This window comes from Sinomonas sp. R1AF57 (assembly GCF_002224485.1).
Lineage (GTDB): Bacteria > Actinomycetota > Actinomycetes > Actinomycetales > Micrococcaceae > Sinomonas > Sinomonas flava.
In genome coordinates this window covers 3,293,816-3,403,658 of record NZ_CP022463.1, presented here as the reverse complement: position 1 = coordinate 3,403,658, position 109,843 = coordinate 3,293,816, and the positions used below count along the sequence as shown (strand labels likewise).

The window sequence follows — 109,843 nt, the reverse complement described above, 5'->3', positions numbered from 1 at the left end:
CCGAGGCCACTGACCCCGTATTCGCGCTTGCGAGATGCGCGAGTGCCGCACTGAGCGGGCCGAAGCCTGGGCCTTCGAGTGCGCTCAGGCCGTGGTCTGCGAAGTCGTGAAGCGGGTGCTCCAGTCAACGCGAGCGGACTGCAGAAGTGCCGGATCGAGCGCTGCGAGCGCGAGGGCGCGCGCTAGCGCGCGCCCTCCCACCTCGCCGGCTCCCACGGCCTCGCTCGCCAGCCCGAGCGTCACCGCCGAGGTGGCGTTGAACGACTCGCCCGTAAGCATGAGCGCCATCGTGCGCCGCGGTCCGATGATCCGTGCGAGTTCGGCCGCCACTGGCCGCGGGTAGGTCCCGCGAAGCAGCTCGGGCACGAGGAAACGGGCGTTTGGCCCGGCCACGACATGCATGCAGGCGGTCACGAGATGGACGCCCGCGCCGATCGCACGGCCGTCAACGGCCGCAACCCAGGCCAGGGGCGAGCGCTCGATCTCGTCGATGAGGATGGCTCCGGCGGGCTGCGTCCCCGGCACCCGCACTGCAAGCGGATCACGGCCGGAGCAGAAGGAGGAACCCTCGGCGGCAAGGATCGCCACGCGAACATCACTCTCGAGGAACAAGTGGTGCACATCCCGCGCTTGCCCGACGAGTTCCTCCGATAGGACATTTTCCCGTGAAGTGTCGGCAAGTGTTAACACGCCTACGCCGTCCACGATCCTTGATTTCACAACAGCCGCCATGACGCCTCTTTCGTAACTCTGCAACTCTAACAAACTACTGCGGTAGTGCATCCACAAAGCGCATCGCAGCGGACCGCGGGGATGGCTTTCGCAGCGGGCCGAATAGCTGTCGCGGTCTGCGGGGTGAAGTGAGGCGCGGAGAACGAGCGGCCGGCTTCCCTGTCTCCTGTCCTGCGGCCCTATTCGCCGGCCGCGACAGTGCCCTGAGCAAGCGCTGCGCAGGGACGGCCGGAACGCTCTGGGCTCGCTAGGCGGAGCCATTGTCCAGGTCGCACGTGCTGCTTCCCTGAATTATAGAATGGGCATTCTGGATTGATGTGACGGTATATCGTGGGTCACACAGGCGTCAAGGGTTTCGAGGCGCTGCGGGTCCAGGGAGGCAGGGAGCATGGCCAAGCGCAGGAGTGTGCACCACACGACGCCGGAGAACGAGAAGGCGATCCTGGACGCGGTCCTCGGCCTGGCGGTTGAGGCGGGGTACGAGGGGACGACGATGTCGGAGGTCGCGCGCGTCTCCGGGCTCCCTATCGGCTCGGTGTACTGGCACTTCGAGAACAAGGAGAAGCTGTTCGTCGCGCTCTTGGACTACTGCTTCGGTCTCTGGCGTGATTCGGTCGGGGGACGCAGCCAGCGCGAGTTGCTGGGCAGCTCGATCGCGGGCGCGGCGGCCCCTCGCTCGAACCCCGCCAACGCGAAGCACGCGTTCTGGGTCATCGGCCTGGTCTTCGCACTCGAGAAGCGTCTGGAGGACAACGAGGCGCGCCAGAAGTACCTTCAGATCCGCGCGGACATGTTCGAAACCGCCTTGGGTCAGGTGGGCGGACAGTTCCCGGCGGAGGCCCTCGGGGCGGACCCGGAATTCGCGCGGAAGATCGTGGCCTTCGGCCGCGCGCTGACGGAGGGGTTCTACGTATCGGCCTCGGCCGGCGATGACGTCGACTTCAAGGAGCTCGCCGAGCTGTCGACTCTGGCGGTCGACCTGCTGACCGAACACTATGCGAAGCGCGGCGCCGAGGCGAAGTCGAAGGAGGGGGACTCCTGATGGCCGATCCGGGGAAGGTCGCGATCGTCGTCGGCGGCGGATCCGGCATCGGTGCGGCGAGCATCGCCGAGCTCGCCTCGTCCGGCTACCGCATCGCGGCGCTGTCGCCCTCAGGCCGGGCCGCCGCCCTTGCGCGCGACCTCGGTGGCGTCGGCGTCGACGGTTCGAACCGTTCGGTCGACGACCTCCGCGAGGTTGTCGACCTGGCGGTGTCGGCCTACGGCCGTGTCGATGCTGTCGTCAACTGCACCGGCCACCCGGCGAAGGGCAAGGTGCTCGAGCTGAGCGATCAGGACTGGCTCGACGGACTGGAGCTCTGTCTGCTGAACGTGGTCCGCATGGCGCGCATTGTCACGCCCCTCATGCTGGAGGGCGGGGGCGGGTCGATCGTGAACATCTCGACGAGCTCACCCTTCGAGCCGAACCCTGCCTACCCGGTCTCGGCAACCATCCGCGCCGGCCTTGCTTCGTTCGCCAAGCTCTACGCGGACGAGTACGGCCCGCAGGGCATCCGCATGAACAACGTCCTGCCCGGCTTCACCAAGCCGGACCCCAGCACCGTCCCGGCCGAGTGGACCTCGCGCATCCCTCTCCGCCGTGCTGCCAGCACGGCGGAGGTCGCGCGTGTCGTCCGGTTCCTCGCCAGTGACGAGTCGAGCTACATCACCGGGCAGAACATCCGCGTCGACGGTGGCAGCTCCCGAGCAGTCTGACCGGTCCGCCGTAGGGTCATGCGGCAATCCGGCGCGCAGACTCGAGCAGCGGCTCGAGTGCGCCGTCGAGCAGCTCCTCCCGCAGCGTGATGACGGCCAGGCAGGAGTTCGGACGCAGGCCATCTGAGCCGATCGGGACTGCCAACGCATACGCGCCCGGTTCAACCTCACCGGCAGTGCGCACCCAGCCTCGCGAGCGTGCCTCGGCCAAGACGGCGGGGTCGTCTGGGCGCGCGGGATGGAGGGAACGCAGCGCCCACGTGGCTGCGCCGTGGTCGAAGGGGTAGCTGGCACCCTCGCTGAGGGAGAGATGGAAGCCCGCCGATCGCGGGGCCTCCACCAGCAGTGCGTAGGCTGCGCCTGCCTGCTCGACGAACAGGGCGATCGTCGCGCCCAGCCTGTCGCAAAGGCGCCTCACCTCGGGCAGCGCCTCCTCACGGAAGACGGCGACGCCGTTGCGTGCCAACGGGATCAGGCCCGCGCCGGCGCGATACCGTCCGTCGCCTCCGCGCGTGATCAGGCCGCCCTCCGAAAGGGTTTGCAGCAACCGCGAGGCCACGCTGCGGTGGACACCCAATCCAGCCGCCACTTCCTGGATCGAGAGCCCCGTCCGCGACATCGCCACGGTCTTGAGCGCCTGAATTCCGCGCGCCAGCGTCTGCGACCCCTGCGGAGCTGAGGGGGGAGTCTCGGACATGCTCACAGCGTATCGACGCTCCTCGAGTTCCTTGACAAGGCGATCTATGACGATCACTATTTACTCACATTTCAAGACGAACGTGCATTATCTACACGAGTGATGCCGGATGAGGAGGCTTCAATGACGATTCCCGAGGCGATCGGCACGCTCACAGGCGCCGTCGACGACGTGTACTGGCGCGACGAGTACCATCCGATCACTGAGGGCGACGCGTTCCTGCAGCGCATCGTCAACGAGGCTGACCTGCCGTCGCTGCTCGTCGCGCTCGCCGCCGTCACAGGAGACTTCCAGATGCTGCGGCCCGGGCTTCGGCCGTCATTCCCGCCAGCGGACGTGGTTCCGGCCCCGCACGGCGGCCTGAGTGTCGAAGCGCAGGCAGAGGCACGCGACGTGGCCCTCACCGCCCTCAAGCGGGTGCGCGACGATCGCCTGACCACGCCGCGCCGCCTCGATGCGGCGGAGACGCGCATCCTGCTCGACTTCCTCACCAACGGGGCGAGCGATGCGGACACCGAGCTGCTGACCCACGAGCTGGACCTCGCGCCGAAGAAGCTCGGTGCCCCTGACTGGACGTTCGAAGAGGTCTCCCAGGGCCGCGAGTTCAAGGTGGCGGTGATCGGCACGGGCATGTCCGGCATCGCCGCCATGTACCGGCTGAGCCAGGCGGGCGTACCGTTCACGGCGTTCGAGAAGAACCCCGACGTCGGCGGGGTGTGGTGGGCCAACACCTATCCCGGCGTGCGCCTTGACACCCCGACCTTCGCCTACAGCTACTCCTTCGCCCAACGCGCCGACTGGCCCAGCGCCTACGCCAGGGGAGAGGAGATCGAGGAGTACGCGCTCGAGATCGTTGAACGAGCGGGCCTGCGCAAGCACGTCGTGTTCGGCACCGAGGTCACGGCTCTCACGTGGGACGAGGAGCGCGGGGACTGGGAGGTCGTGACGCGGTCGGGGGGAACAGACACCGTCCAGCGCTTCAACGCCGTCATCTCGGCAGTCGGCCAGCTCGAGCGGCCGAACATCCCCGAATACCCGGGGCGCGGCGACTTCCGCGGCGCGCAGATGCACTCCGCGCGCTGGGACCACGGGGTGGATCTGGCCGGCAAGCGGGTCGCCGTCATCGGCACCGGTGCCAGCGCCTATCAGATCGTCCCGGCCATCGTGGACCGCGTCGCGCAGCTGACCGTCTTCCAGCGATCCGGCCCGTGGATGGTCCCGGCGCCGAACTACCACGATGCGACTCCCTCGGCGCTGAGCTGGCTGTGCGAGCACGTCCCCTACTACGGGCAGTGGTTCCGCCTCTCCGGCTTCTTCCAGTCCGCCACCGGCCGAGCCCACACCGTGGTCGCCGCCGCCGGCTGGGACCGCGAGGACTCTGTGTCTCCCGTCAACCTCAAGGTGCGCCAGATCCTCACCGACGTCATCAGCGAGCAGTGGAAGGACCATCCAGAGCTGCTCGCCACGGTGGTGCCGAACTACCCCCCGGGTGCCAAACGCATGCTGCGCGACAACGGCGTGTGGGCCGAGGCGCTACAGCGCCCCCACGCCCGGATTGTCACAAGCGGCATCGACCACTTCACCGAGGACGGAATCACGACGGCAGACGGCGACTTCCACGAGTTCGACGCCGTCATCTATGCGACAGGGTTCCTCGCCTCTGACTTCCTCGACCCGATCGAGGTCCGCGGTGCGACGGGCCAGACGCTCAAGGAGCACTGGCAGGGCGACGCGCGTGCATGGGGCGGTATCTCGGTCCCGGGCTACCCGAACCTGTTCATCGTCATGGGTCCGAACACGAACTACGTCGTGCACGGCAGCCAGCACTTCATGATGGAGTGCGGCGTCGAATTCGCCGTCGAGGCCATCCACCAGACCCTGCTGCGGGGCGTGAAGGGCTTCGATGTGAAGCAGTCTGCCCTCGAGGACATCACGGGGAAGGTCGACGCCGCGAACGCCACCCGCGCCTGGGGGCAGCCGCAGGTACGCAGCTGGTACAAGAACCGCCACGGCCGGGTGTCCCAGATCTGGCCTTTCAGCCATCTCGAGTACTGGCGACTGACCCACGAGGTCGATTTCGACCGCGATTTCACGGTTCGCCACTGATCGACGCGACCTGCCTAGGACAACGGGAGACACCGTGCCACTTGACGCGGCCAGCCAGAAGATGCTCGAAACGATGCGTGCGGCCGGCGGCCTTCCCCTGCACGAAATCCCACTGGCCGAAGCCCGCAAACGAGCCCTGCGCAACCTCCCGGCACTCGGAAACGGCCCGACGATGAGCCATGAGGAAGACGTCCTCATCGATGCGGACAGGCCCCTCTCGGCCCGGATCTTCAAGCGCTCCCGCCACACTCTCGGGGTGGTCCTCGTATTCCACGGAGGAGGGTGGGTACTGGGCAACGTCGATGCCGTCACCCCGATGAGCCGCCACCTCGCGCAGCTTGCCGGCATGACGGTGGTGGCGGTCGAGTACCGCAAGGCTCCTGAGCACCGCTACCCGGCGGCCTTCGACGATGCGGTGAGAGCCGTGGACTGGGCAGCGGCTCACGCCGGCGCCCTCACCGGTTCCTCAGCGGCACCCGTGATGGTCCTCGGGGAGAGCGCTGGTGGCAACCTCGCGGCAGCCGTGGCTCTCCGCCGAGCCGAAGTGTTGGCGTGCCAGATCCTGTGCTGTCCGGTAACCGACTGCACGATGGACTACCCGTCGTACGCACACCAGGACAATCAGCTCTCGCTGACTCGGGAGACGATGGGCTACTTCTGGGACCAGTACGTCCCCGAGGTCGCTCGCCGAACCGAACCGAGCGCCTCGCCGCTTCGCACGACAGGTCTGGCCGGCGCTCCGCCGGCCATGGTGGTCCTGGCCGAATACGACGTCCTGCGAGACGAGGGGCAGGCCTATGCTGACCGCTTGGCTGCCGCCGGAGTTCCGGTCAGTACCCGCCTCATCGAGGGCCAGATGCATGGCTTCCTCGCCAACGTGAACCTGCTGCCCGGTGCCCTGAGCACCCTCGAAGACATTGCCGCCTTCCTGAAGACGGCGGGGCCGCACGTGTAGGCCGAGTCACGGAGGCCAGTTCCAATGCACACGCCAGCCCTCGTCCCATCCCGTGGACGGCGTTACGATCGCGCCATGGCGGATACCTATTCGGCCCAGACGTCGATCACGATCAACGCCCCGATCGAGCGCGTGTGGGACGCGCTCGTCGACCCCGAGACCGTCTCGCTGTACCTCCACGGGACGACGCTCGAGGCTGACTGGCGCGTAGGCGGCTCCGTGACCTGGAGCGGGGAATGGAAGGGGCAGCGCTACACCGACAAGGGCACGGTCCTGCGCTACGAGCCGCCCAGGGTCGTCAGCACGACCCACTGGAGCCCGTTGGCGGGCACCGACGACTCGCCCGAGAACTACCACCACGTCACCTACGAGCTGACGGAGCACGACGGCGCCACCACGTTGACCCTGACCCACGGCAACAGTCCGACCCAGGCCGACGCCGACACCATGGTCGCCAACGCGTGGGCGCCCGTCCTGGCGGACATCAAGCGGGTGGTCGAGGAGGGGCGGCCCTAAGGCGGACGCTCCGGTGACGCCGCGCACCCGAGCCGGGGAAGCGCCGTCGTGCGTGCGACGGAACTTCCTGAGCGCCGGGGACCGAGCACAAACGCCATGCCGGCAGCCGGTCTGCCTCAGCAATGCATGCATCGCGACGGTCCGGGGGTCACGCGCGCGCTGGGGAGAAAGCCGAGTATGTGCACTCACCCTCCGAGCCGCTTCTGTCGGTGGACGGCCCTAGCCTCACGATGTAGAAGGGGTAGTTCAGCGAAGGGGGCTGGGGCATTGGAATGGAACTGCGGCGCATGGCTGATGTCCCCGGGATTCGGCGGGGCAGCTGCCGTGCTGGCGGCGTCCTTGGCCTTCTGGGGAACCCGCCTGAACCGACGCAGCGAGGAGCGGCGCGCCCGGGAGGCGCGATGGCAGCTACTGCGCTCGACCCGATCGTCTTCCCGGGTGACGAGATCGAGCTCGTAGACGGTTTGCAGCAAGCCGGGGCACAATCAGAGGACCAGCAGACGGAGGAATCGTGATGGCCGAAGGCACCAAGCGCAACGTCACTGGCACTGTGCGTAAGACCACGTCCGGCAGCCGGTTCGTGTCCAAGAAGGCTGCCAACCGCGCCGCAGCTGCCAAAGTCTACGTGGCTGCTCTGGAGAAGGCCGGTCAGGAAGCGCCCGAATCGGTCAAGAGGCTCGCCCAGCAGGCCCGCTGATCGCCGCGGCATCAGAGAATGCGGGGCCGGCCCGCCGGCGGCCCTAAGCGCGCCGCGGCGTCAGTCCCGCGCGAAGGTCATGTGCACGACGCCGCTCTCGGCAACCTCGCTGCTGACGGTGTAGCCGGCCTCGAGCCCGCGCAGGTCCTCCCACAGGCTCTTCCCACGGCCGAGCAGGATGGGCGATATCGCCACGTGCAGCCGGTCGACGAGCCCAGCCTTCAGAAACGCCCGAACGATGTCCACCCCGCCGCCGATCCGCACGTGGGCCCCGCCTGCGGCCTCGGTCGCCTTGGCCAGGGCCTCCTCCGGCGTGGCCGAAAGGAAGTGGAACACCGTGCCGTTGTCGAACTCGATGGGCGCGCGGTCGGCGTGGTGCGTCAGGACGAAGACCGGCGCGTGGAACGGCGGCTCGTCGCCCCACCACCCGCGCCAGTCCGGATCGTCCGGGAAGGTGTGCAGGCCGAACATGCCCGCGCCCATGATCTCGGCGCCGATGCCCTCGAAGTAGGCCGCCCCGTAGCGATCGTCGACGCCTGTAGTCCCCTCGCCGGAGCGGTCGCCGAGCACCCGTTCACGGAAGGTCCTTGTGCCGGTGTAGGCCGCGACGAGGCGCGGCCAGTCCTCGCCCATCGGGTTCTCCGGCGTCTGGTCGGCTGTGGACGCGTAGCCGTCGAGGGAGATGTTGAGGTCGACGCGAACTGCCATGGGTGGCTCCTTCGGGGTGGGGGAGTGGACGCAGCGCGGCAGCGCGGCCCCACCGCAGTCCGGGAGCCTCGCCATCCAGAGCCATTGTGCCGCTCGGGCTTCCGCTGGGCGAGGAGGCGCCCAGTCAGCGGACGATCTTGAAGTTGAACTCCGGTGTCCCCAGAGCGCCCCACAGGCGCAGCCAGACGGGAAGGAGCATCTCGGTGCCGCGGGCCGTCGTGATGTCGCCGAGGTCGATGATGTCCTGATGACCCATCTCTGCCAGGAGCCCGGACGCGGTGGCCTTCGCCGCGGCGTCGTTCCCGGAGACGAACACCGTGCTGGGCTCGCCCAGCTTGCCGGGGTCCGCCATGAGGGACGCGTTGAGCGTATTGAGGGTCTTGACCACGAGCGCGTCGGGGTGGGCGCGCTGGATCTGCTCGCCGAGCGAGTCGGTGTCCTTCACGAACAGGGTCGGCGGCATGCCGGCACTGAAGTCCAGGGGGTTCGCGATGTCGACGAGGACCTTGCCCGCGAGGTTCTCCTGACCTGCCAGTGAGAGGACCTCGAGCGCCGCTCCACCGTTGGTGGCGTTGATCGCCACCTCGGCGTCCGAGGCGGCGTCGGGGAACGCGGCGAGCCCGACGGCCGGATTCGCCGCGGCCCAGGCGGCGAACGCGTCGTCGCCGGTGCGGGCGAGGGTCTCCTCCGGGTTGCGGGTGCCGATGGTGACGGCGTGGCCGAGCTCGGCGAGGCGGGCCGCGAGGGCGCGCCCGACCATGCCGGTCCCGAGTACTGCGATCTTCATGGGGGCTCCTTCGAGTCGCCATCCGTCCGATGTGACGGATCGTTCCGTCCAATATTTGTGACGGATCGGTCCGTCTGTCAAGCTGGAAGGGCACGGACGGCACGAGGAGGAAGATCGCGGTGACGCGGCGGACGGCTGAAGAGAACAGGCGCAACATCCTGGAAGTGGCCACGCGCCTCTACTACCAGCAGGGGATCCGCGCGGTGGGCATGGACGCTGTCGTGAAGGAGTGCGGCGTAGGGAACGCCACGGTCTACCGGCAGTTCCCCACCAAGGACGCTTTGGCCACCGCCTATGTCCGAGGCCGTGCCGACGCGTGGTTCGAGCGCATGGAGCACGCCGCGGCCGAGCACGTGGAGCCTCGGCAGAAGCTCAGCGCAGTATTCGAGGTCCTCGCGGAGGACACCGCGGGAACAGGGTACCGAGGCTGCCCCATGCTGAACACGAATACCGAATTCCCCGAGGGGGACCACCCGGCGCACCGTGTCGCCGTCGACCACAAGCAGAAGGTGCGCGACTGGCTCCACTCGCTTGCCGAGCAGGCCGGCGCCGAAGATCCCGGCCGCCTGGCCGAGGAACTGCTGATCGTGCTGAACGGCGCCTACGCCACCGCGGCGGTCCTCGATGGGCGCACCTACGGCAACCGCGCGCTCGGTCTGGCCCGGCGGCTCATCGACGAGGCCTGCCCGACGCGCTGAGGCATACGCCCCTGTTCTCAGCGCCACCCGGGGCGTAGCGTCTGAGGGAGGATGACTGAACAGCAGCCCTACGAGCTTCTGCAGCGCTACGCGGACTTCGAGCTGCGGCGGTATCCGGAGCACACCGTCGCGGAAGTAGAGGTCGACGCGACCTTCGACCGCGCCGGCAATGCCGCCTTCCGCCACCTGTTCAACTACATCAGCGGCAACAACATGGCCCGCCAGTCGGTGCCGATGACCGCGCCCGTCCTCCAAGGCGCTGCGCCGAGCCGCGAGCCTCCGTCCCAGAAGGTGCAGATGACGGCGCCGGTGCTCCAGCAGGGTCCCTTGGGCGGAGGCCCTGCCGGCGGCGGGGAGCCGGACGGTGGCGCGTACGTCGTGTCGTTCGTGCTCCCGACCGGAATGACGGAGGAAGCGGCCCCGGTGCCGGCGGACCCGCGCGTGACGATCCGGGCCGTGCCGGGCTCCACGGCGGCAGTTGTCCGCTTCACGGGCCGCGGGACCGAAGCTGACTTCGCCAAGCGCAACCGCGAACTCCAGGAAGCCCTGACCGCGGCTGGCCTGAAACCGTCAGGTGCTCCCCGCTTCGCCCGATTCGACCCACCGTTCAAGCCCTGGTTCCTCCGCCGAAACGAGGTCATCCAGGACGTGGCGCCTGACCAGGCTGCGAGGCCGTCGGCGGAGAGCTGACGACGGCGGTGGGGCACCCGGCTCCGCCGGCTCAGCGCCTCGCCTCGTACCGCGTCATCACGACGCCGCCGGGGAACGCCCGCGTCTCCACTAGGTCAAGGTTCACCCAGCTGTCCATTGCGGTGAAGAACGGGGTGCCGCCGCCGACCAGGACGGGATGGGTGGCCAGCACGTACTCGTCGATCAGCCCTGCCTGCATGGCTGCTGCTGCGAGCGTTGCGCCGCCGATGGTCATGGGGGCGCCGTCCTCGTCCTTGAGCCGGGAGATCTCGGCGACCGGGTCCCCGGCGACGAGGCGGGTGTTCCAGCCGAGGTCCCCGTCCAGCGTCGAGGAGAACACGACCTTGGGCGAGTCGCGCCAGTTCCGCGCGAACTCGATCTCCAACGGGTTGGCGTCGGGCTGCTGGTCCGCGGTCGGCCAGTAGACACTCATGGTCTCCCACAGCTTGCGTCCGTACAGCGTCAGGCCGCTCGCCTGCTCCTGGTCGAGCCACCACGCGAACAGTTCCTCGCTGGGCTCGCTCCAGCCGATATCGTCGCCGACCGCCGCGATGTAGCCGTCCAGGGTCACGTTCATGCCGTAGATCAGTTTCCGCATGGCGCCAGCCTTCCACCGGCCGGTCGCCAGCGTAAGAGCGGGGGACCCGACTGGTCGGATCGCAGCCTCCCGCGGACGCGCACGACGGCGGGTGCCCACCCGCCGTCGTGCGCTGACAGCTCTGCGGGAGCGCCCCCGCCCACAGCGGAGCTACCGTGTCCCGGCCCCTTCCGGCTCCCGCTCCCTCACGGCGGGGCCCGGCGTCGGCCGCCGGCGCGCGCGGACGAGCGCGAACGCTCCGAGCGCCGCAAGCACGCCGACGAGCGCGAGGGCGACGGGGCGCAGCGTCTCGTCCCATGGCCACGGCTGCCCCGCGAGGCCCAGGCCGTCGACCGGGTACTCGAGGACCTTCGCCGTCCAGTCCGCCGTCGCGACGTCCGTGGTGCGCGCGAGGTAGCGCAGCACGCCGTCGTACGGGAAGCCCCCGTCCCGGTGCGGGTACTCGGCAGCCGCCCCGGCCGCGGCCCCGGCGACCGCCCCGCCGCTCCCGGAGCCGGGCACCACCAGCCGGTCAAGCCCCGCCGCCGTCCCGGCCCGCGGCACGAACGTGAGCCCGTGACGGGTGTGTACCGGGCCGGCTCCCACGGCGACCGTGCGGACCGCCAGGGACTGCCCGAACGTGTCGAACACCGAGGCGAGCTCGATCTCGCCCACTCCGTCCTCGAGCAGCACTCCGACCTTCTGCCGGTCCCAGCGGAACGCGGTGTTCAACGCCGCGACGGCGTCGCGCGGCTCGAGCCGGGCCTGCTGCATCGGCGCGGGACCGCCCGGGTGGTAGTGCGGCCAGCCGATCGCCGCGGCGGCATCGGCGGCGGCCTTCGCCCCGACGAGCCGCTCGACGACGCGCAGCGTGCCGTCCACGCCGGACAGGATGCCGGCCGTGCTGACCACCACGCCGTCGTCGACATACCTTGTGCCGCGCACCCAGTCGACGCGCGGGTACGTGCGCGCCCACTCGTCCAGCCGCAGCCAGTGCGCGGTGGCCCGGTGCCCGTCGAGGACCCCGGCCGACGCGGCGATCGCGCCGCCGTTGCAGACGGTCAGCACCAGCGAGCCCGCGGAGGCCTGCCGCGCGAGCCAGCCGGCCACCGGATCCGCGGAGGGATTGGCGACGTCGGGCATGGCGGGCACGACGACGACGTCGCTCGCCTTTCCGATCAGGCGCTCGAGCTGTGCGAAGGTGAAGTCCGGGACCAGGTCGAGCCCGCCGGTCAGGGGAACCGGGTGCGCCTCGGGGGCCACGGTGTAGACGTTGAACGCACCCGTGCTGGCAAGGATCTCGTAGGGGGCGAGGGCGTCGGACACCACCGCGCCCTTGTCGCCGACCACGACGACGGCGGTAGGCTTCGCCGGGTCGTAGGCCGCGGGTGCGGGCCGCGCCGTGACGCCGTCGGTCCGGGGTGCATTGAGGGTGGAGACCAGGTCGTTGACGGCGGCGGCGCCTGGCGCGGCAGGGAGTGCCAAGGCGGCGACCACGACCACGAGGACCTTCGCGACGGCCTTCAGGAGGGCGCGCATCGTTACCACCCGTATTCGTGCCGCCGGCGCAGCATCGAGGCCAGCATGGCCGGGAGCATGAGCACGTGGCCGGCACTCATGAAGTCCATGGCGGAGAGCGCGCCGGTCCAGTAGAACGGCAGCAGCGTCAGGAACGGCACGTACATCGCCGCGGACATCTCGACGATGGCCGGCAGCCCGTGGCCGCGGAAGCGCATCCAGACCGCCATGGCGATCGCCATGTCCGTGGCCATGACGAGCGACTCCACGGCGGTGTCGTGGCTCAGCCCCAGCCACGACCAGACGGTCCCCAGCACCACCATGCCGACCAGCATGGCGATCACCATCTCCAGGCCGTGCAGCGCGAAGCGGCGTGCGGAGGGACGGTGCGAGGTCTTCTCTTGGTGGTTCATCTCTGCTCCTGTTGATTCCTTGCGGACATAGGAATCGTCGTCCCGGGGCAGAGGCCGGGTCAGGTGCCGGAGGTCATGGCCGGGGTCACCTTCGCGGGGTGACCCGGGGTCGCGTGAGAGGCAGGTCAGACGAGAGGCGGTTCAGAGGAGCCCGAGGTCCCGGGCCTTGAGGGCCGCCTGGGTGCGGTCGCGCACGTCCAGCTTCGACAGCACGCTCGTGACGAGGTTCTTCACCGTGCCCTCGGCGAGGAAGAGCACGGCGGCGATCTCGCGGTTGCTGCGCCCCTGGGCGAGCATCCGCACGACCTCGACCTCCCGCCCGGACAGCGGATGCTCCGGCGCCGGCGCTTCCGCGGGGAGGCTCGCGACTCGGGCCACGACCTTCGCCGCGACGGACGGCTCGAGCACGGATCCGCCCCGGGCCGCCGCCTCGAGCGCCTCGACGAGCCGCGCCGAGGTCACGTCCTTGAGCAGATACCCGACGGCGCCAGCGCGCAGCGCGGCGAAGACGTTCTCGTCGTCGTCGAACGTCGTCAGCGCCAGGACCCGCACGCCGGGCTGCTCGGCATGCAGCCGCGCGGTCGCGGCGATGCCGTCCAGCACCGGCATCCGCAGGTCCATGAGCACCACGTCGGGGTGCAGTTCGCGGCTCCGGCGCACGGCCTCGTCGCCGTTGGCGGCCTCGCCGACCACCTCGACCCCGGCCTGCACCTCGAGCAGTGTCACGAGCGCCTCGCGGAACAGCGCCTGGTCGTCGGCGACGAGCACCCGGATCGTCACGCCGGCACTTCCACGGTGAGGGTGAGCCCGGTGGGGTCGGCCGGATCGAGGGACAGGCGCCCGCCGAGACCCGCCATCCGCTCGCGCAGCCCGGTCAGCCCGAATCCGGCGCCGGGCTGCTCGCCGAGGCCCCGACCGTCGTCGTGCACCTCGAGCCGCACGCGGTCCGCACCGCGGTAGTCGAGGACGACGGCGATGCGGCTCGCCTGGGCGTGCTTGCGGGCATTCGTGAGGCCCTCCTGGGCGGCCCGGAAGAGGGACTCCTCCACCTCGGCCCGGAGGGGCCGGGCCGTGCCGCGGACCTCGACCTCGGCCGGCACGCCGGTCTGGGTCGCCTCCGCGGTGAGGACCCGAAGTGCCTCCTCGAGGGAGGGGCGCTGCTCCCGCAGGGCAGCCACCGACCGCCGCACCTCGGCGAGGGCCTGCCGCGACTGCTCCTGCGCGGTGGCCAGCATGGCGTCGAGTCGCTCAGGCCCCGCGGTGCGGAGGACGGCGCGCGCCGCCTCGAGCTGCATCTGCACGACCGTGAGGTGGTGGCCCACGCCGTCGTGGATGTCCCGCGCGAGCCGGTTGCGCTCCTGGATGGTGGCGAGCTGCTCGGCCTGGGCGGCGTAGCCGCGCAGCCGCTCATTGGCGGTGGCGAGCTCCGCCCGGGCCTTCTGCTCCCGCACGAGCAGTTCGGTGACGATGAGCGTGAAGACCGTGGCGGCCAGGGTGCCGAGCCCCTCGCGCAGGCCGTCGCGCCAGTCCATCCCGAGGTGGATGAGCGGGATGACGGCGGCGACCGCGGCCGCGGCAGGCAGCGGCAGGAGCAGCACGCTCTCCGACACGAGCACGACGAGGAACAGGACAGAGCCGACTGCTGCCCCCGAGAGCGAGAACTCCCAGAAGCCGAGCACCAGCAGCACGCCGATGAAGGGCGCCCTCCGCCAGAAGGAGCTCCCCTGCACGAAGCGGAAGCCGAAGACTGCCAGCAGGGAGAACGCCAGCCCGACGAGCAGGGTCATCAGCGGCTGCTGCTCGAAGCTCGCGGACCCGAGCGGCAGGGTCACGAACGCGATGACGGTGAGGACGGCCAGTGCCCAGTGCACGGTTCCACAGTGCGCGGTGGCGGTTCCGGGGTCAACAGGAGCGAGTCGGGGCTGCGGTGGTGCAGGCGGTTGGCCCGTTGGCGCCTGTGTGTCAGACGCGATCGGACGCGAGAGCCTTCGCCCGGTCGTGGACGCGGATCTGCAGGAGGGCCAGGTCCGTCAGCGGCGTGTGGACCCCCAGCTCACGCGCGGTGGCGGCGAAGTCGCCGATGAGGTGCTCGCCCTCGTGCTCCCGGCCCTCGGTGAAGTCGCGGTACAGGGAGGGGACGAAGGGCGAGCCCGGCTGGGTCAGCATCTCCAGCGACGACCGGTGCGAGGACTCGGACGCCGGATAGCCGGCAGCGTCCAGGACGCTTTCGGTCTCGGCGACCACAGCCCGGATGAAGTCCTGGCCCTCCGGCACCGCGGAGATCTTTCCGAAGGCGGCGCGCATGAGGATCGATCCGACTCCAGAGGCCACGATGAAGGCCCACTTGTGCCACATCGTCGTCAGGATGTCCTGGGTGACGCGCAGCCTGAAGCCGGGCACGGAGAGCTCGCGGCCGACCTCTTCGGCCCGGGCGGCGGGACCGCCCGGCTGGGCGCCGAGGACGATCTCGGCCAGCGGGAGGACCTGGCGGATCGCCCCCTCCGGGGTGACGTGGGTGACCACGCGCACGGATCCGCCGAGCACCCTATCGGTGCCGAAGCGGTCGTTGAGGAGCCGGAGGTGCCGCATGCCGTTGAGGAACGGGAGGACCAGCGTCTCGGGGCCGATCGCCGGCCCGAGCTGGTCGAGCACGCTCTCGAGGGCGCTCGCCTTGAGCGCCAGGATCACGAGATCGTATGGCCGCTCGTCGAGCTGCTCGGCGGTCAGAGCGTGCACCTGCACCGTCTCGTCTGTGTCCGGGCCGATCAGCCGCAGACCCTTCCCGAGCTGTTCCGCCCGGCCTGCCCGGACCAGGAAAGTGACGTCCCGGTCGGCCTGGGCCAGTCGCGCCCCGAAGTAGCCACCCGTAGCCCCAGCGCCCGCGATCAGTATCCTCATTGCCTCGCCTCCTCCGTCAGGGTACCGGCGCCGCGCAGGGTACCGGCACGGCGCGGCGTGCCACGGCGTGCCCGACGGCGCCGCCTCACTCTCGCCGGAGCGGCTGCTCCTGCGGGTGGGTGGCCAGCGCCTCGACGGTGATCGTCTGCCACGGGAACGTCGGCAGCCCCGACAGCACGTCGTGGAGCTCTGTCGCGTCGTCGGCCTCGTACCAGCCGATCGCCGTGCGCGTGCCCGGGACGCGCCAGAGGCGCCGGAGGATCCCGCGGTCCCGCAGCTGCTGGGCATACTCCCGTTCGGCGGCCTTGATCCGCGCAGCCTCCTCCGCCGGCATGACCGGCATCCGGTTCTCCTGCCTCACCAGGAATTCCATGGTCGTCTCGCTCTCTAGTCGGCCGACGCCGTGGCGCCGGACTGGAGGAGGTGCTGCGCGAGCAGCTCGGGGTTGGTCACGAGGACCTCGTGGTCGGCGTCGAGCTCGGTGACGTTCCAGCCGGCGGAGGCCGCCCGGTCCGCGAACCGGGCGAACGGCGTGCGCCAGCCGGAGCACAGGAGGTAGTCGCCGGTGAACGGGAGCTCTCCGAGCCCGCGCCCGATCGAGTCCATGTAGGTCTTGGCAGGCTGCGGCGTGAGCCGCGGCGTGAGCTCGTCGATGACCTGCTGGTCCGTGACGCCGAGGTTGGCAACAGGCCGCGGGTCGATCACGAGCCCGTCATTGGCCTCCGCTGATTCGAGGTAGTGGGCGGCCGCGTGCTCGGGGAGGAGCCGGATGGCGGCTTCGCCGGCCTCGGGCAGGAAGCCGTCGATGATGACGAGGCGCTTGATCCGGTCGGGGATCTCGGCCGCGACCCCGGTCACGACCATCCCCGCGTAGCTGTGGCCGACCAGGACGACGTCGCGCAGCTCCTCGGTCTCGATCGCGGCCCGCACGTCGGCGATGTGGGTGTCCAGGCCGACGTCGGGGGTCAGCAGGTGCGCTCGGTCGCCCAACCCCGTCAGAGTCGGCGTGAAGACCCGGGCACCGGCGGCCTCGAGGAGTCGCTCCACGGGTCTCCAGCACCACGCCCCGTGCCACGCCCCGTGGACGAGCACATACGTCTCCTGATCCAAGTGCCGCTCCTTCTCACTGTCGCCGTCGCTCGGACTCAGTGTACGGGCGGGTATTCGGCGGCCATCGCGTGGGTAACCTTGAGCCATGGCCTCTTCCGCACCCACTCCCGACTCGAGGTGGGAGCCCCTCAGCGCGCAGGCCGCCGCAGACCTGCTCGCGTCGTCGCCCGTCCGCTGGTGGCTCTCGGGCGGCGTCGCCCTCGACCGCTGGCTGGGCGAGCCCATCCGCAAGCGGTCCAACACGGACGTGAGCGTGGTGTTCGGCGACCTTCCGCAGCTCGTCGCGAGCCTTCCGGCCGGCTACGACGCGTGGGCAGTGCGCGATGAGGACGACCTCGTGCCGTTCGCGGAGGTCCAGGCCGGCGACGAGGTGCAGCCCGTGCTCATCCGCGACGTCGGGAAGGACGCGTGGGTACTGAAGGTCAACCTGGAAGACGGCGCGCCGCGGGCCTGGGTGTACAAGCGGGACCCGCGGCTCCAGCTGCCGTGGGACCGCGCGGTGCTCGACGTCGGCGGCATACCCACCGGTGCGCCCGAGGTGCAGCTGGTCTGGAAGGCGCTGCGGCCGCGCCCGGAGGACGACGTCGACAAGGACGCGGTGCTGCCCAGGCTCTCGGACGAGGCGCGCGCCTGGTACGAGCGGTGCATCCTCTCGATCCACCCGCACTCCTCGTGGTCGATCCACGTGCGCAGCCCCTTTGCCCCGGCGAAGGCGAGCTGGAACCGCAAGCGCAGCTGACCGCCGTCGTCCGCCCTATTCGCGGACCGCGGCCAGGACCAGCGAGCGGAACCACCGCTGGGCCGGCGTCAGGCTCGCCTCCCGCCGCGTGTACAGCGACACCGGGGTGCTCTGCCCCGGCCACGGGAGGTCCGCGATCAGCAGGCCCGGGAACCAGCCGGTGAACACCTCGGCGACGTGGCGCGGCAGCAGCACGACGAGGTCGGTGGCCTCCAGGACCGCGGGGACGGTCGCGTACTCCTCCACGGTGAGGACGATCTGCTGCATCAGCCCGTGCTCGGTGAGCGCCTGCAGCGGGAAGATGTGGCCGCCGCGCGCCGAGACGCGCAGGAAGTGGCGGCCCGCGAACATGTCGGGCCCGGTGGGCGGCAGCGGGTGCTCGCCCGAGACGAGCGCGACGTACTCGACGGCGCGCACGTGCGAGCGCCACAGCCGCGGGCTGCCGATCATCGACACCGTCATCGCCAGGTCCACCGTTCCGCGGGTGAGCCCGTCCTCGACCAGGTCCGAGTCCAGCCGCTCCACCTGCAGGTGCGGCCGGGAGGCCTCGCGCGTCAGCGCCGTCATGATCGGCGGGAGGAACGTCTGCTCGCCGATCGAGGTGAGCCCGAGCGTGAGCTGGCCGTTGAAGCCGGCGGGCTCGAAGGCCTCCGTCTCGTTCACGGTCGCGTCGATCTGCGCGAGCGCATCGTGCAGCGGGCCGAACAGCTGGGTGGCCTTCGCGGTCGGCACCATGTCATGCCCCTCGCGGCGGAACAGCTCGTCGTCGAACCGCGCCCGGAGCCGCCGGAGCGTGTAGCTGACCGTCGGCTGGGTGACGTGCAGGCGCTCGGCGACGGCGGTGACGCTGCGCAGTTCGTAGAGCACCACGAACGTGCGCAGCTGGTTGAGGTCGGTCAGCGCCATCCATTGATGATATCTATGCAGGCGGCAATGAATATCTATTCGACTGCATCCGAGCGCCCTGCCTAGCATGGTTGGAGACAAGCCTCCAAGTGACAAGGACGACACTCGTTGATCATCGACATCCATGGCCACTACACGACGGCCCCGGCCCAGCTCGGCGCCTGGCGCGACCAGCAGATCGCCTTCACGGAAGGGCGGGGCGAGGCTCCGGACCCGGCGACGCTGAAGATCTCCGACGATGACATCCGCGAGACCATCGAGGCGAACCAGCTGCGGCTCATGAACGACCGCGGCAGCGACATCACGGTCTTCAGCCCGCGCGCCTCGTTCATGGCCCACCACATCGGCGACCTCGAGGTCAGCAAGACCTGGGCCCGCATCTGCAACGACCTCTGCGCGCGGGTCAGCGAGCTCTTCCCGGACCGGTTCCTCATGGGCGCCATGCTCCCGCAGTCGCCCGGAGAGGACCCGGCCACCACGGTCGCCGAGCTGACCCGGGCCGTCGAGGAGCTCGGCGCCGTCACGGTCAACCTCAACCCGGATCCCTCCGGCGGCAAGTGGACCGCCCCGGCGCTGACCGACCGGTCCTGGTACCCGATCTACGAGAAGCTCGTCGAGTACGAGATCCCCGCAATGGTGCACGTCAGCACCTCCTGCAAGCCGGTCTTCCACACCACGGGCGATCACTACCTCAACGCGGACACGACCGCCTTCATGCAGCTGCTCAAGGGCGACCTGTTCAAGGACTTCCCCGAACTCAAGCTCGTCATCCCGCACGGCGGCGGCGCGGTGCCGTACCACTGGGGCCGGTTCCGCGGCCTCGCCATGGCACTGGGCAAGCCGGAGCTCGAGGAGCACCTGCTCAACAACGTCTTCTTCGACACCTGCGTCTACCACCAGCCCGGCATCGACCTGCTCACGAAGGTCATCCCGACGGACAACATCCTCTTCGCCAGCGAGATGATCGGCGCCGTCCGCGACATCGACCCGCGCACCGGCCACTACTTCGACGACACGAAGCGGTACGTCGACGCCACCGAGAGCCTGACCGACGCGCAGCGCGCGCAGGTCTTCGAAGCCAACGCCCGCCGCGTGTACCCGCGCCTTGACCGCGCCCTGACCGCCCGCGGGCTCTAAAGAGGAGGAACCACCTTGCGACTGAACAACCTCGGACTCATCCACACCAACATCGAGCGTCCCGACCCCGAGGACGTGGCACGCCTCTCGAAGTTCGGCGTCGCGACGATCCACGAGGCGATGGGCCGTGTGGGCCTCCTGCGCCCCTACATCCGCCCCGTCTACAACGGCGCCAAGCTCTGCGGCCCGGCCGTCACCGTGCTGCTCCAGCCCGGCGACAACTGGATGTTCCACGCCGCCGCCGAGCAGGTGCAGGAGGGCGACGTCATCGTCGCCGGCTGCACCACCGAGAGCGAGGACGGCTTCTTCGGCGAGCTGCTCGCCACGTCGCTGAGCGCGCGCGGCTGCAAGGGCCTGGTCATCGACGGCGGAGTGCGCGACGTCGCCGACCTCGAGAAGATGGACTTCCCGGTGTTCTCCCGCGCCATCAACGCCAAGGGCACGGTCAAGGCCACGCTCGGCTCCGTGAACGTCCCGGTCGTCGTGGCCAACGCGCTCGTCAACCCGGGCGATGTGGTCGTCGCGGACGTCGACGGCGTCGTCGTCGTGCCGCGCGAGCTCGTCGGCGCCGTCGCCGAGGCGAGCCAGAAGCGCGAGGACAACGAGGAGAGCAAGCGCCAGAAGTTCCGCGAGGGCGTCCTCGGCCTCGACCTCTACGGCATGCGCGAGCCGCTTGCCGCCGCCGGCCTCGAGTACGTGGAGAACTGACCATGGCGCACGGAAAGACGACGGGCGACTTCGAGAAGACCCCCGGCTGGCTCGACTGGTACGAGGGCCCCTCCAAGCCCACCTTCCGCCTGCCCGCCGGCGCGGTCGACGCCCACTGCCACGTGTTCGGCCCCGGTGCCGAGTTCCCCTACGCCCCCGAGCGGAAGTACACGCCCTGCGACGCCTCCGCCGAGGAGCTCTTCGCCCTGCGCGACCACCTCGGCTTCGACCGCAACGTGATCGTCCAGGCGACCTGCCACGGCGCCGACAACCGTGCACTGGTCGACGCGCTGCGCCGCAGCGAGGGCCGGGCCCGCGGTGTCGCGACCGTCCGCCGGGACGTGACCGAGGAGCAGCTCGCCGAGCTGCACGAGGCGGGTGTCCGCGGCGTGCGGTTCAACTTCGTCAAGCGCCTCGTCGACCGGGTCCCCACCGATTCCCTCGAGGAGATCGTCGAGAAGATCGCGCCGCTCGGCTGGCATGTGGTGATCTACTTCGAGGCGGCGGACCTGCCCGACCTCTACGACTTCTTCTCCAGCATCAAGACCGACGTCGTGGTGGACCACATGGGCCGACCCGACGTGACGAAGGACCCGGACGGCCCGGAGTTCGAGCTGTTCCTGCGCTTCATGCGCGAGAACCCGAACGTCTGGACCAAGGTCTCCTGCCCGGAGCGCCTCTCCGTCACCGGGCCGCGCGCCCTGGACGGCGAGCAGCACGCCTACACCGACGTGGTGCCGTTCGCCCGTCGCGTGGTCGAGGAGTTCCCCGACCGCGTCCTGTGGGGTACGGACTGGCCCCACCCCAACCTCAAGGACCACATGCCCGACGACGGGCTCCTGGTCGACTACATCCCCCAGATCGCGACGACGGCGGAGCTCCAGCAGCGCCTCCTCGTGGACAACCCCCATCGCCTCTACTGGCCCGAAGGAGCATGACATGGCACTCGACAAGCCGTACAAGCAGGTTCCCGGCACGATCATCTTCGACGCCGAGATGGCCCGTAAGGGATACCACCTGAACCAGTTCTCGATGTCCCTGATGAAGCCCGAGAACCGGGAGCGCTACCTGGCCGACCGCGAGGCGTACCTCGACGAGTGGCCCCTCTCCCCGAAGCAGCGCCAGGCCGTGCTCGACATGGACCTCAACGCCATGATGGCCGAGGGCGGCAACATCTACTTCCTGAGCAAGATCGGCGCCACCCACGGCCTGAGCTTCCAGCAGATGGCCGGCTCCATGACGGGCATGTCCGAGGCCGCCTACCGCGACATGATGATCGGCGGCGGCCGGCGCCCCGAGGGCAACCGTGCCAAGGACCTCGACGGCTGGGTCCCGCCCGCGCCGCACGAGAAGTCCGAGACCATGCGCGAGAACGCCCCGGCGAAGTACACGTCGGCGCTGTTCACCTCGCACGTGCCGGCGATCGGTGCCGCGATGGACCTCGGCAAGACCGAGGAGCCGTACTGGAAGAAGGTCTTCGACGGCTACGAGTGGACCCGCAAGTGGGCCAAGGAGAACACGCCCGACGTCGTCATCCTCGTCTACAACGACCACGCCACCGCGTTCGACTCCTCCATCATCCCGACCTTCGTGCTCGGCACGGGCGTCGAGTACCCCGTCGCCGACGAGGGCTACGGCCCCCGCCCGGTGCCGGACGTGAAGGGCTACCCGGAGTTCGCCGCGCACATCGCGCAGTCCGTCATCCAGGACGACTTCGACCTCACCCTCGTCAACGAGATGGTCGTGGACCACGGCCTCACCGTGCCGCTCTCGCTCGTCTTCGGCGACGTCAAGGAGTGGCCGTGCAAGGTCATCCCGCTGGCCGTCAACGTGGTCCAGTACCCCGTGCCTTCCGGCCGCCGCTGCTATGAGCTCGGCAAGGCCCTGCGCCGCGCCCTCGACAAGTGGGACGGCCCCGAGCTCAACGTGCAGATCTGGGGCACAGGCGGCATGAGCCACCAGCTCCAGGGCCCCCGCGCCGGCCTCATCAACGAGGAGTGGGACAACGCGTTCCTCGACCACCTGATCGCCGACCCGCTGGGCCTCACCGAGTGGGACCACATGGAGTACGTCGACGAGGCTGGCTCCGAGGGCATCGAGCTCGTCGACTGGCTGATTGCCCGAGGTGCGATGGACGACCAGTTCGGCGGCGAGGCGCCCCGAGTCGACCACCGGTTCTACCACGTGCCTGCCTCCAACACCGCGGTCGGGCACCTCGTGATCTCGAACCCGGTGGCGCCGACGACCGGCTCCGCCGACGACGCGGTCGCGGCCGAGTCCGCGGATCAGGTGCCGGCCCCCGAGCCCGCGGAGACCGCGGCAGTTCCGAACGCCTGACACTCTCATCCGGATTCGCGAAAAGGAGTAACGAATGACCGACAAGATCCGCGTCGCCGTCGTCGGCGCCAACGGCGCCTTCGGCATGAAGCACCTCGACGGCCTGAAGAACATCGAGGACGCCGAGGTCACCGTCGTCAGCGCCACCTCGCAGGAGAAGGCCGATGGTGTCGCCGGGAAGTACGGCATCGCCAACGCCGTCGTCGGGCTCGACGCCGTGCTCGAGCGCGACGACGTCGACGCCGTCATCCTCGCCACCCCCACGGGCCTGCACGCCTCGCAGACGCAGGAGGTCCTCAAGGCGGGCAAGCACGTGCAGGTCGAGATCCCGCTCGCGGACTCTCTGGCCGACGCCGAGGCGACCCTCGCCGCCGCCGAGGCCGCAGACGCGTCCGGCCGTGTCGCGATGGTCGGCCACACGCGCCGCTTCAACCCCTCGCACCAGCTCGTGCACAACCGCATCGCTGCGGGCGAGTTCAACGTGCAGCAGATGGACGTCCAGACGTACTTCTTCCGCCGCACCAACACGAACGCCAAGGGTGAGCCCCGCTCCTGGACCGACCACCTGCTGTGGCACCACGCCGCCCACACGGTCGACCTGTTCGCCTACCAGGCGGGCAAGATCGTGCAGGCGAACGCCATCCAGGGCCCGATCCACCCCGAGCTCGGCATCGCGATGGACATGTCGATCCAGCTCAAGAGCGAGACCGGGGCGATCTGCACGCTGTCCCTGTCGTTCAACAACGACGGCCCGTTCGGCACGTTCTTCCGCTACATCGGCGACACCGCGACCTACATCGCGCGCTACGACGACCTGTACACCGGCAAGGACGAGCAGATCGACGTGTCCAAGGTCGCCGTCAGCATGAACGGCATCGAGCTGCAGGACCGTGAGTTCGTCAGCGCGATCCGCGAGGGCCGCGAGCCGAACTCCTCGATCCGCCAGGTCATCGACTGCTACCGCGTGCTCGGCCAGCTCGAGGAGCAGCTGGCGTGATCCTGCCGAAGATCGGCCTCGGCTGCATGTCGCTGAGCCACGCCTACGGGGTTCCGCCGTCGGTCGAGGACGGTCTGGCGTTCCTGCGCTCAGCGCTCGATGAGGGCGTGCGGATGCTCGACACCGCCACGCTCTATGGCGGCGGCCGCAACGAGGAACTGGTCGGGCAGGCGATCGCCGGGCGCCGCGACGAGGTCGTGCTGGCCAGCAAGTGCGGCATGGCGATGGTCGACGGCGTCAAGGTCATCGACGGGCGCCCCGAGACGCTGCGTGCGCAGGTCGACGCATCGCTCGGGCGCCTCGGTGTCGAGCACATCGACCTGTACTACCTGCACCGGTGGGACAAGCAGGTGCCGATCGGCGAGAGCGTCGGTGCGCTGGCCGAGATGGTGGCAGCCGGCAAGATCGGCGCCATCGGGCTCTCCGAGGTGTCGGTGCCGCGCCTGCGCGAGGCGCAGGCCGTCGCTCCGATCGCGGCGGTGCAGAACGAGTACTCGCTGTGGAGCCGCAACCCCGAGCTCGGCATGCTCGAGGCGACCCGCGAGAGCGGGGTCGCACTCGTGGCCTTCTCGCCGCTCGCGCGCGGCTTCCTCAGCGACGGCTTCGACGACCCGGCGGAGTTCGCGCCGAAGGACATCCGCCGGAACATGCCCCGCTTCCAGCCGGAGCACTGGGCCGCCAACGCGTCGCTGCTGCCCCAGTGGCGGGCGCTGGCGCAGGAGGCAGGCTGCACCCCGGGCCAGCTCGCGCTCGCGTGGGTGCTCTCCCGCGGAGACCACGTGGTCCCGATCCCGGGGACGACCCGGCTGGACCACCTCCGCGAGAACCAGGCGGCCGTGGACCTCACGGTCGACGCCGGGCTGCTCGCCCGCGCGGGCGAGCTCATCGGAACCTCCACCGTGTCCGGCCCGCGCTATGCGCCCGCCGCGTCGCGCGAGGTCGACGCCGAGTCCTTCGAGGACGCCGCATGAGGGGGATCTCCTCGATGGCGACCCGCCACGTCCTCACCGACCTGGCGGCAGCCGCCGTCAGGGCCGGCCTGCCCGAGGTGGAGCTCGAGTCGGTCGGCGGCGTCGACGCGGCGAAGCGCGTCGCAGACGGCGAGAAGCTTGACCTGGTGTTCCTCGCCGAGGGCGCGCTGCGCCGGCTCGCCGACGACGGCCACGTCGTGGCGGATTCGGTCACGCCGCTCATGCTGTCGCAGGTCGCGGTCGCCGTTCCCTCCGAGTCCGAGGAGCCTGCCGCCCACGACGGCGGCCACGCGTTCCCGGACGCCGCGGGCCTCCGGGCCGCCCTGCAGGAGGCCGGCCGCATCGGCTACTCGACCGGGCCCAGCGGCGTCGCGCTCGTGAAGATGATCGACGGCTGGGGGCTCGGCGACGAGCTGGGCCAGCGGATGGTCCAGGCGCGCCCGGGCATTCCGGTGGCGCGCTCGCTCGCCGAGGGCGAGGTCGACCTGGGCTTCCAGCAGCTCAGCGAGCTCGTGGGGCAGCCGGGCATCCGGATCCTCGGCGTCCTGCCACCGGACTGCGCGATCGACACCGTCTTCGCCGGAGCGGTCGCGGCCGCGGCGGACGACCGCGCTGCAGCGCTCGAGGTACTTCGGTTCTTCACCTCGGAGGAAGCGGCACCGATCGTGGCGGAGCACAGCTTCGCCCCTGCCGGCTTCTAGCGCTCAGGCGAGCAGCACCCCCGTACTGCGGTCGGGCTGCTGCTCGCCTGCGGCGTCAGCGGGTCCGGAGTCAGCTGGCCGGGTCGTACTGGAAGGCGCGCACCTCCTGGGCGCAGCGGCAGGCGGCGGCAATCTTCGCGGCCCACTCCCGGGCCGCATCGTGTGAGGGCAGCTCCAGCACCGAGTAGCCGCCCTCGAGCTGCGCCGTCTGCGGGTAGGTGCCCTCGCGCACAGCACCGTCGGCGTCGACCATGACCGGCGGGACGCTCTCGTCGATGCCGCCGCCGAACACCCAGACGCCGGCGTCCTTCGCCTCCTGGACCACGGCGTGGGCCGCCGCCGCCACGGACTCGAGCTCGCCGGCAGGAACGACCATGGCAGCGCTCGGAAACGAGATCAGGTACTTCGTCATTCGTGTCGCACTCCTTCGTCGCGGCACGGAGGCTCGTCCTCACCCCCGTGAGGCCATCGTGTCCCGGATGCGGCGTCCGGCTCAACACCCTTGCGAGAATGGACCGGAGCGGCCGCACAGTGCGGGCGCGGGACGGGGTGAGGATGGCTGAGGGCAGCGGGGGAGAAGCGAGCCCGATCGAATCCGTGGACCGCACGCTCCGGCTGGTGGAGCTGCTGCGCGAGCACGGGTCGCTGTCGGTCAAGGAGACCTCGGAGGCGCTCGGGATCGCTCCCTCGACGGCGCACCGGATGCTCGCCACCTTCGTCCTGCGGAACTTCGCCGCCCGCACGGGCGACCGCCGCTACCGGGTCGGCCCCGCGCTCGTCCCCGACCGGGCCCACGGCGCCTCACTGGCCCAGCTGCGCCGCGCCGCCGAGGGCCCGCTGAACGAACTCGCCGAACGGCTGGGCGAGACGGTCCAGCTCATGGTCCGCCGCGGCGGGAACATCATGTTCGTCGACGGCGTGGAGGCCGACGCCGTCCTGCGCGTCACCGCCCGGCGGGGCGACCAGATGCCGGCCTTCGCCTCCGCGGGAGGGAAGGCGATCCTCGCCGAGCTGAGCAACCCGGAGCTCGAGGAGATCTACCGCAACGGCCTGCCGCCCTGGCCCACGAGCCCCATCGCCACCATCGGTCGGCTCAAGAAGTCCATGGCGGACGTGCGCCGGGCCGGCTTCGGCACCAACTTCGAGGAGACCGAGTCGGGGGTGGTCGGCCTCGGCGTCGCCATCCACGACCCCGCCGGGGAGCCCGTCGCGGCGATCACGACGGCGATCCCCGCCTCGCGCTTCAAGCGCCCGGCGATGCCGGACATCGTCAACGCGCTGCGGGACACCGCCGCCGCGATCGAGGCGAGGCTCGCCGTCGGCCTCCAGGGCTGACGCCCCGGTACCTGTCGGCCCGGCCGTACCGCCCGCCCTGCTACTCTGCGCCGAGTGCCGTTCGGATCGCCGCGACGGTCGCCTCGAGCCCCTGCGGGTCCACGAGCACGCCCTTGTCCACGACATCCTCCGCTTCCCCGCGCGGCTGCTACGAGCCGCCCGTGTCGCCGGCCTCGTGCTCGAGGCGGTGGCGCTCCCGCTCGAGTTCCTTCTCGCCCTCCTCCTCGGCCTCGTAGAGCCTCGAGTTGGTGATCTGCAGTTCCCGCATCACCGCATCGAGCTTGATGTGCAGCGCCGCGGAATCCCGGTTCTGGGTGTTCTGGATGATGAACACCATCAGGAACGTCACGATCGTCGTGCCGGTGTTGATGACCAGCTGCCAGGTGTCGGAGAAGCCGAGGAACGGCCCCGAGAAGCCCCAGAGGACGAGGATGGCGATCGCGGCCGAGAAGACCCAGGGATGCCCGAGCACCTTGGAGGTCCGGGTCGCGAACCGTGTGAAGAAGTCCTGGCGGTGTGTCGTCTCGCTGTCCATGGCCACATCCTGCCCGATCAAGGGCGGATGCCTCACGATGAGGCGTCGTGTGGCTGCGGTGGCCCGGCTGGCGGAAGCTGCCGCTTGACCTGCGCAAGCTCGTCGTTGAGCTGGTCCACCGTCGCGCGGTATTCCTCGAACTCAGCCCTCCGGCGCCGCGCCTGACCGTACGTCACGCTCGCGGCGAGAATCGCGAGCGGGAACGACGCCAGCAGGGCCCAGCCAGACGCGGTGAAGAAGTCCATGGCCACGGGAAGGGCCTGCCTGAGCGCCAGGAACTCGTTCACGCCGCCGACCACGCCGTTCAGCGCAGAGTCCAGAGGGCCCAGGAACTGCCCCGCGATGGGCGTCCCGGAGAACGACGGCGCCGTCAGCGGCTGCTCACCCCCGGTGGCCCAGCGTGGGTCGCTGAAGTGGTTCAGGACGTAGACCCCGGTGCCGGCGCTGAGGGCGGCGAAGAGCAGGACGGCCCCCAGTGCCGTCCAATGGAACCGGCGCGGGCGCCAGAAGCCTGCCGCCAGCGCGAAGGCGATGGGCAGGAGCCAACACCAGGTGCGCAGATCGTCGCGGCTCAGTCCGGCCAGCAGGTCCACGGGACTCCTCACCCTCACTGATATGCGCGCTGCGCATGCGTTGGTCGCACGCGAGCCTACCCGCTCCGCTCACTTCTGCTGCCCGAGGTCGCCAAGGGTGACCTTCAGGTTTTGGGTGCTGTCGCCGCGCCGGACGGTGGCGGTCACGGTCTGGCCGGGGTCCTGCTTCCGCAGGGCTGCCAGGAGGTCGGTGACGTCCTTGACCTTGGCGCCGGCGAAGTCGGTGATGATGTCCCCCGGCTTCATCCCGGCCTTGTCGGCCGGCCCCTGCGCGTTCACGTCGATGACGAGGGCGCCCTCGGTGGTGGCCAGTCCGAACCGCTGCGCGGTCTGGGCGGTGATGTCGGCGGGAACGATGCCGAGGGCCGCGTGCTTGACCGTGCCGTTGGCCAGCAGCTGGTCGGCCACGGAGGTCACGGTGCTGGCAGGGGTGACGAAGCCGATGGCGACCGCGCCCGAGCTCGGCGGCAGGTAGGCCTCGGAGAGCCCGATGATCTGGCCGTTCGCGTCCGCGACCGCGCCGCCCGAGTTGCCGGGGGAGATGGGCGCGTCGGTCTGGAGGAGGTCGATCGCCCCATGGGGTGATTCCGTGGAAGGCGGCATGTTCCGGTGGAGCGCCGAGACGATGCCCGCGGTGACGGTCTCGTCGAGGCCGAGCGGACTGCCGATCACGACGGTGAGCGAGCCGACGTCCGGCGCCCCCGTGGCGTACCTGGGAGCGGGGAGCCCATCGCGGCTGACTTTGAGCACGGCGACGTCGGTGACGTCGTCCACGCCGGCCACGTCGGCAGGCGCCTGCGACCCATCGGCGAACTGGACCTGCACGGTCTTGTAGGGGCGTTTCTGCTGGTCTTCGACCACGTGTGCATCGGTCACGAGCGCGCCGTCGCTGTGGTAGACGACGCCGCTGCCGAGCCCGAGCGGGGTCTTCACGGTGACCACCGAGGGCTCGATCTCCTTCACGACGCCGGGCACCGCGGCGAGGCCCCCGCCGCCGGTGGCACCGGACGGCCCGGCCGACGACGGCGCCCCGGCCGGCCCGGTCGCGGGAGCGCCGCTCGCCCCCGCCGTGCCGCCCGGCGCCGTGCCGCCCGACGCCGTGCACGCAGCGAGCGCGGCGGACGCCGTGGCGACCAGAAGGCCCCTCCAGAGTCGCTGTGCGCGTGTGGTCCTCATCGGATTCTCCCTTCGCTGGCAGCCCCTCACTGATTGTTTTCCCACGTCTTTTGCGGGTATGCAACCATTGCGATTTTTGCATGCATGCGAGGAAAGGGACACGCGATGGATTTGACTCCCGGAAGGGCTGACGAGCGCCACCTGCCGTCGGGCCGTCAGGTCACCCTTGCGCACGCCGGCTGCTCTGCAGCCATCACCGAAGTGGGGGCCTCGCTCCGCCGCTTCGAGTGCGAGGGCCGAGACGTCCTGGACGGCTACACCGAGGATGAGGTGTGCACCGGGGCCCGCGGCCAGTCGCTCATCCCTTGGCCCAATCGCATCCGTCAGGGGCGGTACAGCTGGGGCGGGCGCACCGAGCAGCTCGCGCTGACCGAGCCGGAGAAGGGCGGGGCGATCCACGGCCTGACCCGCTGGGCGAACTGGCGGCTCGAGCAGCTCAGCGCGAGCGCTGCCAGCTTCGTCCACACGCAGCACGCCTGCCAGGGGTGGCCGTGGGTGCTCGAGTGCCGGATCGAGTACCAGCTCGATGATTCCGGCCTCTCGGTGAGGACCACGGCGGTGAACCGGAGCGCGGACCCCTGCCCGTACGGGACCGGCGCGCATCCGTACCTTACCGCGGGCACGCCGTCCATCGACCCGGCGCGGGTGCAGGTCCCCGGCGGCGTCTACCTGCCCGTCGACGACCAGGGGATCCCCACCGGACGACGCCGCGTGGACGGCACCGCCTACGACCTGCGCGAGATGACGGTGCTCGGCGACCGCCGGATCGACGTCACCTACACCGAGCTGGCCCGGGACGACGACGGCCGCGCCCGGGTCCACCTCGAGGGCCGCGACGGAACCCGGGCCGCGGCGCTGTGGGCCGACGAGGCCTACCCCTACTTCGAGATCTTCACCGGGGACACCCTGCCCCAGGAGGACCGCAGGCGCACAGGGCTCGGCGTGGAGCCGATGACCTGCGCGCCCGACGCCTTCAATTCGGGCGAGGGCCTCATCGAGCTCGGGCCGGGGGAGTCGCACACCGCCGTCTGGGGCATCGAGCCGCGGCCCTCGGGTGGGAGGCGATGACCGCGGACACCCCGCGCGGCCGGTCAGCCGCTGAGGCCGAGCGTGAAGCGTCCGTCCTCGGTGCCGGACCCGCCTGCGGCGTCGGCGAACGACGCCATCGCCGCCGCGACCTCGTTCCGCGAATCCTTGGGCATCCGCCCGATAACCTCGGCGATGGCCTGGCGGCGGTGCTCGAACACCGTCTCGACAAGTTCCTTCCCCTCGGGGGTGAGGTCCAGCTGGAGGAAGCGCCTGTCAGAGGGATCGTCCCGCCGGCTCACCAGGCCGGCGACGACGAGTCGGTCACAGGTGCGCGTCGCGTTGGACGCATGCACTCCGAGTTCCCGGGCCACCGCGCCCAGATTCTGGGGCCCATGGAGGGCGAGGAGCACGAGGACCCGCAGCTGCGGGGTGGTGACCACATCCTCGACCTCAGCCACGGATGCCGCAACCACCCTCAGCAGGACATCCGCTGCGCGCAGGACAGCGTCCACCTGCTCGGCTCTCCCCACGCCCCCGGTCTTGTCCATGCTCCCAGTATCCGTTGACCCGTTGCGATTCCGCAAAGTTTGCGGAAGCTTCTGGGTCGGTGTGATCGTCCCATCCTCTCAAGAAAGGAGATTCGCCCATGTCGTCCTGGCCCCTCTGGGCGTTGCTGCTGCTCTTCGTCGCTGCCGCCGCCGTGATCTGGCTGGCAGGCATCCAGCTCTCCAAGCAGACCGACATCCTCGATGTGAGGCTCCACCTCGGATCCGCCCTCGGAGGTTTGATCCTCCTGGCCGTCGCAACCAATCTCCCTGAGATCGCCATCACCGTCAGCGCGGCCGTGTCCGGCAACGTCGGGGTCGCGGTGGGCAACATCCTCGGCGGCATCGCGATCCAGACCGTCGTCCTCGTGGCTCTTGACGCCTTCGGGACCAGACGGGGCGACCCCTTGATGTACCGAGCGTCCTCCCTCACCCTCGTCATCGAGGCGGTTACCGTGGTGGGCGTCCTCGGGGTCGTCATCGCCGGGAGCCAGATGCCCGCCGGCCTCGTGGCCTTCCGCCTGACGCCAGCGGCCGTCCTGATCACGGCGGTATGGGTCGTGGGGCTCCTCGCCGTGCGGCGGGCACAGAAGGGCCTGCCGTGGCACGAGCAGGGCAACGCCCCCGGTGCGCAGGACAAGCCGCGGGGGCACAGCAAGGATCCCGCCGACGGCAGTCGGGGAACGAAGACCAGCACGGGCCGGGCGATACTCATCTTCTCGGTAGCGGCCGTGGCGACCCTGGTCGCAGGCGTGGCTCTGGAGCGCAGCGGCGACGAGATTGCCGGCCACATCGGCCTCTCCGGGGTCCTCTTCGGCGCGACCATCCTTGCCCTGGCAACGTCCCTGCCCGAGATCTCGACCGGCCTGGCCTCCGTGAAGCAGGGCGACTACAAGCTGGCGGTCAGCGACATCTTCGGCGGCAATGCCTTCCTCCCCGTGCTGTTCCTGGTTGCGGTGCTCATCTCGGGCACACCGGTCCTGCCGCAGGCGCACAACACGGACATCTACCTGACAGCGCTCGCGATCCTGCTGACCCTCGTCTACGTCATGAGCCTGATCTTCAGGCCCAAGCGGCGGGTCGCCGGCATGGGCGCGGACTCGTTCATCGTGCTGGTCCTCTACCTGCTCGGCGTCGCGGGGCTTTTCGCCGTCGCCTCTGGGTAGCCGCCACGGGTGAAATGGGCAGGAGCGCACGACGCCGGGTGGGCGCGCCACAGCGCCAGCCGCCCTCGATCGGACGTTCGATGTCGATAATCAAGACGATCGGCATCATGTCGATTCCTCCTCCTGTCGGCCCCCTACCAGACTGCCGCAGTTCCGCGCGGATGTGGCCTGGCGAGACACCTGCGGCCGGCGCCGGACAGCCGTGAGACGTCGGAGCTCACCGCAAGCGCCGCGTGGAGAGCCGGCGCCCTGCCACCACGAGCACGACGGCGAGCACCAGCCCCGCCGCGCCGCTCACCAGCAGCGGCACCCGCCCGGCGTCGCCCCACGCGAGCCCCGCCCAGATCCCCGCAATGAGGATGCCGCCGCCGGTGAGCCCCTGGAAGAGGCCCTGCGCCCTGCCCTGCAGCTCTGCGGGGGCCAGGCTCGCGACCCACGCCTTCCCCACGCCGTCGGTCGCCGCCGTGAACCCGCCGTAGGCGATGAGGATCGGGAACACGAGCGCGGGGTCGTTGATGAGGCCGAGCCCGAGGTACCCGACCGCGAAGAGCCCCAGCCCGGCCGCGAACACGAGGTGCCGCGGGACGCGGTCGGAAAGCGCCCCGGCCGGGTAGGACAGCGCCGCGTACGCCACGTTGTACAGGATGTACGCCCCGATCACTCCCTCGGTGGAGAGCCCGAGGTCGTGCGCACGCAGCAGCAGGAGCGCATCCGGGAAGTTCACGAGCGAGAACAGCGTCAGCCCGGCGATCAGCAGGCGCAGCCGCGCCGGCAGCCGGCCCGCGGCACCCGGGCGCGGCGCCGCCGTCGTGCGTTGACCCGCCCCGCGCACGACGTCGGCAGGTGCCGTCCGCTTCTCCCTCACCGCGGCGACGAGCAGCACCGAGAGGACCGCGGGGACGACAGCGATCCACAGCAGGGGCGGGATCTGCCGGTTGAACAGCTCGTAGAGGATCAGCCCCAGGGACGGTCCGACGACGGCGCCGAGCGTGTCTGCCGTGCGGTGGAAGCCGAAGATCCGGCCGCGGTTCGCCGGATCGGCTCCGTCCATGAGGAGCGCGTCGCGGGGGGCGCCGCGGATGCCCTTGCCGAGCCGGTCGACGCAGCGAGCTGCGAGCACCAGGGGCCAGGTCGTCGCGAGGGCGATCATGAGCTTCCCCACTGCCGCGAGACCGTAGCCGGCGGCGATGAGGGGGCGCTTCGAGGAGCGGTCCGCGAGCCGGCCGGCCCAGATCTTCGTGAGGGACGCGGCGCCCTCCGCGGCGCCCTCGACGGCGCCGACTACCGCGGCGGGGGCGCCGAGGACGGTCGTGAGGAAGATGGGCAGGATCGGGTATAGGAGCTCGCTCGCGGCGTCCTGGAGGAAGCTCACTCCGGAGAGCGTCGCGACGTTGCGCGTGAGCCACCGGGGGCGGCGTGCCGCGTCGGTCCGGGGTCGCCTCACCCGGACTCAGCCGATCTGCTCGGCCAGGGCGACGATGATGCCTGCCGGCCCGCGAAGGTAGCAGAGCCGGTAGATGCCCTCGTACTCCGCCACCTCCCCGAGGAGTTCGGCGCCGTGGGCGCGCAGGCGGGCGAGGGTGTCGTCGATGTCGTCCACGGCGAACATCACGCGGTGGAGGCCCAGCGTGTTGGGCGGCGGGGCCGGAGGCTGCGCGGCCACGGCGACGGGGTGGTGGTACTTCGTCAGCTCCAGCCTGCCGTGGCCGTCCGGGGCCGCCATCATGGCGATGTCGCTGCGCACGCCGTCGAGCCCGACGGTCTGGTCGGCGAAGAGCCCCTCGATCGAGGCCCGGCCGTCCACCTCCATCCCGAGCTCGGTGAAGAACGCGACAGCCGCGTCCAGGTCGTCGACGACGATGGCGACATTGTCCATCCGCTGAAGGGCCACAGGATCACCTCTCGCTGCTCGCTGGTTGAACCACCCCCAGTCTGTCAGTGATCGAGGGCACGGTGGGCGGCATCGAGCAGGAGATCGGCGAGGGCGACGAGTTCGCCGAGCGATTCCCGAGCCGGCTCGTCCGGCCGGCTGCCGCGCCGGATCGGACGCTGCCGCTCCGCCGCGTCTGCAAGGTCGGCGATGAGCTTCCAGCGCAGGGCGACCGCGGCGTCGAACCCGCGCCGGACGTCCTTCGCGGAGACCGAGGGGTCCTGCTCGCGCACGCTCTCCGTGTACGCCGAGACGGCGCTGTCGAGGACCGAGGCCACCACGGAGGCCATGGCGTCGCCGCGGCGGACCGATGAGAACAGCAGCGAGGCCAGGTCCGCGCCCACAGCGCCAGGTCCCACCGATTCCCAGTCGATGAGCACCGTGGTCCCCGAGGACACGAACACGTTGGCGCCGACCGCGTCATGGTGGCACAGCGTCTGGGGCAGCGACTCGAGGATGGCACGCACGCGCGGCTGCGCGGCGACCAGGGCCCGCCCGGCCGCGAGGCGGGTCCCGAGCAGGGCAACGACCTCTCGGTTCACCGTGCTGAGCGCGGCGAGCCCGGCGGGGACCGCTTCCGGCTGGCTGTGGCGGTCGATCCAGCCGCCGAACAGCCACCGCTCCGCGGGCACGCGACGGTGCCAGCTGCCGGCCATGGCGCCGAGGTCCCGTGCGGCGGCCAGGAGGGAGACGGCGTCAAGCGGCCGCGCGCCGTCGTGCGCGACCTCCTCCAGCCAGAGGACCAGCCGCCCGCCGTCGCCGGCGCGGGAGCCGTAGAGGCGCGGCGCGCGGACCGACGGGGCGAGGCCATCCAGCAGGCCGCTCGAATAGGCGGCGAACTCCCGCGCCCCGTTGTCCAGCAGGTACCGCTCGGCGAGCTCGGGCCCCTCGGTGGTCTTCTCGATCAGGGACCACGGGCGGCACCCGCCATCAACGCGGGCGCGCCCGTGGATGCGGCGGACCGTCCGGTGCGCGAGGAACGCGTCGTAGTCCAGCGCCTCGGAGCGCACGTCCTCCAGGCCCTCGGCCTCGCACCCGAGGGCCGCCTCGACGGCCGCCCGTAGGTCCGACCGTTTCCCCTGCACGCCGCCTCAGCCGCCGATCTTCGCGCTCGCGCGGAGGGTCTCCAGGGGGATGTGCGCCGTCGCCCGCTCGATCTGCGCCGAGATGCCGCGCAGGGTGGGCAGGTGCCGGAGCATCGTGCCGGCCTGGGAGGACAGCACCACGATCCCCAGCCCGGCCCCGATCCGTCCCGTGTGGAACACGGGCACGGCGATCGATGCGGACCCGAGCCGCATCTCCTCGGCCGTCGTCGCGTAGCCCTGTTCGCGGATCTGGACGAGCTCCTCGGCGAGGCGCGCCGGGTTGACGTGCGTGTACGCCGTGGGCTGCTCGAGGTGCCGGTGGAAGTAGGCGTCGCGGACCCAGTCCTCCTCGTAGGCGAGGATCACCTTGCCGACAGCGGTCGCGTGCATGGGCAGGCGGCCGCCCACGCGAGAGGCGCGCGGCACGCGCTTGGTCCCGTAGATGCGGTCGATGTAGAGGACCTCGTGGCCCTCCCGGATCGCGAGGTGCGCCGTCTCGCCGGTGAGCGAGAAGAGGTCCTGGATGAACGGATGCGCCGTGTCGCGCAGCGCCCGCCCGGCGTTCTGGCCCAGCTCCCACAGCCGAAGCCCGAGCTGGATGCGGCCCTGCGGGTCCCGTGCCAGGGCACCCCACTCGACCAGCTCCGCGACCAGCCGGTGGGTGGTGCTGAGCGGCAGGTGGGCTGCCTCGGCGAGCTCCGAGAGGCTCAGGGAACGGCGCCCGGATTCGAACGCGAACAGGATCGCCAGCGACTTGGACGTGACCGTGCGGCCCGGCTCGTTGCTGCCGCCCGCCATCACGCCTCCTCGCCCCTGCCGCTGTGCCGCCGCTCGGCGTCCTGAGCCCGGCGCTGGCGCGCCCGCCGCGGCTAGGGCAACTCTAGCGCCGCCCGCTCCGGCCACAGGTTCGCGGACTCGATCGCCGCGAGGCCCCGCGCGAGCGCCTTCGCGGCGTCCGTGAACAGGTGCGCGTGCACGCGCGAGCTGCACAGTCGCAGCGCCTGCCCGCGGTCCAGCCCGAACCAGTCCATGACCGTGTCGATGCCGTGCGGGCTCAGCCGCCAGACCTTGTCCGCGTCCTTCACGATGGCGTCCTCGACAGAGATCGCCTCGCGCCGCGAGTCGTGGCCGTCGATGATCTCGACGATCCGCGCCGCGCGCTCCGGGGGCACGCCTGACTCGGCGAGGATGCCCTCCGCGAGCCGGGCGCCCTCCTTCTCGTGCAGCAGCACGAGGTCCGGCCGCCCGCCGCCGGGCGCGATCGCCTCGAGCACCTCGGCGGCCGGCACCCGCGACCAGCCGATGTCGTGCAGCATGATCGCCGGAAGCACGACGCCGGCCTCCGCCCCCGGGTGTGCTGCCAGCAGCGAGCGCGCGATCGCCACCGCGTACAGCGTGTGGGCGTCGTTGCTGCGCACCCCCAGATGCACGACGGCGCGCGGCCAGATCCGCGACAGCTCGCCGTCGAGTCCGTGGTCGCCGGTCTCAGCGAGGCCGAACACCCCGTCTGCTTCCGCGGGAATCGACGACGCGACCTCCCGGCCGACGTGGTTCACGGCCGCCGTGCGCTTCAGTGCCATGGTGCCAGTGGACCGCGCCGCGCGTACTCACCGCCACCCGCGGCTTCCACTGGACGGAAGCGGTCAGGCATGCGCGCCTCCTCCGCGGGTGTCGGCCGCGGGCGAGTCGGCTTCGAGGGAGACCACCGCGAAGAAGCCCCGGCCGGACACCTCGACCGGCGGTTCGCCCTCCTCGACGGCACCGGCGACCACGGTGTCGTACCGCCCGAGGCGAGTGCCGCCGTCGTCCGCCGGACCCGCGCCCGAGGCGACGGCGTCGCCTTGGAGGAGGACGCCGAGCTGGCCGGCCGAGAGGGGCAGGGAGCGCTTCTTGGAGAGCTCGAGGATCGTCACGTAGCCGGTGAACACGCCGCGGCGGGTGATGAGGTTGAGGTCGCGGATCGAGCCGGTGGGCAGGATCGCGCTGGCGGGCGCACCGCCGTCGAAACGGAACGGGCGGAAGCGCTCGAGGCCGTGCTCGCGGCCGTCCACGGTCAGGACCAGCAGCTCGCCCTCCACCACCGTGAGCACGCGCTCCATGCCGGCGAAGGCGGAGAAGTCGCCGGCGCGCTCGACGTCCGCGATGCTCAGCCGCCAGCCCCAGTCCTCCCCTGAGGCGGGGGTACGCTCGGGCCCGCTCGCGATCTCGACCGTGGTTCCGCCGCCGTTGCGCCACTTCTCCGGGCGGAGGTCGGCGAAGCGGATGATGTGCGCGGGCATGGGCGTCCTTCCGTCGGTGCTCCAAGGCTACGGGGCCGAGGGAAGACGCCCCGGCCGTTTCCCGGGCGGGGCTATGATCGCCCCGTCGGCGACCAGGGCCGGGGTTTGACAAGGACAGGGGTGAGGCGTGAGGCAGGCAGTGATCACCGGGGTGGGCGGTCCAGAGCGGATGGCCCTGCGCGAAGGCCCGGATCCGGCGCCGCGGGGACGCGAGGTCCGGATCCAGGTGCGGGCCTCGGGGGTCAACTTCGCGGACATCCTCGCCCGGAAGGGCCTATACCCGGACGTGTCACGGTTCCCGGCGGTCGTGGGCTACGAGATCTCCGGCGTGGTGGACGCTGTGGGGCCGGAGGCAGACCCGCAGTGGGAGGGGCACGACGTCGTCGCCCTCACCCACTTCGGCGGGTACGCGGACATGGTCTGCGTCCCGCAGGAGCAGGTGTTCGAGAAGCCGTCCCGGCTGTCGCACGCCGAGGCCGCGGCCATCCCGGTCACGTACCTCGCCGCGTGGCAGCTCATGGTGGTCATGGGCTCGCTTTCCGCCGATGAGACCGTCCTGATCCACAACGCCGGCGGGGGAGTGGGGCTGGCCGCCGTGGACATCGGGCGGCATGTCGGCGCGCGGATGATCGGCACCGCGAGTGCCCGCAAGCACGCCTTCCTGGCCGAGCGGGGCCTCCACGAGGCCATCGACTACACCACCCGGGACTGGCCCGAGGAGGTCATGCGGCTCACGGGAGGCCGCGGCGTCGAACTCGTCCTGGACCCCTTCGGCGGGCGCCACTGGAAGCAGAGCTACAGGGTGCTGCGGGCGTCCGGGCGGCTGGGGATGTTCAGCGTGGCCGGCTCGGTCTCGTCGAGGCTCCCCGGGAAGCTCAAGCTCCTGGGGCTCGTGGCACGCCAGCCGCTGTTCAACCCGATCCCGCTCATGAACCGGAACCTCGGCGTGTTCGGAGTGAACCTCGGGCACTTGTTCACCGAAGGCGACAAGGTCCGCGGCTGGGCGACAGCCATCCTCGAGGGCGTCGACGACGGGTGGGTGCGCCCGCACGTGGACCGCACCTTCCCGCTCGCTGACGCCGGAGCGGCCCACGCCTACCTCGAGGGGCGGCACAACACCGGCAAGGTGGTCCTGGTGCCCTGACTAGACTGCGGGCATGAGCGCCGCCCCTCCCCGTGAGCCCGTCCGGTCCCGCTATGCGGAGGCGGTCCAGACGCTCACGCCGGGGTACTTCGCGCTCGTGATGGCCAGCGGGATCATCTCCGTGGGCCTCGAGCTCGAGGGGTTCGGCGTGCTCTCCGCCGTCCTGCTGTGGATCTGCGCCGTCGCCTACGCCGTGATCCTCGTCCTTACCCTCATCCGGCTGACCCGCTTCCGGGACGCCATGGCGCGGGACTTCATGGATCCGGGCCGCGCGTTCGGGTTCTTCACGTTCATCGCGGGCACCGATGTCCTCGGCGTGCGGCTCGGAATGGCCGGCTTGTCAGGGGCGACGGCGGTGCTGCTCGCCGTGGCGGTGCTCGCCTGGGTGGTCCTGGGCTATGTGGTGCCGTGGACCGCGGTGCTCGGCCGCGACGAGCGGCCGGTGGTCAGGGACGCCAACGGGACGTGGTTCATCTGGGTGGTGGCGAGCCAGTCCGTGGCGGTCGCGGCGGCGTCGCTCGAGCCCGGGGTGGGCGACGAGTGGCGCTCGGCCCTGGCGCTGACCGCCGTGGTCGCCTGGTCCGTGGGCCTCATCCTGTACGCGGCGGTGGGGATCTTCGTGTCCCTGCGGCTCATGACGTACCCGATCCGGCCCGAGGACCTGCGCCCGCAGTACTTCGTGGCGATGGGCGCAATGGCGATCAGCGTCCTTGCCGGGGCCCGGATCGTGGAGATGGCCGGTGCGCCGATGGTGGACGCGACGCGGGGACTCGTGGCCGGCTCCTCGGTGGTGTTCTGGTCCTTCGCCTCGTGGCTGTTCCCCGTGCTCCTCGCGGCCGGATGGTGGCGGCACTTCGTCCACCGCGTGCCGCTCGGGTACGAGCCGGGCCTGTGGAGCGTCATCTTCCCGCTCGGCATGTACGCCGTCGCCGGGATCTACCTCGGCCGGGCGGACCACCTGCCGATTGTGGCGTTCATCGGGCGCGCGGAGCTGTGGGTGGCGCTTGCGGCGTTCCTCGCCGCGTTCGCCGGGATGCTCTGGCACCTGTGGGCCACCCTGGTGCGCCCGCGCCCCTCCGCCGTCTGAGGATCACCTTCTGGGGGTCACCTTCTGGGGGTCACATGAGGTGACTCTCAGGAGGTGACCCCCAGAGGGAAGGGGTCAGAGGTCGTTGCGGCCCGGGACGACGTGCGGGACGGCCACCAGCGCGAGCACGGCCAGCACGGCGGCCGCGGCGAAGACGTAGAAGCCCCACGGGTACGCGATGCCCAGCGTCACGAGGGTGCCCGTCACGGCCGGCCCGAGGATCGCACCGATGCGCCCCACCCCGGCGGAGAAGCCGAGGGCTGTGCCGCGGAGGTGCGCCGGGAAGATCTGCGAGACCCAGGCGTAGACGAGCACCTGGGCGCTGAACACGAACACCCCGGTGACGAAGACGGCCGCGTTGAGCAGGAGCTCGTTCTGCATCTTGATGCTCAGGAACGCCAGCAGTACCGCGGAGACCCCGAACCACATCAGCACGATCCGCTTGGCCCCGTGCTTGTCTGCGAGCCAGCCTGCGAGCACGAGGCCCGCCACGGCGCCGATGTTGAGCACGAGCAGGAGCGTGAGCGACGAGCTGAGCGAGTACCCGGCCTCGGCCATGAGGGTGGGCAGCCACGTGTTGAGGCCGTAGACGAGCAGGAGGCCCATGAAGGAGGCGACGGCGATCCCGAGTGCCACGAGCGGGTACGGCTTCTGCAGGAGGCTCTTGAAGCCGACCGGCTGGGACTCCTCGGCGACCTCGGCAGGCTCGAGTGTGCCCTCGGGGGCGGCCTTCGACGGCAGCGATTCGGGGAGCTTGAACCACAGGAACGGCACGAGCGCGAGGCCCGCGAGGCCGCCCGCGATGAACATCACGCGCCAGTCCGGGATGACCATGAGCGCGAGGAACGCGGTCGCGACGGCGCCCACGTGGTACCCGGTCATCGTGCGGGTCGTGTTCGAGGCGCCGGAGCCGGCCGGAGCGTAGTCGTTGATGTAGGCCAGCGCAGCCGGCAGGCAGGCGCCCAGGCCCAGGCCCGCGAGGAGCCGGAACAGGCCGAAGAGTGCGACGTTCGGCGCGATGACCACCGCGAGGGTGAACACCGAGAACCACGCGACGCACGCGATCAGGAGGCGCCGGCGGCCGAACCTGTCGGAGAGCGGCGCGATGAACAGGGCGCCGAGGCCCACGCCGACGAGGGAGATGGTCGCAGCGAACGTGGCGCCGACCGGGTCGAAGCCGAGTTCCTTGGTCTTGAGCAGCGTGGGGATGACGGCGCCGAGGACCACGAGGTCGAAGCCATCGAGGACCATGGCGAGCCAGCAGAGCCACACCGGCCACTGGGACTTCTTCGAGGACACGGGGGTCTGGGGCATCATTGCATCGTTCCGCACCTGAGAGGTGTATCACCGAGCCGTGTCGTGTGCGACACTGGGATCCATTCAATGGAATCGGGTTGGACCGGTGCGGGTGCGACAGGAGAGGCCGAGATGGCGAATTCGACGACCGGGGACTCGGTGGTGGACCGCGTGGTCCGCGTCCTCGAGGCCTTCCCCGAGGGCGTCAGCTCGCTCCCGCTCGGCGAGCTCGCGGCCCGCGCGGGCCTTCCGCTCACGAGCGCGCACCGGCTCGTCAAGCAACTCGCCGAGCACCGACTCCTCGAGCAGGCCCCGGGCGGCAAGGTGCAGCTCGGCCTGCGGCTCTGGGAGCTCGTGAACCGGAACTCGCCCACGCTCGTCCTGCGCCAGGCGGCGCTGCCCTTCATGGACGACATCCACCAGGTCCTCAACCAGAACGTGAACCTCGCGGTGCTCCAGGGGGACGACGTCCTCTTCGTCGAGCGGCTCTCCCGCAGGGGTTCTGTGGCCAACCGTGCCAAGGTCGCGGGCCGCATGCCCGTGCACATCTCCTCCGCCGGCGTGGCGATCATGTCTGCGCAGCCGCCGCACGTCCAGGCGGCCTACCTCGCGCGCTTCCGCGACCCCACGGGGAGGACGACCGCCGAGCATGTCCGTCAGATCCTCGCCGCGGCCGCGACCCAGGGCTTCGCGGAACTCGCAGGCGTGGTCGACCCCGACACATGGGGCATCGCCGTGCCCATCCACGACCGCCAGCGTCGGCCCGTCGCGGCCATCGGCGTTGTGGTCCCGCTCGCCGAGGTGCGGATCCAGCAGCTCGTCCCAGCGCTCATGACGGCGGCCCGGGGCATCGGCAGGCAGCTCGGCGAGCGCGCGCAGTAGGCGGGCCGGCCGCGCGCGGCGGGCGTGCGCCGTCGTGCGGGCCGAACGGCGCACGACGGCGGGAGCGCACCTCTCGTTTTCGTCGGTGCCTTCCGATCAATGGAATTCGGGTACGCCGCGCAGGCGATGCGCGTCACACTCATTCCAGACGCTTCGCCGCCGCGGATCCCGCGAGCCGGCCCCACCCCCGAAAGGAACGATCATGGGCGATCGCACCGTCATCACCACGCAGGTGGCCATCATGGGCGCAGGGCCCGCGGGCCTCATGCTCTCCCACCTGCTCGCGCAGGCCGGCATCGACAGCACCGTCGTGGAGATCCGCAGCCGCGAGGCGATCTCCAACACGATCCGCGCCGGCATCCTCGAGGCCGGCAGCGTCAACCTGCTCGTCGACTCCGGTGTGGACAACGTGCTGCGCAACGGCCACGAGCACGAGGGCACGGAGTTCCGCGTCAACGGCGTGAGCCACCGCATCGACTTCAAGGGCCTCGTCGGCCAGTCGGTGTGGCTGTACCCGCAGAACGACGTGTTCGACGACCTCGCCGCCCGGCGCGAGGCTGACGGCGGCGACGTCCGCTACTCGTGCAGCAACGTCGACACCGCGGACCTCACCGGCCAGCCCAAGGTCTTCTTCACGGACGAGGACGGCAAGGACTTCGAGCTCCGCGCCCAGATCCTCGTCGGCGCCGACGGCTCCCGCAGCCACTGCCGTTCCGCGATCCCCGAGTCCGAGCGACGCTGGTACTTCAACGAGTACCCCTTCGCCTGGTTCGGCATCCTCACCGAGGCCCCGCGCAGCTCGCCCGAGCTCATCTACGCCAACTCCGAGCACGGCTTCGCGCTCATCTCCCAGCGCACCGACACCGTGCAGCGCATGTACTTCCAGTGCGACCCGGGCACCAACCCGGACGAGTGGACTGACGAGCAGATCTGGGAGCAGCTGCGCCTGCGGGTGAACGGCAACGGCTTCGAGCTCAAGGAGGGTCCGGTCACGAGCAAGGTCGTGCTGCCGTTCCGCTCGTTCGTCGCCGAGCCGATGCGGTACGGGAACCTGTTCCTCGCCGGCGACGCCGCGCACACCGTGCCGCCCACCGGCGCCAAGGGCCTCAACCTTGCGCTGCACGACGTCCGCCTCCTGTTCGAGGGCCTCGACTCGTTCTTCAAGTCCGGCTCGTCCGCGATCCTCGACGCCTACTCGGAGCGCGCGCTGGACCGGGTGTGGAAGGCACAGAACTTCTCGTACTGGATGACGACGCTCCTGCACACCGTCCCGCAGGAGGAGAACCACGCGTTCTTCCGCGCCCGCCAGCTCGGCGAGCTCCGCTCGCTGCTCGATTCCGAGCACGGCCGCGCCTACATCGCCGAGTGCTACACGGGGTGGCAGACGAAGTAGCCTCCTGCGCCCGCGCCACGGCCCCCGGTACCTCCAGGTTCCGGGGGCCGTTCGGCGTCTTCCGGCCATGATGGGTCCATGACCCAGAGCCCCGCCCCCGAACCCGACGACGAGCCCGCCTTCTACCTCGACAAGTCCGACCCCGCGGTCTGGAAGGCCCTCAATGCCTTCACCCTCCAGGTGCGGAAGGTGACGGACGACGCCGGCCTGCCGCGCGCCGTCGTCGAGCTCGCCTCGGTGCGGATCTCGCAGATCAACGGGTGCGCGTTCTGCCTGGACCTCCATGGCCGGCTTGCGGTCGAGGCCGGCGTGCCCGAGCGGAAGCTGCACGTCCTGCCGGCTTGGCGCGAGGCTGGGCTCTTCACGGTGCTCGAGCGGGCCGCCCTGGATATCGCCGAGGCCGTCACGCACCTGCCCGACGACGAGGAGCGCATCTCCGCACTCGCGCGGGCCCGGGCGGAGCTGGGGGATGCCCGGTACTCGGCGCTGTGCTGGGCCGCCATCTCGATGAACGCGTTCAACCGCGTCTCGATCGTGAGCCGCCACAAGGTCGGCCCCTAGCGCCGAGGTCACCGCGTGTGGTGCCGAGGTCGCCCCGTGTGGCGCCGAGGTCACCGCGTGTGGTGCCGAGGTCACCGCGTGCGGTGCCGAGGTCACCGCGTGTGGCGGCGAGGTCACCCCGTGTGGCGCGGAGGTCATCCCGTGTGGCGCGGAGGTCACCCCGCCGGGGAATGCCGGTTGGCGGTCCCGCATGTGCTGCCCTAAGCCGCATTTCCTGAGCCAATTCACGCAGCAGAAGCGGCTGTGGGCAGCTGATGTCCCGCTGGCGCGGTCGGAGAGGTGACCTCGGCGTCAGAGGGGATGACCTCGGCGTCAGGGGAGGTGACCTCGGCAAAGAGAGGGGTTGTTCTCCGATGTTCAGCGATATATCGTTAAGTTCCGACTCCGCCCGGGGCCGGCGCAGATCTATCCGCTTCGGGAGAACACCATGTGCGAAATGCCACGACACCGCCACCATGAAGAAATGCACCACCACGACGGACCCCACCGTCCCGGCTCGGGCTTCCCGGGCTTCGCCCCAGGAGCCCCCGGCTTCCCCGGGTTCCCCGGCCATGGCTTCAGCCCGGGCGGCCACGGCCACCACCCCGGCCACGGCTTCCCCCCGGGCTTCGGGCCCCGCGGAGGACGCCGTGCTAGCCGCGGGGACGTGAGGGCCATGGTGCTCTCACTCCTCACGGAGCAGCCGCTCACCGGCTACGGGATCATCCAGGCCGCCAGCGCCAAGACCAACGGCATGTGGAAGCCGAGCCCCGGCTCCGTGTACCCGACACTCGCCCAGCTCGTCGACGAGGAGCTCGTCGAGCAGGCCGGAGAGGGCAAGCGCACCGAGTACACGCTCACGGACGCCGGCCGCGCCTACGCCGCGGACCATGCCGAAGAGCTCACCAAGGCCTGGGACGCCGCGCCCGGAACGAGCGAGGCGACCGAGGCGTTCATGGAGAGCGTCGGCAAGTTCATGGGGGTGCTGCACCAGTTCCGTGCTGCCGCGACGGACGAGCAGCGCACCCAGGCCGCCGCGAAGATCGACGAGGCCCGCAAGGCCCTGTACCTGATCCTCGCGGAATAGCCAGCCGGACAGCACGAGTCAGGAGAAGCCATGTCAATGCACCCACCCGGGCGACCCGGCGCCGTCGTGCGCGGCGGGCGCATTGGAACCGGCGATGTGGCGCTGCAGAAGAAGCTCAACGCCGAGGCGCCCAAGATCCCGCACCTGCTCGCGCGGATCGCCGAGCTGTTCCGCCCGCACCGCGGGGCGCTCGCGCTCACGGTGGTGCTGGTCCTGGCGGCGGCGGCGCTCTCGGTCGCCCCTCCGCTGCTGACCCAGCGCATCTTCGACCAGGGGCTCTTCCCGCCCACGGGCCGCCCCGACGTCCCCATGCTGGTCCAGCTCGTGGGTCTCATGGTCGGCGCGTACGTGCTCTCGGCCCTGCTGGGTGTGTGGCAGACGTACCTGACCTCGACGGTGGGCAACGAGGTCATGGGCTCGCTGCGCGTGCGCCTGTTCACGCACCTGCAGTCCATGGAACTGAGCTTCTTCACCCGCACCAAGACGGGCGTGATCCAGTCGCGGCTGCAGAACGACGTCGGCGGGGTCGCCGGGGTGCTGTCGAACACGGTCTCGGGGGTGGTCGGCAACGTCGTGACGGTCATCGCGGCCTTCGTGGCCATGGTGGCGCTGAACTGGCAGCTGACCCTCATCGCCGTCGTGCTCATGCCGTTCCTCGTCGTCGCGCAGCGGCGGGTCGGGCAGGTCCGCGCCCGGATCGCGACGAAGACCCAGGAGTCCCTCTCCGACATGACCGCCATCACGCAGGAGTCGCTGAGCGTCTCGGGGATCCTGCTGTCGAAGAGCTTCAACCGCCAGCCGGACGAGATCGGCCGGTACTCGAAGGAGAACCGGAACCTGGTCCGGCTGCAGATCCGCCAGGCCATGAGCGGCCAGTACTTCTTCGCCCTCGTGACGATCTTCATGTCCTCGATCCCGGCGATCGTGTACCTCGTGGCGGGGTGGCTGCTGACCGGGAGCGTGGGGGCCGGCGCCCCGGCCGCGATCACCGCCGGCACGATCGTCGCGTTCACCAACGTCCAGGCGCGCCTGCTCTTCCCGCTCATCGCCCTCATGCGCGTGGCCCTCGACCTGCAGACCTCCGGCGCCCTGTTCGCGCGCATCTTCGAGTACCTCGACCTCAAGCCCGCGATCACCGACGCGCCCGACGCCGCCCCCCTCCCCGACGGCGCGCCGCGACTGGGCGAGGTGGCGTTCGACGGCGTGACGTTCCGCTACCCGGACGCGCGCGGCGAGGAGCGGGCCACTTTGGAGGACGTGTCGTTCGCGATCGAGCCGGGGCAGTACGTCGCCTTCGTCGGGCCCAGCGGCGCGGGCAAGACGACGGTCTCGTACCTCATCCCGCGCTTCTATGAGGCGACCTCGGGGTCGGTACGCTTCGCGGGCCGGGACGTGCGCGATATCGAGCGCGAGTCGCTGGTGAGCCATATCGGCGTCGTGAGCCAGGAGACGTACCTGTTCCACGCCTCGATCGCCGAGAACCTGCGGTACGCAAAGCCCGATGCGACGCTCGAGGAGCTCGAGGCCGCCTGCCGCGCGGCGAACATCCATGCCACGATCCAGTCCTTCCCGGACGGCTACGACACGGTGGTGGGGGAGCGGGGCTACCGGCTCTCCGGCGGGGAGAAGCAGCGGATTGCGATCGCGCGCGTGCTGCTCAAGGACCCCGAGGTCCTCATTCTCGACGAGGCGACGAGCGCCCTCGACACCGTCTCCGAACGCCTCGTCCAGCGCGCCCTCGACGCCGCCGCCCACGGCCGGACCACGATCGCGATCGCGCACCGGCTCTCGACCGTTGTCGGCGCGGACGTGATCTATGTGGTCGACGGCGGCCGGATCGTCGAGCGCGGAACGCACGCCGAGCTCCTCGCGGCCGGGGGGACCTACGCGGGGCTGTACGCCGAGCAGGCCGCGGCGCCGTCGCCGGCCCGGCAGGCCTGACGGCGGGCGGGTCCCCCGCGCCTCGCCGCCCGGCGTTTCGGGTACGCGAATTCGGGTGGCCCGGCGTCTCGGGTACGCGAATTCGGGTGGCCCGGCGTCTCGGGTACGCCAAATTCGTCAGGGCGACACCCTGTGAGCATAGCGATGGGGTGAGACGGCTTGGGGCGAGGGAGATCGCCTGAGGGCGACTCACACGCAAGAAGCCGTCGCAGCGCGGGTCATGTCCTGACTCAACAGCAACAAGCCGCCTCCCGGCATCGGACGGGAACGCACGCACGACGGCGCGGCGCACCTGCGTGCGTCGGCCACACGCCGTCGTGCGTGCCCGAGAGGCCCTGAGGCCGAAAGATCTGTACCCGAAAGGCCCTGAGGCCGAAACATCTGTACCCGAAACGACCCCGCCCGCCCAGCTGCGCCGCCCCGCCTCGCCGGCCCCGCCCAACCCGCGCGAGAGCGGAATCATAGTCCCCGGATTGTCACTTCAACAAACGGGCGTGGGATGATGGGAAGGATGACTTCTCGCCCTGCCTCTCCCGACACCCGTCCCCAGGTCCTGCCCACGGCAGAGGGCTGGGAGCAGCAGCGCACCCCCGAGGGCCGGCCGCTGCTCCAGTTCGCGTCCCCGAGGGTCAAGCAGCCCCCGCAGCACCTCGCGGACCTCTCCCTCGAGGAGCGCCAGGCCAAGCTCAAGGAGCTCGGCCTCCCGGCGTTCCGCGCCAAGCAGCTGAGCACCCACTACTTCCAGCACTGGACCACGGACCCGGCCGCGATGAGCGACCTCCCCAAGGCCGGCCGCGAGGACCTCGCCTCCGAGCTCTTCCCGCCGCTGCTGACCGAGGTCCGCCGCCTCAAGACGGACGACGGCAACACCATCAAGTTCCTCTGGCGCCTCTTCGACGGCGCGCTCGTCGAGTCCGTGCTCATGCGCTACCCCGGCCGCATCACCCTCTGCGTGTCCAGCCAGGCCGGCTGCGGCATGAACTGCCCGTTCTGCGCCACGGGCCAGGCCGGTCTGACCCGCAACATGTCCACCGCCGAGATCGTGGACCAGGTCGTCGCCGCGAACCGGCTCATCGCCGCGGGCGAGCTGGGACAGGCCGAGCACCCCGACGAGCGCGTCACCAACATCGTGTTCATGGGCATGGGCGAGCCGCTGGCCAACTACAAGCGCGTCATGAACGCGGTGCACCGCTTCGTGGACCCGGTCCCGATGGGCCTGGGCATGAGCGCCCGCAACATCACAGTCTCGACGGTGGGCCTCGTCCCCGCGATCCGCAAGCTCGCCGACGAGGACCTGCCGGTCACGTTCGCGCTCTCCCTCCACGCGCCCGACGACGAGCTCCGCGACGAGCTCATCCCCGTCAACAACCGCTGGAAGGTCGACGAGGCCCTCGACGCCGCGCACGACTACTACAAGAAGACCGGCCGTCGAGTGTCCATCGAGTACGCGCTCATCAAGGACATGAACGACCACGCGTGGCGCGCTGCCCTCCTCGCCAAGAAGCTCAACCAGCGCGGCCGCGGCTGGGTGCACGTGAACCCGATCCCGCTCAACCCGACCCCGGGCTCGATCTGGACCTCCTCGGAGCGGCCCGTGCAGCAGGAGTTCATCGAGACCCTGCGCGCGGCCGGCATCCCCACGACCCTGCGCGACACGCGCGGCAAGGAGATCGACGGCGCCTGCGGCCAGCTCGCCGCAGCGGAGTGAGCGCTTCCGAGAGGACGCACGACGGCGCCGCGCGCCCGGGTGGGCGGCGCGCCGTCGTGCTCTCCAGGCTTCGCAGGTTCGTGCGCGAGCTGCTGTTCAGCATGGGCCCGCTCAGGAACGACCACCAGGTCGCCGTGCGCTGCGCGGTGGGCGTGTTCGTGCCGCTCATGACGCTCGTTGCGGTCAACCGGCTCGATCTGGCCATCTTCGCGAGCTTCGGGGCGTTCACAGGCATCTACGGCCGCAATGAGCCCCATCGCCAGCGGATCGTGACGCAGGTGCGGGCGGGGCTGCTCATGGTCGGCGTCCTGTTCGCCGCAACGGTCGGGGCCCGGCTGAGCCCCGGCGGGGCGATGGACCCGTGGGCGATCGTCGGGGCGACGACGCTGGTCGCGTGGGCGTGCTCCGTCGTCGTCGGGCTGTGGCGGCTGCGGCCCTCGGGCTCGCTCTTCCAGATCTTCGCGTTCGCGGCCGTTGCATCGATGCCACACCAGCCGCCGCTCGGGGAGGCCATGCTCGCCGCGGCGGGATCGGCGGCCCTGAGCCTGGCCATCGGCGTGGCATCGCGCGTCCACCCATCGCGCCGGACCCCGTTCACCTGGGACGCCGTCCGCGCGGCGTGGCGCATCCGGCTCGGCGCCGAGGAGCGGAAGGTGCTGTGGCTCGAATCCCTCGGCTACCTCATCGCCGCCGGGATCGCCGGGACGCTCGCGACGATCGTCGGCCAGACCCTCGGGTTCGGCCACAATTACTGGGCGATGGTCGCCGCGGTGGTCCCGCTCGTGGGCCACTCGACCCGGCACCGCGTGGACCGGGGCGTCCAGCGTATCCTCGGCACCGTGGTGGGACTCGCGGTCCTCGCGGGGATCGTGGCGATCCGGCCGCCGGCGTGGCTCATGGTCGTGTTCATTGCGGCGTGCCAGTTCGGCGCGGAGATGCTGATTGCGCGTCAGTACTTCCTCGCCCAGGTCTTCGTGACGCCGCTCGCCCTCATGTCCACGCTGCTCGTGGCCCACGTCAACCCGCTGGACCTGCTGCACGACCGCTTCATCGACACCGTGATCGGCGCGATCGTGGGCGTCTTCGTGGTTTTGGCCCCGAGCGTCTGGCGGCGCTGGATCCGGTGGCGCTCGCGGGCGGAGCAGCTGGAGTGGTAGCGCGTTTCGACTGGTAGGCCCTCCCCTCAGCCGACAGCGTGGATGCGCACGGGGTTCATGACGGGCTTGCCGTAGCAGATGGAGTCGTCGAGCTCCTGGTACGGGCCGAAGTTGGGGATGCGCCGATAGCCGGCCGCCTCGTAGAACATCTTCCCGTCCGGCTGGGCTGACCCAGCCTCGGCGAGCATGAGCGTCACGCCGGCGCCGTGGGCCTCCGCTTCGAGCGCGGTGAGGATCGAGGTCGCGATACCGGCCCCGCGCGCGTAGGGGAGGACATAGACGCGCTTGACCTCCGCCGTCGTGCGCTCGACCCAGCGCAGGCCGCCGCAGCCGAGCGGCTGCCCGGTGGCGCGCTCGTAGGCGATGAGGAAGATCGCGACGTCCGCGGCCGACGGCGCGTCCCCGGCCTCGTGGTCTGCATGACCCCAGCGCGAGTCGAGCTCGGCCTGCTGCGCGGCGCGGAGGTCGCGGCCCACGGGGTTGCTCCACGGAACGCGCCGGATGATGAGCTTGGGGTGGGTCTGCATGACGCTCTCCTGACTTGAGGTGCCGCGTTGTATGCGTGAAACGGTAGTGAGCGCGTGTTTCGGGGCCGTGACGCAGACGTGATTTCTGGCGAACATGTGGCTACGCTCACTGCGGCGAGCCCACCGTCGGAAGGAACCCCATGGAATACCGCAAGCTCGGCACCTCGGGCATGTACGTCTCGGAGATCGCCTACGGCAACTGGGTCACGCACGGCGACCAGATCGACCAGGAGACCGCGACCGCCTGCGTGCGGACGGCGCTCGACCTCGGCATCACGACCTTCGACACCGCCGATGCCTACGCCGGCACCCGCGCCGAGTCCGCGCTCGGGGAGGCACTGGCGGGGGTACGCCGCGAGGGCCTCGAGATCTTCACCAAGGTCTACTTCCCCACGGGCGAGGGCAAGAACGACCGCGGCCTCTCCCGCAAGCACATCATGGAGTCCATCAACGGCTCCCTCCGCCGTCTCCGCACCGACTACGTGGACCTCTACCAGGCCCACCGCTATGACTACGAGACCCCGCTCGAGGAGACCATGCAGGCCTTCGCGGACATCGTCCACGCGGGCAAGGCTCATTACATCGGAGTCTCCGAGTGGACCCCGGACGAGATCCGCGCCGGCCACGAGCTCGCCACCGAGCTGAAGATCCGGCTCGTCTCGAACCAGCCGCAGTACAACATGCTCTGGCGCGTGATCGAGGCGGAGGTCGTGCCGCTGTCCGAGGAACTCGGGCTCGGGCAGATCGTCTGGTCTCCGATCGCGCAGGGGGTGCTGACGGGCAAGTACCAGCCCGGCGCCCAGACCGCACCGGCGGAATCCCGCTTCTCGACGGCCGAGGGCACTGTCAAGGCGGACCACCGGTACCTCCAGGACACCGTGCTCGAGCGGGTCCAGGCGCTGCGGCCGCTCGCCGAGGAGGCCGGGCTGTCCATGGCGGCATTCGCGGTGGCCTGGGTGCTGCAGAACAAGAACGTCTCGGCGGCGATCATCGGCGCGTCCAAGCCCGAGCAGATCAAGGACAATGTCACGGCCTCCGGGGTCACCCTCGACCCGGCTCTCCTCGCGAAGGCGGACGAGGTCCTCGGGGACGTCGTCGAGCGCGACCCGTCCAAGGTCGAGTCGTTCCTGAAGCGGGCCTAGCTCACTCCCCTCCAGCCTCGCTCACCCCCACGCATCGACTGCTCCATAAGTGTCGTTATAGGGCCCCAAAACGACACTTACGGAGCAGTCGATGAAAGGGGGGCGCGGGCCTGGGGGAATGGGGCGCGGGCCTGGGGTCATCGGGGGAGGTCGCGCCGGGCGAGGTCCTTCTCGGCCGGCCCCTGGATGACGGTGCCGTCCAGAGCGAACCGCGACCCGTGGCAGGGGCAGTCCCACGTGGGTGCCTCGCCGTCGGCGCCCCGGCTGAACTCGACGACGCAGCGCAGGTGGGTGCACCGGGCGGAGAGCGCGTGGGGCGCGCCGGAGTCGTCGGCGTAGACGGCGGTGGCCTTCCCGTCCACGTCGAACACCGCGCCCTCCCGCGGTGCCAGCCGGGGAAGCCCGCGCCACGGCGGGAGGCGAGGCTCCGCCGTCGTGCTTTCGGCTTGCCGTGCGGGGGCGACCCCGCGCGTGCTGTCGAACAGCCCCGCCCACGGGCTCGCGCCGCCCGTGATCGCGTCCGCGACGGCCAGCGCCGCGGCGGTGCCGTTCGTGAGGCCCCACTTCCGCAGGCCCGTGATGACGTACACGTGGCGCGCGTCCGGGGCGAGGGGGCCGGCGAACGGCAGCCCGTCCGCGGGGAGCGTGTCCTGGGTGGACCAGCGGTAGGCGGGCGCGCCGCTGCCGAGGCGCTCGCGGGAGAACTCGGCAAGCCGGTCGAAGCGCTCCGCGGAGCCGGCCCCGGGTGCCCCGCCCCCTTCGGCGCCCACCGGATGGCCTTCGCCGCCCACGAGCACGTAGTCGGTCCCGCCCTCCCGGGTGGACAGGATCGAGCGCATGGGCTCGTCGGCGCTGATGAACGTCGCGTCCTCCGGCAGGCTCCCGCCCGGGACGGGGCTCGCGACGATGTACGAGCGGTGCAGCGTGAGCCGCTCGCGGTACCGGCCGCCGTCGGCCATCGGGACGTTGGTCGCAACCACGATGTCCCGCGCCCGCACCGTGCCCCGCTCGGTGACGGCCTCGGCCGGGCTGCCGTCGCGCAGCTCGGTCACCATGGTGCGTTCGACGACGACGCTGCCGCCGCCGTCCACGGCGCGCGCGAGTCCGCGGAGGTACTTCACGGCGTGGAGCTGGGCCTGGTGGTCGAAGCGGACGGCCCCCGCGGTGGGGAAGGGGAGGGGGACGTCCGCGGTGTACGACGCCGGGAGGCCGAGCCGGGCGGCGAGCTCGGCTTCGGCACGGATCGCCGGGAGGTGCTCGGCGGATGCGGCGTAGGTGTAGTTGGCGACGCGGCGGAAGCCGCAGTCGATGTCCTCGGCCGCGACGGTCTTGGCGATGTGCTCGAGGGCGGCCTCGTTGGCCTGCCCGTAGGCCCGGGCTGCGTCCTCGCCGTGGTCCGCGGCAAGCGTGCTGTAGGCGAGGCGGTGCAGCGAGGTGACCTTGCCGGTCGTGTTCCCGGTGACACCGGTGCCGATCCGGGAGCCCTCGATCACGCCCACCGTGAGGCCTCGGCGCTTGAGCTCCAGCGCGGCCGCGAGCCCGGCGATGCCTCCGCCGATCACGGCGACGTCCACGTCCAGGTCACCGTCCAGCCGCGGGTAGTCCGTCTCCTGCGCGGTGGCGATCCAGAGGGAGATGACCTTTGACTGCGCTGCGTCCGCCACGACTGCCTCCCGGAACCGCGCCTGTGTAAAATCGGGTTAGGCTATTTTAGATCGACGGCGAGCGTGGAGAGAAGGGGCCAATGCCAGCACACCACAGCCCGGAGGCGCCGGGCCCCGAAGTCCGCACCCACGTCCGAGTCCCGCTCGCGCTGCCCGACGGTTTCACAACGACCGCGGACGTGTTCACGTTCCGGCACCTCGCCGACCCCCTCGAGCACCTCCTGCTCGGGCTCGGCGACTGGGAAGGCGCCCTCGCGCAGGCGGCCGACGGCGGCGCTGCCCCCCTCGTGCGGCCACACAGCGAGTGCCTCACGGGCGATGTCCTCGGGTCCCTGCGCTGCGACTGCGGGCCCCAGCTCCGCGAGGCCGTCGAGCGGATCTCCGGTGAGGGCGGGTTCCTCCTCTACCTGCGGCAGGAGGGCCGCGGGATCGGACTGTACGCGAAGCTCGACGCCTATGCCCTCCAGGACCAGGGCCTCGACACGTATGCCGCGAACCGCGCCCTCGGCCGCGGCGAGGACGAGCGCGACTACCTCGTGGCCGCCCAGATGCTCGGCGCCGTCGGCGTGGAACGGATCCGGCTCCTCTCCAACAACCCCGACAAGGCCGCGCAGCTCGAGTCGTTCGGGATCGGGGTGTCCGAGCGCGTCCCGACCGGCGTGCACCTCTCCGCCAACAACGTCCGCTACCTCGAGGCGAAGCGCGACCACACCGCGCACACCCTCGACCTCGGCGTACCGGGCCTGGCGGCGACGGACCTGACGGGCCTTGACCCGACCGGGACGGACCTGACGGGCCTCTGACGCCGCAGCGTTGGGGACCCTGCATTGAGGGGTCATGTCCCTGACGCACGACGGCGGCGGGCCGGGTACGGAGCCCGGCCCGCCGCCGTCGTTCCTCACCGCCCTGAGCATGTGGCTCCCGGGAGGTGACCCTCAGGAGGTGACCCTCAAACCGGGGGAGCCTACTCGGCGGCCGCCTCCAGCGGGACGGTGAGGCCGCGGAAGAACTCGGGGTGCCGGCCCCGGACAGCCAGCATCACGAGGACGCCGAGGGCCAGGATGCCCACGCCAACGATGAACACGAGCCCCACGCCGCCGATCTCGGAGCCGGAGCCGAACGCGGGGTCGATCGAGTCCACGGCGGTCTGCACGAACACGGCGGTCAGGCCGATCCCGCCCAGCAGCGGCAGCGCGAGCCGCATCACGGCGTGGCGGGCCGAGCCGAACCACGTCCGGCGGAAGTACCAGACGCACGCGAACGCGGTGACGGCGTAGTAGAAGCAGACCATCATGCCGAGGGCCATGATCGTGTCGTTGAGGACGTTGTCGCTGAGCAGGCGCATGGCCACGTAGAACACGGCAGAGATGCCGCCGGCGAGCAGGACCGCGACCCGCGGGACGCCCTTGCTGTCCACGGCGCGGAGCCGGGCCGGCAGCGCATCGTAGAACGCCATCGCCTGGAGCGCGCGGGCCGGCCCGACCATCGTGGACTGCAGCGACGATGCCGAGGACGTCAGGACGGTGAGCGAGAGCAGGATCGCGAGCGGGCCCATGACTGGACCCGCGAGCGCCGTCAGCATGTTCTCCGAGTTGTCCGGGTTGGACAGGCCCAGGCCTTCCTCGCCGGGGCCGGCGAACATGAGGGAGGCGATGGTCGTGGCGAGGTAGATCGCGAGGATGACGGCGGCGGTGACTGTTGCACCGACGCCCGCGGTGTGGTGGCCGCCCTTGGTCTCCTCGGCCATGGACAGGCACATGTCCCAGCCCCAGTACAGGAAGATGGACAGGCTCAGGGCCGCCGCGAGGGCGCCGCCGCTGGGGATCTGGGACGGGTCGAACCAGCTCCAGTCGAACGGGACGGAGGTTTCCGAGGCGCCCTCGATGGCCTTCTGCAGCGCCATCGCGGAGTACAGGAGCATGACGCCGACCTGGAACACGACGAGGACCACCTGGACGTTGCGCGTCGTCTCGAGCCCGCGGATGCTGACCCACACGGCCACCGCCATGAACACGAGGCACGTGACGACGTTGACGAGCTTGTCCTGCGCGAGCTCGGCGATGGCCTCGTTGCCCGTGAGGTCGGCGACGAACCGGTAGAAGAAGTCGACGGCGACCCCGGCCAGGTTCGACAGGACGACGATGTTGGCGGCGAGGAAGCCCCACCCGCCCATCCAGCCGACCCAGGGCCCGAACGCCTTGGACGCCCAGGTGAACGTGGTGCCGGAGTCCGGGAGCGCTGCGTTGAGCTCCTTGTAGGCCAGGGCCACCATGAACATCGGGATGAAGCCGATGAGCAGGACGATGGGCATCTGCGGGCCGACCTGGGCCGCGATGGGGCCGATGCTCGGGGCGATCGTGTACGCCGGGGCGACCGTGACGATGCCGAGGACGATGATCGCGAGCAGGCCGACCTGCCCGGCCTTGAGGCCCTTCTTCCCGACCTCGCCCGTGCCCGGCATGTTCTCCATGGTATTCAGGGCCATGTCAGATCCTTCCGCTCGTGCTGGGCCGTGGGCCGGTGGCCCGCGGCTGCTGCTGGGTGATGCAGTGGATCCCGCCCCCGCGGGAGAAGATGGCGCGGGCGTCGACGGCGGCGACGTGCCTCCCGCGGTAGGCGTCGGCGAGGATGCGGAGCGACTTCTCGTCGTGCGGATCGTTGAACGAGCAGGCCAGGAGCCCGCCGTTGAGGGCGACGTGGTTGATGTAGCTCCAGTCGACCCAGCCCTCGTCGTCGTGCAGCTGTGCCGGGGCGGGGACCTCGATGATGTCCCACGGACTCCCGTCCACGGTGCGCGAGGCCCGGAGGGCCTCGAGGACCTCGCCGGAGACCTCGTAGTCCGGGTGCTCGGGGTTGTACTGGACGTGGACCAGCAGCGTCCCCGGGCTGGGAACCGCCGCGACGAGGTCCACGTGGCCGCGCGTGCCGAAGCGCTCCGAGTCCCGCGCGAGGCCGCGGGGGAGCCAGACCGCGTGCCGGGCACCGATGGTGCGCTCGAGTTCCGCCTCGACGCTTGCCCTGGTGGCGCCGGGGTTGCGGCCCGGGTCGAGCTGGACGGTCTCGGTGACCAGGACGGTGCCACGCCCGTCCACCTGGATTCCGCCGCCCTCGTTGACGAGCGCGCTCGGGATGACCTCGGCGCCGGCGGCCTCGCCGACGGCGCGGCCGATCGCGGCGTCGTGCCCCCAGCTGGCCCAGTCCTGGGCGCCCCAGCCGTTGAAGGTCCAGTCGACGGCGCCCAGGCGGGGGCCGCCGTCGTGCGCGCCGTCCTCGCCGGTGCCAAGGACGAAGCTCGGGCCGATGTCGCGCATCCAGGCATCGTCGAGCTCGGCCTCGAGCAGGTGGACGGTGCGGCCGAGATACGCCTCGGCGATGGCGCGGTCCTCGGGGCGGACGACCATCGTGACCGGTTCGAAGCGGCGGGCGGCGCGGGCGACGGCGGCCCACGCCTCGCGCGCCTCGTGTGCGGACTCGTCGGTCTCGCCGAGGGTGTAGCCTCTGGACGGCCAGGCCATCCAGAGGCGTTCGTGCGGATCGGTCTCCGCGGGCATGAGCCAGCTCATGGGGGAGTCCCTTTCGAGAAGAGTGAGGGGCCCGGGGTAAGGGCAATAAATGAATGGGGTTCGTTTATTAGAGCAGTGACGCAGGCCACGGTCAACCCCCGGTCCGGCACCGCGCCGCCGCCCTTCGCGCGCAGTCCCCCTAGACTCCGAGGCATGGAGATCCCTGCCGATGATGGGCCCGAGGCCGCCGAGCCGCGCCGACGCGGGCGCCCCCCGCGGCCTGTCCTCTCGCGCGAGAAGATCACGACGGCCGCGCTCGCCGTCATCCGCCGGGCCGGTTACGAGGGGCTCACCATGGCGGCCCTCGCGCGCGAGCTGCGGACCGCGCCGTCGGCCCTCTACAACCACGTGAAGTCCAAGGACGAGGTCCTCAACTGGGTCCAGGACGACGTCAACGAGACGATCGACACGTCCGGCTTCGAGGACGGCCCCTGGGACTTGGCGCTCACGCGGTGGGCCCACTCCTACCGCGACGCGTTCGCCCGGCACTCGCCGCTGATCCCCGTGATCGCTGTCCTGCCGATCACCGGGGCGCCCAACACCCTGGCCATGTACGAACGCGTCGCCGGCGGGCTCCGCGCAGGGGGGTGGCCCGAGGACCAGGTGGTGGACGTGATCGTCGCTGTCGAGTCGTTCGTCCTGGGGTCTGCGATGGACGTCTCGGCCCCTGAGTGGATCTTCGACGTCGGAGACCGGCGGGACCTCGCGCCGACCTTCGCCGACGCTGTCGCCGCCCGGCCCCGCCGGGGAGCGGCGGCTGCCGACGACGCGTTCGGACTCGGCCTCAACGCCCTGGTCGCGGGGCTGCGCGGCACGCTCGCGGCGGTGCGTGCCACCCGTGGCTGACTCCTCACGCCCGAAGAAGTGACTCCTCGACGGGCCGCGCGACAGGGGTTGTGGGACTCAAATTAATGAACTACATTCATTTTGAGATCCCTCCCACACCCCCTCCACCGTCGAAGGAAGCGCCATGTCCCAGCAGACCCCCGCAACGCAGACCCGTGAAGCCGATGTCGTCGTCGTCGGCGCAGGCCCCGCCGGGCTCATGGCGGCACGGACCCTCGTGAAGGAGGGCCAGCGCGTCGTCGTGCTCGAGGCCCGCGACCGGGTGGGCGGACGCACCTGGAGCGACACGGTCGAGGGGGCATTCCTCGAGATCGGCGGCCAGTGGATCAGCCCGGACCAGACCGAGCTGCTTGGGCTCGTGGACGAGCTCGGCAAGGAGACATTCCAGCGCTACCGCGAGGGGCAGAGCGTCTACGTGGCCCCCGACGGGACGCGCACCGTCTACTCCGGGTCCGACTTCCCAGTCTCGCCCGGCACGCTCGCCGAGGTCGAGCGCCTCACCGCAATCCTGGACGGGCTCGCCGCCGAGCTCGGCCCCGAGGAGCCATGGGCGCACCCGAAGGCCCGCGAGCTCGATACGGTGAGCTTCCAGCAGTGGCTGCGCGCCCAGTCGGCGGACGAGGAGGCCTGCAACCTCATCGGCCTCTTCATCGCCGGCGGTATGCTCACCAAGCCGGCGCACGCCTTCTCCGCGCTCCAGGCGGTGCTCATGGCCGCTTCGGCCGGCTCGTTCAGCAACCTCCTCGACGAGGACTTCATCCTCGACCGCCGCGTGGTGGGCGGCATGCAGTCCGTGAGCGAGGCGATGGCCGCCGAGCTCGGCGACGCAGTGGTCCTCGGCGCGCCCGTCCGCACGCTCGAGTGGGGCGACGACGGAGTGGTCGCGACGGCCGACGGCGGGGCCTCCGGCCGCGTCGCCGTCACCGCGCGCCGGGCGATCCTCGCCGTCCCGCCCACCCTGTACTCCCGCATCTCCTACATCCCGGCGCTCCCGCGGCGCCAGCACCAGCTGCACCAGCACCTCTCGATGGGCCTGGTCATCAAGGTCCACGCCGTCTATTCGCGCCCCTTCTGGCGCGAGGCCAACCTCTCCGGCACCTGCTTCGGGGCGGACCAGCTCGTCCAGGAGGTCTACGACAACACGAACCACGGGGACGACCGCGGGACGCTTGTCGGCTTCGTCTCCGACGAGAAGGCGGACGCGATGTTCCTGCTCTCGCCCGAGGCGCGCAAGGCCGCGATCCTCGCCTCCATCTCGGACTACCTCGGCGAGGAGGCCCTGACGCCCGAGGTCTACTACGAGTCCGACTGGGGCTCGGAGGAATGGACCCGCGGCGCCTACGCGGCCAGCTACGACCTGGGCGGGCTGTCCCGCTACGGGGCCGACCAGCGGACGCCCGTCGGCCCGATCCACTGGGCCTGCTCCGATCTCGCGGCCGAGGGCTACCAGCACGTCGACGGTGCGCTGCGCATGGGACGCCGGGCGGCGGTAGAGGTCGTCGGGGCCCTGAGCCCCGCCCCCGCCGTCTGAAGGTCACGTCCTGAGGGTCAGGTGCTGGGGGTCGCGTCTGATGTGACCCCCAGAACCTGACCCCCACACGGCGGGGGGCGGGCTACTTGGCCTTCTTGAAGAGGTCGAGCTGCCCGAAGTGGTCCGCGAGGAGGTAGTAGACGGTGGGGCGCTGACGGCGCGAGGTGCCCTTCATCTTGTCGCCCACATCCCGGATGGCGGCGTCTAGGGTCTCATCGTCCTCCGTGCGGCCCAGCTTCTTCTTCAGGAAGCCGTCGCGGATCCGAACCGTCTCGGACTTGTCGCCGAACGAGACGAGAGAGGTGTCAGCCTTCTGGAGCGAGATCCCGCAGTGCCGGATGATTCCCGCTGCCGCCTCATCGTCGGCGTCCGGCGCGAACTTCTTGATCTGCTCTGCCCAGTCAACAGCCATGTGGAGCTCCTTTGATCGCGGTCGCGGGCCGGGGCGGGCCCGTGGCCGTCACGGTACCGCTCCGCAGCCTCCACCGGCAGATGACAGGCCAGAACACGCCGGGACATCGGGAGAAATGGCGGCTCAGGACGGCCGCACGGCCCCCGCGATGCACCACGCGCCGCCCCGACGCCTGTAGACGGGCTGGAGCCCGTGCCGGCGCACGACGTCGAGCATCGCCTCGGGCGGGTGGACGAAGGCCCGGAAGCTGCCGGCTCCGAGGGCGAGGAGGGCGTTCCCCATCGCGACCCACCAGCGGGTGAGAGGGTTCCGCGGCGGGTAGCTGAAGACGAGCGCGCGGCGGGTGTGGTCCGCCGCCGCCCCGAGGAGCCGCTCGTAGTCGGGGTAGCAGCACACCACGCGGTGGAGGACGACGACGTCCGCGGGCTCCACGGCGTCGGGCGTCTCGGCGAGGTCGACTCCCACGCTGCGGCGCACGCGTGCCCCGACGCCCGCCCGCGCGATGAGCCGCGCGGCATCGGCCTCGTAGGCGCCCGAGAGCTCGAGGTTGGTGGTGCTGGCGGCACCGCGCTTGAGCAGTTCGAGCTGGATCTCGCCCGCACCGCCGCCGACCTCAAGGACGGTTGCCTGCCCGAGGCCGCGGGGGAGGGACGCCTCGAGGAAGCCGACCATCCTCCTCTCGGTGCCGGTGAGGCCGCGGCGCTCGTACCGCCGGGCGACGCTGCGGGAGAAGCGGGGGCTGAAGATCCGGCTGTACCCGCCGTCGGGCTCGGGATCGCGGGCGGGATTCGTTGGACCGCAGCAGCCGGACATGGAACCAGTATGCCGTCGGTCCCGGGCGTTGACGCAGGGTCCATGCCTCGGGAGGCTGAGGGCATGGTCGACTCACGGGAAGTGATCCACGCCGACGTGGCGGTGGTGGGGGCCGGGCTCGCGGGGCTCGTCGCCACCGTCGAGGCCGCCGACGCGGGCCGAGACGTCGTGGTGCTCGACCAGGAGCCGCCGCAGTCGCTGGGCGGCCAGGCGCACTGGTCGTTCGGCGGGCTGTTCCTGGTCGGCTCGCCCGAGCAGCGGCGGATGGGGGTGCGCGACTCGCTCGCGCTCGCCCGGCAGGACTGGCTGGGGTCCGCCCAGTTCGACCGTCCCGAGGACTACTGGCCCCGCGCCTGGGCCGAGGCCTACCTCGAATCCGCGGCGGGTGAGCAGCGCGCCTGGCTGCACTCCCTCGGCGTGCGGTTCTTCCCCGTCGTGGGCTGGGCCGAGCGCGGTGACGGTCGCGCCGAGGGGCACGGCAACTCCGTGCCGCGCTTCCACATCGTCTGGGGGACCGGCCCCGGCGTCCTGGCACCGTTCATCCGCCGCGCCCGCGCGCATGCGGACGCCGCGCGCATCCGCTTCCTGTTCCGGCACCGCGTCGACGAGGTCGTGACGCACGACGCCGCGGCCACCGGCGTGCGCGGGGCCCGCCTCGCGCCGTCGTCGGCAGAGCGTGGGAAGGCGAGCGGGCGCGACGTCGTGGGGGAGTTCGAGGTGGAGGCGGGCGCCGTCGTCGTCGCATCCGGCGGGATGGGCGGGAACCTCGAGATGGTGCGCAGGCTGTGGCCGCAGCGCATGGGGACCCCGCCGGCGTCGATGGTGGCCGGTGTGCCCGCGCACGTGGACGGGCGGATGCTGGGCATCGCGGAGGCTGCGGGTGCGCGGCTGATCAACGCCGACCGGATGTGGCACTACACCGAGGGGCTGCGGAACTGGGATCCCGTGTGGGAGAACCACGGCGTGCGGATCCTCCCGGGGCCCTCGTCCGTGTGGCTCGATGCCCTCGGACGGCGCCTCCCGGCGCCGCTGTTCCCCGGCTTCGACACGCTGGGCACCCTGAGGCACCTGAGGGGGACCGGCTACGACTACTCGTGGTTCGTGCTCACGCAGTCGATCATCGAGAAGGAGTTCGCCCTCTCCGGGTCCGAGCAGAACCCCGACCTGACGGGCAGGAACCTCCGGCTGCTGGCCTCCAGGGTGCGGCCGGGAGCGCCGGGGCCCGTGAAGGCGTTCATGGAGCACGGGGAGGACTTCGTCGTGGCCGATTCGCTCGGCAAGCTGGTCGAGGGGATGAACCGGGTGGGCGAGCCGGGGCTGCTGACGGAGGCCGCGGTGCGGACCGTCCTGGAGGCGCGGGACGCCGAGATCGCGAACGCCTTCGGGAAGGACGCCCAGGTGACGTTCCTGCGCTCGCACCGCCGCTATGTCGGCGACCGGCTCATCCGCGTGGCCGCGCCGCACCGCATCCTTGACCCCAGGCACGGCCCGCTGGTCGCGGTGCGGCTCAACGTGCTCACGCGCAAGGCGCTCGGGGGCCTCGAGACCGACCTGTCGGCGCGCTGCCTGTCGCCGGCAGGCCATGCGGTGCCGGGGCTCTTCGCCGCCGGGGAGGCCGCTGGGTTCGGCGGCGGCGGCATGATGGGCTACAACGCGCTCGAGGGGACGTTCTTGGGCGGATGCCTGTTCTCCGGACGCGTGGCCGGCCGGGCCGCGGCCGCGGGCTGACCGGCGCAGAGGAACGGGCGCGCCGGCAGGCCTTGGGGGTTGGCTGGCGGCGCGCCCGTGGTGCCGGGCTTTGGGGGGATACCCGGCGGTAACGATCCTAGGCGACGCTTCGTGCCGATACAGGACGTCTTTACGGATTCATAACGGCTGTCATGCGCCTCGGCACGCAGCGGCCGCGTTGCCTGGCCCGGACATGGGAAGAGGCCCCCGATCCAGCTGGATCGGGGGCCTCTTCGAGAGTGGTTGCGGGGACAGGATTTGAACCTGCGACCTCTGGGTTATGAGCCCAGCGAGCTACCGAACTGCTCCACCCCGCGGCGCTCAACCAACTATACACGTCCGCGGATGAGGGCGCCAATCGACATCAAACGAGCCCAAATGGTGCAGTCGTGCCGGCAGTGCGGCAGGGTCAGCCGAGGTGCTCGACGAGGTCGGCCGCGATGCCGTTGTAGGTCGCGGGGGTCAGGGCCAGGAGACGGGCCTCCGCGTCGGCGGAGAGGCCGAGCCCGGAGACGAACTCCTTCATGCGGGCCGCGTCCACGCGGTGGCCGCGCGTGAGGTCCTTGAGCCTCTCGTAGGGGTTGTCCATGCCCTCGACGCCAGCGATCGCCTCGGCCCGCATGACCATCTGGATCGCCTCGGCGAGGACCTCCCAGTTGGTGTCGAGGTCCGCGGCGAGCACATCCTCGGCGACGTCGAGGCGCTCGAGGCCCTTCGCGACATTGGAGATCGCCAGGAGCGAGTGGCCGAACGCGACGCCGATGTTGCGCTGGCTCGACGAGTCCGTGAGGTCGCGCTGCCAGCGCGAGGTGACGAGCGTCGCGCCGAGCGTGTCGAGCAGGGCCGAGGAGATCTCAAGGTTCGCCTCGGCGTTCTCGAACCGGATCGGGTTGACCTTGTGCGGCATGGTCGAGGAGCCCGTGGCGCCCGCGACCGGGATCTGAGCGAAGTAGCCGATCGAGATGTAGCTCCAGATGTCCGTGCAGACGTTGTGCAGGATCCGGTTGAAGCGGGCCATGTCCGCGTACAGCTCGGCCTGCCAGTCGTGGGACTCGATCTGGGTGGTGAGCGGGTTCCACGTCAGCCCCAGGCCCTCGACGAAGGACTTCGAGACCTCCTGCCAGTCTGCCGTCGGGACGGAGGCGTAGTGCGCGGCGTAGGTGCCGGTGGCACCGTTGATCTTGCCGAGGTACTCGGTGCGCCCGATCCGGTCGAGCTGGCGGCCCAGCCGGTGGGCGATGACGGCGAGCTCCTTGCCCAGCGAGGTGGGGGTCGCCGGCTGGCCGTGGGTGCGCGAGAGCATGGCGACGTCCCGGTTGGCCCGCGCCATCTCGGCGACCTGCCCCACGAGCGCGCGGGCAGCGGGCAGCCACACGTCCTCGACCGCGCCCTTGATGCCGAGGGCGTAGGAGAGGTTGTTGACGTCCTCCGAGGTGCAGCCGAAGTGCACCATCGGGGTGAGGTTCTTGATGCCGAGGGACTCGAGGCGGCGGCCGATGTAGTACTCGACGGCCTTGACGTCGTGCACCGTGACGGCCTCGATCTCCGCGAGCTCGGCGACCGAGGCAGCGTCGAATTCGGTCACGATCTTCCGCAGGCCCTCCTCCTGCTCGGGGCTCAGGGGGCCGGCGCCGGGCAGGACGCTGTTGCGGGTCAGGTGGATGAGCCACTCGACCTCCACTGCCACGCGGTCCCGGTTCAGCGCGGCCTCGGACAGGTAGTCGACGAGCGGCGCGGCGGCTGGGCGGTAGCGGCCGTCGAGCGGCCCGAGGGCGATCCTGTTCTGTGCGGGCCCGCCCGCAGTCTCACCGGCGGCGGCCAGGGAGAGTCGTCCGGACGGAATGCGCGAAGGGGAGTCAGCCATGGCCTCCATTCTTCCACGGAGCTCCTGCGGTCGCCGCGCGGCCGCTGAGGGCAAGGACGGCGGGCGACTGCTCCTCCACAGGTGGCCGGCTGGGCGTGTCGTCCACATACGACGCCGTGGCCCCGCCGTTGCCCGGCGGCCGCGCCTAGCGTCGTGGGCAGGCCGGGCTGAGGGTGCGCGGCGGAGCGGGGGAGCGGACATGGCGGGCATGGGTCCAGGAATGGGCGGCTTCGGAGACGACGGCTTCTCGGGAGCGGGCTCGGCTTCCCGCATTGCCGGGGCGTGCCGCGGGCACAGCGAGGCGGACCTCCAAGCCGCGTCCAGACATCTGGCGGCCGCGCAGGAGGAGGCACAGACCGCCGAGGCCGCTGCCGCGAGGGCTCGGTCGGCGGAGTGGTCCGGTCCTGCCGCGGCAGCGTTCAGGATGAAGGCCGAGGCCCTCCGCCTCCAGATCGCCGCCGTGGCCACAGGGCTCGCGGGGCTGGCCGCGGTCCTGGTCGCGCTGCAGGCGGACGCGGCCTCGTGCCCGGGGGCTGGCGGCCAGGGCACCGGCGGTCCGGGCGCTCTGGCCGCCATGTCACCGCCGGGGGCCGCGCGAGGTCCGGTGTTCGCTGGCCCGGTGCCGCCGATCGTGCCGCAGCCGGCGCCGAGCCCCCTGCTCCCCGACCCGGCGCCTTCCCAGCCGGTCTTCCTCGCCCAGACGCCAGGGGCACAGTGCCGATGAGCATCGACGAGAAGGACGCGGACTGGCACCGTGAGCGTGATCCCACGACCTTCACGGTCACGGGCGGCGCCGCATTCCGCGTCGACACCGCCGCCCTGGCCGAGGCGGCGTCCGCCCTCGCCTCGGCCGCTGACGCCGCGGGGCGCATCGGTGCCGGCATCGAGTCGGCGCGCGCCGCCGTGTGGCGGGGCGCGTGCGCTGGGTCCGCGGCGGCGCGGTTCGACGACGACGCGTCCGCGCTTGTCCGGGCTGCCGGCATTCTGCGGCTGGACCTCGCGGCGACTCGGCAGGCCGTGGATGCTTCGGCCCGCGCCTATGCCGACGCCGAGGCGGGGCGGGCCTCCGGCGCCGAGGGGCTGCAGGGCCTCGCGCGGTTCCTCGTGGGGGCGGCCGCGCCCGGAATCCCATGGAACCATGTCCGGTTCGCGCCCGGACGCTTCCTCGCGGGGGGTCTGAACGGGGCCGCGGCGGTGGGATCCGCGGCCGCTGCCTCCGGGGCCCTCGGCGGGCTGGGCCCGCTTCTTGCCCCTTGGCTGCCCGCGGGCGGCCCCTCGGACCGCATCGGTGTTGCGAGGTCGCAGGCCGTCAGCGGGGAGGGCAGTCCCGCCTCCTTCGCCTACGCCGCCCAGAGCCTGCGACAGGCCCAGGGAGCGGCGACCCTCGAGGACGGAAGCCCGGTCCCGCCGTCGTCGATTCTGGTCGAGCGCGTGCCGCGCGGTGACGGCACGACGGCGCTCATGGTCACTGTCCCGGGGACTCAGACCTGGAATCCGGACGATCCTGCCGGAGGCGTCTTCGACGCGGAGGGCAACCTCCACGGCCTCGCCTCACGGGACAGCCATGCCCGGCAGCTCATCGAGCGGGCCCTCGCCGACCAGGACCTCAAGGACGGTGACGTCGTCGTCTTCAACGCCCACAGCCAAGGGTCCCTGCACGTCTTCGGCCTCCTCGAGGACGAGGACTTCCGGCGGCGCTACCCGGTGGCTGCCGTCACCGTCCTCGGCGGCATCCCCACGGCCTTCGCGATCCCAGACGACGTGGCGGTGCTGAGCGTGCGGCAGGAGGACGACGTCGTTCCCGCACTGTCGGGATCCGCGCCGGTCCCTTCGCCGAACGTGGTCGACGTCCGGACCCCGGCGCATCGGGACCGGCCGCTCGCGGAGGATGTCCTCGGCCTCGTAGGCGCCGCCCATTCGCTCGACAGGTACGCGATCGACGCCCAGGCGCTCGACCGGTCGACCGATCCCTCGGTGGTCGGCTATGCCGCCGTCCTGGGCGCCGCCCTCGGGGGAGGCGCGGCTGCCTCGGCGGCGCCCGCCGTCCGAGGGGACGCGCAGACGGGCGGCCCGGCAGGCCAGCGCGAGCGCTTCATCTACACCGGCACCGACACGAGGACGCCTGCCACGCCGGCCCCGGGCGCCGCGCCGGCCTCGGCGGCCGCGCCGCCTGCAGCGTCCGGGCGGCAGACACCGGGTGAGTCACGGTGAGGCCGCGGCTACTTCCTGTCTGCCCCGACGACCCAGCTCACTACCGCCGAGACGAGGGAGACGATGATCGCGCCCAGGACGGCGGTCCAGAAGAACGAGTCGATGGTCAGGTGGACCGGCGTGTAGCTCGACAGCCACGCCGTGAGGGCGAGCATCGCGGCGTTGATGACGAGGGCGAACAGGCCCAGGGTCAGGCACGTGACCGGCAGCGACAGGAAGCTCACGATGGGCCGGACGAGGGCGTTGACGAGGCCGAAGATCAGGCCGATGAACAGGTAGGCGAGGACGATGCCCACCGTATCGCTCGCAGTTCCTGCCCCCGCCCCGGCTGCGGCCTCCGCCGTGGCGGAGGAGGTGATGTCCATGCCCGGCAGGAGCCATGCGGCGACGCACAGGGCAACGGCATTGACGACGACCCGGAGCAGGAACTGCATCATGGGCCCATGCTCGCACAGCAAACTGTGCCCTGGGCCACGACTACCCTAGACGGTATGACTTCACCGCTGAACCAGACCGACGGAGCCGAAGCCGCCGCCGTCGCAGCCGGGGTCGCGGGCGTGATCCCTCGCCCAGTCGTCGACCGGCTCCCAAAGTACGCCGCGGGCAAACCCCCGGCTCCCGTCCCGGGGCTCGAGAGCTACAAGCTCTCCTCCAACGAGAACCCGCTCCCGCCGCTCCCTGCCGTCCTCGAGGCGATCGCGCACGAGAGCGCGATCAACCGCTATCCGGACCCCGTGTCCTCGCGCCTGCGCACCGCCCTCGCAGGATTCCTCGACGTCCCGGCGGAGGACATCGTCACGGGCGGGGGCAGCCTCGGCGCCCTCAACCAGCTCCTCGCGGCCTTCGCAGGCCAGCAGGACGACGGCACCCAGGACGAGGTCGTGTACGCATGGCGCTCGTTCGAGGCGTACCCCATCTCGGTCGGGCTCGCCGGAGCCAAGAGCGTGCAGGTTCCCGTCACAGCGGACGGGCGGCACGACCTCGAGGCGATGGCCGCCGCGGTCAACGAGCGGACGAAGGTCGTGCTGCTGTGCACCCCCAACAACCCCACGGGGCCTGCCCTGCGGCGCGCGGAGACGGTCCGGTTCATCGAGTCGGTCCCGAGCAGCGTCCTGGTGGTCGTCGACGAGGCGTACCAGGAGTTCGTCCGTGACCCGGAGGCCGTGGACGGGATCGAGCTCTACCGGACGTACGCCAACGTGGTCGTCCTCAGGACCTTCTCGAAGGCCCACGGCCTCGCAGGCCTTCGGGTCGGCTACTCGGTCTCGCGCCCGGAGATCACGCAGTACCTGCGCGTGGCGGCTCCCCCCTTCGCCGTGTCGTCCATCGCCGAGAGCGCCGCGATCGCCTCGCTCCGCAACTACGAGGACGTTGTAGGAAGGGTACAAAGCCTCGTGGATGAGCGGGACCGCGTCGTCGCCGGTCTGCGCGAGCTGGGCTGGGAGGTCCCGGACGCGCAGGGCAACTTCGTGTGGCTGCCGCTCGGCGAGGCAACCCCCGAGTTCGCGGCCCGCGCCGGGGAACTGGCCCTGTCCGTGAGGGCGTTCGGGGTCGAGGGTGCGCGCGTGAGCATCGGCGAAGTCGAGGCGAACACCCGGTTCCTCGAGCTCTGTAGGTCCTTCACAAAGGTGCCCGAGGACTTCCTGAGGTAATCGACATGCGCGGCGGCCCGGCCGCACTCTGTAGAGTTGCAGCGGGGCCGTCGCTGTATTCCGCCCGTGGAATGAATTCCTGATTGGGAATATATGCAGGCGGAACCCCGCGCCCGGGCCCCCGGGACGGTGACCCGACGGCAGCGAGGAGGCGGTATGGGAGTGGAACTGCCCACTACCGAATTCAGCGACATCCCGGACGAGCTCTGGCTCGAGCTGGAAGCCCATGCGCACGACGGCGCTGAGGGCCATCACGCCATGGTCCAGCTCCTCGACGAGGAGGGCCGCTTCCGCGGGGACTCGAAGCTGGCGTCGACTATTCGGGGCCTGAGTGCAGATTCCCTTCGAGGCATGTACCGGGACATGGCCGCGGTGCGCCGCTTCGACCTTGAAGCCACGGCGCTGCAGCGGCAGGGGCAGCTCTCGCTCTGGGTCCCCGTGCGCGGCCAGGAGGCCGCCCAGATCGGATCCGGCCGGGCCACCCAGTCCCAGGACTACCTCTTCCCCACCTACCGCGAACACGGCGTGGCGCTGACCCGCGGTGTCGAGCTCGGCGAGCTCCTCCGCCTCTTCCGCGGCATCTCCAACGGCGGATGGGACCCCCGGCAGACCGGCTTCCACCTGTACACGCTCGTGCTCGCCGCCCAGGTCCCCCACGCGGTGGGATATGCCATGGGCATGCAGCGCGACGCCGCGCGTGCCCAGGCGGCCGGCTCCGCCCCGGCGGACTCCGAGCGTGGCGCCGTGGTCGCCTACTTCGGCGATGGCGCGAGCTCCGAGGGCGACGTCCACGAGTCGATGGTCTTCGCCGCGAGTTTCAAGGCGCCGGTCGTGTTCTTCTGCCAGAACAACCAGTGGGCCATCTCGGTCCCGGCCGAGGTCCAGTCCCGCGTGCCGCTCTTCAACCGGGCCAAGGGGTACGGCTTCCCGGGCGTGCGCGTGGACGGCAACGACGTCCTCGCCGTCTACGCGGTGACCCAGTGGGCCCTCGAGCGCGCCAGAAGCGGCAAGGGCCCCGTGCTCATCGAGGCGTTCACCTACCGCCTGGGCGCACACACGACCGCCGACGACCCCAGCAAGTACCGGCTCACCGACGAGGAGAAGTCGTGGGTCGCCAAAGACCCGCTGGCACGCTTCGAGAAGTACCTGCGCGACCAGGGGATCGCCGATGACGCGTTCTTCGCCGACGTTGCCGCCGAGGGCGACGCCCTCGCCGCCAAGGCCCGGGCCGATGTCCTCAGCTTCGCCCCGCCCACCATGGAGGACGCCTTCTCCCACGTGTACGCCGAGGCCCACCCCCTCGTGGCCGAGGAACTCGCGTGGCACCGCGACTACGAGGCGGGCTTCGCGGACCCCGACGGCGCAGCCGTCGCCGAGCACACCACGGAAGGCGGCCGCTGATGCCCACGATGACGATCGCCAAGGCCATCAACGCCGGCCTCCGCGCCGCCCTCGACCAGGACGAGACCGTCCTGCTCATGGGTGAGGACATCGGCACCCTCGGCGGCGTCTACCGCGTGACCGAGGGACTCAAGTCAGAGTTCGGGGGCGACCGCGTGGTCGACAGCCCCCTGGCCGAGTCGGGAATCATCGGCACGAGCATCGGGCTGTCCATGCGCGGCTACCGCCCCGTCGCCGAGATCCAGTTCGACGGGTTCGTGTTCCCCGGCTTCAACCAGATCACCACCCAGCTGGCCAAGATGCACGCGCGCAGCCGCGGCCAGATCACCGTGCCCGTGACCATCCGCATCCCCTATGGCGGCGGGATCGGCTCGGTCGAGCACCACTCCGAGTCTCCGGAGGCGCTCTTCGCCCACACCGCGGGCCTGAGGATCCTCACGCCCTCCAACCCCCACGACGCCTACTGGATGACCCAGCAGGCCATCGCCTGCGAGGACCCGGTCATCGTGTTCGAGCCCAAGCGGCGCTACTGGCTCAAGGGCGAGGTCGACACCGAGAACCCGGGGGCGAGCGCGGACCCGTTCCGTGCGCACGTCGTGCACGAAGGCGCCGACGCGACGGTCGTGGCGTACGGGCCGCTCGTCCCGGTGGCGCTCGCAGCAGCCGAGGCCTCCGCAGAGGACGGCCGCAGCGTCGAGGTCATCGACCTCCGCTCCATCTCGCCGATCGACTTCGACGCCGTCGTCGCCTCCGTCCAGAAGACGGGCCGGCTCGTCGTCGCGCACGAGGCGCCCACCTTCGGCGGCATCGGCGGGGAGATCGCCTCGCGGGTCTCCGAGCGGGCGTTCCTGTCCCTCGAGGCTCCCGTGATCCGCGTCGGGGGCTTCCACATGCCCTATCCCGTCGCGAAGGTCGAGGAGCACTACCTCCCGGACATCGACCGCATCCTCGAAGCCCTCGACCGCGCCTTCGCCTACTAGGAGCACAGCCCGTGACGCAGCAGATCTTCACCCTCCCCGACGTCGGCGAAGGGCTCACCGAGGCCGAGATCGTCGCTTGGAAGGTCAAGGCCGGGGACACGGTCGCGATCAACGACATCATCTGCGAGATCGAGACCGCCAAGAGCCTTGTCGAGCTCCCCAGCCCGTACGCGGGGACCGTCCTCGAGCTGCTCGCGCCCGAGCACGAGACCATCGAGGTGGGGACGGCCATCATCGCGATCGGCGAAGGCACCGCTGCCTCCAGCGCCTCTGCGGGTGCCTCGCCTTCTGTTCCGGGCGCCGCCGCGGCTGCCGAGTCGGCCGTGCCGGTGATGCAGGAGCCGGGAGTGGAGAGCGGGCCGCTCGTCGGGTCGGGCCCGAAGGCCGACGCCGCGAAGCGCCGGCCGCGGAAGTCTGCGCCCACGCCTGCACCCGCGGCCGCGCCGTCTGCGCGTGAGGCGAAGCCCGTGCCCGCCACGGTGTCGTCGCCGCAGGCCGCGGCCGCCCCGCGGGAGGTGGGGAACGGCGTCGTCGGGCTCCTCTCCCGGGTCCTCGCGAAGCCGCCGGTGCGGCGCATCGCGAAGGAGCTCGGCATCAACCTCGCCGACGTCCCGGCCACGGGCGCGCGGGGCGAGGTGACGCGCGCGGACCTCGAGTCCTACCAGGCCCAGCGCGAGCGCGAGCTGGATGAGGCGCCGAAGTTCTGGGACCACCCGAACCAGTCCCGCGAGCGGCGCATCGAGGTCATCCCCGTGCGCGGCGTCCGCAAGGCGACCGCCAAGGCCATGGTCGACTCGGCGTTCAGCGCCCCGCACGTGAGCATCTTCGTCGACGTCGACGCCTCCCGGACCATGGAGTTCGTCCAGCGGCTCAAGAAGTCCCGCGACTTCGAGGGCATCAAGGTCTCGCCCCTGCTGATCCTCGCGAAGGCGGTCATCTGGGCCGCAGCGCGCAACCCCAGCGTCAACTCTGAATGGGCGACCTCGGACCAGGGCGACGAGATCCACGTCAAGCACTACATGAACCTCGGCATCGCCGCTGCGACGCCGCGCGGACTGCTCGTGCCGAACATCAAGGACGCCCAGGACCTTTCCCTCAAGGAGCTCGCGGTCGCGCTCAACGACCTTGCGACCACAGCGCGCGCCGGCAAGACCAAGCCCGCGGACATGACCGGCGGCACCATGACTATCACGAACATCGGCGCCCTCGGTATCGACATCGGCACCCCGATCATCAACCCGGGCGAGGTCGCCATCGTGGCATTCGGCACGATCAAGCAGAAGCCGTGGGTCGTCTCGGGCGAGGTGATCCCACGCTGGATCACGACCCTCGGCGGCTCCTTCGACCACCGCGTGGTCGACGGCGACCTCTCGGCCCGCTTCATGGCCGACGTCGCGGCGATCATGGAGGAGCCCGCGCTCCTGCTCGACTGACCCCGCCGGCCCAACTGACCCCGCCGGCCCAGCTGACCCCGCGGGCGCAAGCGACCCGGCCTTGCCGCGAGCCCGTGCCGGGCGGACAATGGCGCCGGCAGCTGGGGCTGGTCCCGACGCCGACCGGCGCCGCCCCCCGCTGCGGGAGGCTGATTCACATGGCGGCATCCATGGGCACCGGGGCGGTGAGCGCCAGCCCGACCGGACCGCAGATCATCGCCCGGCTCGAACGGCTCGAGGTGTGGAGTCTCTCCTACCTCTTCATCGGGATCATCGGGCTCGGATTCCTGTTCACGTTCTACGACATCTTCGACATCAACGTCTCGTTCATCCAGACGTGCATCGAGCTCAACAAGGGCTGCACCCCGGAGACCGCGCTCGAGGCGCTTCCCCTCCCGGTGCTGCTGAACCTCGCCGGCTACGTGCTCGGCACCCTGGTCCTGAGCCCGATCGCGGACCGGATCGGCCGGCGCAACATGCTCATGATCACGATGCTGGTCACGGGCCTGGGCTCGCTCTACAACGCGCTGGTGGGCGACTACGTGAACTTCAACATCGCCCGCATCGTCACCGGTATCGGGATCGGCGCGGACCTCGCGATCGTGAACACCTACATCAACGAGGTGGCTCCCCGGCCGGCACGCGCGAAGTTCACGACCATCATCTTCATCATGTCCGCGCTCGGGGCGTTCTTCGGGATCTGGCTGGGGCTCTTCCTCACGACGCCGCCCACCCCGTGGCCGCTCGGCCTGCCCTTCGCCGTGGCCGGCCCGAGCTTCGAAACCGGCTGGCGGTGGATGTACGGCATCGGCGCGCTCCTGGCCGTCATCGCGGTGCTGCTGAGGATCGAGCTGCCCGAGTCGCCCCGCTGGCTGATCGGCCAGGGCCGCCTCGGCGACGCGGACCGCGTGGTGCGCGACATGGAGTCCAGGGCGGCCAAGCACGGGCCGCTGGCCGAGCCGGTGGCGTCCGACGTCCAGGGCGCCATCACTCCGCCCTCCCCGATCCCGTACCGGGACCTGTTCACGAGCCCGCTGTACGTGCGCCGGATGGTCCTCCTGTTCTGCATCTGGTTCATCGGGTACATCACGGTGTACTCGTTCGCGTCCGGGTTCACGGCGGTCCTGTCGGCCCTGCAGTACCCGCCGCCCGAGGCGGGCGTGATCGCCGCGGTCGGGACGCTGGGCTTCGTGGCGGAGGCCGCGATCATGAGTGCCATCGTGGAGAAGCTCGAGAGGCGCTACTGGCTGCCGATCGGCGCGGCCGTGACGATCATCGGCTCGCTGGTCGTCGCCGCGGCGGGAACCAACATCTGGCTCTCGTTCCTCGGCGCGATCCTCATCTTCGCGGGCTTCAACCTGTGGGTCTCGCCGACCTACGCGCTCACGGCCGAGTCGTTCCCCACCCGGGCCCGCACCACGGGGTTCGCGATCGTCGACGGGGCCGGGCACATCGGCGGCGGCATCGGGGTCATGGTGATCGCCCCGTTCCTGCCGCACCTGTCGGTCCTGTGGGCGCTCCTGCTCATCTCGGTGTTCCTCGTGATCGCGGCCGTCCTGGTCCAGTTCACCCCGCACACGCGCAACAGGCACCTGGACCACATCTCGCCCTAGCCGTGCTCGGCTCAGCTGGACGCGGGCCGCTCCGCCCCCTCGAGGCGGTCCACGAGGGCGAGCCCGCGTTCGGCCCAGGCCACCTCGGCCCGCGCCCGCTCGATCAGCCCCTCGTACGCGAACACCTTGTACTCGACGATGCGCTGCCACTCGTCCTCGGGCTGGCCTTCGAGGCGCCGCGCGAGGGTCGGGTTGGTGTGGTCGCGGAGGGTCCGGATCATGTCCTCCCAGTCGCGGATCCGGCCGCCGTGGTAGTCGATGTGGTCGCGGAAGAACTGCCGCCCGGCGTCCGGCTCGGCCCACTCGAGGTACGCGGCCCGCAGCCGCAGCGGGTCCCGCTCGCGCGTGTACTGCGGCGGCTCGTTGAGCCACGCGCGGAAGGCAGCCACGCCGTCGACCGTGATCTCGTAGCGCTTCTTGGTGCCCTTCCTGCCCCATGGGACCGTCTCGCCGCGGATGAGGCCGTCCTGTTCCATGCGCCGCAACTCCGGGTATATCTGCGAGTCCGGCGCGTGCCACACGTAGCCCACGGACGTCTCGAAGTTCTTGTAGACGTCGTAGCCGGTCATCGGCTGCGACGTCAGCATCGCCAGGAGGGCGAACCTCAGGCTCACGGGCCACCTCGTTTCGTGTCAGTAGCCAGCCTACCCAGCCCTTGCCAACTAACTATGAACATAGGTAGTCTGTGTCTCGAATCACCAACTATCTACATCGATAGATAGTCCCGGTCAGCGACGACCGCCACGGAAGGACACCGATGTCTGGCACCCACCCCGCCTCGACCACCAACAAGACCCTGGGCCACCCGCTCAATGCCTGGTACGCCGCCGCCTGGGACCACGAGGTCACGCGCAAGCCGATGGCCCGCACCATCGCGAACCGCCCGCTCGCGCTCTTCCGCACTGAGGACGGCCGGGCGGTCGCCCTTGCCGACGCGTGCTGGCACCGCCTCGCCCCTCTCTCGATGGGCAAGACCGTGGGCCGCGACGAGATCCAGTGCCCCTACCACGGGCTCCGGTACAACTCCGCAGGACGCTGCACCTCCATGCCCGCGCAGGAGACCATCAACCCCTCCGCCGTGGTCCCCTCGTTCCCAGTCGTGGACCGCTACCGGTACGTGTGGGTGTGGCTCGGCGACCCGGAGCTGGCGGACCCCGAGCTCATCCCGGACATGCGCCAGATGACCTCGCCCGAGTGGGCCGGGGACGGCGAGACCATCTACGCGCCGTGCAACTACCAGCTCGTGCTCGACAACCTCATGGACCTCACGCACGAGGAGTTCGTCCACTCGTCCTCGATCGGCCAGGACGAGCTCTCCGAGTCCGACTTCGAGGTCACGCACGACGACCGCACCGTCACCGTCTCCCGGTGGATGAAGGACATCGAGCCGCCGCCCTTCTGGCTCAAGAACATGCGGGACAAGTTCCCCGGCTTCGAGGGCCGGGTCGACCGGTGGCAGATCATCACCTTCCAGGCGCCCTCGACCATCACCATCGACGTCGGCGTCGCGAAGGCCGGCACGGGCGCCCCCGAGGGCGACCGCAGCCAGGGCGTCAACGGCTTCGTGATGAACACGATCTCGCCCGAGACGGACAGGACGTGCCACTACCTCTGGGCGTTCATGCGCAACTACCGCCTCGAGAGCCAGCTCATCACCACCCAGCTCCGCGACGGCGTGCACGGCGTGTTCGGCGAGGACGAGGAGATGCTCAAGGCCCAGCAGGCCGCGATCGACGCGAACCCGGACTACGAGTTCTACAGCCTCAACATCGACAAGGGCGGCATGTGGGTCCGGCGCCTCATCGAGCGCATGCTCGAGTCCGAGGGCCGACTCCCCGGCGCCGCGGCTCCCGCCCCCGTCGCCCAGCCCATGCCCCAGCCCGCGCAGGTCGGTGCCTGACCGTGGCGGCGCAGTCCTCAGCCATCTGGCAGCGCGGGCGGGTCGTCGAGGCGCGTGACGTCGCGCGGGGCATCCGGCGGATCGTCATCGCCCCCGAGAAGCCGGTCAGGGCGGCCGCGGGCACCCACGTGGACGTCGCCGTCGTGATCGACGGCCAGCCCGATGTGCGCTCCTACTCGATCGTCGAGGCGGACGACGACGGCGCGCGCCTCGCGCTGTCCGTGTACCGCACGCCCGCCTCGCGCGGCGGGAGCGTGTACATGCACGCGCTCGAGCCCGGCGCGGAGGTCGAGCTGACCCAGCCGATGCAGAACTTTCCGCTGCGCGTGGGCGCCCGGCGCTACGTGGTCCTCGCCGGCGGCATCGGCGTGACCGCGGTCCTCGGGATGGCGCGCATCCTGGCCCGCACCGGCGCGGACTACCGGTTCGTGTACGCGGGACGCAGCCGCGCGGCCATGGCCTACCTCGACGACCTCGTCGCCGAGCACGGCGACCGGCTCGAGGTCCACGTCGACGACGAGGGCTCGAGCCTGGACGTCCCGACGCTCCTGGCGGACGTGGACCTCGACACCGAGCTGTACATGTGCGGCCCGATCCGCCTCATGGACGCGGTGCGGCGCACGTGGCAGGACCTCGAGCTGTCCCTGCCGAACCTGCGCTACGAGACGTTCGGCAACAGCGGCTGGTTCGACCCCGAGGAGTTCGTGGTGCGGATTCCGCGCCTCGGCATCCAGGCAGTCGTGCCCAAGGGCCGGTCCATGCTCGAGGCGCTCGAGGACGCGGGGGCGGACATGATGTCCGACTGCCGCAAGGGGGAGTGCGGCCTCTGCGAGGTGCGGGTCCTCGGCCTCGAGGGCCGCCTCGACCACCGGGACGTGTTCTACAGCGACCGCCAGCAGCACGCCTCCGAGAAGATGTGCTGCTGCGTCTCGCGCGCCATCACCAGCAGGGAATCCGTGACCGCGGGGAGTGGCCCCGCCGTCGTGACCATCGAAGTGAGCTGAGAATGACACCTGACCTCCGGGCCCGCATCGAGGCGGCCCCCATGCGCACGGCCCAGTGGCTCGTCGTCGCGCTCGCCACGGCGCTCAACGCGCTCGACGGCTTCGACGTGCTCGCCATGGCGTTCACGTCGGCCCGCGTCTCCAAGGACTTCGGCCTGACCGGCGGCGAACTGGGGATGCTCCTCAGTGCCGGCCTGGTGGGCATGGCCATCGGCTCGCTCGTGCTCGGGCCGATCGCGGACCGGATCGGGCGCCGGCCCGTCCTGATCCTCTCGGTCTCCCTCTCCGCCGTCGGCATGCTCCTGTCCGCCACGGCGGGCGGTGCCTGGCAGCTGGGGCTCTGGCGGGTCGTGACCGGCCTCGGGGTCGGCGGCATCCTCGCCTGCACCAACGTGCTCGTGAGCGAGTTCTCCTCGAAGAAGCTCCGCGGCCTCGCGATCAGCATCTACACGGCCGGATACGGCGTCGGTGCCACGGTCGGCGGCAGCGCGGCCGTGTGGCTGCAGGCGACGTTCGGCTGGCACGCCGTGTTCGTCGGCGGCGCCGCCGCGACTGCCGTCCTGCTCGTGGCCGTCCTCCTCGTCGCTCCCGAGAGCATCGACTTCCTCGCCACGCGCCGCCCGCGCGGGTACGAGGCCCGGCTCGCGCGCCTCGCCCGCCGCCTGCGCCTCGGCGGTGCCGAGACCGCGGACGTCCTCGCGGTGCCCGTCGCGGACGCCACGCGGCCGGATCCGTCCGGCACGACCGTGGGCCAGCTCTTCGCCCGCCCCAACCTCCGCACGACCCTGCTGGTCTGGGGCGCGTTCTTCGTGGTGATGTTCGGGTTCTACTTCGTGAACAGCTGGACTCCCAAGCTCCTGGTGACCGCGGGGATGACCGAGAGCCAGGGCGTGGTGGGCGGGCTCATGCTCACGCTCGGCGGAACGGTCGGCTCGATCGCCTACGGCGCGTTCGCCGCGAAGTGGCACCGCCGCACCGTCATGCTGTGGTTCACGGTGCTCGCCGCGGTCGCGACAGGCGTCTTCATCTCGACGGCGGGCGTCCTGGCCCTCGCCTTCGTGGTCGGCGTCCTGCTCGGCGCCCTCATCAACGGCTGCATCGCCGGCCTGTACGTCATCACGCCCTCGGCCTACGCCGCGAGCCTGCGCAGCACGGGGGTCGGCTGGGCGATCGGCATCGGGCGCATCGGCGCGATCATCGCCCCGCTGGTGACCGGGGCGCTGCTGGACACCGGGTGGACCCCGAACGGGCTCTACCTCGCGGTCGGCGCCGTGATCCTGATCGGCGCCGTCGCGGTGTACTTCCTGCCCCGCGACGCCAGCGCAGGCCGCGCGGCAGGGGAGCCGGCGGAGCCGGAGGCGGTCGCCGCGCACTGACACGCCCACGACGCCCGACGGCGGCGACGCACCCCGCGCGGGCGCGTCGCCGCCGTCGTGCTCGGGGGGCTCCGCGTGGAAGACTGGGAGGATGCTGAGCAGGTCCCGGCCCGCGCAGGCGGCGCCACCGCCCCAGACGCCGCGCACCGCCGTCGCGCGCGTGCTCAGCGAGGTGTTCCAGCCGCCGTTCACGATCGCGGTCCAGCTCATCGTGAGCCCCGCCGCGAGCCCGGGCTGGCCCGAGACGTGGTGGTACGGGGCCTTCGCGGCCCTCTTCACCTGCGTGCTCCCGTTCGGCATCCTCCTGGCCCTGGTCAAGGCCGGACGCGTCACCGACCACCACGTCAGCCAGCGCACCCAGCGCGCGCCGGTCCTCGCGATGGCGGTCGGATGCGTGCTCGCGGGCCTGGCTGTCCTCGCGGTCCTCGGCGCCCCGGCGTCAGTCATGGCGATGACCGTGGCGATCGTCGCCGGGATCGCCTTCCTCGCTGTCGTGAGCCTGTGGTGGAAGGTGAGCGGCCACGCGTCCGCGATCGCGTCCTCGACCACGGCGGCGGTGCTGCTGCTCGGCCCGGACTGGTGGCCGCTCTTCTTGCTCGTGCCCCTGGTCGGGTGGTCCCGCGTGGCCCTCGGGGCCCACACTCTCGGGCAGGTCGTCGCGGGCGCCCTCGTGGGTCCGGTGGTGATCGTCGGGCTGTGGTGGCTCCTCCTCGGCGCGGGCTGACCGCCACGCGAACATGCTTCATCGTGCTTCTGATACGGAGAAACTCTCAATGAAGGCGGAATAGATATTTCCGCAACCTAATCGGTGGTCCTACGCTGGAAGGCACCGGCCTCTGCCGGACCGGACACCCGTGACGAGAGCAGGCGAGGGGGCCATGGAGACGCGACACCTGAGGTACTTCGTCGCGGTCGCCGAGGAGCGGCACTTCGGCCGCGCGGCCCAGCGCCTGCACATGGCCCAGCCGCCGCTGTCCCAGCAGATCAAGCAGCTCGAGGAGCAGCTCGGCACGCCCCTGTTCGAGCGCACCACCCGCAAGGTCGAGCTGACCCCCGCCGGCGAGCTGCTCCTCGAGCGCGGCCGCCGCATCCTGCAGGACCTCGAGGAGCTCGAGTCGGACGTCGCGCAGGTGGGAGCCGGTGCGGCGGGCGTGCTCCGCGTCGGCTTCTCCGGCTCGGCCACCTACCGGCTGCTCCCGCCGCTCGTGCAGAAGGCCCGCCGCGAGCTGCCCGGCCTCAAGCTCAGCGTCCACGGCGAGATGCTCACGCCGCAGATGGTGGCCGACCTCGAGGAGGGCAGGCTCGACGTCGCCGTCCTCCGCCCGCCGGTCGACTCGCCGGAGGTCGACCTGGCCTTCCTCGACCAGGACCGACTCGTCGCCGCGCTCCCTGCCGACTCCCCGTGGGCGGAGCGTTCCCAGCTCGACCTCGCCGATCTCGCGGGCGAATCGTTCGTCGGGTACCCCGCCCAGTCCGTCGTGACCCGGATCTTCCGCGAAGCGTGCCACCGCGAGGGCTTCACGCCCCGCGTCGTCCAGGAGGCCGCCGAGACCTCGACCCTCCTCGCGCTCGTCGCCGCCGGGATGGGCCTCGCGCTCGTGCCCATGACGACCCGCCGGTTCGCGTTCCAGGGCATCGTCTTCCGGCCCGTGCGCAACGCCCCGCCGGTGGACCTGGCGGTCGCGTGGCGGCGCGGCGCCCAGACGCCGCTCGTCCGCCGCTTCCTCGCCCTCTTCGACACCGTGTCCGCACCCGCGCACGACGGCGCCGCCGCACCCCGCGCGGCCCAGCCACCCGCCGTCGTGCGCACCCAGCCCGTGAAGGAGCCCACCCGTGAAGATTGAGCGCATCGAAGCGATCCCGTACTCGATCCCCTACACCCACCCGCTGAAGTTCGCGAGCGGGGAGGTCCACGACGCCGAGCACGTGCTCCTGCGGATCCACACCGACGACGGGCTCGTGGGCATCGCCGACACCCCGCCGCGGCCCTACACCTACGGCGAGACGCAGGCCTCGATCGTCGCGGTGGTCCGGGACCTCTTCTCGCCGCAGCTGACGGGGCTGGACCCGCTCGACCGCGAGAAGGCCCAGCGCATCATGGGCCGTACGGTCCACAACGACACCGCCAAGGGCGCCGTGGACATCGCGCTGTGGGACCTCATCGGCAAGTCCCTCGGCGTCCCGGTCCACAAGCTCCTCGGCGGCTACGCGGACGGCATGCGCGTCTCCCACATGCTCGGCTTCCGCCCGGCCCACGAGCTGCTCGAGGAGGCCCAGCGGTTCCGCGAGCAGTACGGCGTGACGACCTTCAAGCTCAAGACCGGCCGCCGCCCGCTCGGCCTCGATGTGGAGGCCGTCCGCGTGCTGCGCGAGGGCCTCGGCGACGACGTCGAGATCTACCTCGACGCGAACCGCGGCTGGACCGCCAACGAGGCGATGGAGGTGCTGCGCCGCACCGAGGGCATGGGGCTGACCGCGCTCGAGGAGCCGTGCGACGCGTCAGAGGCGCTGAGCCGCCGCCGCCTCGTGCAGCACTCGCAGATCCCGATCGTGGGCGACGAGTCGGTGCCGACCCCCGGGGACGTCTCGCGCGAGCTCCTCTCCGGCGGGTGCAACGCCATCTGCATCAAGACGGCCCGCAGCGGGTTCACGAAGGCCGGCGAGATCCTCGGGCTGTGCACCGGCCTCGGCGTGGACGTGACGATGGGCAACCAGATCGACACGCAGATCGGGTCCCTCGCCACCGTCACGTTCGGCGCGGCGCACGAGGCCAGCCAGCGCCGTGCGGGGGAGCTGTCCAACTTCCTGGACATGTCCGACGACCTCCTCGCCGAACCGCTCGAGATCCGCGACGGGGTCATCCGCGTCCGCGAGGTGCCCGGCGTGGGCGCCGAGATCGACGAGGGCAAGCTCGCCCGCTACCGCCAGGATTCCTGAGGAGGACCACATGCTGTTCATGGCACGCATGGACGTGACGTTCCCGCCCCATCTGACCCCCGAGCAGGTTGCGGACTTCCAGGCCCGAGAGAAGGAGTACTCGGCAGGCCTCCAGCGTTCGGGGAAGATGGCCGGCATCTGGCGGATCGTGGGGGAGTACGCCAACCACTCGCTGTTCGACGTCGAGTCCAACGACGAGCTCCACACGATCCTGAGCGGCTTCCCCATGTACCCGTACATGAAGATCAAGGTCACTCCGCTGGCGAAGCATCCCAACTCGATCCGCTGAGCGGAGGGCCCTCAGGGCTCTCGCCGCGGCCCGTCCAGGTCTTGATGACCGTCCACGCGACGGCCGTGACAGGAACCGCCAGCAGTGCCCCGATGATCCCGGCGAGGACCGTCCCGGACGCGAGTGCGAGGAGGATCGCGAGGCCGTGGATCGAGAGCACCCGGCCCATGAGGAGCGGCTGGAGGAGGTGGTGCTCGATCTGGTTCGCGGCCAGGACCACGATCAGCGCGACGAGCGCCACCACCGGCCCGTTCGAGATCAGGGCGATGCCCACGGCGAGGAACCCCGCGAGGGTCGCGCCCAGGATCGGGATGAACCCTCCGATGAACACGAACACGGCCAGGGGCAGCGCCAGCGGCACCCCCAGGACCTGCAGCCCGATCCCGACGATGACCGCGTCCGCGGCGGCGACCATCACCGTGCCGCGGACGTAGCCGCCGAGCACGATCGCGCTCCGGTCCGCGGCGAGCCGGGCCCTCTCCCGGTGCGAGGGCGGCATGAACCACAGGAGGAATTCGAGGATCTGGCGGCCGTCCTTGAGGAAGAAGAACAGGATCACGGCCATCAGGATGAGCGAGGTGACGATCTCGCCGGCCGCGCGGGCCCCGGTGAGGGCCTCGGCCCCGACGCTCCCGGACGTGAAGAAGTGCTGGATGGAGTCGCGCGCCTGGGCGATCTGCTCGTCGCTGATGCGCGCGGGCCCGTTGTTGAGGAAGCTGTGGAGCTGCTCGAGGCCGGCCGTGAACCGTTCCGCCAGCTCGTGGGCCTGCGCGCGGACGAGGAACACGATGCCGGTGATGATCCCGCCGAAGACCGCCAGGATCGCCACGAAGGAGGCCAGCACTGCCAGGGCCCGCGGCCACCCGTGGCCGTGCAGCCAGCGCACGAGCGGGGCGATCGCGCACGCGAGGATCGCGGCGACGACCACGGGGATGACCACGAGCGGGATGCGCAGCAGGACCCAGAGCACCGCCCATATGAGGGCGCCGACCGCGAGGGCCTGCACCGAGCGAATCCCTGCGCGGCCGAGGCCGTCGGACCAGAGGTCAGCGACCTGCCTGCGCGGGGGAGTGGCGGGCGGTTCGGACATGGTGCCCTCATTCCAAGTCGTCGGCGAGCCAGCCCAGCGTACCGCTGGTCTCCCAGCGCTGGTTCAGACCGTACCGATGAGATCCGAGGGGTCTCAATGGCGCCGAAATCAGTATTTCCCTCAGCTCAATACCCCGTCCTACGGTGGAAGCATCACCCGGTGAGATGGATCACAGGGAAGGACGAAGGAGTCGCCATGAGCACCGAGACAAGTTCCGGACCGCAGGGCCCCGGCCTCGGCGCCATGGCGCTCCCGCGGCCCTCCTCTGGGGCCATCGTCACCGCGGAAGCGTACGACGGCGCCGCGCACCGATGCGGGGCTGGAGCCTTCACGCTCGTCTCACTCGACCCGCCCCTGGCTCTCGTCACGCTGCCCCGCAGCTCCGCCGCCGCCCAGTGTGTGGGCGACGCGCCCTTCACCGTCGACGTCCCAGATGCGTCCGGGACCGAGATGACCCTGACCTGCAGCCCCTGGAACGTCTACGACGGCGGCGACCACGTGATCGCGGTCGGTGAGGTCGTCTCCTGCCGAAAGGACCAGCCATGCTCTTCACCCTCCTGACCCTTGCCCGCCCCGCCTCCTCGCCGGTGCCCGGCGCCCCCAGCGGAGGGCGCGACGGCAGCGGCACGCCGAGCGCCGGCGTCGTGCGTCCCCACGAGCACGGGCTGGAGTCCGCCGCCTGGGCGGGTTGGTGGTGCCCGGACTGCGGCGCCTGAACCAGGCCGTTTCAACTCAGCGGAAGCAGGGCCGCGGCCGCCAAGGCGCTCTCCCGTACAGTCGGTCCATTCCAGCGGCAGTGACGCCGCTCACAGCAATCCGCAGGGTGCATGCACGACGCCGAGGAGCTGATGACCGACGATGACTTCCACGGCCGCAACCGGGGGCCCGGGCCCGGCGCGCACGCTCGCGTTCTCGACCGAGGGCATCCCCACGGCGAACCGGGTGGAGCTCTGGTCGATCCACAATGCGAAGGCGCTCATCGCTCTCGACATCCGGACGATGGACGACTCGCCGCTCGCGGCGGCGGAGATCAACCTGCACTTCCCCTCGATCAAGCTCGCCCAGGTGCGGGGGAGCGCCCAGGTCATCGAGCGGAATGAGCGGTTCATCCGCCGGCATCCGATGGACGTCATCGGCGTGTTCTTCGCGCTCGCCGGCGAGGCGTTCTTCTACTACCCGGGCGGCTTCGAGACGCTGAGGCCGGGCCAGGCCGTCATCTACGACGCCGACCGGCCCTTCATGCGCGGCTTCCACCGGGGCGTCGAGGAGATGGTCCTGACGATCCCGCGCGAGGAGTACCTCGCCCTGTCCGGCGGGAGGCCGCTCACCAAGCCGGTTGTCGTCGACTTCCACGACGCCGGTTCCTCCAACCGCCACATGCTCGCGCTCGCGAGGCTCGTCCGCGAGGCCCTCGCCACGGGCACAGCCGGCGGTGCACCGGCCGCCGCGCCGCTGGACGCCCGGGGAGTCGAGGCATCGTCGATCGAACTGCTGCGCCTCCTCGTCGCGGGCAAGGGCGCCGGGACGGCCCTGGGCTACCTCGCCTCGGCCCGCTGCTTCATCGAGGAGCAACTCGCGGACGCTGACCTGTGCCCGGCGCGGGTCGCTGACGCCGTGGGCATCAGCGAACGGCACCTCACCCGCGTGTTCGCCGAAGAGGGGGAACCGCCGGGCGCGTACGTCCTGCGCCGGCGCCTCGAGCGGGCACGGTCCCTCCTCGCCGACGAGGGCGAGCGGACGACGCCGATCGCGGCCGTCGCCGCCAGATGCGGCTTCTCCTCGCAGGCCTACTTCGCCCGCGTCTTCAAGGCACGCTTCGGCGTGACGCCGCTGGCCGCCCGGCGCGGCGGTGCCGACACCCTGATCCTGTCCGACTGACGGGCCGGCCGCCGCGGGTCGCGCCCGCCCGAGTCGGCCAGCCGCGCGATTTGCAGTCCTCGGACACGTTCTTGCACTCCCCGGACATCCTCCAGTGCAGGACCTCGCAGAGCGGATGTGAGCTGGAACACTCGTCGTCACCGGGGAAAGGACGTGCCGGCGACGCTGCCGGCCCACACACGAGGAGACCACCCTATGACCACCCCACCCATCGACCCGCGCGACCTGCGGCACGCCTTCGGGCGCTTCGGCACAGGCGTCACAGTCGTCACGACCCGCAATGACGTCGGCGAGGCCCACGGTGCGACCGTGAGCGCCTTCACCGCAGTCTCCCTCGACCCGCCGCTGGCCCAGGTCACGCTCATGCGCGAGTCCAAGCTGTCCGGGTTCGTGGCCCAGCGGCCGTTCGCGATCAACATCATGGGCGCCGCCCAGCAGGACACGTGCCTGCACTTCGCGGGCAGGCCGATGAGGGACGGCCCCGCCTGGGGGCAGAGCTCCACCGGAGTCCCGGTCCTCGCCGGCAACGCCGCGACCCTGGAGTGCCGCCCGTGGGCCGTATACGACGGCGGCGACCACCTCATCGTCGTCGGCGAGGTCGTCGCGCTCGAGATCACCCCCGCCGCGCCGCTCCTGTTCTTCGGCGGCAAGTTCCACCACCTCGGTGGCCTCGTCGGCGGCGCGCCCTGGGACTACTGCGGCGACGGCCACGCTGCCCAGTCCTCGTTCGTCCCCGCGCTCGCCGTTCTGTAGGCGCCTCCCGCTCCACCTCCCTCGCAGAGGCCAGTAGCCCCACGACACCGCACCCGCCCACCCACGCCGCGGCAGCGCCGCCGTCGGCCATCGAAAGGAACCAGCCATGACCGAGATCCTCGACACGCCCACCGCCGCCCCGCACGCCGTTCCCGACATGAGCGAGCGCACGACGCCCGCCAACCCCCTCAAGCCGCAGACCGGAGACGAGTACATCGAGTCCCTCCGCGACGGGCGCGAGGTTTGGATCTACGGCGAGCGGGTCAAGGACGTCACGACCCACCCGGCCTTCCGCAACTCGGTGCGGATGGTCGCCCGCCTGTACGACGGCTTCCACGACGAGGCCACGGCGAGCAAGCTGCTCGTGCCCACGGACACCGGCTCGGGGGGCCTCACACACCCCTTCTTCAAGGCCGCCCGCAGCATCGACGACCTGAAGGCCTCCCGCACCGCGATCGAGACGTGGGCGCGGATGTCCTACGGGTGGCTCGGCCGCTCTCCCGACTACAAGGGCTCCTTCCTCGGCACCCTCGGCGGCATGCCTGAGTACTACGAGCCCTACCAGGACAACGCGGACCGCTGGTACAGGGAGTCGCAGGAGAAGGTCCTCTACTGGAACCACGCGATCGTGAACCCGCCCGTGGACCGGCACCTGCCGCCGGAGCAGGCCGGGGACGTGTTCATGAAGGTCCAGAAGGAGACCGACGCCGGGCTCGTCGTCTCGGGTGCGAAGGTCGTGGCCACGGGCTCGGCGATCACGCAGTACAACTTCATCGCCCACTACGGCCTGCCGATCAAGCGGAAGGAGTTCGCTCTGATCTGCACCGTGCCCATGGACTCGCCGGGGGTGAAGCTCATCTCGCGGGCCTCCTACTCGCACCAGGCCGCCGTGATGGGAACGCCGTTCGACTACCCGCTCTCGTCGCGCCTGGACGAGAACGACGCCGTGTTCGTCTTCGACAACGTCCTCGTCCCCTGGGAGAACGTGTTCTCCTACGGCGACATCGACAAGATGAACAACTTCACCCCCGCCACCGGCTTCCTCAACCGCTTCTCGTTCCAGGGCGTGATCCGCCTGGCCGTGAAGCTGGACTTCATAGCCGGCCTGCTGCTGAAGGCCCTCGAGATCACGGGAACCAAGGACTTCCGGGGGGTGCAGACCCGCGCCGGCGAGGTCATCGCGTGGCGGAACATGTTCTACGCGCTCGCGGACGGCATGGCGCTCAACCCGGATCCGGGCCCCAATGGGACGGTTCTGCCCAAGGTCGACTACGCCATGGCGTACCGGGTGTTCATGTCGACCGGGTACCCGCGCATCAAGGAGATCATCGAGCAGGACGTCGCCTCGGGCCTCATCTACCTCAACTCGTCTGCGCTGGACTTCAAGACCCCCGAGATCCGCCCGTACCTCGACAAGTACATCCGCGGCTCCGAGGGTGTGGCAGCCGTGGACCGGGTCAAGCTCATGAAGCTGCTCTGGGACGCGATCGGCACCGAGTTCGGCGGCCGCCACGAGCTCTACGAGCGCAACTACGCGGGCAACCACGAGGGCGTCAAGCTCGAGACACTCATGGTCGCCGAGGGCAACGGCACGGTCGCCTCGATGAAGGGGTTCGCGGACCAGTGCCTCGCCGAGTACGACCTCGACGGCTGGACCGTGCCAGACCTCATCAACAACGACGACGTGAGCATCTTCCTGAACCGGCGCTGACCGGCGGGACGTGACCTTCAGGAGGTGACCTTCAGGACGTGACCTTCAGGACGTGACCCCCAGGAGGTGACCTTCAGGACGTGACCCCCAGACGGGCTCTTGGGGGTCACCTTCTGGGGGTCACCTTCAGGGGGTCACCTTCTGTGGGTCAGGAGCGTGTCTTCGAGTCACTCCCGCTCCCGGATGGTGAGCGTCCCCGCGAGGTCGAGGTCCGCCTGGGTGCCGGGATAGCCGGACTGGGCGATGAGGATCGCGCCGAACGCGGCAGCCCAGAACGTGCGCACCTCCTGCCGTGAGGACCGTTCGATCCGCCATCCGCGCAGGTCCAGGCTGCGCTCGAGGTAGCGCTCGGACATCCGGAACAGGAGGCTCAGGTGCCCCTTGACGACGGCGCCGAGCTGGGGCTTCGCGCGCGCCACGGCGAGGGCGTTGATCACCACGGGCAGGGACGGCGTGACGAGCACCGTCCGCGCGATCGCCCGGCGGAAGGCGGCCGCCGTCGTCATGCGCGAGCCGGCGCCCTCGATCCGCCCGGCGTCGCGGAGCATGAGCGCGAACGCGGCGTGGATGAACAGGGAGTCCTTGGAGCCGAAGTGGTAGGTGATCTGGTTCGGGTACACCCCCGCCGCGCCGGCGATCTCGCTCACCGTGACGGCATCGGCCGGGCGCGCGGCGAAGAGTCCTGCGGCCGCCTCGATGATGCGCCGGCGCGTCCTGGCCCCGCGGCCCCGTGGGGGCGCGGGCGCGTAGCGATGTGACGAGACTTCGACCGAACCCATGCTGGAATTGTATGCTGTACAACGCCAACGGTTTTGTATCGCATACAAGGGTGTGCGAGCGTCGTCGGCGGGATGGGGAGGGCGTGCCAATGACTGAGATCGTCATCACGGGTATGGGGGCGACCACCCCGCTGGGCGGCACCGTCTCGGAGCTCTGGGGCGGCATGCTCGCCCTGCGCTCGGGCGTCCGCAGCCTCGCCGGCTTCGACGACAGCCTCCCGGTCCGCATCGCGGCATCCCTCGCCGTCGAGCCCGAGGCCGCGATGCCGCCGGTCGAGGCCAGGCGCCTCGACCGCAGCCAGCAGGCCGCCCTCATCGCTGCACGCGAGGCGTGGGCAGACGCGGGCGCGCCGGCGGTCGACGGCGACCGGCTCGCCGTCGTGATCGGCACCGGGATCGGCGGGGTCACCACGCTCCTGGCCCAGGACGACGTCCTCGAGGCCTCCGGTGCCCGGCGCGTCTCTCCGCGCACCGTCCCGATGCTCATGGCCAACGCCGCCGCCGCGCAGCTGTCGATCCAGTTCGGGGCCCGCGCCGGCGCCTCCGCCCCGGCCTCGGCCTGCGCTTCGGGCGCGGAGGCGATCGTCCAGGCCGCGCGCCTCATCGAGTGCGACGAGGCGGACGTCGTGATCGCCGGCGGGGCGGAGGCGGCCATCACGCCCCTGACCATCGCGGGCTTCGCGCAGATCGGTGCCCTCTCCAAGGCCGCGGGGGACCCCGAGGCGGCCTCGCGCCCGTTCGACGCGAACCGCACGGGCTTCGTGCTCGGCGAGGGCGCCGGCGTCGTGATCCTCGAACGGGCGGACCACGCCCGGGCCAGGGGGGCCAGGGCCCGCGCCGTGCTCGCCGGCTACGGCATCACGGCGGACGCCTTCCACATCACGGGCACCGACCCCGCGGGCCTGGGCCAGGTCAAGGCGATCCGGAAGGCCCTCGCCAAGGCCGGCATGGCGCCGTCGGACGTCCAGCACGTCAATGCCCACGCGACCGGCACCCAGGTCGGCGACGTGAGCGAGGCGATCGCCGTACGCGAGGCCCTCGGCGACGGCGCCGCCGTCACCGCCCCCAAGGGGGCGCTCGGCCACCTGGTCGGCGCCGCCGGCGCCGTGGAGGCGATCATCACGGCCAAGACGATCGAGGAAGGCGTCATCCCGGCCACGCGGAACCTCGACGACCTCGACCCGGCCATCGGGCTCGACGTCGTGGCGGGCGCGCCCCGCACAGCCCGGGTAGAGGCCGCCGTCAGCAATTCCTTCGGCTTCGGCGGCCACAACGTGAGCCTCCTCCTCACCCGCGCCTGACGGTTCGTCTCCTGACGTCTTCCGCGGTGCCCCCGGACCGCGTTAGGCTCAGCGCCATCCCGCGTGCTGGGCGCGAGATGAATCCTTGGGGGAACCGTGCCACTAGCGTCCGAGCACCACCGCGCCCGATTCCGGCCCGGCAGCTTCGCGGCTGCTCACTTCTTGTCCGCTCGCCTCTCGTCCGCGCGCCGCAAGCTGCGCGTCGTCGGCGTGACGGTCGCTGCCGTCCTGCTGCTCATCACCGGGGTCGGCATCTCGCCGGCGGCGGCCGTCTCCGTCGCTCCGCCGCCGAAGCTCTTGGGGATGAGCATCACCTCCCCGGCGGTGCTGCACCCGGGCGATTCCCTCACCATCGACTTCACGCTGAGCCGCCCGGCGGACTACGTCACGTTCACTGTCAACGGCGTCGAAGGCCCGGAGTACCTCACCGCGAAGTCGGGCCCGACCTCGGGGTCGAGCCCGTCGACGGGAAGGGCGACCCTCGTAGTGGGACCTGACCAGGGCCAGCTCACATGGTCCGACACCTATGTGGTCGGTGGGGTCAGCGTGGGGTACGACAGGGAGTACCTCTGGAGCCAGTACGATCCGAACGCCTACTTCTACCGGATCGCCGACTACGCGGCCGACGGGACGTGCCACTACAACGAGGGCGGATACTGCCTGCCGGGATACGCCTACGGAAGGCTGACCGTGTCAGTCGACGCGCCGGCCTACCGCCTCAGCGACAATGCGAACCTGACGCCCCCGGCGATCGTGGGCACTCCTGGCTACGGTGAGACCATCGGCCTCGTCGACGCCACGTGGGCGGCCGGCAAGAGCGGACGCAAGACATACCTGCGTGACGGGGTTGAGGTTGACCACCCGGACTGGGTCGTCGAGGAGGACATCGGCCATGACCTGAGCGTGCATCTCGAGTCGTTCGCCGAGGGCTACCGTCCCGCGGGCGCGACCTCAGCGCCGGTCACGATCAGCTCGCCCATCACGGCGTCCCCGGCTCGGCTCACCGGGCGTGCCGTGGTCGGCCAGAAGGTGACGGCAGCCTTCGACGAGTCGAGCGTCGCCGTGACCCCACCGCAGCCGTTCACCGTCTCGTACAAGCTCAACTACCAGCCGGCGACGCCCGACCAGTTCGCCCACACGCTCGTGGCCCGGGACGCCGGCAGGAAGTACCGGTTCGAGGCGATGGTGATGGCGACGGGGACGCCGAGCGCCCAGCGGCCCTTCTCGGCGACCACGCCCGGCATCGTCCGCTACAAGGTGGCAGGCGAGGGGTTCGACGCCGGCTTCACGCCCGACATGTTCGCCCGCGACGCGGGGGGCAGGCTGCTGCTGTACCCGACGGACGGGGTGGGCCGCTGGCTCCCGGCCAGGACGGTCGGCGTCGGGTGGGACGTGTTCGATCTCATCCTCAACGTGGGCGACTTCGACGGCGACGGCAACGGCGACGTGATCGGCCGCGACGCCGCCGGCGGCCTGTTCCTCTACCCGGGCGACGGGCGGGGCGACTGGCTGCCGCGCCGGCAGATCGGCTGGGGCTGGAACGAGTGCGGGGCCATCATCCCGGTCGGAGACTTCGACGCCGACGGAATCAACGACCTCCTGTGCCGCACCACCGACGGCAGGCTCGTCTTCTTCCCCGGCCAGGGCGACGGCACCTTCCGCCCCGTCAGCTCCTACATGCCCAACCGGCTCCGCACCGCCGCCATGCCCGGCTGGAGCAACCCCCTCATCGGGGAGGGCTGGAACAGCCTGAGCCACGTCTTCTCCCCCGGGGACTTCGACGGCGACGGCAGGAACGATGTCCTCGCGCGCGACGCCGGCGGGCAGCTCCTGCTGTTCCGCGGCGACGGGAAGGGCGGCTGGCTCAGCGACCGTGCGACCGTCGTCGGCTGGGGCTGGGGCGGCATGGCCCGGATCGGAGGTGCGGGAGACTTCGACGGCGACGGCACCCAGGACGTGTGGGCGGTCGACGGCGGCGGCAGGCTCCTCGTCTACTTCGGCAACGGCCGCGGCGGGTGGCGCGGCAGCGCCGTCGTGGGCACCGGCTGGAGCGGGTTCACCTCCGTGTTCTAGGGAAGCGAGTAGGACAGCCCCTGTCCGTATCCCGCGCCATGATGGAGCCATGAACGACACGACCCAGCGCGTGCTGAGCCTGCTCAACCTGCTCCAGTCGCGTCCCGTGTGGACCGGGACGGAGCTCGCCGAGCGGCTCGGCGTGACGACGCGGAGCATCCGCCGGGACGTCGAGCGCCTCCGCGAGCTCGGCTACCCGGTCCGCGCCGAGCACGGCACGGGCGGCGGCTACCAGCTCGGCGCGGGCAAGGCGCTGCCGCCGCTGCTGCTCGACGACGAGGAGGCCGTCGCGGTCGCCGTGAGCCTGCGGCTGGCGGCGGGCGGGACGGTCACGGGCCTCGGCGAGGCGGCCGTCCGCTCGCTCGCGAAGCTCGACCAGGTGCTGCCGGCGCGGCTGCGGGCCGAGGTCAAGGGCGTGATCGAGGCGACCGTGAGCCTCGACAGCCCCGTCACGGCGGTCGACGCCGATGTCCTCGTCGCGCTGGCCCGCGCCATCCGCACCCCCGAGCGGGCGACGTTCGACTACACGAAGGCGTCCGGTGAACGCTCCGAGCGACGCGTCGAGCCGTACCGCCTCGTCGCGGCCGCGCGCCGCTGGTACCTCATGGCCTGGGACCTCGACCGGGGGGACTGGCGCACCTTCCGCCTCGACCGCATGGCCGCCGCCCGCGGCACCGGCTGGCGGTTCACGCCGCGGGAGGCGCCCGACGCCGTCGAGTACGTCCAGGCCTCGATCACCCAGGCGCCCTACCAGTACGTGGCCAAGGTGCGCATCCACGCGCCCGCCCATGAGGTCGCCGAACGCGTGCCCTCGACGATCGCGGTGGTCGAGCCGGACGGCGACCACGCCATCCTCACCGCAGGCGCCGACGACCTCGACTATGTGGCGTACCACGTGGTGCGGCTCGGCTGGCCCGTGAGCGTGATCGAGCCGCCGGAGCTGCGCGAGGCCATGCGGTCTCTGGGCGAGAAGCTCACGGCTGCGGGCGCGTAGGCGCCGGCACGCGGGGTAGGGCACTATGCGTCAGCCCCGTCGGGCGAGGGATCCCGCGCGGATCCCGATCGCTGCGGCGGGGACACGGCTCAGAACAGGGAGAGATTCCATGGCCACTCCGAACGACGACGCCCCCAACCTCGACGACGTCATCACCCCCGAAGAGGACGCCCTGCCGCGCCGGATCTACAAAGGCCACGCAGGCATGCCGGACAAGCTCGACGACGATGCCCTGGCCGCGGCCACCGAGGAGGAACGCGTGGCCGCCGGGCTCGCCGACTATGCCCCGAGCCAGGTGCCGCCCGCAACCGACCCGCTGCCCGAGGGATCGTCCGAGGCCGCGGACCGGGCCCAGCGCGGGCTTGTCGACGAAACCGTGGAAGAGCCCGGCGACTGAAGGGACGGCGGCCTTGAGGCCGGCCCTCAGTTCTCCGGCGCGACGAGCCCGGCGAGGAACGCCGGGAACCGCCACCCGGCGAAGAACCCGAGCGCCTCGATCCACGAGGCCTCGTCCGCCGGGCCCGCCGACGGGCCGAACATCGTGACCGATTCGACGAACACGGCGAGCCGGTCCGCGACCCCGGTGAGCCGCAAGGCCGCGGCGGCCAGGTCGCCGTCGCCCGCCCGGCCTGCGCGCACCGCTTCGGCGAGATGCAGGCGGCAGGGGGCGGCGGCGTCGTGCGCCGGCGAAGAAGGCCCGTCGCCGAGGCACGCCGAGCACGCGAGCTCGGCCCAGGCGTCCGCGGTGAGGGAACACCAGCGCCGGCTGTGGCGGAGCGGGTTGGCCTCGGCTGCGAGGGCAGCGCTGTTGGAGTTCGCGTAGCCGATGGCGAACCCCTCCTTGGGCGGGGAGTCGAGCTGGGTGCAGATCAGGCAGCGGCGGGCCGGAACCAGGACCGCGTCCGGTCGGCGCCCCCAGCCGCGCGGCTGGGCGAGCCGACGGCCCAGCCCACGCGCCAAGTCCTCGTAGAGCACGCTCACATCGAAGGGGACATGGCCCGCGCGGTCGCCCACGCCTGCCTCCCACAGCTCGATCTCGACCACGGCATAGCCCCACGTGTGGCGGGGGCAGAAGCCCAGCGACTCGCGCATCCAGGCCCGCATCGACGGGATCTGGATGGCGCCGTGCACGAACGACCACAGGAGCCGGACCTCCTCCGTGGTCAGGCGCAGGGGAGCGGCCGGGAGCAGGACCTGAGCTGTCCGGATTGCCATGGCGCCTCCTCGCTGATTGTCGCACGGCGTGCTGACAGGCGTCAGTGCCGCACCCCTCGCCGCACAGGCCCGGTGACGCTAGCGTGGCCCCATGAGCGATCAGCCTGCAGACCTGACCGAGCCAGCCAACGGCAGGCACACCACGAACGGGACGCCCCACGGTTCAACCTCCCTGACGCCGTTCATCGTGGTTGACGGAGCCGCCGCCGCGATCGAGTTCTACGAGACGGTCTTCCGCGCGAAGGCCCTCTCCCGGACCGAGTTCCCCGGTCCGGACGGGACGACGATCGTCGCGCACGCCGTCCTCGACTTCGGCAACGGCCGCCTCGAGCTCGGCGACCCGAACCCGGAGTACCACCTCGTGCCCCCGCCCGCCGGCGACGACGACTGCTTCTCCCTCGCGGTCTACGTCCCCGACGTGGACGCCGCCGTGGAGCGCGCCGTGGTCGCCGGGGCCACCGTTCGCGAGCCCGCGGCCGTCTTCGTCTCGGGGGACCGCTTCGCGAGCATCCGCGACCCCTTCGGCATCCGCTGGTCCGTGATGACCCGCGTCGAGGACCTCTCCGACGAGGAGGTCAAGGCCCGCGTCGACGCGTGGGCCGCGACGATGGGCGGCTGAGGCTGGTCCGGCCGCTTCGGCAGGGCGGAGTGCATGGGGTGACTTCGGCGGCACAGGGGGTGACTTCGGCGGCACAGGGGATGACTTCGGCGTCAGAGCTCGGCGAAGGCGCCCGCTGCGCCTCCCCGGCCGGTCGCGAGCACCACGACGAGCGCTTCCGACGCCACCGGGTTCCCTCCGACGGCCGGCGGCACCTCTGCTGCCGGAACGACGACTGAGGCCGACCACGAGCCGCCGTCCCGGCTAACGGCGACCGGCGCGCCGTCGACCGTCACGGCCAGCTCTTCCGCCCCCTCGACCGCTCCGGACAGGGTGAGCCGCCGCGCGCCGTCGTGCGCGGGGCTGCCCAGATGCGCCTCGAGCGTGACGGCGGGCGGGGCGCCCGACGCGGGCCGGCGCCGGGGGATGGCGTCGGCGGCCAGCGCGGGGGCGTGGGCCGGGACGGGCCGGGCGGGCGAGGCGGCCTCGAAGGCGGCGCCGTAGGCCAGAAGCTCGGCATCGCCGTAGGCGGCGCCGGCGAAGGTCAGGCCCACCGGCATGCCGATGTCTGCCATGACACCCATCGGCACCGTGACCGACGGGATGCCGAGGTGCCGCAGCGCGTAGTTGCCGTTGGAGAAGAACACCCCGTTCGCCCAGGCGCGGTCGGCCGCAGCAGGCTCGAGGTCCGCGGACGCGGGGGCGACGTCCGCCGCCGCCGGGAACACGACGGCGTCGAGGCCGCAGGCCACAAGCCAGTCCTCGAAGAGCTCCTTGCGCAGCCGCTCGAGCGCCCGGAGCGCGTCTGCGAAGCCCGGCAGCTCCGCCGGCCGGCTCAGGCCCGCCCGCGCCAGCGCGACCACCGAGCGGTACCTGTCCGCGTAGTCCGCGACCTCCTCGTACCGGTCCGGCAGCGACCCCGGCGGTATCGGGAAGATGAGGTCCGGGTCCACCTCGGCCAGCGAGGAGCAGTTCGGGTCGCCGTTGGCGCGGAGGAAGTCGTCCCAGCCGTAGGCGAGGATCTCGTTGAACTCGCGCTCCATCCAGGCCTCGGGGAGCACGCCCAGACGGGCGAGTTCCTCGCCGCCGGGCGTTCGTCCCTCGTACTGCTCGATGAGAGGGAAGTCGACCTCGACCACCTCCGCGCCCAGCGCGGCGAGGCGCTCGCGGGCCGCCTCCCAGAGCGCAAGCACCGAGGGCCGCACCTGGATCAGGAACTCCGGATCCCGGCCCAGATACATGCGCGGGATGCCGAGGCGCTTCCCGCGCAGGGCGTCCGGGTCAGCCAGGGCGCGGTAGTCCTCGGGCCGGTGCTCGCTGGGCGCCGGGAGCCGGATGACGCTCTGCTCCCGCCAGAAGTCGCCGCGGGCCTCGGGGTCATCGGCGACGATGACGTCGAGGACCGCGAGCAGGTCGGCCATCGTGCGCGTGTGCGGCACCACGACGTCCCGCGTGGGGAACAGCGGCCAGTTCCCGCGGATCGAGATGATCCCGCGCGAGGGCGTGTACGCGCAGAGGGCGTTGTTCGACGCGGGGCTCCGGCCGGAGGACACGGTCTCCTCGCCCATCCCGAACACGGCGAGGTTCGCCGCCGTCGCCACTCCCGAGCCGTTCGAGGAGCCCGAGGCGTAGGCCGCGGCGAGGTACTCGGGGTTGTAGGGGCTCTCGGCCCGCCCGTACAGCCCGCGCTGCATCCCGCCGTCAGCCATGGGCGGCATGGTGGTCCTGCCCACGAGGACGGCTCCGGCCGCACGCAGGCGCTGGACGGTGAAGGCGTCTCGCCGCGCAACGAGCTTCGCGAACGCCGGGGACCCGGAGGCCACCGTGAGGCCCTCGACCATATAGGAGTCCTTGACGGTGAAAGGGACCCCCTCGAGGGGCCCCGCCGACCCCTCGCGCCGCCGTCTGTCCGACGCGGCGGCTTCCTCGAGTGCGCCCGGGTTGAGCACGGGGACGGCGTTGAGGCGCGGGCCTGAGCGGTCGAGGGCGCCGATGCGGGAGAGGCAGCGGGCTGTCAGCTCGACGCTCGTGGTGCGCCCGGCCGCGAGGGCTTCGAGGACGGCGTCGATGGAGGCCTCGAGGAGGCGGAACGGGCCGTCGGTGGCAGTCATGGGTGCTCCTTCGCAGAACCTGGGACTGCGAACAGTGTACTGACTGAATTTTCAGTTAAGCTAGAGCCGACGGAGGTGGTTGGGATGGTCCGGGAGAAGTCGGAGGACGCGAGGGAGAGGATCCTCGCTGCCTGCAGCCGGTGCATCGCGCGCACCGGCGTGCGCGGGCTGCGCATCCAGGAAGTCGCGAAGGAAGCCGGCGTCTCGACCGGCCTGCTGTACTACCATTTCGGGGACCGCGACGGGCTGCTCCGCGCGGCCCTCGACTTCGTCAACGCGAGCGCCGCCGCGCGGGCCGAGGATGCTTCGATCCGCTCCCCACAGGCCCGGCTCCGCGCGCTCCTGCACTCGGAGTTCGGCGACGAGGACGGTGTGCGCGAAGGCTCCACGGCATGGAATGAGCTGCGGGCGAGCGCGGTCTTCGACTCCGCTCAGGCCGAGGCCATCACCGCCTCGACACGGTCATGGCAGGAGTCGGTCGCCCTGCTCGTGGCCGAGGCGCGCGACGCTCACGACGCCGGGCAGCCGCCTCGCGCGCAGGACGTGTCCGTCGCGCCCGGGTCGCCAGACGAGGCCGCGCTCGTGCTGACCGCGCTCGTCGAGGGCCTCTCGGGGCGCTGGCTCACGGGACAGCTCGACGTCGTGGCCGCGCGGAAGGCGGTGGACGTTGCGCTTGCCGCGCTGGGCCTGTTCCGCGGTGCTGACGTGAGCCGGCCCTGAACCGGCCGCGACTGCGCCGGGCTACGGCTCGAACCGCACCGGGTCCCAGTCCAGGACGTGCGGCTCGGCGAGGCCTTCGGTGACGAAGGGGTCCCCGGCGACGAACCGCTCGGCGTCCTGCCGGGAGGTGAAGAGGCCCATCGATGAGGCCGTCGGGTCCGGGGTCAGGAAGGGCCCGAGCGCCACGAGCCCACCGCCGTCGGCACTGAAGGACTGGTAGTACGCCTGGTGCCGCGGGTACACCTCGAGGATGCGGGCCCGGTCGACTCCTTCGCGGACCCTGTACAGCACAACGGATTCCATGGCGGGATCTTAGCCCTCGCCGGGCGTCCGGCGGCCGGCTCCGCGCGGGTCAGCTCATGCTGCCCGCCGGTGCTGGGACGACTCCCTGTCGTCCGTCTTGCCGGAGCCGTTCGAACCGTCGGAACCTGCCTCTTCGTCCTGCTGCTCGCGCAACCACGCAAGCAGGTGTTCGTGGACGACGGCGCGCCGCTTCACTGTCCTCATCCTTCCTGTCGTGCCCCTCGGGGCGGTGTTGAATACTGTTTCCCGCTGGGCCGGCGCTCAATCACGCTAGATCGCGTTCCACCCGTTGTCCGAGGCCAGGACGACCCCCATTGATGTTCGTCGCGTCCCCGCTCAGCAGGAACGTGATGCTCGCTGCGAGTTCGTCGGCCTGGGCCGCCGGCGGGAGCACCACACCGAAGAGCGGCGCGATGGTCTCCTTCGCGAGCTCCGAGTCCATCGGCGCCTCGATGTGGGTGATCGTGGCACCGGGGGCGACTGCATTGACCCGGATGCCCTTGCGCCCGTACATGAACGCTGCGCTCTTCGTCAGGCCGTTCACCGCGTGCTTCGACGCAGTGTAGGCCGCACCTGCCGCCGAGCCGCGCAGCCCCGCCTCGGACGACACGTTGACGATGGAGCCGTACCCGGCCTCGAGCATGAGGGGCAGCACGGCACGCGAGAGGCGCACGACCGAGGTGACGTTGACCGCCATGACCCGCTCCCAGATCTCGTCCGGGAGCTCGTGCAGCCCGTGGAAGTGGTCCATGATCCCCGCGACGTTGGCGAGCCCGTCGACCCTGCCGCCGGCCGCGGCGACGACCGCCTGCACGGCGTCCTCCGTGCTGATGTCCCCGGCGACCGGGACCAGGCCGAGGCCAGGGTTCTCGGCGACCAGCTCCCCGAGGCGCTCCCGGCGCACGTCGCTTGCGATGACACGCCCGCCCTCTCTGGCGACCCTCAGCGCCGTCGCGCGCCCGATGCCCGAGCCCGCGCCGGTGACGATGACCGTCTGGCCGTGGAAGCGGCCCGGGGTGACGACTTCCTGCCATGCGGACACGCTGGCGCCTCCTACTCGGGCAGTGCGGGCGCGGCCGGGAAGTCGAACTCGGTGCGCGCGTAGCGGTTGAAGTAGTTGTTGAACAGGTTGCCCATGATGTGGGCGAAGGCCTCGGCGAGGTCGTCCTCGGTCCAGCCGGCGTCCAGGGCCGCCTGCCAGACCCCGTCGGAGACGTCACCGGTGTTGGCCGATGCGTCGCGGACGAGCTCGGTCATCGCCGAGAGCTTCGGGTCCCACGTGACCTTCCCGGCCCGGATCGCGATCATCTCCTCGTCCGTCCACCCCGCCCGCCGGCCCGATCTGGTGTGGGACGCCTCGCAGTACTCGCAGCCGTTCTGGTTGGCCATCGCGAGGGCGATCGCCTCGCGGGTCTTCGCGTCGAACGTGCCGTGGTCCTTGAGAGCCTGGTTCTTGCCGAGGTAGATGCCGAAGACGGCCTGGTTGTGGGCCAGTTCCCCGAGCATGTGGCTCAGGCGGCCCACGCTGCCGGCGATCTGGGCGACCGCTTCGCGGGCCTCGGAGGGGACGTCTTCACGGGTGTGGACTCGGATGCGCGCCATGGGATCAGGGTTGCACCGGGCCGCGCTGCCCAACAGGGCCGAACGGCTCGCGTTCGGCCGTCGTCCCGGTGGAGCCCGGGGGGCTGTCAGCAGGAGGCGACGGCCTCGCAGGGGTCGGCGCCCGGGTCGGCGGCGTGGACCGCCCGCGCGAGGCGGGCCAGCAGCGCGCGGAGGGCGGCGCCGTCGTCCGCGGGGAAACCCGCCAGGAGCGCCGCCTCGGCAGCCGCGACCCGCTCCTCGAGCCGCGCGAGCTGTGCCCGGCCCTCGCCGGTGGCCACGACCTTGCGGGCGCGGCGGTCACCGGCCGCGGGGATCCGCTCGATGAGGCCGGCGTCGGCCAGCCCGTCGAGCAGGTAGGTGAGGACGGTCCGGTCGATCGCGAGGTGGGCGCCGAGGGCCTGCTGGTTCGGCAGGTCGTGGTGGACCACGGCCGAGAGGATCTGGAACCCGCGCACGCCGCCCGGCGCATCGCCGATCGCCGACTCGAAGCGCGCCTGGTACCCGCGCAGGACCATCGCGAGGTTCCACCCGAGCTCGCCGGGAACCGTGGACAGGTCGGGGGCGGTGGCGCGCATGTGATCCATCATACCGGCAGGAATGTTGCGGCCTAGATCTTCTGTTGAAAAGATCATCTGCAGTTCAACGTACATCGGAGGCGGCATCAGCATGGGGCAGCGCATCAGGACCATCGGCATCCTGGGGGCCGGGCGCGTGGGGACGGCCCTGGCGCGGGAAGCCCTCAAGGCCGGGTACGAGGTTCGGATCGCTACCGCCAAGCCGGTCGAGGAGATCGAGCTCATCGTCCAGGTCATCACGCCGGGCGCCCTCGCCGTGACTGCCGCCGATGCCGCGGCGTCCGACCTCGTGGTCCTCGCCCTGCCCCTGCACAGGTACCGGACGCTCGACTCCGCCGCGCTCGCGGGCCGGGTCGTCGTGGACGCGATGAACTACTGGGAGCCCACCGACGGCGCCATGCCCGAGATGCACGCGGGGCGCGGCACGTCCGAGGTGGTCCAGGACTTCCTCGCCGGCTCGTCGGTGGTCAAGACCCTCAACCACATCGGCTACCACGACCTCGAGTCGGACGGCCGCCCCGCCGGCGCCCCGGATCGCAGGGCGCTCGCCGTCGCCGGTGACGACGAGTCCGCGCGCGCCGTCGTCCTCGGGTTCGTCGAGGCGCTCGGGTACGACGCCGTCGACGCCGGCCCCCTCGCCGCCGGGCGCGCCTTCGAGCCGGGCACCGAGATCTTCGCCGGCGCGCACGACGCCGCCGGGCTGGGTGAGGCGCTCGGCCGTGCGGCCGCCGGTGCCACCGCCCGGGCAGCGGTGTAGCCCTTCACTGCTGCGGACGGGGCCGCGCACAATGGCAGGATGACGACTTCGGAGGCCGGTGACGCACCCCGTCCGGTGACTGCGCCGGCGACAGTGGACACGGGCGCGCTGACCACAGCCATCGTCGCCGCCGGAGCCTCGTTCTTCGCCCAGCCCGGGGACTGGACGTTCCTCTCGGTGGTCCTCGGGGCCGCCTTCCTGCTGATCCTCCTGGCCTACCACCGGCCCCAGCGGGACGCCGGGACTGTCCAAGGCGTCTTCGTGCGCGCAGCATTCGCCGGGACGGTGGCACTCTCGCTCTGCATCATCGCGGGACTCCCGCTTCAGCTCGCGGCCGAGAAGGCCGGCATGGCCAACGAGGCGCACGCGGCGGCCGACGCCGTGACGGAGTGGGTCAGCTGGGCCTGGCTGCCGGTCACGGCTGTGGTCTTCTGGCTTGAGCCGCGGATCGCGCGGGCGCTCGAATCGACCCGCCCTGAACGGGACGACAGCGCCTAGTCAGTCCTCCACATGGGCTGCGCGGAACTCGGGCGGGACCGCTTCCTGGAGGACCCAGCGGTTTCCGTCGGGATCAGCAAAGTAGGCGAACTGGACGCCGCCAAGGTTCTGGATTTCGCTGATCTCCGCACCGCGCCCGCGGAGCTCCGCGCGAACTGTGGCGAGGTCCGGCACCACGAGCTGGAGGCCTTCGAGGCTGCCGGGGGCCATGCTGGTCATCCCTGTGCCGATGACGATCGACGTGGGCGAGCCCGGCGGCGTCAGCTGCACGACCCGCATGCCCGGAATGTGCTCCACGTCGTGGTCCACGATGAAGCCCAGCGTCTCCATGTAGAAGGACTTCGACGCCTCGACGTCCGCCACGGGCACCTGCACTACTTCGAGTCGCATCTCCACGGCCACACGCTACCCCGCGAGGCCGGCGACGGCGACCACCATCGGCCGGCCCTGGCCGGGCTCGGGCTCCATGTCGACGAGCGCGAGCTGGGTCAGGCGCAGCGGATCACCCTCGGACGCGGCCCCGCGCCTGGTGGCCGTGATGTGCGGCCGGAAGCCGTTGCCCGCGTAGTCCGGCCTGCGGAAGGTCGGGACGTGGATGTCGAGCTCGTCGATGAAGACGCTGTGCAGGGCCCGGAGCGCGGGCGAGTCGACGAGGGCAACCGGGGTGTCGTGCTTCGGGCCGAAGAGCTCCGGCGCTCCCGCGGACGCCTCGATCGGCGCGGTGCGCGCCGCGACGGCGGCCATGCTGTCCGCGAGCTGCGCCGCGGCCGCCCAGGTCGAGAAGACCGGCATGACCGTGATGTGCAGCGGCCAGTCGCGCACCGCGTAGCGCTCGCCGACGGCCATGGGCGTCAGGGGCAGGACGATCGCGAAGCGGTGCACGCATCGATCGTAGGCGCCTCTAGTCTGGCCCTATGACCACACAGACTCCCTCCGCTCCGGTGCGGGTCGCCGTCCACGGCGAGCCGCTTCCCTTCCTCACCCGTGCGATCGAGGCGGGCGGAGGCGCCGTCGTCGGGCTCGACGGGGATCCCGAGGTCCTCGTCCTGGACCACGGCAACCCCAAGCACGAGCTCAAGGCGGTCCTCGACGCGACCCCGTCCGTACGCTGGGTCCAGCTTCCCTCCGCCGGGATCGAGGCCTACGCGGACGCCCTCACCGCGCACCCCGAGAAGGTGTGGACGAGCGCGAAGGGCGCCTACGCCAAGCCTGTCGCCGAGCACGCCCTCGCGCTCACCCTCGCTCTCCTGCGCGAGCTGCCCGCGCGCATCCGCGCCCGCTCCTGGGCGCCCGCGACCGGCACGTCGCTGCACGGGCTCCGCGCCGTCGTGATCGGCGCCGGCGGGGTGGGCCTGGAGATCCTGCGGCTCTTCCGGGCCTTCGACGTCGAGGTCGACGTCGTGCGGCGCACCGCGGCCCCCGTGCCCGGCGCCAGGAGCACGACCACAGCGGACCGCCTCGCCGACCTCCTGCCCGAGGCCGACGTCGTGGTGGTCGCCGCCGCGCTCACGTCCGGGACGTCGAAGCTCATCGGCGCGGACGAGCTGGCCGGCATGAAGCCGACCGCGATCCTGGTGAACATCGCCCGCGGAGGGCTCGTGGACACCGACGCCGTCGTCGAGGCCCTGCGCGCCGGCACGATCGCGGGGGCGGCCCTGGACGTCACAGACCCCGAGCCGCTCCCGGACGGCCACCCGCTCTGGGACGAGCCGCACGCCATCATCACCCCGCACGCCGCGGACACCATCGAGATGATCCGGCCGCTCCTCGGGGAGCGCGTCGCCGAGAACGTCCGCCGGTTCGCCGAGGGCCGGGAGCTGGAGGGGCTTGTGGACGCCGCCGCGGGGTACTGACGCCCGCGCCGCACCGGCCGCGGCCGGCGAGGATCAGCCGAAAGGTGGAGGCCGGCGTCGTGGGTCGCCTGCGAGGATGGAAGGGTGACTTCCCTGAATACGGACCGGGCCACCGGCGCCGGCATCGCCGCTACGCCTCGATCCCTCTACCGCGCCCTGGCCCTCGCCGAGATGGCGACCTGGACCCTGCTCATCCTCGGCATGGTCCTGAAGTACGCGCTGAAGGTGGGGGACTGGCCGGTCCAGGTCGCAGGGATGGTCCATGGGGTTGTCTTCGTCTCCTATGCGGTGACGGCGGCCCTCGTCGGCGTGAACCAGCACTGGCCCCTGGGCCGGATCGTCGGCGCGGTCGCGACCGCGGTCGTGCCGTATGCGACATACCCGTTCGACCGCTGGCTCGAACGCCGTGGCCACCTCGAGGGTGGGTGGCGCCGCGAGCGCACGGATGACCCCCGCGACAGCTCGTGGGCCAGCGGCGTCCTGCGTGCCCTGCTCGCCCACCCGGTCGCGCTCGCGGCAGGGCTGGCTGTGGCGGTCGCGGCGATCGTGGCGGTGCTGCTGTTCCTCGGCCCTCCGACCCAGTGGGGCCGGTGACGCGCCTGGGCGTGCAGATCTACATCATTCGCGCGCCCATTCGGCTCGAAACGGGCCCGTTGCGCCGTGAGTTGTGCAGATTGTGACAGCGTGGACCTAGTGGGCGTGCTGGGAGCCCGTCCCAGCGCCTGCTGACCCAGCCGCACCCGCGGCTGCGGCGGGCGCGCTCCCGTCGGCCACGACGAACTGCCCCATCATCCCCTGGTCCTCGTGCGTGAGCAGGTGGCAGTGGAACATGTAGGGGTACTGGGAGTCGGCATACCTCGGCATGCGGAACGCGAGCCGGTTCCGCTCGCGCGGCATCAGCGGGATGGTGTCCTTCCAGCCCGCGCGCTCGGGGGGCGGCGCCGCGCCGTCGATGTCCAGCAGCCGGAACTGCACCCCATGGATGTGCAGGTTGTGCTGGAACGCGTTGACGTTGTCCACGTACCAGACCTCGGCGCCGCCGGGCGCGGCGGTGAAGTCGATCCTGTTCATGTCCATGGTCTTGCCGTTGATCTGACGGCCGCTGAACGTGAAGGACCGGGACGTCGCGACGCGGGTGTCCGGCGGCGCGGCCAGCTCGGCGAGCGCCGCGGGCAGCGCGGCCGACGGCGTCAGGGTTGTCGCGGCGTCCAGGCGCACGACGTCGAACTCGCGCCCGCCGCCGAACGCGTCCGCGGGGTTCACCCGCCCCAGGTCCGGCGCGAACGACTTCAGCATGACGGACTCGCCGGGCGCCATCTCGACGACGATCTCGGCCCGCTCCGCGGGGGAGAGCTGCACGGCGTCGAGCTCGAGCGGCGCGGCGAGCAGGCCGCCGTCGGACGCGACCATGTGGAACCGGCGGTGGTCCGCGAAGCCGAACCGGAACCAGCGGCCCGCGCTCGCGTTGAGGATGCGCAGCCGCACGCGCTGGGTGGTGACGGGCAGGACGGCGCCGAGGACCCCGTTGGCGGCGATCGAGTTGCCCAGGGTGCCGATCGAGTTGCCGGACGGGTCGAAGGTGATCCTGCCGCTCGAGTCGAGGCGGCGGTCCTGGACGATGAGCGGGATGTCGTCCACCCCGTACTCGTGGGGGAGGGTCGCTGCGCCCCACGAGGGCGGCGCCGCCTCGTCGACGAGGAAGAGCCCCGCGAGCCCGAGGCCCACCTGCTTCTCGGTGTTCCCGTGCGGGTGCGGGTGGTACCAGAGCGTCGCGGCGGGCTGGTCGAACGTCCACTCGGGGGACGCCGTGGCACCTGCGGCGATCATGGCGTGCGGTCCGCCGTCGGCCGCGGCCGGCAGCTGGACGCCGTGGAAGTGGACCGTGGTCTCCTCGGTGAGCCGGTTCTCGACGACGACGCGGACCTTCTCGCCCCGTGACGCCCGCAGCGTGGGGCCGAGGTAGGCGCCGTTGTAGCCCATGGTGTCGGCCGCCTTGCCGGCGACGAACTCGTGGGTGCCCGCCTGTGGCGCCAGATGGAACGTCCTCACGGGGGACCCACCCGCAGAGTCGACCGTGCCGGCGTCGAGCGGCGGGACCGGCAGCTTCGCGCCGAACTCGACCTTCGGGACGTCCTCTGGGGCGGCGCAGGCTGCCAGGGACGGGGCGAGGGGAGCGAGCACGACTGCGGCCGCGGAGGCGCGCAGGAAGTGGCGGCGGGAAAGGGGCACGCCTTCTAGGGTAGGCCGCGTGAGCGGACGGCTACATTGGGCCTTATGGCATCTGATCTGGACGAGACCCCCGAGTCGCCCATCGTCGGGGAGGCCGCGACCGTCGTCGTGCTCCGCGACGGTACGGCGGGAGTCGAGGTCCTGCTCCTCGAGCGGCCCCATTCCGGCTCGTTCGCGGGTGCCTGGGTCTTCCCGGGCGGGAAGGTGGACCCCGAGGACGGCGACGGCGAGGCCGGGCTGCGCCGGGCGGCCGTGCGCGAGACCCTCGAGGAGACCGGGCTCGTGCTCGAGCCGACTGGGCTCGTCCCGCTCTCCCACTGGATTCCGCCGATCGGGGCGCCGAAGCGGCTGCGCACCTGGTTCTTCCTCGCGGGCCATCCGGGTGGGGACGTGGTGCTCAACCCCGGCGAGCACGTGGGGTGCGAGTGGATGACGCCGGAGGCGGCGCTCGAGCGGCACGGCGCCGGCGGTGTCGTGCTCGTCCCGCCCACCTGGCTGACGCTGCACAGGCTCCTCGGGGCTCGAGGCGTCGACGAGGCGCTGGCGCGGGCCGGCGGCGACGGCTTCGAACGGTACTTCAGCCATCCCCTGCGCGGGGACGACGGCGTGCGCGCGGTCATGTGGTCCGGCGACGCCCAGTACGAGGACGCCTCGGCGGTAGGGGAGGCCCGTCACCGGCTGTGGATCGACGTCCTGCCCTGGCGTTACGAACGCAGTAAAGTGTGAATGACTCTTTTCAAGTATGACCTGCGCCACTAGTCTCATTTCGTGTCCCGGCGCCACCGGGGCGGAGGTAGGGCCGGAAGCGTCGCGCACCCGCGCTTCCGGCGGGACGAAAGGCAGATCATGCACCGATCCATCCGCAGGTCCGCGCTGTGCGCGGGCCTGGCCGCGGGCATCGCGCTCGCCGGCACCCTCCCGGCCATCGCAGCGCCCTCGGGCACGACGGCGGGGACGTCGCCGACCGCTCTGCCCAGTGCGGCCCAGGCCGGGAGCCAGAACTACCTTGTGCTCTACAAGTCCGGCGGCAGGGCCGCTGGCAAGTCCCTTGCCGCCATCGCCAAGGCCGGGGGAACGCTCGTGCAGGACTACAGCGCCATCGGCGTCGCTGTGGTGCGCTCGGCGGCGTCGGACTTCTCGTCCAAGCTCCGAGCTGCGGATCCGAGCGTCGACGCGGCGTCCTCGACCGCGTCGTTCGGCGTGGCGCTCAAGGGCGACGCCGACTCCGCGGCCGCCGCCGACCCCATCAAGCCGCCGACGCCGGCGCCCGGAGCAGACACCCTCTCCGGGCTCCAGTGGGACATGGACCAGATGAAGGCGCCGGAGGCGCGGGCCATCAGCGGCGGCAGCACGTCCGTGGTGGTCGGCGACATCGACACGGGCCTCGACTGGAGCCACCCGGACCTCGCACCCAACGTGGACTTCTCCAAGAGCGTCTCGTGCGTCGACGGGATCCAGAACACCGACCCCTCGGCCTGGATGGACGACAACGGCCATGGCACCCACACGGCCGGGACGATCGCGGCCGCGAAGAACGGCGTCGGGATCGTCGGGGTGGCCCCGAACGTCAAGCTTGCCGGGATCAAGGCCGGGAACGCGGAGGGCTTCTTCTTCCCCGAGGCCGTGGTGTGCTCCTTCATGTGGGCCGCCGAGAACGGCATCCAGGTGACGAACAACAGCTACTTCGTGGACCCGTGGCTCTACAACTGCAAGAACGATCCCGACCAGCGGGCGATCTGGGAGGCCGAGCGGCGCGCCATCAGGTATGCGCAGTCCAAGGGGACCACCGTCGTGGCTGCCGCAGGGAACGAGTCGGACGACCTCTCCCATCCCGTCTACGACCAGACGAGCCCTGACAACACCACCCCGGTCACCCGTGACATCACCAATGCGTGCGCGGTCGTGCCAACGGAGATCCCTGGAGTCGTGGCGGTCTCGGCGACAGGCAACAAGGGTCTGAAGTCGTTCTACTCGAGCTACGGCCTCGGAGTCGTCGACGTGGCGGCGCCGGGTGGCGACTCGCGGCAGGTCACGGCGTCGGCAGTGAATGGCCGTGTCCTCTCGACCTACCCCTCCGCGCTCATGAACGCGTGCCTGCGCAAGGTTGTCGATGCGTCGGGCGCGACTTACTGCTACCTCCAGGGCACGTCCATGGCTTCGCCGCATGTGGCCGGCCTCGCCGCTCTCATCGTGAGCTCGGGGGTCACGAGCCCCGGCGCGGTCGCGGCCCGGATCGCCAACACCGCGGATGCCACCGCGTGCCCAACCGACATGTCCCTCTATGCCGGCGTGCCCGGGAACAACAGTGAGCAGCCGCAGACCTGCACCGGCGGGACCGGCAACAACTCCTTCTATGGCAAGGGCCAGGTGAACGCCCTGGCCGCGATCGGCGGCTAGCCCCACCAAACGACTGCTCCGTACGTGTCCTTTTGGGGGCCCGGAACGACACTTACGGAGCAGTCGATGGGGCGGGTCAGCCGCGGCGGGCCTCCACGGCCGCCCGGATGACCGGCGCCAGCCGCGAAACTCCCTCGCGGATCTGCTCTGGCGTCACCCCGGAGAAGGCGAGCCGGAGCTTGCTGCTGGTGCCGTCCGACGGCGTGAACGCGGCGCCCGGGATGAACACGACCCCAGCCTCGATCGCCTGGTACAGCAGCGGATACGTGTCGATCCCCTCGGGCAGGGTGACCCACACGAAGAAGCCGCCGTCCGGCGTCGTCCAGGTCGCCTCGGCGGGGAAATGCTCGGCCAGCGCCCCGAGCATAGCCGAGCACCGCTCGGCGTAGGTGGCCCGGGATTCCGCGAGGTAGCCTCGCCAGTCGAAGGTCCTGAAGAACTCGGTCACGATGAGCTGGTTGAGCGTGGACGGGCACAGGACCACGGCCTCGGCGGCGAGGTAGAAGCGGCGGTACAGGTGCCGGGGCACGAGCGCCCAGCCGAGCCGCACTCCTGGGGAGAAGATCTTCGAGAACGAGCCGCAGTAGATGACGTCGTCCGGGTTGTCGGCGCGCAGCGGCGGGAGAGGGTGCCCGTCGAACCGCAGCATGCCGTAGGGGTTGTCCTCGAGGACCAGGATGTTGTGAGCGCTGCAGATGTCCACGATCCGCTGCCGCCGCTCTGCCGCAAGCGTGATCCCGGACGGGTTGTTGAAGCTCGGTATCGTGTAGAGGAGCTTGACGCGCTTGCCCTCCGCCTCGAGCTCGGCGATGCGCGATTCGAGGTGCTCGGGGATGAGCCCGTCGTCGTCCATGAAGACCGGCTCGACCTGCACCTGGTAGGCCTCGAACGTGTTGAGCGCGCCGACATAGGTGGGGTCCTCGACGAGCACCACATCGCCCGGGTTGCAGAAGACCTTCGCCGCGATGTCCTGCGCGGACTGGGATCCCGTGGTCACGACGACGTCCTCCGCCGAAGCGCCCACGATCCCCTCCTCGGCCATGATCTCGCAGATGAGCTCGCGCAGCGCCAAGGTCCCCTTTCCGCCGCCGTAGTGCAGCGCCTCCACGCCGTGCTCCACGATTACTCGCGAGGCCGTCTCCGCGACGAGCTCGAGCGGCAGCTTCGAAAGGCTCGGGGAACCGCCGGCCAGCGAGACGAGCCCGGGCTGGATCGAGATGTCGAAGACGTCCCGCACGGCGGACTGCTTGATGTTGTAGGCGCGCTCCGAGAAGAGGGCCTCGTGCCGGTGGCTCGCCTGCGCACGTTCAAGGGCTGTCTGGGTCTCGGCGGTCAGCTCGTCCCCGAGCTCCGCAGGCCGCGAGGCGGCGATGTCCTGTGAAGTCACACACACATCCTAGCCCGCATGTTGTCGAATATGCACCTCTTGTTGTCTAGTTGAGCTTTTTCACGCGCGCACGACGGCGGCGACGCACCCGAGCGTGGGGCGTCGCCGCGGTGGGTGGCTGGCGTCAGCGTCAGTGGCGTCCGGTGATGTCCCGCGCAGCGTCCTTGATGTGCTCGCCAGCCTGCTTGAGCCCGGCCTTGGCCTGTTCCGCCTGTCCCTCGGCTTCCAGGTCCGGATTGTCGGTTGTCCTGCCGACGTTCTCCTTGACCTTGCCGGTGACTTCGGTGGCCTTGTTCTGGATCTTGTCTCCGAGGCCCATGGCTTCTCCTTTCCCTCTGATCTGAGCTTCCCACTCACGGTGCGACGACGGCGATACGACAACGGCGGCACACCCGGGGGGAGGGTGCGCCGCCGTAGTCATTCGCGCTTTCCTGGTCGAGCCCAGCGGCGATCAGGCCAGTCGCGGTCTTGTTGCGGTCAGGCGTGATGACGACGACGCGTGACCATCCCGTAGATTGCCAGGACGATGATCGAGCCGACGATCGCCACCAGCCACGTCTGGATGCTCCAGAACTCCTGGAGGCCGATCCCGAAGACCGCGCTTCCAATCCAGCCGCCCAAGATGGCGCCGACGACACCGAGAAGCATCGTGATGAGGATGCCGCCGCCCTGCCGGCCCGGCATGATGGCCTTCGCGATGGCTCCGGCGATCAGCCCGAGGATGAGGAATGCGAGAATGCCCAAGGTGTTGCTCCTTCTCGTGAAGTCCTGACGTCAGTGAAGCGACAGATCAGTGGCCTGTCACGTCCTTCGCAGCGTCCTTGATGTGCTCGCCGGCCTGCTTGACCCCGGCCTTGCCCTGGTCAGCCTTGCCCTCGGCCTCAAGATCCCTGTTGTCGGTGGCGTCTCCGACGCCTTCCTTGGCCTTGCCCTTGAGCTCTTCGGCCTTGTTCTCGAACTTGTCTCCCAGACCCATAGCCGTTTCTCCTCCCTGAACGAGGGGCAATCTGCCCCTCCTTGGGTTGTGCAGCCCGAGGTTTCTGGAGCACCCCGGCGCTCAGACCTGTGTTTCCCGAACGCTGGCTGAGCCAAACAAACGTTGTTGCAGGATGAGCTGCAGGATGGCGGCCCAGTGTGTGGTGGATCCCCCACGGGGAAAGAAGGAGGCATGAAGCCTCTCACGATGGATACGACGGCAGCTGCCGTCTCAGTCAGCCCCGAGGCCGACAGCACGGTCACGGTCAGCACGGCGGCGGCCGGGAACGCGGCCTCCATCCCGCCGGAGCCGCAGCCGCCCAGCCAGCCTCCCGAGCCCGGGCCTGAGCCTGGAGGTCCCGAGCCCGGGCCGAGCACCTTCCCGCCCATCGATCCCGACGCGGAGCCCATCCCGCAGCCGGGCCAGCCCTCACCCGGGGGTCCCGTGCCGGGGCAGCCGCCAGGCGCTCCACAGCCCCCGGGCCGCGAGCCGGGCCTCGACCCCTTCGGCACGCAGACTGGATCCGGCCGGCTGAGCGGGCCGCCGGCCGATCAGCCCAGCGACAGGGACCGCGGACCGGAGAGGGATCCGGACCGCGACCCGATCGAACGTCCGGCTGTTCCGGGCGGCGGGGAGCCCGACGCCCCCGACGGGCCGCCGCGGGACCCTGACTCGCCCCAGCCTGGCGCGCCCGAGGACCCCTATGCCCCGGTGGCGCTCCCGCCCGACTCGAAGGATCCGCTGCATCCTGACGGCGAGAAGCCCTGAGGCGATTCCCCAGGCTCCTGAGCGCGAATTGCCCAAGGGCGAGGAAGGGGCTGGGACCGGCGAACCGGCTCCGGCCCCTTCCTCGGTTTCTGGCGCGGACCCCTCCTGGACCCCTGCTCGGCCAGAGAAGCACGACTGCTCGGCCAGAGAAGCACGACGCCGGTGGAGCCTCCAGCTACCGCCCGACGTCGTGCATCTGCGCCTGGTCCCGAGAGACCCGTTCGGCCCAGTCGGGCCGATGGAGATCGATGAGGATACGCGCCAGTCCTCGTGCCCGGGTCGCCGCCAGCCGGTCGCCTTCGATGGCAGCGACCATGGCGCCCTTGGTCAGGATGTGGAATGACCAGGCGAATCCCTCGGGGTCGTCGAGCCCGGCGGCCTCCGCGAGGGCGGCAAGCCGCCTGCGGATGGCTGCGAGGTGTCCCATCGCGGCCCGGCCCAGTGGGTGCTCGGGTCCCATCTCGATCATGACGTGGAGGAACGTGTTGACCTCCGCGGCGCCGCGGCTGAACCAGTCGTCCAGGACGTTGAAGGCCGCCAGCAGCGCGTCATCAGGTGTGTGGCTGCGTGCGATCGCGTCTTCGATCGCGTCGTGCCGGGTTCGGTACCAGCGGTCCATGTAGGCGAGGACCAAGGCTTCTTTCGATGGAAAATGCCGGTAGAAAGTAGCTTTCGCCACGCCCGAGCGCGCGATGATCTCGTCGACACCCACGTCCCTCACGCCCCGCCTGGCGAAGAGCTCGTAGGACGTCTCCAGGATCCGTTCGCGAGCCGCGGGGCGCTGAGCCACTTGTGCCCGGCCGTGATCTCGACCGTCCATGCGATCCATAGTAGCACTCTAGACAGACAGGTCTGTCTACTTGTATAACTCTTCCTAGCGGGACAGACAGGTCTGTCTCGTTTGGACGGAACTGGACAGAACCGGCCAGGACCCCGGGGCCCGGGAACGGGCAGGGGGCCGGGCCGGCCGGAAGGACCGGGACGCCGCGTGTGCGGCGGCAAGGAGGATGGCGCTGTGAGTGAGTCGAAGGCTCGTCTGAAGGTGTTGGCCGGCGGCCGCGGGGATGCCCCGCGCGGGGCCGGGGCGGCCCAGGAGGCCCCGCAGGAGGCCCCGCAGGAGGCCCCGCG

General features: G+C 71.0%; 115 protein-coding genes, 1 tRNA gene and 1 pseudogene. 65 read left to right on the top strand and 52 right to left on the bottom strand.

The features are described from left to right. Positions 1-84: 84 nt before the first annotated feature. Positions 85-732, bottom strand: coding sequence for an enoyl-CoA hydratase/isomerase family protein (locus CGQ25_RS15715; RefSeq protein WP_208710780.1), 648 nt, complete (start codon positions 730-732; stop codon positions 85-87). Between the two features lie 388 nt (positions 733-1,120). On the opposite strand from CGQ25_RS15715, the gene CGQ25_RS15710 reads away from it, so the two are divergent. Both CGQ25_RS15710 and CGQ25_RS15705 read left to right on the top strand, forming a co-directional pair. Beyond that, on the top strand, positions 1,121-1,774 hold the full coding sequence (locus tag CGQ25_RS15710) for a TetR/AcrR family transcriptional regulator (RefSeq protein WP_208710779.1): 654 nt from the start codon (positions 1,121-1,123) through the stop codon (positions 1,772-1,774). Then, complete coding sequence (locus tag CGQ25_RS15705; RefSeq protein ID WP_208710778.1) at positions 1,774-2,487, top strand: SDR family oxidoreductase; 714 nt, start codon at positions 1,774-1,776, stop codon at positions 2,485-2,487. Before CGQ25_RS15710 ends, CGQ25_RS15705 begins: the two co-directional genes overlap by 1 nt. A gap of 16 nt (positions 2,488-2,503) precedes the next feature. Here CGQ25_RS15705 and CGQ25_RS15700 read toward each other — a convergent pair whose 3' ends face one another. After that, positions 2,504-3,184 (bottom strand): IclR family transcriptional regulator, encoded by a 681-nt coding sequence (locus tag CGQ25_RS15700; protein WP_208710777.1) that lies wholly within the window; start codon positions 3,182-3,184, stop codon positions 2,504-2,506. 123 nt (positions 3,185-3,307) lie between these two features. On the opposite strand from CGQ25_RS15700, the gene CGQ25_RS15695 reads away from it, so the two are divergent. From CGQ25_RS15695 to CGQ25_RS15680, 4 genes are all read left to right on the top strand, one after another. After that, entirely contained in the window at positions 3,308-5,290 is a 1,983-nt protein-coding gene (locus CGQ25_RS15695) for an NAD(P)/FAD-dependent oxidoreductase (protein ID WP_208710776.1), read from the top strand. 34 nt (positions 5,291-5,324) lie between these two features. Continuing rightward, on the top strand, positions 5,325-6,245 hold the full coding sequence (locus tag CGQ25_RS15690) for an alpha/beta hydrolase (RefSeq protein ID WP_222703665.1): 921 nt from the start codon (positions 5,325-5,327) through the stop codon (positions 6,243-6,245). 75 nt (positions 6,246-6,320) lie between these two features. Next, the gene (locus CGQ25_RS15685) at positions 6,321-6,761 is read left to right on the top strand and encodes an SRPBCC domain-containing protein (protein ID WP_208710775.1); all 441 of its coding nucleotides are present in this window, start codon (positions 6,321-6,323) and stop codon (positions 6,759-6,761) included. A gap of 514 nt (positions 6,762-7,275) precedes the next feature. Then, positions 7,276-7,458 carry a hypothetical protein gene (locus CGQ25_RS15680; protein WP_208710774.1) on the top strand — a complete coding sequence of 61 codons (183 nt, stop codon included), beginning with the start codon at positions 7,276-7,278 and terminating at the stop codon, positions 7,456-7,458. Positions 7,459-7,518: 60 nt separating this feature from the next. On the opposite strand, the gene CGQ25_RS15675 is transcribed toward CGQ25_RS15680, so the two are convergent. Both CGQ25_RS15675 and CGQ25_RS15670 read right to left on the bottom strand, forming a co-directional pair. After that, complete coding sequence (locus CGQ25_RS15675; RefSeq protein WP_208710773.1) at positions 7,519-8,166, bottom strand: dihydrofolate reductase family protein; 648 nt, start codon at positions 8,164-8,166, stop codon at positions 7,519-7,521. 124 nt (positions 8,167-8,290) lie between these two features. Beyond that, positions 8,291-8,953, bottom strand: a complete 663-nt coding sequence (locus CGQ25_RS15670; RefSeq protein WP_208710772.1) for an NADPH-dependent F420 reductase — start codon at positions 8,951-8,953, stop codon at positions 8,291-8,293. Between the two features lie 164 nt (positions 8,954-9,117). On the opposite strand from CGQ25_RS15670, the gene CGQ25_RS15665 reads away from it, so the two are divergent. Both CGQ25_RS15665 and CGQ25_RS15660 read left to right on the top strand, forming a co-directional pair. Continuing rightward, a complete protein-coding gene (locus CGQ25_RS15665; RefSeq protein WP_208710771.1) occupies positions 9,118-9,651 on the top strand; it encodes a TetR/AcrR family transcriptional regulator in 534 nt (177 codons plus the stop codon). A gap of 51 nt (positions 9,652-9,702) precedes the next feature. Further along, positions 9,703-10,341, top strand: a complete 639-nt coding sequence (locus CGQ25_RS15660) for a heme-binding protein (protein WP_208710770.1) — start codon at positions 9,703-9,705, stop codon at positions 10,339-10,341. Positions 10,342-10,372: 31 nt separating this feature from the next. Here the strand turns inward: CGQ25_RS15660 and CGQ25_RS15655 are convergent, their stop codons facing one another. The 8 genes from CGQ25_RS15655 to CGQ25_RS15620 all read right to left on the bottom strand — a co-directional run bounded on the left by CGQ25_RS15655 (position 10,373) and on the right by CGQ25_RS15620 (position 16,857). After that, positions 10,373-10,939, bottom strand: a complete 567-nt coding sequence (locus CGQ25_RS15655; protein WP_208710769.1) for a dihydrofolate reductase family protein — start codon at positions 10,937-10,939, stop codon at positions 10,373-10,375. Between the two features lie 150 nt (positions 10,940-11,089). Continuing rightward, complete coding sequence (locus tag CGQ25_RS15650; protein WP_208710768.1) at positions 11,090-12,457, bottom strand: DJ-1/PfpI family protein; 1,368 nt, start codon at positions 12,455-12,457, stop codon at positions 11,090-11,092. A gap of 2 nt (positions 12,458-12,459) precedes the next feature. Next, positions 12,460-12,849 carry a hypothetical protein gene (locus tag CGQ25_RS15645; RefSeq protein ID WP_208710767.1) on the bottom strand — a complete coding sequence of 130 codons (390 nt, stop codon included), beginning with the start codon at positions 12,847-12,849 and terminating at the stop codon, positions 12,460-12,462. Positions 12,850-12,990: 141 nt separating this feature from the next. Further along, complete coding sequence (locus CGQ25_RS15640) at positions 12,991-13,629, bottom strand: response regulator transcription factor (protein ID WP_208710766.1); 639 nt, start codon at positions 13,627-13,629, stop codon at positions 12,991-12,993. Then, a complete protein-coding gene (locus tag CGQ25_RS15635; protein WP_208710765.1) occupies positions 13,626-14,720 on the bottom strand; it encodes a sensor histidine kinase in 1,095 nt (364 codons plus the stop codon). Before CGQ25_RS15635 ends, CGQ25_RS15640 begins: the two co-directional genes overlap by 4 nt. Positions 14,721-14,811: 91 nt before the next feature. Next, positions 14,812-15,747 carry a ketopantoate reductase family protein gene (locus CGQ25_RS15630; RefSeq protein ID WP_208710764.1) on the bottom strand — a complete coding sequence of 312 codons (936 nt, stop codon included), beginning with the start codon at positions 15,745-15,747 and terminating at the stop codon, positions 14,812-14,814. 85 nt (positions 15,748-15,832) lie between these two features. After that, complete coding sequence (locus tag CGQ25_RS15625) at positions 15,833-16,108, bottom strand: muconolactone Delta-isomerase (protein ID WP_255405375.1); 276 nt, start codon at positions 16,106-16,108, stop codon at positions 15,833-15,835. A gap of 26 nt (positions 16,109-16,134) precedes the next feature. Further along, the gene (locus tag CGQ25_RS15620) at positions 16,135-16,857 is read right to left on the bottom strand and encodes an alpha/beta hydrolase family protein (protein ID WP_222703664.1); all 723 of its coding nucleotides are present in this window, start codon (positions 16,855-16,857) and stop codon (positions 16,135-16,137) included. Between the two features lie 85 nt (positions 16,858-16,942). Here CGQ25_RS15620 and CGQ25_RS15615 point away from each other — a divergent pair, with 85 nt between their 5' ends. Then, a complete protein-coding gene (locus CGQ25_RS15615; protein WP_208710761.1) occupies positions 16,943-17,596 on the top strand; it encodes a hypothetical protein in 654 nt (217 codons plus the stop codon). A gap of 15 nt (positions 17,597-17,611) precedes the next feature. On the opposite strand, the gene CGQ25_RS15610 is transcribed toward CGQ25_RS15615, so the two are convergent. Further along, on the bottom strand, positions 17,612-18,502 hold the full coding sequence (locus CGQ25_RS15610; protein WP_208710760.1) for a LysR family transcriptional regulator: 891 nt from the start codon (positions 18,500-18,502) through the stop codon (positions 17,612-17,614). 108 nt (positions 18,503-18,610) lie between these two features. On the opposite strand from CGQ25_RS15610, the gene CGQ25_RS15605 reads away from it, so the two are divergent. From CGQ25_RS15605 to CGQ25_RS15575, 7 genes are read left to right on the top strand one after another with little or no spacing between them, the layout of a single operon-like run. Next, complete coding sequence (locus CGQ25_RS15605; protein WP_208710759.1) at positions 18,611-19,639, top strand: amidohydrolase family protein; 1,029 nt, start codon at positions 18,611-18,613, stop codon at positions 19,637-19,639. Positions 19,640-19,654: 15 nt separating this feature from the next. After that, positions 19,655-20,347 (top strand): 4-carboxy-4-hydroxy-2-oxoadipate aldolase/oxaloacetate decarboxylase, encoded by a 693-nt coding sequence (ligK, locus tag CGQ25_RS15600; protein ID WP_222703663.1) that lies wholly within the window; start codon positions 19,655-19,657, stop codon positions 20,345-20,347. Between the two features lie 2 nt (positions 20,348-20,349). After that, on the top strand, positions 20,350-21,285 hold the full coding sequence (locus CGQ25_RS15595) for an amidohydrolase family protein (RefSeq protein ID WP_208710758.1): 936 nt from the start codon (positions 20,350-20,352) through the stop codon (positions 21,283-21,285). Position 21,286: 1 nt separating this feature from the next. After that, on the top strand, positions 21,287-22,684 hold the full coding sequence (locus CGQ25_RS15590) for a protocatechuate 4,5-dioxygenase subunit alpha/beta (protein ID WP_255405374.1): 1,398 nt from the start codon (positions 21,287-21,289) through the stop codon (positions 22,682-22,684). Between the two features lie 34 nt (positions 22,685-22,718). Then, on the top strand, positions 22,719-23,681 hold the full coding sequence (locus tag CGQ25_RS15585) for a Gfo/Idh/MocA family oxidoreductase (protein ID WP_208710757.1): 963 nt from the start codon (positions 22,719-22,721) through the stop codon (positions 23,679-23,681). Further along, positions 23,678-24,652, top strand: a complete 975-nt coding sequence (locus CGQ25_RS15580; protein WP_208710756.1) for an aldo/keto reductase — start codon at positions 23,678-23,680, stop codon at positions 24,650-24,652. The genes CGQ25_RS15585 and CGQ25_RS15580 overlap by 4 nt, the downstream gene beginning before the upstream one ends. Beyond that, positions 24,649-25,353: a substrate-binding domain-containing protein gene (locus CGQ25_RS15575; RefSeq protein WP_208710755.1), complete on the top strand. Its 705-nt coding sequence runs from the start codon at positions 24,649-24,651 to the stop codon at positions 25,351-25,353. Before CGQ25_RS15580 ends, CGQ25_RS15575 begins: the two co-directional genes overlap by 4 nt. A gap of 70 nt (positions 25,354-25,423) precedes the next feature. Here CGQ25_RS15575 and CGQ25_RS15570 read toward each other — a convergent pair whose 3' ends face one another. Continuing rightward, on the bottom strand, positions 25,424-25,765 hold the full coding sequence (locus CGQ25_RS15570) for a YciI family protein (protein WP_208710754.1): 342 nt from the start codon (positions 25,763-25,765) through the stop codon (positions 25,424-25,426). A 143-nt stretch (positions 25,766-25,908) separates the two neighbouring features. Here CGQ25_RS15570 and CGQ25_RS15565 point away from each other — a divergent pair, with 143 nt between their 5' ends. After that, entirely contained in the window at positions 25,909-26,688 is a 780-nt protein-coding gene (locus tag CGQ25_RS15565) for an IclR family transcriptional regulator (protein ID WP_208710753.1), read from the top strand. A gap of 148 nt (positions 26,689-26,836) precedes the next feature. Here CGQ25_RS15565 and CGQ25_RS15560 read toward each other — a convergent pair whose 3' ends face one another. From CGQ25_RS15560 to CGQ25_RS15550, 3 genes are all read right to left on the bottom strand, one after another. Then, positions 26,837-27,223 carry a low affinity iron permease family protein gene (locus tag CGQ25_RS15560; RefSeq protein ID WP_208710752.1) on the bottom strand — a complete coding sequence of 129 codons (387 nt, stop codon included), beginning with the start codon at positions 27,221-27,223 and terminating at the stop codon, positions 26,837-26,839. A 32-nt stretch (positions 27,224-27,255) separates the two neighbouring features. After that, a complete protein-coding gene (locus CGQ25_RS15555; RefSeq protein ID WP_208710751.1) occupies positions 27,256-27,816 on the bottom strand; it encodes a hypothetical protein in 561 nt (186 codons plus the stop codon). Positions 27,817-27,885: 69 nt separating this feature from the next. Beyond that, positions 27,886-28,992, bottom strand: a complete 1,107-nt coding sequence (locus CGQ25_RS15550) for a S1C family serine protease (RefSeq protein WP_208710750.1) — start codon at positions 28,990-28,992, stop codon at positions 27,886-27,888. A 105-nt stretch (positions 28,993-29,097) separates the two neighbouring features. On the opposite strand from CGQ25_RS15550, the gene CGQ25_RS15545 reads away from it, so the two are divergent. Continuing rightward, positions 29,098-30,060: an aldose 1-epimerase family protein gene (locus CGQ25_RS15545; RefSeq protein WP_208710749.1), complete on the top strand. Its 963-nt coding sequence runs from the start codon at positions 29,098-29,100 to the stop codon at positions 30,058-30,060. A gap of 23 nt (positions 30,061-30,083) precedes the next feature. Here CGQ25_RS15545 and CGQ25_RS15540 read toward each other — a convergent pair whose 3' ends face one another. Beyond that, a complete protein-coding gene (locus CGQ25_RS15540; RefSeq protein ID WP_208710748.1) occupies positions 30,084-30,569 on the bottom strand; it encodes a MarR family winged helix-turn-helix transcriptional regulator in 486 nt (161 codons plus the stop codon). A 98-nt stretch (positions 30,570-30,667) separates the two neighbouring features. On the opposite strand from CGQ25_RS15540, the gene CGQ25_RS15535 reads away from it, so the two are divergent. Further along, a complete protein-coding gene (locus tag CGQ25_RS15535) occupies positions 30,668-31,732 on the top strand; it encodes a sodium:calcium antiporter (protein ID WP_208710747.1) in 1,065 nt (354 codons plus the stop codon). A 217-nt stretch (positions 31,733-31,949) separates the two neighbouring features. Here the strand turns inward: CGQ25_RS15535 and CGQ25_RS15530 are convergent, their stop codons facing one another. From CGQ25_RS15530 to CGQ25_RS15505, 6 genes are all read right to left on the bottom strand, one after another. Beyond that, complete coding sequence (locus tag CGQ25_RS15530) at positions 31,950-33,176, bottom strand: MFS transporter (RefSeq protein WP_208710746.1); 1,227 nt, start codon at positions 33,174-33,176, stop codon at positions 31,950-31,952. Between the two features lie 6 nt (positions 33,177-33,182). Beyond that, entirely contained in the window at positions 33,183-33,623 is a 441-nt protein-coding gene (locus tag CGQ25_RS15525) for a VOC family protein (RefSeq protein WP_255405373.1), read from the bottom strand. Between the two features lie 44 nt (positions 33,624-33,667). Next, positions 33,668-34,747 carry a phosphotransferase gene (locus CGQ25_RS15520; protein WP_208710745.1) on the bottom strand — a complete coding sequence of 360 codons (1,080 nt, stop codon included), beginning with the start codon at positions 34,745-34,747 and terminating at the stop codon, positions 33,668-33,670. A 6-nt stretch (positions 34,748-34,753) separates the two neighbouring features. After that, positions 34,754-35,545 (bottom strand): IclR family transcriptional regulator, encoded by a 792-nt coding sequence (locus CGQ25_RS15515; protein WP_208710744.1) that lies wholly within the window; start codon positions 35,543-35,545, stop codon positions 34,754-34,756. A 71-nt stretch (positions 35,546-35,616) separates the two neighbouring features. Further along, positions 35,617-36,327 carry an HD domain-containing protein gene (locus CGQ25_RS15510; RefSeq protein ID WP_208710743.1) on the bottom strand — a complete coding sequence of 237 codons (711 nt, stop codon included), beginning with the start codon at positions 36,325-36,327 and terminating at the stop codon, positions 35,617-35,619. Between the two features lie 63 nt (positions 36,328-36,390). Next, positions 36,391-37,026 (bottom strand): HutD family protein, encoded by a 636-nt coding sequence (locus CGQ25_RS15505; protein WP_208710742.1) that lies wholly within the window; start codon positions 37,024-37,026, stop codon positions 36,391-36,393. Between the two features lie 127 nt (positions 37,027-37,153). Between CGQ25_RS15505 and CGQ25_RS15500 the strand changes: the two genes are divergently transcribed. Continuing rightward, positions 37,154-38,170, top strand: a complete 1,017-nt coding sequence (locus CGQ25_RS15500) for a zinc-binding dehydrogenase (RefSeq protein WP_208710741.1) — start codon at positions 37,154-37,156, stop codon at positions 38,168-38,170. A gap of 13 nt (positions 38,171-38,183) precedes the next feature. Further along, the gene (locus CGQ25_RS15495) at positions 38,184-39,257 is read left to right on the top strand and encodes a tellurite resistance/C4-dicarboxylate transporter family protein (protein ID WP_208710740.1); all 1,074 of its coding nucleotides are present in this window, start codon (positions 38,184-38,186) and stop codon (positions 39,255-39,257) included. Positions 39,258-39,332: 75 nt separating this feature from the next. Here the strand turns inward: CGQ25_RS15495 and CGQ25_RS15490 are convergent, their stop codons facing one another. Beyond that, positions 39,333-40,571 (bottom strand): aromatic acid/H+ symport family MFS transporter, encoded by a 1,239-nt coding sequence (locus CGQ25_RS15490; RefSeq protein WP_208710739.1) that lies wholly within the window; start codon positions 40,569-40,571, stop codon positions 39,333-39,335. A gap of 114 nt (positions 40,572-40,685) precedes the next feature. Here CGQ25_RS15490 and CGQ25_RS15485 point away from each other — a divergent pair, with 114 nt between their 5' ends. The 7 genes from CGQ25_RS15485 (at position 40,686) to CGQ25_RS15455 (ending at position 49,261) form a co-directional block, all read left to right on the top strand. Beyond that, positions 40,686-41,435 (top strand): IclR family transcriptional regulator, encoded by a 750-nt coding sequence (locus CGQ25_RS15485; RefSeq protein ID WP_208710738.1) that lies wholly within the window; start codon positions 40,686-40,688, stop codon positions 41,433-41,435. A 202-nt stretch (positions 41,436-41,637) separates the two neighbouring features. Then, positions 41,638-42,828 (top strand): 4-hydroxybenzoate 3-monooxygenase, encoded by a 1,191-nt coding sequence (locus tag CGQ25_RS15480; RefSeq protein ID WP_208710737.1) that lies wholly within the window; start codon positions 41,638-41,640, stop codon positions 42,826-42,828. Between the two features lie 78 nt (positions 42,829-42,906). Then, positions 42,907-43,389 (top strand): carboxymuconolactone decarboxylase family protein, encoded by a 483-nt coding sequence (locus CGQ25_RS15475; protein WP_208710736.1) that lies wholly within the window; start codon positions 42,907-42,909, stop codon positions 43,387-43,389. 463 nt (positions 43,390-43,852) lie between these two features. Further along, positions 43,853-44,455 carry a PadR family transcriptional regulator gene (locus CGQ25_RS15470; RefSeq protein ID WP_255405372.1) on the top strand — a complete coding sequence of 201 codons (603 nt, stop codon included), beginning with the start codon at positions 43,853-43,855 and terminating at the stop codon, positions 44,453-44,455. 30 nt (positions 44,456-44,485) lie between these two features. Beyond that, complete coding sequence (locus CGQ25_RS15465; protein ID WP_255405371.1) at positions 44,486-46,396, top strand: ABC transporter ATP-binding protein; 1,911 nt, start codon at positions 44,486-44,488, stop codon at positions 46,394-46,396. A gap of 511 nt (positions 46,397-46,907) precedes the next feature. Next, positions 46,908-48,104: a 23S rRNA (adenine(2503)-C(2))-methyltransferase RlmN gene (gene rlmN / locus CGQ25_RS15460; RefSeq protein WP_208710734.1), complete on the top strand. Its 1,197-nt coding sequence runs from the start codon at positions 46,908-46,910 to the stop codon at positions 48,102-48,104. Positions 48,105-48,205: 101 nt separating this feature from the next. Beyond that, entirely contained in the window at positions 48,206-49,261 is a 1,056-nt protein-coding gene (locus CGQ25_RS15455; RefSeq protein ID WP_208713119.1) for an FUSC family protein, read from the top strand. A gap of 26 nt (positions 49,262-49,287) precedes the next feature. Here the strand turns inward: CGQ25_RS15455 and CGQ25_RS15450 are convergent, their stop codons facing one another. Beyond that, positions 49,288-49,788 carry a GNAT family N-acetyltransferase gene (locus tag CGQ25_RS15450; RefSeq protein WP_208710733.1) on the bottom strand — a complete coding sequence of 167 codons (501 nt, stop codon included), beginning with the start codon at positions 49,786-49,788 and terminating at the stop codon, positions 49,288-49,290. 140 nt (positions 49,789-49,928) lie between these two features. Between CGQ25_RS15450 and CGQ25_RS15445 the strand changes: the two genes are divergently transcribed. After that, positions 49,929-50,930, top strand: coding sequence for an aldo/keto reductase family protein (locus CGQ25_RS15445; protein WP_208710732.1), 1,002 nt, complete (start codon positions 49,929-49,931; stop codon positions 50,928-50,930). A gap of 137 nt (positions 50,931-51,067) precedes the next feature. Here the strand turns inward: CGQ25_RS15445 and CGQ25_RS15440 are convergent, their stop codons facing one another. Further along, positions 51,068-52,594, bottom strand: coding sequence for an FAD-dependent oxidoreductase (locus tag CGQ25_RS15440; protein ID WP_208710731.1), 1,527 nt, complete (start codon positions 52,592-52,594; stop codon positions 51,068-51,070). 80 nt (positions 52,595-52,674) lie between these two features. Here CGQ25_RS15440 and ribA point away from each other — a divergent pair, with 80 nt between their 5' ends. After that, positions 52,675-53,397 (top strand): GTP cyclohydrolase II, encoded by a 723-nt coding sequence (gene ribA / locus CGQ25_RS15435; RefSeq protein WP_208710730.1) that lies wholly within the window; start codon positions 52,675-52,677, stop codon positions 53,395-53,397. Positions 53,398-53,558: 161 nt separating this feature from the next. On the opposite strand, the gene CGQ25_RS15430 is transcribed toward ribA, so the two are convergent. After that, positions 53,559-55,079, bottom strand: coding sequence for an APC family permease (locus tag CGQ25_RS15430; protein WP_208710729.1), 1,521 nt, complete (start codon positions 55,077-55,079; stop codon positions 53,559-53,561). Between the two features lies 1 nt (position 55,080). Further along, complete coding sequence (locus CGQ25_RS15425; protein WP_208710728.1) at positions 55,081-56,157, bottom strand: agmatine/peptidylarginine deiminase; 1,077 nt, start codon at positions 56,155-56,157, stop codon at positions 55,081-55,083. 153 nt (positions 56,158-56,310) lie between these two features. Between CGQ25_RS15425 and CGQ25_RS15420 the strand changes: the two genes are divergently transcribed. Both CGQ25_RS15420 and CGQ25_RS15415 read left to right on the top strand, forming a co-directional pair. Next, positions 56,311-57,003 (top strand): TetR/AcrR family transcriptional regulator, encoded by a 693-nt coding sequence (locus CGQ25_RS15420; RefSeq protein WP_208710727.1) that lies wholly within the window; start codon positions 56,311-56,313, stop codon positions 57,001-57,003. A gap of 124 nt (positions 57,004-57,127) precedes the next feature. Further along, positions 57,128-58,534, top strand: coding sequence for an NAD(P)/FAD-dependent oxidoreductase (locus CGQ25_RS15415; protein WP_208710726.1), 1,407 nt, complete (start codon positions 57,128-57,130; stop codon positions 58,532-58,534). Between the two features lie 82 nt (positions 58,535-58,616). Here the strand turns inward: CGQ25_RS15415 and CGQ25_RS15410 are convergent, their stop codons facing one another. Next, positions 58,617-58,946: a DUF2853 family protein gene (locus tag CGQ25_RS15410; protein ID WP_208710725.1), complete on the bottom strand. Its 330-nt coding sequence runs from the start codon at positions 58,944-58,946 to the stop codon at positions 58,617-58,619. A gap of 123 nt (positions 58,947-59,069) precedes the next feature. Continuing rightward, on the bottom strand, positions 59,070-59,759 hold the full coding sequence (locus CGQ25_RS15405; RefSeq protein ID WP_208710724.1) for a bifunctional 2-polyprenyl-6-hydroxyphenol methylase/3-demethylubiquinol 3-O-methyltransferase UbiG: 690 nt from the start codon (positions 59,757-59,759) through the stop codon (positions 59,070-59,072). A gap of 63 nt (positions 59,760-59,822) precedes the next feature. On the opposite strand from CGQ25_RS15405, the gene CGQ25_RS15400 reads away from it, so the two are divergent. Then, on the top strand, positions 59,823-61,487 hold the full coding sequence (locus tag CGQ25_RS15400; protein WP_222703662.1) for an FAD-binding dehydrogenase: 1,665 nt from the start codon (positions 59,823-59,825) through the stop codon (positions 61,485-61,487). Between the two features lie 240 nt (positions 61,488-61,727). Here CGQ25_RS15400 and CGQ25_RS15395 read toward each other — a convergent pair. After that, positions 61,728-61,804 (bottom strand) — tRNA-Met (locus CGQ25_RS15395). 92 nt (positions 61,805-61,896) lie between these two features. Beyond that, complete coding sequence (gene purB / locus CGQ25_RS15390) at positions 61,897-63,360, bottom strand: adenylosuccinate lyase (protein ID WP_369802240.1); 1,464 nt, start codon at positions 63,358-63,360, stop codon at positions 61,897-61,899. 211 nt (positions 63,361-63,571) lie between these two features. Here purB and CGQ25_RS15385 point away from each other — a divergent pair, with 211 nt between their 5' ends. Together CGQ25_RS15385 and CGQ25_RS15380 are read left to right on the top strand one after the other, a co-directional pair. Continuing rightward, positions 63,572-64,075 carry a hypothetical protein gene (locus tag CGQ25_RS15385; RefSeq protein WP_208710722.1) on the top strand — a complete coding sequence of 168 codons (504 nt, stop codon included), beginning with the start codon at positions 63,572-63,574 and terminating at the stop codon, positions 64,073-64,075. Continuing rightward, positions 64,072-65,562, top strand: a complete 1,491-nt coding sequence (locus tag CGQ25_RS15380) for a hypothetical protein (RefSeq protein WP_208710721.1) — start codon at positions 64,072-64,074, stop codon at positions 65,560-65,562. The genes CGQ25_RS15385 and CGQ25_RS15380 overlap by 4 nt, the downstream gene beginning before the upstream one ends. An 8-nt stretch (positions 65,563-65,570) precedes the next feature. Here CGQ25_RS15380 and CGQ25_RS15375 read toward each other — a convergent pair whose 3' ends face one another. Then, on the bottom strand, positions 65,571-65,999 hold the full coding sequence (locus CGQ25_RS15375; protein ID WP_208710720.1) for a phage holin family protein: 429 nt from the start codon (positions 65,997-65,999) through the stop codon (positions 65,571-65,573). Positions 66,000-66,053: 54 nt separating this feature from the next. Between CGQ25_RS15375 and CGQ25_RS15370 the strand changes: the two genes are divergently transcribed. From CGQ25_RS15370 to CGQ25_RS15350, 5 genes are all read left to right on the top strand, one after another. After that, positions 66,054-67,214 carry a histidinol-phosphate transaminase gene (locus CGQ25_RS15370; RefSeq protein WP_208710719.1) on the top strand — a complete coding sequence of 387 codons (1,161 nt, stop codon included), beginning with the start codon at positions 66,054-66,056 and terminating at the stop codon, positions 67,212-67,214. A 156-nt stretch (positions 67,215-67,370) separates the two neighbouring features. Next, complete coding sequence (gene pdhA, locus CGQ25_RS15365; RefSeq protein ID WP_208710718.1) at positions 67,371-68,615, top strand: pyruvate dehydrogenase (acetyl-transferring) E1 component subunit alpha; 1,245 nt, start codon at positions 67,371-67,373, stop codon at positions 68,613-68,615. Further along, positions 68,615-69,595, top strand: coding sequence for an alpha-ketoacid dehydrogenase subunit beta (locus CGQ25_RS15360; protein WP_208710717.1), 981 nt, complete (start codon positions 68,615-68,617; stop codon positions 69,593-69,595). The genes pdhA and CGQ25_RS15360 overlap by 1 nt, the downstream gene beginning before the upstream one ends. 11 nt (positions 69,596-69,606) lie before the next feature. Continuing rightward, entirely contained in the window at positions 69,607-71,028 is a 1,422-nt protein-coding gene (locus CGQ25_RS15355; protein ID WP_208710716.1) for a dihydrolipoamide acetyltransferase family protein, read from the top strand. Between the two features lie 158 nt (positions 71,029-71,186). After that, positions 71,187-72,641 (top strand): MFS transporter, encoded by a 1,455-nt coding sequence (locus CGQ25_RS15350; RefSeq protein WP_222703661.1) that lies wholly within the window; start codon positions 71,187-71,189, stop codon positions 72,639-72,641. 11 nt (positions 72,642-72,652) lie between these two features. Here the strand turns inward: CGQ25_RS15350 and CGQ25_RS15345 are convergent, their stop codons facing one another. Continuing rightward, entirely contained in the window at positions 72,653-73,255 is a 603-nt protein-coding gene (locus CGQ25_RS15345) for a PadR family transcriptional regulator (RefSeq protein ID WP_208710715.1), read from the bottom strand. 143 nt (positions 73,256-73,398) lie between these two features. Between CGQ25_RS15345 and CGQ25_RS15340 the strand changes: the two genes are divergently transcribed. From CGQ25_RS15340 to catC, 7 genes are all read left to right on the top strand, one after another. Then, on the top strand, positions 73,399-74,541 hold the full coding sequence (locus CGQ25_RS15340; protein WP_208710714.1) for an aromatic ring-hydroxylating dioxygenase subunit alpha: 1,143 nt from the start codon (positions 73,399-73,401) through the stop codon (positions 74,539-74,541). A gap of 2 nt (positions 74,542-74,543) precedes the next feature. Next, positions 74,544-75,545: a PDR/VanB family oxidoreductase gene (locus tag CGQ25_RS15335; RefSeq protein WP_208710713.1), complete on the top strand. Its 1,002-nt coding sequence runs from the start codon at positions 74,544-74,546 to the stop codon at positions 75,543-75,545. Between the two features lie 2 nt (positions 75,546-75,547). Next, a complete protein-coding gene (locus CGQ25_RS15330) occupies positions 75,548-76,921 on the top strand; it encodes an MFS transporter (protein ID WP_208710712.1) in 1,374 nt (457 codons plus the stop codon). Between the two features lie 91 nt (positions 76,922-77,012). Then, positions 77,013-77,645, top strand: a complete 633-nt coding sequence (locus CGQ25_RS15325; RefSeq protein ID WP_208710711.1) for a phosphatase PAP2 family protein — start codon at positions 77,013-77,015, stop codon at positions 77,643-77,645. A gap of 154 nt (positions 77,646-77,799) precedes the next feature. Next, on the top strand, positions 77,800-78,765 hold the full coding sequence (locus tag CGQ25_RS15320; RefSeq protein WP_208710710.1) for a LysR substrate-binding domain-containing protein: 966 nt from the start codon (positions 77,800-77,802) through the stop codon (positions 78,763-78,765). Continuing rightward, positions 78,755-79,858: a mandelate racemase/muconate lactonizing enzyme family protein gene (locus CGQ25_RS15315; RefSeq protein ID WP_208710709.1), complete on the top strand. Its 1,104-nt coding sequence runs from the start codon at positions 78,755-78,757 to the stop codon at positions 79,856-79,858. The genes CGQ25_RS15320 and CGQ25_RS15315 overlap by 11 nt, the downstream gene beginning before the upstream one ends. Positions 79,859-79,868: 10 nt before the next feature. Continuing rightward, complete coding sequence (catC, locus tag CGQ25_RS15310) at positions 79,869-80,147, top strand: muconolactone Delta-isomerase (RefSeq protein ID WP_208710708.1); 279 nt, start codon at positions 79,869-79,871, stop codon at positions 80,145-80,147. On the opposite strand, the gene CGQ25_RS15305 is transcribed toward catC, so the two are convergent. Further along, a complete protein-coding gene (locus CGQ25_RS15305) occupies positions 80,110-81,237 on the bottom strand; it encodes an AI-2E family transporter (protein WP_208710707.1) in 1,128 nt (375 codons plus the stop codon). The genes catC and CGQ25_RS15305 overlap by 38 nt on opposite strands. 195 nt (positions 81,238-81,432) lie before the next feature. On the opposite strand from CGQ25_RS15305, the gene CGQ25_RS15300 reads away from it, so the two are divergent. The 5 genes from CGQ25_RS15300 (at position 81,433) to CGQ25_RS15280 (ending at position 85,579) form a co-directional block, all read left to right on the top strand. Next, a complete protein-coding gene (locus tag CGQ25_RS15300) occupies positions 81,433-81,798 on the top strand; it encodes a flavin reductase family protein (protein WP_208710706.1) in 366 nt (121 codons plus the stop codon). After that, on the top strand, positions 81,780-81,953 hold the full coding sequence (locus tag CGQ25_RS15295; RefSeq protein ID WP_208710705.1) for a hypothetical protein: 174 nt from the start codon (positions 81,780-81,782) through the stop codon (positions 81,951-81,953). The genes CGQ25_RS15300 and CGQ25_RS15295 overlap by 19 nt, the downstream gene beginning before the upstream one ends. A 142-nt stretch (positions 81,954-82,095) precedes the next feature. Further along, on the top strand, positions 82,096-83,115 hold the full coding sequence (locus tag CGQ25_RS15290) for an AraC family transcriptional regulator (protein WP_208710704.1): 1,020 nt from the start codon (positions 82,096-82,098) through the stop codon (positions 83,113-83,115). A 195-nt stretch (positions 83,116-83,310) separates the two neighbouring features. Further along, positions 83,311-83,868: a flavin reductase family protein gene (locus CGQ25_RS15285; protein ID WP_208710703.1), complete on the top strand. Its 558-nt coding sequence runs from the start codon at positions 83,311-83,313 to the stop codon at positions 83,866-83,868. Between the two features lie 106 nt (positions 83,869-83,974). After that, on the top strand, positions 83,975-85,579 hold the full coding sequence (locus CGQ25_RS15280; RefSeq protein ID WP_208710702.1) for a 4-hydroxyphenylacetate 3-hydroxylase family protein: 1,605 nt from the start codon (positions 83,975-83,977) through the stop codon (positions 85,577-85,579). A gap of 167 nt (positions 85,580-85,746) precedes the next feature. Here the strand turns inward: CGQ25_RS15280 and CGQ25_RS15275 are convergent, their stop codons facing one another. Further along, on the bottom strand, positions 85,747-86,358 hold the full coding sequence (locus tag CGQ25_RS15275) for a TetR/AcrR family transcriptional regulator C-terminal domain-containing protein (RefSeq protein WP_208710701.1): 612 nt from the start codon (positions 86,356-86,358) through the stop codon (positions 85,747-85,749). Between the two features lie 89 nt (positions 86,359-86,447). Between CGQ25_RS15275 and CGQ25_RS15270 the strand changes: the two genes are divergently transcribed. The 4 genes from CGQ25_RS15270 (at position 86,448) to CGQ25_RS15255 (ending at position 91,123) form a co-directional block, all read left to right on the top strand. Next, positions 86,448-87,659, top strand: coding sequence for a beta-ketoacyl synthase (locus CGQ25_RS15270; RefSeq protein ID WP_222703660.1), 1,212 nt, complete (start codon positions 86,448-86,450; stop codon positions 87,657-87,659). A gap of 162 nt (positions 87,660-87,821) precedes the next feature. Further along, positions 87,822-89,732: a VCBS repeat-containing protein gene (locus CGQ25_RS15265; RefSeq protein WP_208710699.1), complete on the top strand. Its 1,911-nt coding sequence runs from the start codon at positions 87,822-87,824 to the stop codon at positions 89,730-89,732. Between the two features lie 49 nt (positions 89,733-89,781). Then, entirely contained in the window at positions 89,782-90,726 is a 945-nt protein-coding gene (locus CGQ25_RS15260; RefSeq protein ID WP_208710698.1) for a YafY family protein, read from the top strand. Between the two features lie 109 nt (positions 90,727-90,835). After that, positions 90,836-91,123, top strand: a complete 288-nt coding sequence (locus CGQ25_RS15255; protein ID WP_208710697.1) for a hypothetical protein — start codon at positions 90,836-90,838, stop codon at positions 91,121-91,123. Between the two features lie 26 nt (positions 91,124-91,149). On the opposite strand, the gene CGQ25_RS15250 is transcribed toward CGQ25_RS15255, so the two are convergent. After that, complete coding sequence (locus CGQ25_RS15250; RefSeq protein WP_208710696.1) at positions 91,150-91,941, bottom strand: hypothetical protein; 792 nt, start codon at positions 91,939-91,941, stop codon at positions 91,150-91,152. 91 nt (positions 91,942-92,032) lie between these two features. On the opposite strand from CGQ25_RS15250, the gene CGQ25_RS15245 reads away from it, so the two are divergent. Continuing rightward, positions 92,033-92,560 carry a glyoxalase/bleomycin resistance/extradiol dioxygenase family protein gene (locus tag CGQ25_RS15245; protein ID WP_208710695.1) on the top strand — a complete coding sequence of 176 codons (528 nt, stop codon included), beginning with the start codon at positions 92,033-92,035 and terminating at the stop codon, positions 92,558-92,560. A 416-nt stretch (positions 92,561-92,976) separates the two neighbouring features. On the opposite strand, the pseudogene CGQ25_RS15240 reads toward CGQ25_RS15245, so the two are convergent. Further along, positions 92,977-94,650: pseudogene (locus CGQ25_RS15240) on the bottom strand (amidase); the annotation flags it as partial. Between the two features lie 84 nt (positions 94,651-94,734). Between CGQ25_RS15240 and CGQ25_RS15235 the strand changes: the two are divergent. Then, positions 94,735-95,370 carry a TetR/AcrR family transcriptional regulator gene (locus tag CGQ25_RS15235; RefSeq protein WP_208710693.1) on the top strand — a complete coding sequence of 212 codons (636 nt, stop codon included), beginning with the start codon at positions 94,735-94,737 and terminating at the stop codon, positions 95,368-95,370. 21 nt (positions 95,371-95,391) lie between these two features. On the opposite strand, the gene CGQ25_RS15230 is transcribed toward CGQ25_RS15235, so the two are convergent. The 5 genes from CGQ25_RS15230 to CGQ25_RS15210 all read right to left on the bottom strand — a co-directional run bounded on the left by CGQ25_RS15230 (position 95,392) and on the right by CGQ25_RS15210 (position 97,850). After that, complete coding sequence (locus CGQ25_RS15230) at positions 95,392-95,673, bottom strand: YciI family protein (protein WP_208710692.1); 282 nt, start codon at positions 95,671-95,673, stop codon at positions 95,392-95,394. A 54-nt stretch (positions 95,674-95,727) separates the two neighbouring features. Next, complete coding sequence (locus tag CGQ25_RS15225) at positions 95,728-95,877, bottom strand: hypothetical protein (RefSeq protein ID WP_208710691.1); 150 nt, start codon at positions 95,875-95,877, stop codon at positions 95,728-95,730. Positions 95,878-95,938: 61 nt separating this feature from the next. Continuing rightward, positions 95,939-96,715, bottom strand: coding sequence for an SDR family NAD(P)-dependent oxidoreductase (locus tag CGQ25_RS15220; protein ID WP_369802239.1), 777 nt, complete (start codon positions 96,713-96,715; stop codon positions 95,939-95,941). 11 nt (positions 96,716-96,726) lie between these two features. After that, positions 96,727-97,275, bottom strand: a complete 549-nt coding sequence (locus CGQ25_RS15215) for a carboxymuconolactone decarboxylase family protein (RefSeq protein ID WP_208710690.1) — start codon at positions 97,273-97,275, stop codon at positions 96,727-96,729. Between the two features lie 86 nt (positions 97,276-97,361). Next, positions 97,362-97,850 (bottom strand): MarR family winged helix-turn-helix transcriptional regulator, encoded by a 489-nt coding sequence (locus CGQ25_RS15210; protein WP_255405367.1) that lies wholly within the window; start codon positions 97,848-97,850, stop codon positions 97,362-97,364. 91 nt (positions 97,851-97,941) lie between these two features. Here CGQ25_RS15210 and CGQ25_RS15205 point away from each other — a divergent pair, with 91 nt between their 5' ends. Then, positions 97,942-98,607, top strand: coding sequence for an NADPH-dependent F420 reductase (locus CGQ25_RS15205; protein ID WP_208710688.1), 666 nt, complete (start codon positions 97,942-97,944; stop codon positions 98,605-98,607). Between the two features lie 39 nt (positions 98,608-98,646). Continuing rightward, on the top strand, positions 98,647-99,105 hold the full coding sequence (locus CGQ25_RS15200) for a hypothetical protein (RefSeq protein WP_208710687.1): 459 nt from the start codon (positions 98,647-98,649) through the stop codon (positions 99,103-99,105). Here CGQ25_RS15200 and CGQ25_RS15195 read toward each other — a convergent pair whose 3' ends face one another. Further along, the gene (locus tag CGQ25_RS15195) at positions 99,106-99,501 is read right to left on the bottom strand and encodes a VOC family protein (protein WP_208710686.1); all 396 of its coding nucleotides are present in this window, start codon (positions 99,499-99,501) and stop codon (positions 99,106-99,108) included. Between the two features lie 9 nt (positions 99,502-99,510). Then, entirely contained in the window at positions 99,511-99,987 is a 477-nt protein-coding gene (locus CGQ25_RS15190) for a 2'-5' RNA ligase family protein (RefSeq protein WP_208710685.1), read from the bottom strand. 32 nt (positions 99,988-100,019) lie between these two features. On the opposite strand from CGQ25_RS15190, the gene CGQ25_RS15185 reads away from it, so the two are divergent. Then, positions 100,020-100,958, top strand: coding sequence for an NAD(P)-dependent oxidoreductase (locus CGQ25_RS15185; protein ID WP_208710684.1), 939 nt, complete (start codon positions 100,020-100,022; stop codon positions 100,956-100,958). Positions 100,959-101,042: 84 nt separating this feature from the next. Continuing rightward, positions 101,043-101,552: a DUF3817 domain-containing protein gene (locus CGQ25_RS15180; RefSeq protein ID WP_255405366.1), complete on the top strand. Its 510-nt coding sequence runs from the start codon at positions 101,043-101,045 to the stop codon at positions 101,550-101,552. A gap of 96 nt (positions 101,553-101,648) precedes the next feature. Here CGQ25_RS15180 and CGQ25_RS15175 read toward each other — a convergent pair whose 3' ends face one another. Next, entirely contained in the window at positions 101,649-103,187 is a 1,539-nt protein-coding gene (locus CGQ25_RS15175) for a multicopper oxidase family protein (protein WP_222703659.1), read from the bottom strand. Positions 103,188-103,232: 45 nt separating this feature from the next. Here CGQ25_RS15175 and CGQ25_RS15170 point away from each other — a divergent pair, with 45 nt between their 5' ends. Together CGQ25_RS15170 and CGQ25_RS15165 are read left to right on the top strand one after the other, a co-directional pair. Beyond that, positions 103,233-103,913: an NUDIX hydrolase gene (locus CGQ25_RS15170; RefSeq protein WP_208710682.1), complete on the top strand. Its 681-nt coding sequence runs from the start codon at positions 103,233-103,235 to the stop codon at positions 103,911-103,913. 120 nt (positions 103,914-104,033) lie between these two features. Further along, positions 104,034-105,584: a S8 family serine peptidase gene (locus tag CGQ25_RS15165; protein WP_208710681.1), complete on the top strand. Its 1,551-nt coding sequence runs from the start codon at positions 104,034-104,036 to the stop codon at positions 105,582-105,584. Positions 105,585-105,660: 76 nt separating this feature from the next. On the opposite strand, the gene CGQ25_RS15160 is transcribed toward CGQ25_RS15165, so the two are convergent. The 4 genes from CGQ25_RS15160 to CGQ25_RS15145 all read right to left on the bottom strand — a co-directional run bounded on the left by CGQ25_RS15160 (position 105,661) and on the right by CGQ25_RS15145 (position 107,947). Beyond that, a complete protein-coding gene (locus tag CGQ25_RS15160) occupies positions 105,661-106,971 on the bottom strand; it encodes a PLP-dependent aminotransferase family protein (protein WP_369802238.1) in 1,311 nt (436 codons plus the stop codon). Between the two features lie 130 nt (positions 106,972-107,101). After that, entirely contained in the window at positions 107,102-107,290 is a 189-nt protein-coding gene (locus CGQ25_RS15155; protein WP_208710680.1) for a CsbD family protein, read from the bottom strand. Positions 107,291-107,448: 158 nt separating this feature from the next. Next, on the bottom strand, positions 107,449-107,715 hold the full coding sequence (locus tag CGQ25_RS15150) for a GlsB/YeaQ/YmgE family stress response membrane protein (protein WP_208710679.1): 267 nt from the start codon (positions 107,713-107,715) through the stop codon (positions 107,449-107,451). A 46-nt stretch (positions 107,716-107,761) separates the two neighbouring features. Next, the gene (locus CGQ25_RS15145) at positions 107,762-107,947 is read right to left on the bottom strand and encodes a CsbD family protein (RefSeq protein ID WP_208710678.1); all 186 of its coding nucleotides are present in this window, start codon (positions 107,945-107,947) and stop codon (positions 107,762-107,764) included. Positions 107,948-108,139: 192 nt separating this feature from the next. Between CGQ25_RS15145 and CGQ25_RS15140 the strand changes: the two genes are divergently transcribed. After that, complete coding sequence (locus CGQ25_RS15140) at positions 108,140-108,715, top strand: hypothetical protein (RefSeq protein WP_208710677.1); 576 nt, start codon at positions 108,140-108,142, stop codon at positions 108,713-108,715. 175 nt (positions 108,716-108,890) lie between these two features. Here CGQ25_RS15140 and CGQ25_RS15135 read toward each other — a convergent pair whose 3' ends face one another. Next, the gene (locus CGQ25_RS15135; protein ID WP_208710676.1) at positions 108,891-109,535 is read right to left on the bottom strand and encodes a TetR/AcrR family transcriptional regulator; all 645 of its coding nucleotides are present in this window, start codon (positions 109,533-109,535) and stop codon (positions 108,891-108,893) included. Between the last annotated feature and the right edge of the window lie 308 nt (positions 109,536-109,843).

Excerpts from the sequence above, each read along its gene's own strand:
- CGQ25_RS15715 (WP_208710780.1), bottom strand. The coding sequence starts at position 732 with ATGGCGGCTGTTGTGAAATCAAGGATCGTGGACGGCGTAGGCGTGTTA.
- CGQ25_RS15710 (WP_208710779.1), top strand. The coding sequence starts at position 1,121 with ATGGCCAAGCGCAGGAGTGTGCACCACACGACGCCGGAGAACGAGAAG.
- CGQ25_RS15705 (WP_208710778.1), top strand. The coding sequence starts at position 1,774 with ATGGCCGATCCGGGGAAGGTCGCGATCGTCGTCGGCGGCGGATCCGGC.
- CGQ25_RS15700 (WP_208710777.1), bottom strand. The coding sequence starts at position 3,184 with ATGTCCGAGACTCCCCCCTCAGCTCCGCAGGGGTCGCAGACGCTGGCG.
- CGQ25_RS15695 (WP_208710776.1), top strand. The coding sequence starts at position 3,308 with ATGACGATTCCCGAGGCGATCGGCACGCTCACAGGCGCCGTCGACGAC.
- CGQ25_RS15685 (WP_208710775.1), top strand. The coding sequence starts at position 6,321 with ATGGCGGATACCTATTCGGCCCAGACGTCGATCACGATCAACGCCCCG.
- CGQ25_RS15680 (WP_208710774.1), top strand. The coding sequence starts at position 7,276 with ATGGCCGAAGGCACCAAGCGCAACGTCACTGGCACTGTGCGTAAGACC.
- CGQ25_RS15675 (WP_208710773.1), bottom strand. The coding sequence starts at position 8,166 with ATGGCAGTTCGCGTCGACCTCAACATCTCCCTCGACGGCTACGCGTCC.
- CGQ25_RS15670 (WP_208710772.1), bottom strand. The coding sequence starts at position 8,953 with ATGAAGATCGCAGTACTCGGGACCGGCATGGTCGGGCGCGCCCTCGCG.
- CGQ25_RS15660 (WP_208710770.1), top strand. The coding sequence starts at position 9,703 with ATGACTGAACAGCAGCCCTACGAGCTTCTGCAGCGCTACGCGGACTTC.
- CGQ25_RS15655 (WP_208710769.1), bottom strand. The coding sequence starts at position 10,939 with ATGCGGAAACTGATCTACGGCATGAACGTGACCCTGGACGGCTACATC.
- CGQ25_RS15650 (WP_208710768.1), bottom strand. The coding sequence starts at position 12,457 with ATGCGCGCCCTCCTGAAGGCCGTCGCGAAGGTCCTCGTGGTCGTGGTC.
- CGQ25_RS15645 (WP_208710767.1), bottom strand. The coding sequence starts at position 12,849 with ATGAACCACCAAGAGAAGACCTCGCACCGTCCCTCCGCACGCCGCTTC.
- CGQ25_RS15630 (WP_208710764.1), bottom strand. The coding sequence starts at position 15,747 with ATGAGGATACTGATCGCGGGCGCTGGGGCTACGGGTGGCTACTTCGGG.
- CGQ25_RS15615 (WP_208710761.1), top strand. The coding sequence starts at position 16,943 with ATGGCCTCTTCCGCACCCACTCCCGACTCGAGGTGGGAGCCCCTCAGC.
- CGQ25_RS15610 (WP_208710760.1), bottom strand. The coding sequence starts at position 18,502 with ATGGCGCTGACCGACCTCAACCAGCTGCGCACGTTCGTGGTGCTCTAC.
- CGQ25_RS15595 (WP_208710758.1), top strand. The coding sequence starts at position 20,350 with ATGGCGCACGGAAAGACGACGGGCGACTTCGAGAAGACCCCCGGCTGG.
- CGQ25_RS15590 (WP_255405374.1), top strand. The coding sequence starts at position 21,287 with ATGGCACTCGACAAGCCGTACAAGCAGGTTCCCGGCACGATCATCTTC.
- CGQ25_RS15585 (WP_208710757.1), top strand. The coding sequence starts at position 22,719 with ATGACCGACAAGATCCGCGTCGCCGTCGTCGGCGCCAACGGCGCCTTC.
- CGQ25_RS15575 (WP_208710755.1), top strand. The coding sequence starts at position 24,649 with ATGAGGGGGATCTCCTCGATGGCGACCCGCCACGTCCTCACCGACCTG.
- CGQ25_RS15570 (WP_208710754.1), bottom strand. The coding sequence starts at position 25,765 with ATGACGAAGTACCTGATCTCGTTTCCGAGCGCTGCCATGGTCGTTCCT.
- CGQ25_RS15565 (WP_208710753.1), top strand. The coding sequence starts at position 25,909 with ATGGCTGAGGGCAGCGGGGGAGAAGCGAGCCCGATCGAATCCGTGGAC.
- CGQ25_RS15560 (WP_208710752.1), bottom strand. The coding sequence starts at position 27,223 with ATGGACAGCGAGACGACACACCGCCAGGACTTCTTCACACGGTTCGCG.
- CGQ25_RS15550 (WP_208710750.1), bottom strand. The coding sequence starts at position 28,992 with ATGAGGACCACACGCGCACAGCGACTCTGGAGGGGCCTTCTGGTCGCC.
- CGQ25_RS15545 (WP_208710749.1), top strand. The coding sequence starts at position 29,098 with ATGGATTTGACTCCCGGAAGGGCTGACGAGCGCCACCTGCCGTCGGGC.
- CGQ25_RS15540 (WP_208710748.1), bottom strand. The coding sequence starts at position 30,569 with ATGGACAAGACCGGGGGCGTGGGGAGAGCCGAGCAGGTGGACGCTGTC.
- CGQ25_RS15535 (WP_208710747.1), top strand. The coding sequence starts at position 30,668 with ATGTCGTCCTGGCCCCTCTGGGCGTTGCTGCTGCTCTTCGTCGCTGCC.
- CGQ25_RS15515 (WP_208710744.1), bottom strand. The coding sequence starts at position 35,545 with ATGGCGGGCGGCAGCAACGAGCCGGGCCGCACGGTCACGTCCAAGTCG.
- CGQ25_RS15510 (WP_208710743.1), bottom strand. The coding sequence starts at position 36,327 with ATGGCACTGAAGCGCACGGCGGCCGTGAACCACGTCGGCCGGGAGGTC.
- CGQ25_RS15505 (WP_208710742.1), bottom strand. The coding sequence starts at position 37,026 with ATGCCCGCGCACATCATCCGCTTCGCCGACCTCCGCCCGGAGAAGTGG.
- CGQ25_RS15495 (WP_208710740.1), top strand. The coding sequence starts at position 38,184 with ATGAGCGCCGCCCCTCCCCGTGAGCCCGTCCGGTCCCGCTATGCGGAG.
- CGQ25_RS15490 (WP_208710739.1), bottom strand. The coding sequence starts at position 40,571 with ATGCCCCAGACCCCCGTGTCCTCGAAGAAGTCCCAGTGGCCGGTGTGG.
- CGQ25_RS15485 (WP_208710738.1), top strand. The coding sequence starts at position 40,686 with ATGGCGAATTCGACGACCGGGGACTCGGTGGTGGACCGCGTGGTCCGC.
- CGQ25_RS15480 (WP_208710737.1), top strand. The coding sequence starts at position 41,638 with ATGGGCGATCGCACCGTCATCACCACGCAGGTGGCCATCATGGGCGCA.
- CGQ25_RS15475 (WP_208710736.1), top strand. The coding sequence starts at position 42,907 with ATGACCCAGAGCCCCGCCCCCGAACCCGACGACGAGCCCGCCTTCTAC.
- CGQ25_RS15470 (WP_255405372.1), top strand. The coding sequence starts at position 43,853 with ATGCACCACCACGACGGACCCCACCGTCCCGGCTCGGGCTTCCCGGGC.
- CGQ25_RS15465 (WP_255405371.1), top strand. The coding sequence starts at position 44,486 with ATGTCAATGCACCCACCCGGGCGACCCGGCGCCGTCGTGCGCGGCGGG.
- rlmN (WP_208710734.1), top strand. The coding sequence starts at position 46,908 with ATGACTTCTCGCCCTGCCTCTCCCGACACCCGTCCCCAGGTCCTGCCC.
- CGQ25_RS15455 (WP_208713119.1), top strand. The coding sequence starts at position 48,206 with ATGGGCCCGCTCAGGAACGACCACCAGGTCGCCGTGCGCTGCGCGGTG.
- CGQ25_RS15450 (WP_208710733.1), bottom strand. The coding sequence starts at position 49,788 with ATGCAGACCCACCCCAAGCTCATCATCCGGCGCGTTCCGTGGAGCAAC.
- CGQ25_RS15445 (WP_208710732.1), top strand. The coding sequence starts at position 49,929 with ATGGAATACCGCAAGCTCGGCACCTCGGGCATGTACGTCTCGGAGATC.
- ribA (WP_208710730.1), top strand. The coding sequence starts at position 52,675 with ATGCCAGCACACCACAGCCCGGAGGCGCCGGGCCCCGAAGTCCGCACC.
- CGQ25_RS15430 (WP_208710729.1), bottom strand. The coding sequence starts at position 55,079 with ATGGCCCTGAATACCATGGAGAACATGCCGGGCACGGGCGAGGTCGGG.
- CGQ25_RS15425 (WP_208710728.1), bottom strand. The coding sequence starts at position 56,157 with ATGAGCTGGCTCATGCCCGCGGAGACCGATCCGCACGAACGCCTCTGG.
- CGQ25_RS15420 (WP_208710727.1), top strand. The coding sequence starts at position 56,311 with ATGGAGATCCCTGCCGATGATGGGCCCGAGGCCGCCGAGCCGCGCCGA.
- CGQ25_RS15415 (WP_208710726.1), top strand. The coding sequence starts at position 57,128 with ATGTCCCAGCAGACCCCCGCAACGCAGACCCGTGAAGCCGATGTCGTC.
- CGQ25_RS15410 (WP_208710725.1), bottom strand. The coding sequence starts at position 58,946 with ATGGCTGTTGACTGGGCAGAGCAGATCAAGAAGTTCGCGCCGGACGCC.
- CGQ25_RS15405 (WP_208710724.1), bottom strand. The coding sequence starts at position 59,759 with ATGTCCGGCTGCTGCGGTCCAACGAATCCCGCCCGCGATCCCGAGCCC.
- CGQ25_RS15400 (WP_222703662.1), top strand. The coding sequence starts at position 59,823 with ATGGTCGACTCACGGGAAGTGATCCACGCCGACGTGGCGGTGGTGGGG.
- purB (WP_369802240.1), bottom strand. The coding sequence starts at position 63,360 with ATGGAGGCCATGGCTGACTCCCCTTCGCGCATTCCGTCCGGACGACTC.
- CGQ25_RS15385 (WP_208710722.1), top strand. The coding sequence starts at position 63,572 with ATGGGCGGCTTCGGAGACGACGGCTTCTCGGGAGCGGGCTCGGCTTCC.
- CGQ25_RS15380 (WP_208710721.1), top strand. The coding sequence starts at position 64,072 with ATGAGCATCGACGAGAAGGACGCGGACTGGCACCGTGAGCGTGATCCC.
- CGQ25_RS15375 (WP_208710720.1), bottom strand. The coding sequence starts at position 65,999 with ATGATGCAGTTCCTGCTCCGGGTCGTCGTCAATGCCGTTGCCCTGTGC.
- CGQ25_RS15370 (WP_208710719.1), top strand. The coding sequence starts at position 66,054 with ATGACTTCACCGCTGAACCAGACCGACGGAGCCGAAGCCGCCGCCGTC.
- pdhA (WP_208710718.1), top strand. The coding sequence starts at position 67,371 with ATGGGAGTGGAACTGCCCACTACCGAATTCAGCGACATCCCGGACGAG.
- CGQ25_RS15360 (WP_208710717.1), top strand. The coding sequence starts at position 68,615 with ATGCCCACGATGACGATCGCCAAGGCCATCAACGCCGGCCTCCGCGCC.
- CGQ25_RS15350 (WP_222703661.1), top strand. The coding sequence starts at position 71,187 with ATGGCGGCATCCATGGGCACCGGGGCGGTGAGCGCCAGCCCGACCGGA.
- CGQ25_RS15340 (WP_208710714.1), top strand. The coding sequence starts at position 73,399 with ATGTCTGGCACCCACCCCGCCTCGACCACCAACAAGACCCTGGGCCAC.
- CGQ25_RS15330 (WP_208710712.1), top strand. The coding sequence starts at position 75,548 with ATGACACCTGACCTCCGGGCCCGCATCGAGGCGGCCCCCATGCGCACG.
- CGQ25_RS15325 (WP_208710711.1), top strand. The coding sequence starts at position 77,013 with ATGCTGAGCAGGTCCCGGCCCGCGCAGGCGGCGCCACCGCCCCAGACG.
- CGQ25_RS15320 (WP_208710710.1), top strand. The coding sequence starts at position 77,800 with ATGGAGACGCGACACCTGAGGTACTTCGTCGCGGTCGCCGAGGAGCGG.
- catC (WP_208710708.1), top strand. The coding sequence starts at position 79,869 with ATGCTGTTCATGGCACGCATGGACGTGACGTTCCCGCCCCATCTGACC.
- CGQ25_RS15305 (WP_208710707.1), bottom strand. The coding sequence starts at position 81,237 with ATGTCCGAACCGCCCGCCACTCCCCCGCGCAGGCAGGTCGCTGACCTC.
- CGQ25_RS15300 (WP_208710706.1), top strand. The coding sequence starts at position 81,433 with ATGAGCACCGAGACAAGTTCCGGACCGCAGGGCCCCGGCCTCGGCGCC.
- CGQ25_RS15295 (WP_208710705.1), top strand. The coding sequence starts at position 81,780 with ATGCTCTTCACCCTCCTGACCCTTGCCCGCCCCGCCTCCTCGCCGGTG.
- CGQ25_RS15290 (WP_208710704.1), top strand. The coding sequence starts at position 82,096 with ATGACTTCCACGGCCGCAACCGGGGGCCCGGGCCCGGCGCGCACGCTC.
- CGQ25_RS15285 (WP_208710703.1), top strand. The coding sequence starts at position 83,311 with ATGACCACCCCACCCATCGACCCGCGCGACCTGCGGCACGCCTTCGGG.
- CGQ25_RS15280 (WP_208710702.1), top strand. The coding sequence starts at position 83,975 with ATGACCGAGATCCTCGACACGCCCACCGCCGCCCCGCACGCCGTTCCC.
- CGQ25_RS15275 (WP_208710701.1), bottom strand. The coding sequence starts at position 86,358 with ATGGGTTCGGTCGAAGTCTCGTCACATCGCTACGCGCCCGCGCCCCCA.
- CGQ25_RS15270 (WP_222703660.1), top strand. The coding sequence starts at position 86,448 with ATGACTGAGATCGTCATCACGGGTATGGGGGCGACCACCCCGCTGGGC.
- CGQ25_RS15260 (WP_208710698.1), top strand. The coding sequence starts at position 89,782 with ATGAACGACACGACCCAGCGCGTGCTGAGCCTGCTCAACCTGCTCCAG.
- CGQ25_RS15255 (WP_208710697.1), top strand. The coding sequence starts at position 90,836 with ATGGCCACTCCGAACGACGACGCCCCCAACCTCGACGACGTCATCACC.
- CGQ25_RS15250 (WP_208710696.1), bottom strand. The coding sequence starts at position 91,941 with ATGGCAATCCGGACAGCTCAGGTCCTGCTCCCGGCCGCTCCCCTGCGC.
- CGQ25_RS15245 (WP_208710695.1), top strand. The coding sequence starts at position 92,033 with ATGAGCGATCAGCCTGCAGACCTGACCGAGCCAGCCAACGGCAGGCAC.
- CGQ25_RS15235 (WP_208710693.1), top strand. The coding sequence starts at position 94,735 with ATGGTCCGGGAGAAGTCGGAGGACGCGAGGGAGAGGATCCTCGCTGCC.
- CGQ25_RS15230 (WP_208710692.1), bottom strand. The coding sequence starts at position 95,673 with ATGGAATCCGTTGTGCTGTACAGGGTCCGCGAAGGAGTCGACCGGGCC.
- CGQ25_RS15225 (WP_208710691.1), bottom strand. The coding sequence starts at position 95,877 with ATGAGGACAGTGAAGCGGCGCGCCGTCGTCCACGAACACCTGCTTGCG.
- CGQ25_RS15215 (WP_208710690.1), bottom strand. The coding sequence starts at position 97,275 with ATGGCGCGCATCCGAGTCCACACCCGTGAAGACGTCCCCTCCGAGGCC.
- CGQ25_RS15210 (WP_255405367.1), bottom strand. The coding sequence starts at position 97,850 with ATGCGCGCCACCGCCCCCGACCTGTCCACGGTTCCCGGCGAGCTCGGG.
- CGQ25_RS15205 (WP_208710688.1), top strand. The coding sequence starts at position 97,942 with ATGGGGCAGCGCATCAGGACCATCGGCATCCTGGGGGCCGGGCGCGTG.
- CGQ25_RS15200 (WP_208710687.1), top strand. The coding sequence starts at position 98,647 with ATGACGACTTCGGAGGCCGGTGACGCACCCCGTCCGGTGACTGCGCCG.
- CGQ25_RS15185 (WP_208710684.1), top strand. The coding sequence starts at position 100,020 with ATGACCACACAGACTCCCTCCGCTCCGGTGCGGGTCGCCGTCCACGGC.
- CGQ25_RS15170 (WP_208710682.1), top strand. The coding sequence starts at position 103,233 with ATGGCATCTGATCTGGACGAGACCCCCGAGTCGCCCATCGTCGGGGAG.
- CGQ25_RS15165 (WP_208710681.1), top strand. The coding sequence starts at position 104,034 with ATGCACCGATCCATCCGCAGGTCCGCGCTGTGCGCGGGCCTGGCCGCG.
- CGQ25_RS15155 (WP_208710680.1), bottom strand. The coding sequence starts at position 107,290 with ATGGGCCTCGGAGACAAGATCCAGAACAAGGCCACCGAAGTCACCGGC.
- CGQ25_RS15145 (WP_208710678.1), bottom strand. The coding sequence starts at position 107,947 with ATGGGTCTGGGAGACAAGTTCGAGAACAAGGCCGAAGAGCTCAAGGGC.
- CGQ25_RS15140 (WP_208710677.1), top strand. The coding sequence starts at position 108,140 with ATGAAGCCTCTCACGATGGATACGACGGCAGCTGCCGTCTCAGTCAGC.
- CGQ25_RS15135 (WP_208710676.1), bottom strand. The coding sequence starts at position 109,535 with ATGGACGGTCGAGATCACGGCCGGGCACAAGTGGCTCAGCGCCCCGCG.